At 39.3% G+C, this 115343-nt stretch carries 119 protein-coding genes and 1 other annotated feature (2 of these 120 cut by a window edge); of the genes, 117 read left to right on the top strand and 2 right to left on the bottom strand.

Translation table 11 applies throughout. The features are described from left to right. From spoVE to pyrE, 33 genes are all read left to right on the top strand, one after another. Positions 1-736: the 3' portion of a stage V sporulation protein E gene (spoVE, locus tag BKO01S_RS10480; protein WP_066052983.1), read on the top strand. It extends 365 nt beyond the left edge of the window; only the last 736 of its 1101 coding nucleotides appear in the window; its start codon lies off the left edge, out of view; the stop codon is at positions 734-736. Positions 737-939: 203 nt separating this feature from the next. Continuing rightward, complete coding sequence (murG, locus tag BKO01S_RS10485) at positions 940-2046, top strand: undecaprenyldiphospho-muramoylpentapeptide beta-N-acetylglucosaminyltransferase (protein ID WP_066052986.1); 1107 nt, start codon at positions 940-942, stop codon at positions 2044-2046. Between the two features lie 82 nt (positions 2047-2128). Further along, on the top strand, positions 2129-3037 hold the full coding sequence (murB, locus tag BKO01S_RS10490) for a UDP-N-acetylmuramate dehydrogenase (RefSeq protein WP_066052989.1): 909 nt from the start codon (positions 2129-2131) through the stop codon (positions 3035-3037). Positions 3038-3197: 160 nt separating this feature from the next. Further along, positions 3198-3992 (top strand): cell division protein FtsQ/DivIB, encoded by a 795-nt coding sequence (locus BKO01S_RS10495; RefSeq protein WP_369690994.1) that lies wholly within the window; start codon positions 3198-3200, stop codon positions 3990-3992. Next, positions 3970-4671 carry a DUF881 domain-containing protein gene (locus BKO01S_RS10500; RefSeq protein ID WP_066052994.1) on the top strand — a complete coding sequence of 234 codons (702 nt, stop codon included), beginning with the start codon at positions 3970-3972 and terminating at the stop codon, positions 4669-4671. Before BKO01S_RS10495 ends, BKO01S_RS10500 begins: the two co-directional genes overlap by 23 nt. A gap of 53 nt (positions 4672-4724) precedes the next feature. Continuing rightward, on the top strand, positions 4725-5453 hold the full coding sequence (locus BKO01S_RS10505) for a DUF881 domain-containing protein (RefSeq protein WP_066052997.1): 729 nt from the start codon (positions 4725-4727) through the stop codon (positions 5451-5453). Position 5454: 1 nt separating this feature from the next. Beyond that, positions 5455-5805, top strand: coding sequence for a small basic family protein (locus BKO01S_RS10510; protein ID WP_066053000.1), 351 nt, complete (start codon positions 5455-5457; stop codon positions 5803-5805). Between the two features lie 129 nt (positions 5806-5934). Continuing rightward, positions 5935-7218, top strand: a complete 1284-nt coding sequence (gene ftsA / locus BKO01S_RS10515) for a cell division protein FtsA (RefSeq protein WP_066053001.1) — start codon at positions 5935-5937, stop codon at positions 7216-7218. A gap of 51 nt (positions 7219-7269) precedes the next feature. Then, positions 7270-8418, top strand: a complete 1149-nt coding sequence (gene ftsZ, locus BKO01S_RS10520; RefSeq protein ID WP_066053004.1) for a cell division protein FtsZ — start codon at positions 7270-7272, stop codon at positions 8416-8418. 236 nt (positions 8419-8654) lie between these two features. Further along, positions 8655-9593, top strand: a complete 939-nt coding sequence (gene spoIIGA / locus BKO01S_RS10525) for a sigma-E processing peptidase SpoIIGA (RefSeq protein WP_066053006.1) — start codon at positions 8655-8657, stop codon at positions 9591-9593. Positions 9594-9637: 44 nt separating this feature from the next. Next, a complete protein-coding gene (gene sigE, locus BKO01S_RS10530) occupies positions 9638-10357 on the top strand; it encodes an RNA polymerase sporulation sigma factor SigE (protein WP_066053008.1) in 720 nt (239 codons plus the stop codon). 173 nt (positions 10358-10530) lie between these two features. Further along, entirely contained in the window at positions 10531-11310 is a 780-nt protein-coding gene (sigG, locus tag BKO01S_RS10535) for an RNA polymerase sporulation sigma factor SigG (protein WP_066053011.1), read from the top strand. Between the two features lie 411 nt (positions 11311-11721). Beyond that, positions 11722-11994, top strand: a complete 273-nt coding sequence (locus BKO01S_RS10545) for a YlmC/YmxH family sporulation protein (protein WP_066053017.1) — start codon at positions 11722-11724, stop codon at positions 11992-11994. A 74-nt stretch (positions 11995-12068) separates the two neighbouring features. Then, positions 12069-12896, top strand: coding sequence for a peptidoglycan editing factor PgeF (gene pgeF / locus BKO01S_RS10550; RefSeq protein WP_066053020.1), 828 nt, complete (start codon positions 12069-12071; stop codon positions 12894-12896). Further along, a complete protein-coding gene (locus BKO01S_RS10555; RefSeq protein ID WP_066053477.1) occupies positions 12896-13570 on the top strand; it encodes a YggS family pyridoxal phosphate-dependent enzyme in 675 nt (224 codons plus the stop codon). The genes pgeF and BKO01S_RS10555 overlap by 1 nt, the downstream gene beginning before the upstream one ends. A gap of 17 nt (positions 13571-13587) precedes the next feature. Further along, the gene (locus BKO01S_RS10560) at positions 13588-14040 is read left to right on the top strand and encodes a cell division protein SepF (protein WP_066053023.1); all 453 of its coding nucleotides are present in this window, start codon (positions 13588-13590) and stop codon (positions 14038-14040) included. Between the two features lie 7 nt (positions 14041-14047). Then, the gene (locus tag BKO01S_RS10565) at positions 14048-14311 is read left to right on the top strand and encodes a YggT family protein (protein ID WP_066053026.1); all 264 of its coding nucleotides are present in this window, start codon (positions 14048-14050) and stop codon (positions 14309-14311) included. A gap of 63 nt (positions 14312-14374) precedes the next feature. After that, positions 14375-15148, top strand: coding sequence for a YlmH family RNA-binding protein (locus BKO01S_RS10570; protein ID WP_066053029.1), 774 nt, complete (start codon positions 14375-14377; stop codon positions 15146-15148). 92 nt (positions 15149-15240) lie between these two features. Further along, entirely contained in the window at positions 15241-15765 is a 525-nt protein-coding gene (locus BKO01S_RS10575; protein ID WP_066053032.1) for a DivIVA domain-containing protein, read from the top strand. A 46-nt stretch (positions 15766-15811) separates the two neighbouring features. Then, positions 15812-16049 (top strand) — a binding site (T-box leader). Positions 16050-16137: 88 nt separating this feature from the next. Then, positions 16138-18909: an isoleucine--tRNA ligase gene (ileS, locus tag BKO01S_RS10580; RefSeq protein ID WP_066053035.1), complete on the top strand. Its 2772-nt coding sequence runs from the start codon at positions 16138-16140 to the stop codon at positions 18907-18909. Between the two features lie 175 nt (positions 18910-19084). Beyond that, positions 19085-19369, top strand: a complete 285-nt coding sequence (locus BKO01S_RS10585) for a TraR/DksA C4-type zinc finger protein (RefSeq protein ID WP_066053043.1) — start codon at positions 19085-19087, stop codon at positions 19367-19369. Positions 19370-19451: 82 nt separating this feature from the next. Further along, the gene (lspA, locus tag BKO01S_RS10590) at positions 19452-19940 is read left to right on the top strand and encodes a signal peptidase II (protein WP_066053046.1); all 489 of its coding nucleotides are present in this window, start codon (positions 19452-19454) and stop codon (positions 19938-19940) included. Then, complete coding sequence (locus BKO01S_RS10595) at positions 19915-20826, top strand: RluA family pseudouridine synthase (RefSeq protein WP_066053050.1); 912 nt, start codon at positions 19915-19917, stop codon at positions 20824-20826. The genes lspA and BKO01S_RS10595 overlap by 26 nt, the downstream gene beginning before the upstream one ends. A gap of 178 nt (positions 20827-21004) precedes the next feature. Beyond that, positions 21005-21547 carry a bifunctional pyr operon transcriptional regulator/uracil phosphoribosyltransferase PyrR gene (pyrR, locus tag BKO01S_RS10600; RefSeq protein WP_066053053.1) on the top strand — a complete coding sequence of 181 codons (543 nt, stop codon included), beginning with the start codon at positions 21005-21007 and terminating at the stop codon, positions 21545-21547. 133 nt (positions 21548-21680) lie between these two features. Then, positions 21681-22982, top strand: a complete 1302-nt coding sequence (locus tag BKO01S_RS10605; RefSeq protein WP_066053057.1) for a solute carrier family 23 protein — start codon at positions 21681-21683, stop codon at positions 22980-22982. A 161-nt stretch (positions 22983-23143) separates the two neighbouring features. After that, the gene (locus tag BKO01S_RS10610) at positions 23144-24076 is read left to right on the top strand and encodes an aspartate carbamoyltransferase catalytic subunit (RefSeq protein WP_066053481.1); all 933 of its coding nucleotides are present in this window, start codon (positions 23144-23146) and stop codon (positions 24074-24076) included. After that, positions 24039-25325: a dihydroorotase gene (gene pyrC / locus BKO01S_RS10615; RefSeq protein ID WP_066053061.1), complete on the top strand. Its 1287-nt coding sequence runs from the start codon at positions 24039-24041 to the stop codon at positions 25323-25325. Before BKO01S_RS10610 ends, pyrC begins: the two co-directional genes overlap by 38 nt. Further along, on the top strand, positions 25322-26425 hold the full coding sequence (locus tag BKO01S_RS10620) for a carbamoyl phosphate synthase small subunit (RefSeq protein WP_066053064.1): 1104 nt from the start codon (positions 25322-25324) through the stop codon (positions 26423-26425). Before pyrC ends, BKO01S_RS10620 begins: the two co-directional genes overlap by 4 nt. Beyond that, complete coding sequence (gene carB, locus BKO01S_RS10625; RefSeq protein WP_066053067.1) at positions 26404-29619, top strand: carbamoyl-phosphate synthase large subunit; 3216 nt, start codon at positions 26404-26406, stop codon at positions 29617-29619. The genes BKO01S_RS10620 and carB overlap by 22 nt, the downstream gene beginning before the upstream one ends. Continuing rightward, entirely contained in the window at positions 29616-30395 is a 780-nt protein-coding gene (locus BKO01S_RS10630) for a dihydroorotate dehydrogenase electron transfer subunit (RefSeq protein WP_066053068.1), read from the top strand. Before carB ends, BKO01S_RS10630 begins: the two co-directional genes overlap by 4 nt. Continuing rightward, positions 30392-31333, top strand: coding sequence for a dihydroorotate dehydrogenase (locus tag BKO01S_RS10635; protein ID WP_066053069.1), 942 nt, complete (start codon positions 30392-30394; stop codon positions 31331-31333). Before BKO01S_RS10630 ends, BKO01S_RS10635 begins: the two co-directional genes overlap by 4 nt. Further along, positions 31305-32036, top strand: coding sequence for an orotidine-5'-phosphate decarboxylase (gene pyrF / locus BKO01S_RS10640; protein WP_066053072.1), 732 nt, complete (start codon positions 31305-31307; stop codon positions 32034-32036). Before BKO01S_RS10635 ends, pyrF begins: the two co-directional genes overlap by 29 nt. After that, positions 32017-32652, top strand: a complete 636-nt coding sequence (gene pyrE, locus BKO01S_RS10645; RefSeq protein ID WP_066053075.1) for an orotate phosphoribosyltransferase — start codon at positions 32017-32019, stop codon at positions 32650-32652. Before pyrF ends, pyrE begins: the two co-directional genes overlap by 20 nt. Before the next feature lie 90 nt (positions 32653-32742). Here pyrE and BKO01S_RS10650 read toward each other — a convergent pair whose 3' ends face one another. Beyond that, on the bottom strand, positions 32743-34452 hold the full coding sequence (locus BKO01S_RS10650) for an Rqc2 family fibronectin-binding protein (RefSeq protein ID WP_066053077.1): 1710 nt from the start codon (positions 34450-34452) through the stop codon (positions 32743-32745). Between the two features lie 188 nt (positions 34453-34640). On the opposite strand from BKO01S_RS10650, the gene BKO01S_RS10655 reads away from it, so the two are divergent. From BKO01S_RS10655 to spoVM, 17 genes are all read left to right on the top strand, one after another. Then, a complete protein-coding gene (locus BKO01S_RS10655; protein WP_066053082.1) occupies positions 34641-37319 on the top strand; it encodes a calcium-translocating P-type ATPase, SERCA-type in 2679 nt (892 codons plus the stop codon). A 78-nt stretch (positions 37320-37397) separates the two neighbouring features. Next, positions 37398-38273: a YicC/YloC family endoribonuclease gene (locus BKO01S_RS10660; protein ID WP_066053086.1), complete on the top strand. Its 876-nt coding sequence runs from the start codon at positions 37398-37400 to the stop codon at positions 38271-38273. A 59-nt stretch (positions 38274-38332) separates the two neighbouring features. Further along, complete coding sequence (remA, locus tag BKO01S_RS10665; protein WP_066053091.1) at positions 38333-38596, top strand: extracellular matrix/biofilm regulator RemA; 264 nt, start codon at positions 38333-38335, stop codon at positions 38594-38596. Between the two features lie 10 nt (positions 38597-38606). Continuing rightward, positions 38607-39221, top strand: a complete 615-nt coding sequence (gene gmk, locus BKO01S_RS10670) for a guanylate kinase (protein ID WP_066053094.1) — start codon at positions 38607-38609, stop codon at positions 39219-39221. A gap of 3 nt (positions 39222-39224) precedes the next feature. Continuing rightward, positions 39225-39437 carry a DNA-directed RNA polymerase subunit omega gene (rpoZ, locus tag BKO01S_RS10675; RefSeq protein WP_066053097.1) on the top strand — a complete coding sequence of 71 codons (213 nt, stop codon included), beginning with the start codon at positions 39225-39227 and terminating at the stop codon, positions 39435-39437. Positions 39438-39544: 107 nt separating this feature from the next. Continuing rightward, positions 39545-40753, top strand: coding sequence for a bifunctional phosphopantothenoylcysteine decarboxylase/phosphopantothenate--cysteine ligase CoaBC (gene coaBC / locus BKO01S_RS10680; protein WP_066053098.1), 1209 nt, complete (start codon positions 39545-39547; stop codon positions 40751-40753). Beyond that, complete coding sequence (gene priA, locus BKO01S_RS10685; RefSeq protein ID WP_066053102.1) at positions 40750-43152, top strand: primosomal protein N'; 2403 nt, start codon at positions 40750-40752, stop codon at positions 43150-43152. Before coaBC ends, priA begins: the two co-directional genes overlap by 4 nt. Positions 43153-43218: 66 nt before the next feature. Next, positions 43219-43704 (top strand): peptide deformylase, encoded by a 486-nt coding sequence (gene def / locus BKO01S_RS10690; protein WP_066053105.1) that lies wholly within the window; start codon positions 43219-43221, stop codon positions 43702-43704. Beyond that, positions 43701-44651, top strand: coding sequence for a methionyl-tRNA formyltransferase (gene fmt, locus BKO01S_RS10695; protein ID WP_066053108.1), 951 nt, complete (start codon positions 43701-43703; stop codon positions 44649-44651). The genes def and fmt overlap by 4 nt, the downstream gene beginning before the upstream one ends. After that, positions 44648-45994, top strand: coding sequence for a 16S rRNA (cytosine(967)-C(5))-methyltransferase RsmB (gene rsmB / locus BKO01S_RS10700; RefSeq protein ID WP_066053111.1), 1347 nt, complete (start codon positions 44648-44650; stop codon positions 45992-45994). The genes fmt and rsmB overlap by 4 nt, the downstream gene beginning before the upstream one ends. Positions 45995-45998: 4 nt before the next feature. Then, the gene (rlmN, locus tag BKO01S_RS10705) at positions 45999-47084 is read left to right on the top strand and encodes a dual-specificity RNA methyltransferase RlmN (protein WP_066053114.1); all 1086 of its coding nucleotides are present in this window, start codon (positions 45999-46001) and stop codon (positions 47082-47084) included. Between the two features lie 6 nt (positions 47085-47090). Beyond that, positions 47091-47852 (top strand): Stp1/IreP family PP2C-type Ser/Thr phosphatase, encoded by a 762-nt coding sequence (locus tag BKO01S_RS10710; protein ID WP_066053117.1) that lies wholly within the window; start codon positions 47091-47093, stop codon positions 47850-47852. Further along, the gene (pknB, locus tag BKO01S_RS10715) at positions 47846-49813 is read left to right on the top strand and encodes a Stk1 family PASTA domain-containing Ser/Thr kinase (RefSeq protein ID WP_066053120.1); all 1968 of its coding nucleotides are present in this window, start codon (positions 47846-47848) and stop codon (positions 49811-49813) included. Before BKO01S_RS10710 ends, pknB begins: the two co-directional genes overlap by 7 nt. A gap of 46 nt (positions 49814-49859) precedes the next feature. Beyond that, positions 49860-50741: a ribosome small subunit-dependent GTPase A gene (gene rsgA, locus BKO01S_RS10720; RefSeq protein ID WP_066053124.1), complete on the top strand. Its 882-nt coding sequence runs from the start codon at positions 49860-49862 to the stop codon at positions 50739-50741. A 2-nt stretch (positions 50742-50743) separates the two neighbouring features. Then, positions 50744-51388, top strand: coding sequence for a ribulose-phosphate 3-epimerase (gene rpe, locus BKO01S_RS10725; RefSeq protein ID WP_066053127.1), 645 nt, complete (start codon positions 50744-50746; stop codon positions 51386-51388). Between the two features lie 61 nt (positions 51389-51449). Beyond that, positions 51450-52088 (top strand): thiamine diphosphokinase, encoded by a 639-nt coding sequence (locus BKO01S_RS10730; protein WP_066053131.1) that lies wholly within the window; start codon positions 51450-51452, stop codon positions 52086-52088. 94 nt (positions 52089-52182) lie between these two features. Next, positions 52183-52263 carry a stage V sporulation protein SpoVM gene (gene spoVM / locus BKO01S_RS10735; RefSeq protein WP_066053134.1) on the top strand — a complete coding sequence of 27 codons (81 nt, stop codon included), beginning with the start codon at positions 52183-52185 and terminating at the stop codon, positions 52261-52263. A 187-nt stretch (positions 52264-52450) separates the two neighbouring features. On the opposite strand, the gene rpmB is transcribed toward spoVM, so the two are convergent. Then, on the bottom strand, positions 52451-52639 hold the full coding sequence (gene rpmB, locus BKO01S_RS10740) for a 50S ribosomal protein L28 (protein ID WP_066053137.1): 189 nt from the start codon (positions 52637-52639) through the stop codon (positions 52451-52453). A 317-nt stretch (positions 52640-52956) separates the two neighbouring features. Here rpmB and BKO01S_RS10745 point away from each other — a divergent pair, with 317 nt between their 5' ends. The 67 genes from BKO01S_RS10745 to BKO01S_RS11075 form a co-directional block, all read left to right on the top strand. Further along, positions 52957-53319, top strand: coding sequence for an Asp23/Gls24 family envelope stress response protein (locus BKO01S_RS10745; protein WP_066053139.1), 363 nt, complete (start codon positions 52957-52959; stop codon positions 53317-53319). 83 nt (positions 53320-53402) lie between these two features. Beyond that, a complete protein-coding gene (locus tag BKO01S_RS10750) occupies positions 53403-55079 on the top strand; it encodes a DAK2 domain-containing protein (protein WP_066053141.1) in 1677 nt (558 codons plus the stop codon). 164 nt (positions 55080-55243) lie between these two features. Further along, positions 55244-55906 carry an L-serine ammonia-lyase, iron-sulfur-dependent subunit beta gene (gene sdaAB / locus BKO01S_RS10755; protein WP_066053146.1) on the top strand — a complete coding sequence of 221 codons (663 nt, stop codon included), beginning with the start codon at positions 55244-55246 and terminating at the stop codon, positions 55904-55906. Positions 55907-55969: 63 nt separating this feature from the next. Next, complete coding sequence (gene sdaAA / locus BKO01S_RS10760) at positions 55970-56863, top strand: L-serine ammonia-lyase, iron-sulfur-dependent, subunit alpha (RefSeq protein ID WP_066053149.1); 894 nt, start codon at positions 55970-55972, stop codon at positions 56861-56863. Next, on the top strand, positions 56847-58901 hold the full coding sequence (recG, locus tag BKO01S_RS10765) for an ATP-dependent DNA helicase RecG (protein ID WP_066053151.1): 2055 nt from the start codon (positions 56847-56849) through the stop codon (positions 58899-58901). The genes sdaAA and recG overlap by 17 nt, the downstream gene beginning before the upstream one ends. 110 nt (positions 58902-59011) lie before the next feature. Next, the gene (gene fapR / locus BKO01S_RS10770; protein WP_066053154.1) at positions 59012-59575 is read left to right on the top strand and encodes a transcription factor FapR; all 564 of its coding nucleotides are present in this window, start codon (positions 59012-59014) and stop codon (positions 59573-59575) included. An 18-nt stretch (positions 59576-59593) separates the two neighbouring features. Next, positions 59594-60586, top strand: a complete 993-nt coding sequence (gene plsX / locus BKO01S_RS10775) for a phosphate acyltransferase PlsX (RefSeq protein WP_066053160.1) — start codon at positions 59594-59596, stop codon at positions 60584-60586. Between the two features lie 11 nt (positions 60587-60597). Then, complete coding sequence (gene fabD, locus BKO01S_RS10780; protein WP_066053163.1) at positions 60598-61545, top strand: ACP S-malonyltransferase; 948 nt, start codon at positions 60598-60600, stop codon at positions 61543-61545. Continuing rightward, a complete protein-coding gene (gene fabG, locus BKO01S_RS10785) occupies positions 61542-62285 on the top strand; it encodes a 3-oxoacyl-[acyl-carrier-protein] reductase (RefSeq protein WP_066053166.1) in 744 nt (247 codons plus the stop codon). The genes fabD and fabG overlap by 4 nt, the downstream gene beginning before the upstream one ends. 67 nt (positions 62286-62352) lie before the next feature. Beyond that, on the top strand, positions 62353-62586 hold the full coding sequence (locus BKO01S_RS10790) for an acyl carrier protein (RefSeq protein WP_066053169.1): 234 nt from the start codon (positions 62353-62355) through the stop codon (positions 62584-62586). 150 nt (positions 62587-62736) lie between these two features. Further along, positions 62737-63516: a ribonuclease III gene (rnc, locus tag BKO01S_RS10795; protein ID WP_066053175.1), complete on the top strand. Its 780-nt coding sequence runs from the start codon at positions 62737-62739 to the stop codon at positions 63514-63516. Between the two features lie 19 nt (positions 63517-63535). Then, positions 63536-67102, top strand: coding sequence for a chromosome segregation protein SMC (smc, locus tag BKO01S_RS10800; protein ID WP_066053181.1), 3567 nt, complete (start codon positions 63536-63538; stop codon positions 67100-67102). 14 nt (positions 67103-67116) lie between these two features. After that, positions 67117-68106: a signal recognition particle-docking protein FtsY gene (gene ftsY, locus BKO01S_RS10805; RefSeq protein WP_066053184.1), complete on the top strand. Its 990-nt coding sequence runs from the start codon at positions 67117-67119 to the stop codon at positions 68104-68106. 129 nt (positions 68107-68235) lie between these two features. Beyond that, the gene (locus tag BKO01S_RS10810; RefSeq protein ID WP_066053186.1) at positions 68236-68553 is read left to right on the top strand and encodes a putative DNA-binding protein; all 318 of its coding nucleotides are present in this window, start codon (positions 68236-68238) and stop codon (positions 68551-68553) included. A gap of 14 nt (positions 68554-68567) precedes the next feature. Next, entirely contained in the window at positions 68568-69920 is a 1353-nt protein-coding gene (gene ffh, locus BKO01S_RS10815) for a signal recognition particle protein (protein ID WP_066053187.1), read from the top strand. 109 nt (positions 69921-70029) lie between these two features. Then, positions 70030-70302 (top strand): 30S ribosomal protein S16, encoded by a 273-nt coding sequence (rpsP, locus tag BKO01S_RS10820; RefSeq protein WP_066053190.1) that lies wholly within the window; start codon positions 70030-70032, stop codon positions 70300-70302. A 10-nt stretch (positions 70303-70312) separates the two neighbouring features. After that, the gene (locus BKO01S_RS10825; RefSeq protein WP_066053193.1) at positions 70313-70543 is read left to right on the top strand and encodes a KH domain-containing protein; all 231 of its coding nucleotides are present in this window, start codon (positions 70313-70315) and stop codon (positions 70541-70543) included. Positions 70544-70631: 88 nt separating this feature from the next. Continuing rightward, positions 70632-71018 carry a YlqD family protein gene (locus BKO01S_RS10830; protein WP_066053196.1) on the top strand — a complete coding sequence of 129 codons (387 nt, stop codon included), beginning with the start codon at positions 70632-70634 and terminating at the stop codon, positions 71016-71018. Positions 71019-71034: 16 nt separating this feature from the next. After that, on the top strand, positions 71035-71553 hold the full coding sequence (gene rimM / locus BKO01S_RS10835; RefSeq protein ID WP_066053201.1) for a ribosome maturation factor RimM: 519 nt from the start codon (positions 71035-71037) through the stop codon (positions 71551-71553). Beyond that, positions 71550-72296: a tRNA (guanosine(37)-N1)-methyltransferase TrmD gene (gene trmD / locus BKO01S_RS10840; RefSeq protein WP_066053204.1), complete on the top strand. Its 747-nt coding sequence runs from the start codon at positions 71550-71552 to the stop codon at positions 72294-72296. The genes rimM and trmD overlap by 4 nt, the downstream gene beginning before the upstream one ends. A gap of 136 nt (positions 72297-72432) precedes the next feature. After that, the gene (rplS, locus tag BKO01S_RS10845; RefSeq protein WP_066053208.1) at positions 72433-72777 is read left to right on the top strand and encodes a 50S ribosomal protein L19; all 345 of its coding nucleotides are present in this window, start codon (positions 72433-72435) and stop codon (positions 72775-72777) included. Between the two features lie 187 nt (positions 72778-72964). Beyond that, a complete protein-coding gene (lepB, locus tag BKO01S_RS10850) occupies positions 72965-73516 on the top strand; it encodes a signal peptidase I (protein ID WP_066053212.1) in 552 nt (183 codons plus the stop codon). Positions 73517-73531: 15 nt separating this feature from the next. Next, complete coding sequence (ylqF, locus tag BKO01S_RS10855; protein WP_066053215.1) at positions 73532-74407, top strand: ribosome biogenesis GTPase YlqF; 876 nt, start codon at positions 73532-73534, stop codon at positions 74405-74407. 89 nt (positions 74408-74496) lie between these two features. Continuing rightward, positions 74497-75270: a ribonuclease HII gene (rnhB, locus tag BKO01S_RS10860; RefSeq protein WP_066053218.1), complete on the top strand. Its 774-nt coding sequence runs from the start codon at positions 74497-74499 to the stop codon at positions 75268-75270. A gap of 22 nt (positions 75271-75292) precedes the next feature. After that, a complete protein-coding gene (locus tag BKO01S_RS10865; protein ID WP_066053221.1) occupies positions 75293-77050 on the top strand; it encodes a TP0910 N-terminal domain-containing protein in 1758 nt (585 codons plus the stop codon). Continuing rightward, positions 77050-77334: a FlhB-like flagellar biosynthesis protein gene (locus BKO01S_RS10870; protein WP_066053483.1), complete on the top strand. Its 285-nt coding sequence runs from the start codon at positions 77050-77052 to the stop codon at positions 77332-77334. Before BKO01S_RS10865 ends, BKO01S_RS10870 begins: the two co-directional genes overlap by 1 nt. 220 nt (positions 77335-77554) lie before the next feature. Beyond that, complete coding sequence (gene sucC / locus BKO01S_RS10875; RefSeq protein ID WP_066053224.1) at positions 77555-78712, top strand: ADP-forming succinate--CoA ligase subunit beta; 1158 nt, start codon at positions 77555-77557, stop codon at positions 78710-78712. A gap of 15 nt (positions 78713-78727) precedes the next feature. After that, positions 78728-79630 (top strand): succinate--CoA ligase subunit alpha, encoded by a 903-nt coding sequence (sucD, locus tag BKO01S_RS10880; RefSeq protein WP_066053227.1) that lies wholly within the window; start codon positions 78728-78730, stop codon positions 79628-79630. 75 nt (positions 79631-79705) lie between these two features. Then, complete coding sequence (gene dprA, locus BKO01S_RS10885) at positions 79706-80578, top strand: DNA-processing protein DprA (protein WP_066053230.1); 873 nt, start codon at positions 79706-79708, stop codon at positions 80576-80578. Between the two features lie 305 nt (positions 80579-80883). Beyond that, positions 80884-82959, top strand: coding sequence for a type I DNA topoisomerase (gene topA / locus BKO01S_RS10890; RefSeq protein WP_066053233.1), 2076 nt, complete (start codon positions 80884-80886; stop codon positions 82957-82959). Positions 82960-83220: 261 nt separating this feature from the next. After that, positions 83221-84528 carry an FADH(2)-oxidizing methylenetetrahydrofolate--tRNA-(uracil(54)-C(5))-methyltransferase TrmFO gene (gene trmFO / locus BKO01S_RS10895; RefSeq protein ID WP_066053236.1) on the top strand — a complete coding sequence of 436 codons (1308 nt, stop codon included), beginning with the start codon at positions 83221-83223 and terminating at the stop codon, positions 84526-84528. 61 nt (positions 84529-84589) lie between these two features. Beyond that, positions 84590-85492, top strand: coding sequence for a tyrosine recombinase XerC (gene xerC, locus BKO01S_RS10900; RefSeq protein ID WP_066053239.1), 903 nt, complete (start codon positions 84590-84592; stop codon positions 85490-85492). Positions 85493-85509: 17 nt separating this feature from the next. Beyond that, positions 85510-86052 carry an ATP-dependent protease subunit HslV gene (hslV, locus tag BKO01S_RS10905; RefSeq protein ID WP_066053242.1) on the top strand — a complete coding sequence of 181 codons (543 nt, stop codon included), beginning with the start codon at positions 85510-85512 and terminating at the stop codon, positions 86050-86052. A gap of 10 nt (positions 86053-86062) precedes the next feature. Next, the gene (hslU, locus tag BKO01S_RS10910) at positions 86063-87469 is read left to right on the top strand and encodes an ATP-dependent protease ATPase subunit HslU (RefSeq protein ID WP_066053245.1); all 1407 of its coding nucleotides are present in this window, start codon (positions 86063-86065) and stop codon (positions 87467-87469) included. Positions 87470-87595: 126 nt separating this feature from the next. Beyond that, positions 87596-88375 carry a GTP-sensing pleiotropic transcriptional regulator CodY gene (gene codY / locus BKO01S_RS10915; RefSeq protein WP_066053248.1) on the top strand — a complete coding sequence of 260 codons (780 nt, stop codon included), beginning with the start codon at positions 87596-87598 and terminating at the stop codon, positions 88373-88375. Between the two features lie 404 nt (positions 88376-88779). After that, the gene (flgB, locus tag BKO01S_RS10920) at positions 88780-89172 is read left to right on the top strand and encodes a flagellar basal body rod protein FlgB (RefSeq protein WP_066053249.1); all 393 of its coding nucleotides are present in this window, start codon (positions 88780-88782) and stop codon (positions 89170-89172) included. A gap of 2 nt (positions 89173-89174) precedes the next feature. Then, positions 89175-89603 carry a flagellar basal body rod protein FlgC gene (gene flgC, locus BKO01S_RS10925; protein ID WP_066053252.1) on the top strand — a complete coding sequence of 143 codons (429 nt, stop codon included), beginning with the start codon at positions 89175-89177 and terminating at the stop codon, positions 89601-89603. A gap of 14 nt (positions 89604-89617) precedes the next feature. After that, positions 89618-89923 (top strand): flagellar hook-basal body complex protein FliE, encoded by a 306-nt coding sequence (gene fliE / locus BKO01S_RS10930; protein ID WP_084362044.1) that lies wholly within the window; start codon positions 89618-89620, stop codon positions 89921-89923. A gap of 66 nt (positions 89924-89989) precedes the next feature. Next, positions 89990-91585 (top strand): flagellar basal-body MS-ring/collar protein FliF, encoded by a 1596-nt coding sequence (fliF, locus tag BKO01S_RS10935; RefSeq protein ID WP_066053254.1) that lies wholly within the window; start codon positions 89990-89992, stop codon positions 91583-91585. A gap of 15 nt (positions 91586-91600) precedes the next feature. Then, positions 91601-92617 carry a flagellar motor switch protein FliG gene (gene fliG / locus BKO01S_RS10940; RefSeq protein WP_066053257.1) on the top strand — a complete coding sequence of 339 codons (1017 nt, stop codon included), beginning with the start codon at positions 91601-91603 and terminating at the stop codon, positions 92615-92617. Continuing rightward, positions 92610-93374, top strand: a complete 765-nt coding sequence (gene fliH / locus BKO01S_RS10945; RefSeq protein ID WP_066053259.1) for a flagellar assembly protein FliH — start codon at positions 92610-92612, stop codon at positions 93372-93374. The genes fliG and fliH overlap by 8 nt, the downstream gene beginning before the upstream one ends. Position 93375: 1 nt before the next feature. After that, complete coding sequence (gene fliI / locus BKO01S_RS10950) at positions 93376-94692, top strand: flagellar protein export ATPase FliI (RefSeq protein WP_066053263.1); 1317 nt, start codon at positions 93376-93378, stop codon at positions 94690-94692. Then, on the top strand, positions 94692-95135 hold the full coding sequence (gene fliJ / locus BKO01S_RS10955; protein ID WP_066053264.1) for a flagellar export protein FliJ: 444 nt from the start codon (positions 94692-94694) through the stop codon (positions 95133-95135). The genes fliI and fliJ overlap by 1 nt, the downstream gene beginning before the upstream one ends. An 8-nt stretch (positions 95136-95143) precedes the next feature. After that, positions 95144-95743, top strand: coding sequence for a MotE family protein (locus tag BKO01S_RS10960; protein ID WP_066053269.1), 600 nt, complete (start codon positions 95144-95146; stop codon positions 95741-95743). Positions 95744-95751: 8 nt separating this feature from the next. Then, positions 95752-96987 (top strand): flagellar hook-length control protein FliK, encoded by a 1236-nt coding sequence (locus BKO01S_RS10965; RefSeq protein ID WP_066053272.1) that lies wholly within the window; start codon positions 95752-95754, stop codon positions 96985-96987. 9 nt (positions 96988-96996) lie between these two features. Next, the gene (flgD, locus tag BKO01S_RS10970) at positions 96997-97629 is read left to right on the top strand and encodes a flagellar hook assembly protein FlgD (protein ID WP_066053276.1); all 633 of its coding nucleotides are present in this window, start codon (positions 96997-96999) and stop codon (positions 97627-97629) included. A gap of 13 nt (positions 97630-97642) precedes the next feature. Beyond that, on the top strand, positions 97643-98026 hold the full coding sequence (locus BKO01S_RS10975; RefSeq protein ID WP_066053280.1) for a TIGR02530 family flagellar biosynthesis protein: 384 nt from the start codon (positions 97643-97645) through the stop codon (positions 98024-98026). A gap of 82 nt (positions 98027-98108) precedes the next feature. Beyond that, positions 98109-99320 (top strand): flagellar hook protein FlgE, encoded by a 1212-nt coding sequence (locus BKO01S_RS10980; protein ID WP_066053283.1) that lies wholly within the window; start codon positions 98109-98111, stop codon positions 99318-99320. Positions 99321-99368: 48 nt separating this feature from the next. Beyond that, complete coding sequence (locus BKO01S_RS10985; RefSeq protein WP_066053490.1) at positions 99369-99593, top strand: flagellar FlbD family protein; 225 nt, start codon at positions 99369-99371, stop codon at positions 99591-99593. Then, on the top strand, positions 99580-100008 hold the full coding sequence (gene fliL, locus BKO01S_RS10990; protein ID WP_066053285.1) for a flagellar basal body-associated protein FliL: 429 nt from the start codon (positions 99580-99582) through the stop codon (positions 100006-100008). The genes BKO01S_RS10985 and fliL overlap by 14 nt, the downstream gene beginning before the upstream one ends. A 39-nt stretch (positions 100009-100047) precedes the next feature. Then, positions 100048-101046: a flagellar motor switch protein FliM gene (gene fliM, locus BKO01S_RS10995; RefSeq protein ID WP_066053286.1), complete on the top strand. Its 999-nt coding sequence runs from the start codon at positions 100048-100050 to the stop codon at positions 101044-101046. After that, positions 101036-102319: a flagellar motor switch phosphatase FliY gene (fliY, locus tag BKO01S_RS11000; RefSeq protein WP_066053289.1), complete on the top strand. Its 1284-nt coding sequence runs from the start codon at positions 101036-101038 to the stop codon at positions 102317-102319. Before fliM ends, fliY begins: the two co-directional genes overlap by 11 nt. A 21-nt stretch (positions 102320-102340) precedes the next feature. Next, positions 102341-102703, top strand: coding sequence for a chemotaxis protein CheY (gene cheY / locus BKO01S_RS11005; protein ID WP_066053291.1), 363 nt, complete (start codon positions 102341-102343; stop codon positions 102701-102703). 25 nt (positions 102704-102728) lie between these two features. After that, a complete protein-coding gene (locus BKO01S_RS11010) occupies positions 102729-103409 on the top strand; it encodes a flagellar biosynthetic protein FliO (RefSeq protein ID WP_066053293.1) in 681 nt (226 codons plus the stop codon). Continuing rightward, the gene (gene fliP / locus BKO01S_RS11015; protein ID WP_066053298.1) at positions 103406-104071 is read left to right on the top strand and encodes a flagellar type III secretion system pore protein FliP; all 666 of its coding nucleotides are present in this window, start codon (positions 103406-103408) and stop codon (positions 104069-104071) included. Before BKO01S_RS11010 ends, fliP begins: the two co-directional genes overlap by 4 nt. 14 nt (positions 104072-104085) lie before the next feature. Continuing rightward, positions 104086-104355, top strand: coding sequence for a flagellar biosynthesis protein FliQ (gene fliQ, locus BKO01S_RS11020; RefSeq protein WP_066053300.1), 270 nt, complete (start codon positions 104086-104088; stop codon positions 104353-104355). Between the two features lie 3 nt (positions 104356-104358). Further along, positions 104359-105135, top strand: a complete 777-nt coding sequence (fliR, locus tag BKO01S_RS11025) for a flagellar biosynthetic protein FliR (protein ID WP_066053304.1) — start codon at positions 104359-104361, stop codon at positions 105133-105135. Position 105136: 1 nt separating this feature from the next. Then, positions 105137-106219, top strand: coding sequence for a flagellar biosynthesis protein FlhB (flhB, locus tag BKO01S_RS11030; RefSeq protein WP_066053307.1), 1083 nt, complete (start codon positions 105137-105139; stop codon positions 106217-106219). 33 nt (positions 106220-106252) lie between these two features. Next, on the top strand, positions 106253-108289 hold the full coding sequence (gene flhA / locus BKO01S_RS11035; protein ID WP_066053310.1) for a flagellar biosynthesis protein FlhA: 2037 nt from the start codon (positions 106253-106255) through the stop codon (positions 108287-108289). After that, on the top strand, positions 108286-109500 hold the full coding sequence (gene flhF, locus BKO01S_RS11040; RefSeq protein ID WP_066053313.1) for a flagellar biosynthesis GTPase FlhF: 1215 nt from the start codon (positions 108286-108288) through the stop codon (positions 109498-109500). Before flhA ends, flhF begins: the two co-directional genes overlap by 4 nt. Positions 109501-109503: 3 nt before the next feature. Further along, on the top strand, positions 109504-110367 hold the full coding sequence (locus BKO01S_RS11045) for a MinD/ParA family protein (RefSeq protein ID WP_066053316.1): 864 nt from the start codon (positions 109504-109506) through the stop codon (positions 110365-110367). 9 nt (positions 110368-110376) lie between these two features. Further along, positions 110377-111456: a protein-glutamate methylesterase/protein-glutamine glutaminase gene (locus tag BKO01S_RS11050; protein WP_066053319.1), complete on the top strand. Its 1080-nt coding sequence runs from the start codon at positions 110377-110379 to the stop codon at positions 111454-111456. Between the two features lie 19 nt (positions 111457-111475). Beyond that, the gene (locus BKO01S_RS11055) at positions 111476-113518 is read left to right on the top strand and encodes a chemotaxis protein CheA (RefSeq protein ID WP_066053322.1); all 2043 of its coding nucleotides are present in this window, start codon (positions 111476-111478) and stop codon (positions 113516-113518) included. 46 nt (positions 113519-113564) lie between these two features. Then, positions 113565-114035: a chemotaxis protein CheW gene (locus BKO01S_RS11060; RefSeq protein WP_066053326.1), complete on the top strand. Its 471-nt coding sequence runs from the start codon at positions 113565-113567 to the stop codon at positions 114033-114035. Between the two features lie 4 nt (positions 114036-114039). Continuing rightward, positions 114040-114681 carry a chemotaxis protein CheC gene (locus BKO01S_RS11065; protein ID WP_066053329.1) on the top strand — a complete coding sequence of 214 codons (642 nt, stop codon included), beginning with the start codon at positions 114040-114042 and terminating at the stop codon, positions 114679-114681. Beyond that, complete coding sequence (locus tag BKO01S_RS11070; RefSeq protein ID WP_066053335.1) at positions 114674-115171, top strand: chemotaxis protein CheD; 498 nt, start codon at positions 114674-114676, stop codon at positions 115169-115171. Before BKO01S_RS11065 ends, BKO01S_RS11070 begins: the two co-directional genes overlap by 8 nt. 155 nt (positions 115172-115326) lie before the next feature. After that, on the top strand, positions 115327-115343 hold the 5' portion of the coding sequence (locus BKO01S_RS11075) for a FliA/WhiG family RNA polymerase sigma factor (RefSeq protein ID WP_066053338.1). The gene runs 745 nt beyond the window's last position; the window shows 17 of its 762 coding nt (coding positions 1-17); its start codon is at positions 115327-115329; its stop codon lies beyond the right edge, outside the window.

Consider the following 115343-nt stretch of genomic DNA (forward strand, 5'->3'; position numbering starts at 1 on the left):
GATTGCCTTTTTAGCTAAGTTTCTTTCAGAAAATCAAAAAAAGATTACTTCTTTTAGAAAAGGTCTTATGCCATCCCTTGGGTTAGTATTTCTTGCATTTGGTATGATTATGCTACAACCGGATTTAGGGACTGGAACGGTAATGGTTGGAACGTCTGTTGTCATGATTTTTATCGCTGGTGCAAGAATTGGCCATTTTGTTGGCTTAGGAATGTTAGGAGTTATTGGGTTCGTTGGTCTAGTCATATCAGCCCCTTACAGGATTAAGAGGATCACATCCTTTTTAGATCCGTGGGAGGACCCACTCGGGAGCGGCTTTCAAATTATTCAATCACTATATGCAATCGGACCAGGTGGATTATTTGGTTTAGGTTTAGGACAAAGTAGACAAAAATTCTTTTATTTACCTGAACCCCAAACCGATTTCATCTTTGCCATTTTGGCGGAGGAATTGGGTTTTATTGGAGGATCCTTTGTTCTCCTTCTATTCGCTTTATTATTGTGGCGTGGAATTCGGATTGCTTTAGGTGCTCCAGATTTGTTCGGTAGTTTCTTATCGGTGGGAATTGTCGCAATGGTTGCTATTCAAGTAATGATTAATGTGGGTGTGGTTACAGGACTGATGCCGGTTACTGGAATTACTCTTCCGTTTCTGAGTTATGGAGGGTCTTCGCTAACACTCATGCTTATGGCCATAGGGGTGCTACTAAACGTTAGTAAACACTCAAAATTATGAGATAGGCTAGAGAACCCTGTTATTAGCACAGGGTTTTCTTCTATTTTTTTATTACATTTAGATGACAATCGTTCGTTGTTTTTCGATTTGTCGTTTGAAATATAGTAAAATGGGGTAAAACGTGAGGGTGATTTTTTTCAGATTACATCATGACTATCACCTTTGAATGGTTGATTTTTCAACGTTAAGGAGAGTGGAAAGAATTGCGAATTGTTGTAAGTGGTGGTGGAACCGGTGGACATATATATCCGGCTCTTGCCCTTATTAGAGAGATACAAAAGGAACATAAAAATGCTGAATTCTTATATATCGGTACTGAAAAAGGATTAGAGAACACCATTGTTAGAAGAGAAAATATTCCTTTTCAGTCTATACATATTACAGGGTTTAAAAGAAAGCTATCCATTGATAATGTAAAAACCGTAATTAGATTTTTAAAAGGTGTTCAAAAAAGTAAGCAATATATAAAAGACTTTAAAGCAGATGTGGTCATTGGAACGGGTGGTTACGTATGTGGCCCTGTTGTTTACGCTGCTTCTAAGCTTGGCATTCCAACGATTATTCATGAGCAAAATAGTGTGCCAGGATTAACGAATAAGTTTTTAAGTCGTTATGTCGATAAAGTTGCTATTTGTTTTCAAGAAGCCAAAAGCTATTTTCCACAAGAAAAGGTTGAGCTTACTGGAAATCCAAGAGCATCAGAAGTATTAAATCAGGATGGAATTAAGGGCAAATTATCTGTTGGTTTAAAAACGAATGTCCCATCAGTGCTTGTAGTAGGGGGAAGTCGTGGAGCGAGACCAATAAATGAAGCGATCTTAAAATCATTATCAGTCCTGAGTGAAAAGCCTTATCAAGTATTGTACGTAACAGGAGAGGTGCATTACGAGGAAGTGCTTAAAGAAGTAGAACTAGTTGGGAGCCCAGAGAACGTCATTGTAAAACCTTTTATTCATAATATGCCAGAAGTGCTGGCTGGAATGGATTTAATTGTTGCTCGTGCAGGTGCAACTACGTTAGCTGAATTGACATCCCTAGGGGTACCAAGCATTCTAGTTCCAAGTCCATATGTGACAAACAATCATCAGGAAAAAAATGCTCGTGCTTTAAGTGACCATGGTGCTGCAATTTTAATGCTTGAAAAAGACTTAACAGCAAACAAATTAATCGAACAAATGGATTCACTATTACTTCAAAAGGAAAGCTTAAAAGAAATGAAGCAAGCAGCCTATAAACTAGGGATTCGTGATGCGGCTGGAAGACTGTATCGATTAATGGAGACGTTATTAAAAGAAAAAAACAGTCGATAGATGAGAATGATTCCTTCGTTTGTAGCCTAGGTTTGCTACCATGCATAAGATAAAATAACTCCGACTGAAAGGGGAGGTAGAAATGATCGGATTAGCTGAAGAATTAAAGCAGTCGATGATAGGTACGGTAAAAGAAAATGAGCCAATGGCGAATCATACAACCATTAAGATTGGTGGTCCTGCAGAACTTTTTGTAGAACCGACATCTGTAGAAAATTTAGAAAAAACAATGAAACTGATCCAAAAGTATAAGGCACAGTGGATTGCTATTGGAAGAGGTTCTAACTTACTTGTTTCTGATAGAGGAATTTCAGGTGTTGTCATTAAGCTTGGCTCTGGATTAGATAAGGTTGAAATGAACGGTACCACACTTACAGTTGGCGGTGGTCACTCGCTGGTTAGCCTAGCAACTTCCATTAGTAGAAAAGGGTTTTCTGGGTTGGAGTTTGCCAGTGGAATTCCTGGATCTGTCGGCGGGGCAGTGTTCATGAATGCAGGAGCACATGGTTCGGATATTTCAAATATACTAGACAAAGCACTTGTATTCTTTGAAGATGGAAAGCTAGAATGGGTATCGAATGAGGAAATGGAATTTTCTTATCGTACCTCTGTTCTGCAAAAAAAACGTCCAGGAGTAGTTGTTGAAGCAGTTTTCTCTTTGGAAGAGGGGAACAAGGATTCTATTTTTAGCGAGATGCAAAAAAATAAAGATTACAGAAAAGAAACACAGCCATGGAATTTTCCATGTGCAGGTAGTATCTTCCGTAATCCACTTCCAAATTATGCAGGTAAGTTGATTGAGGTAGCAGGCTTAAAAGGGTACCAAATTGGTGGGGCGAAAATCTCTGAAATGCATGGAAACTTTATCGTAAATACAGGAAATGCAAAGGCGGACGATGTTTTACAGTTAATTCAGCATGTCAAGGACACGATATATGACTTGTATGAAGTAAAAATGGAAACAGAAGTTGAAATAATAGGAATAAAATAGGATGATTGTCCCCCTTACAAAGTAGTAGTCTGTGATATAATAAATACTTGGGAAATTACTTATTACCTAAAAAAAAACGGCATGATTTCTCGTGCCGTTGTTTTTCACTTTTAAAATCAATTCGTATTTAGTCTTTTAAAAAATATTTGCTTATCGTGAGGTGATTGGATTGGATCAGGGGAAAATAGTTTCGATTGAAGAACGGATTCCCAAATTGAAACAACAAAGACGAAAAAAGGCTAATAGAAGACTTGTCACTTTATTAAGTTTATTCTTCTTGTTAATCGTTTGTGTCGTTTATTTCCAATCACCTCTAAGTCATATTAAAAAGATAAGTGTCAGAGGTAATGACTTATATAAGGTCGAGCATCTAGTGAAGTCCAGTGGCTTGTCCACTGGTATGAACATATGGAAACTCGATAAAAAGCGAGTAGAAAAGGAAATAGAAGAACTTCCGGAAATAAAATCAGCAACTGTAGAATGGTCATTCCCTAATAATGTATTAATAACTGTAAAGGAATATGATCGGATTGCTGTTATTGCTAAAGATAATTCATTTATTCCCGTTTTGGAAAATGGTGAAATATTGGAAGCTGAAGGAAGCTCAAATACTCTTTCTAATGCCCCAATATTAATTGGTTTTACAGAGGGGGAGATACTTGAAGAAATGGTTAGTAGCCTGAAAGAGCTCCCATTTGAAATCCTTTACTCTATTTCAGAAGTAAACTATACGCCAAAAGATACGGATCGCTTCCATATCTCTTTGTACATGAATGATGGAAACGAAGTAAGTGCATCTTTAAGGAGTTTTTCAGAAAAAATGATACACTACCCTTCCATCGTTAGTCAGTTAGATCCGTCACAAAAGGGAATTATTGATTTAGAGGTTGGTTCGTATTTTAAATTATACGAATCAGGAGGAGTTGAAACAAGTGAAGAAGAGGGTGAAGGGTAAACATGTTATCCTCTCGTTAGTTTTCCTTGTGTTAGGATATATGGTGTCTTTTTCTTATCACTTAACTAAACAGGAAAATGCACAAAATACGATATCGGACAAGCAATGGAATCGAGATTTAGAACTGCGCAATCAGTTGATAGCTCAGGAAGAAAGAAACCGAGAGCTTCAAAATGAGTTGAAGGAAAAGCAAGATAAAATTGTCGAGTTTGAAGAGGAATTGGCCAAGGAAGAACAAGTTTTCTTCAACCTTGCGGAAGATGCAGAAAAATATCGTATGTATGTAGGGAAAGTCAAGGTAAAAGGAAAGGGAGTAGAAGTGTCTCTTGCTGATGGTGACTATAATCCTAAGGAAGAAAACATTAATAACTATATTGTTCATGAGCATCATGTCTTTAAGGTAATTAATGAGTTATATATATCAGGCGCTGCAGCCATTGCGATTAATGGGCAAAGGCTCACACATAATTCCTATATTCTTTGCAATGGCCCAGTGATTGAAGTGGATGGATTTCAACATCCTGCTCCATTCGTTATTACAGCTATTGGTGACCCTGAGGTAATGACATCTGCCTTGAATTTAACTGGTGGAATTAAAGATATGCTTGTAAGTGACAATATTGAAGTAACGATTGAGAAAAAAGAAGAAGTTATTTTAGATCCACTTTTAGGTACTTAACATATTTGCAAGTTTTGTCCACAAATATTTGTAGAAAGCTAGGTGATTATCACGTGGACAGAAGGAACATTAATAGCTTGGTGATCATCGGTGTGATTGTCGGCTTCATGCTAGCTATACAGTTCCAAACGGTCTCTAAGCCAGAAATCCGAGATACAAGGGATACTTGGCAGCTTCGTGAAGATTTAGTGAAGGAAAAGGAGCTCCAATCTCGACTTATTCAAGAAATTCGTTCTAATGAAGAAAAATTGAACGAATATGAAACGGAAAGGGAACAAGGCAAAGAAACAACGTTAAGGAACACTCTAGAGGAATTAAAGGAAGAAGCAGGGCTTACGGAGTTGACTGGCCCAGGTTTGACTATTTACATAGAACAATTAAATGAAGAATTAATTTTAGGAACTTCAGGTGCAACGTTATCAGCAGATCTTCTAGAACGTCTCCTTAATGAATTAAATATGTATGGTGCAGAACATGTATCGGTCGCAGGTCAAAGAGTGATCAATACTACTGTGATCCGTGATATAAATGGAGAAACGAAGATAAACGGGCGTTCATTAACGAAATTTCCGATAGAAATCATCGTTTTAACAAAGGATTTTACAGTTGCAGAAAAGCTATACAATCGAATGCAGGTCTCTAAATCAGCGGAAGAGTTCTTTATTGATAATCTAACAGTTACCTTAAAGAAACCTGAGCTTTCCGTTACTGTACCAGCCTTTGAAGATTCGATTCGTATTAGAGGTATGGAACAAGTAAAATCTGACAAAGGAGGTAGTTAATATGTGGCTTCCCCTTTTAGGATTAATAATTGGAGTCGTCCTAGGTTTAATGACTGATATATCTGTTCCAGAGGAATATTCTAATTATCTGTCCATCGCAGTATTAGCTGCGCTAGATACCCTGTTCGGAGGGATTAGGGCGCATCTACAGAATATATATGACGAGAAGGTTTTTGTTTCCGGTTTTTTCTTTAATATTATTCTTGCTGCAAGTTTAGCTTTTCTAGGTGTTCATCTTGGTGTAGACTTGTATTTAGCAGCAGTTTTTGCCTTTGGAGTAAGGCTATTTCAAAATATAGCAGTTATTCGGAGAATTCTGCTAACAAAATGGTCCACAAATAAAGAAAAATAGAAAAAAATTGTATATTTTAAAAGGGAATATATTAACTTTGCCGAATAATTTTATAGATACCATATTATACGGTCTTTAAAATCGGGATTGTTGTTCAATTTTTTGAATTGTTAAAGGAGGTGCCAAAGAATGAACAGCAATGAGATATATGTAAGTCTTGACATCGGTACATCCAGTGTAAAAGTGATTATTGGGGAAATGGTCAATGACTCTTTAAATATTATTGGTGTTGGCAATGTTAAATCCGAAGGACTCAGAAAAGGATCCATTGTTGATATAGATGAAACCGTTCATTCTATTAGAAAGGCAATAGAACAAGCTGAGAGAATGATAGGCATGGAAATTAATAAGGTAATTGTTGGTGTTACTGGAAATCATGTAATGTTACAGCCATGCCACGGTGTAGTAGCTGTATCAAGTGAAAACCGTGAAATTACCAACGACGATGTTGCTAGAGTAATTGATGCAGCACAGGTTATATCTATTCCTCCAGAACGTGAAATTATTGATGTCATTCCAAAGCAATTTATTGTCGATGGACTAGATGAAATTAATGACCCACGGGGAATGATAGGTGTAAGGCTTGAAATGGAAGGAACGATTATTACAGGTTCTAAGACGATTTTACATAATACTCTTCGATGCGTAGAACGTTCTGGATTAGAAATCCTTGATATTACTCTCCAACCACTAGCTTCTGGTGCTTTTGCTCTCTCTAAGGATGAGAAAAACTTAGGGGTGGCACTCGTTGATATTGGTGGGGGTTCAACAACCATTAGTGTATTTGAACAAGGATTTTTACGAGCAACAAGTGTACTTCCTGTTGGTGGAGACCATATAACAAAAGATATCTCGATTGGTCTTCGTACCTCTACTGAGGATGCTGAAAAAATAAAAACAAAACATGGACATGCATTTTATGACCATGCTTCTGAGGAAGAGGTTTTTAGCGTTCCGATTATTGGAAGTGACCAGCATCAACAATTTAACCAGCTTGAAGTTTCTGATATTATTGAAGCAAGAATGGAAGAAATTTTCGACCTTATCCAAAATGAAATTAGACGTTTGGGCATTCGTGATTTACCTGGTGGATATGTGTTGTCAGGTGGAGTTGCAAACACCCAAGGAATTCTTGAATTAGCTCAAGTGGTTTTCCAAAACCGAGTACGTATCGCCATTCCGGATTATATTGGAGTGCGTGAGCCGCAATACACGACTGCTGTCGGTTTAATAAAATTCGCTTATAAAAACGCTAAAATACAAGGTCGGTCTATTGGTAACAGTACGGCTGCTGGGGAAACAAAGGAAAAAAGAGTTCAAAAGCAGCCACAACCAAAAGCAAAGCCGGACAAGCAGCCGGAAGAAAAAATGACATCACGAGTGAAAAAATTCCTTGGTTACTTTTTTGAATAGTGTTTTCAATTGACCGCTACCGGGAATATCGACGAATTAGGAGGATACGTCATGTTGGAATTTGATACAAATTTAGATTCATTGGCAACTATAAAAGTAATCGGCGTAGGTGGAGGCGGAAATAATGCTGTTAATCGTATGATTGAGCATGGCGTCCAGGGTGTCGAATTTATTGCGGTAAATACAGATGCGCAGGCATTGAATTTATCGAAGGCAGAAACAAGAATGCAAATTGGGGGAAAGCTTACTCGTGGTCTTGGAGCAGGAGCAAACCCAGAAGTAGGTAAGAAGGCAGCTGAAGAAAGCAGAGAACAAATTGAGGAAGTCTTAGCTGGAGCGGATATGGTTTTCGTTACAGCTGGTATGGGTGGCGGAACTGGAACAGGTGCAGCACCAGTAATTGCTCAAATTGCTCGTGATTTAGGAGCATTAACAGTAGGTGTTGTAACAAGACCATTTACGTTTGAAGGTCGAAAGCGTTCGACACAAGCTCAAGGTGGTATTTCTTCCATGAAGGAAGCGGTTGATACACTAATCGTAATTCCAAATGATCGTCTACTTGAAATTGTAGATAAGAGTACTCCAATGCTTGAAGCTTTCCGAGAGGCTGACAACGTACTTCGTCAAGGGGTTCAAGGTATTTCTGACCTTATTGCAACACCAGGTCTAATTAACCTTGACTTCGCAGATGTGAAGACAATTATGTCTAATAAAGGTTCTGCACTTATGGGGATTGGTGTGGCTGCAGGGGAAAACCGTGCAACAGAAGCAGCGAAAAAAGCAATTTCTTCTCCGCTTCTTGAAAAGTCCATTGATGGAGCTCAAGGGGTATTGATGAACATCACTGGTGGTTCAAACCTAAGCCTTTATGAAGTTCAGGAGGCAGCAGATATCGTAGCTTCTGCATCTGACCAAGAAGTGAACATGATCTTCGGTTCAGTAATCAATGATAATCTGAAGGATGAAATTGTCGTAACAGTTATTGCGACTGGATTCAATGAAGACATTTCTCAACCTAAACCAGCAAATCGTCCTGGATTTGGGCAACCAAAACCATCAGCAACGCAAACAAAGCCACAAAGAGAAGTCATTCGCGAAGAGGAGTACAATGAACCTGTACGTCCATCGACTTCTCATAATAGCAGTGACGATACGCTAGATATTCCTACGTTTTTACGGAACCGAAATAGAAGACGTTAAACCTATTAACACAAAAAGCAGAATTCGACCAGAATTCTGCTTTTTATTTTCTATCAAGAGGAAAACCAGTTTTCCCAACCTGACATGAGAAATTTTGACAAAAAACGAAGGGATTTGTGAAAATCTCTTCTTTTTTGTGTACATAAAGTGACACACTTCCAACATCTATGTACGTTATACTTTTCCATAACAGAATAATAGATTGAAAAAGGAGAAACGAGCAAGGAGGAAATTCTTTGACACTTTATTTAGATGTGATTTGGCTGCTAAATCTCCTTTTCGATACATTACTTCTTTATTTAACTGCCATAATAGTAAAAAGAGAGTATAAGATTTGGAGACTGTTTGGTGGAGGACTTATTGGATCCTTCATTATTATATTGGCCTTTACTCCTTTTCAGAATTATTCTGGTCATCCTATCGTGAAATTAGCATTCTCTTTAGTGATGGTTCTTGTTACATTTGGATACAAGAGATTTCGTACATTCATCCGTACGACGATGACCTTTTATTTTGTTACCTTTCTAATAGGTGGGGCACTTATTGGAGTTCATTATTTCATTCAGTTTGATAATCAATTGACCTCCTCGGTGTTAATTGGAAGTGTAAAAGGCTTTGGTGATCCCATTAGTTGGTTTTTTATTCTTATAGGCTTTCCCATTGCATGGCATTTCTCAAGATCAAATATTGAACATTTTGAGATGACGAAAATTCAATTTGATCAAATGGTTTCTATTCATATCCAGATTGGAGATAGTAATTTCTCATGTAAAGGGCTTGTAGACAGTGGGAATCAGCTTTACGATCCTCTCACAAAAATGCCTGTTATGTTTGTCTCTGTCTATAATCAATTAGCGATGATTCCAGAATCGATAAGAATACTAGCTAGTGAAAAGGATGAAATAATTTATGGATCAGCCTCTCTGCCATCAGAATGGGAAAATAAGCTTCGTATTATCCCGTACAAAGTAGTTGGACAAGAGCATCAGCTTATTATCGCTATCAAACCAGATCAACTTCAAATTGAAATGGAAGAAAAAATGATACAAGTGGAAAAAGGATTAGTTTCCTTTACAACACAGCAGCTTTCCTCCGACGATACGTTCCAATGTATTGTTCACCCAAAGATGGTAACGGGTGTAGCAAAGGTGAAATCAGATGTAAAGGTAAGCTAATAATACTATACTCAGAAAAACATAATTTAGAAGGAGGACAACTCATGAAAAGTATAAAACTTCGACTTTCTTATTACTGGTATAAATTATTAATCAAGCTAGGGCTCAAGACAGATGAGGTCTTCTATATAGGTGGAAGTGAGGCATTACCTCCTCCTTTATCAAAAGAAGAAGAGGAAGTGTTGCTTCAAAAGCTTCCGAGCGGGGACAAGGCAGCAAGGTCCATTCTAATTGAGAGAAATTTACGTCTTGTTGTTTACATCGCAAGGAAGTTTGAGAATACAGGAATTAATATTGAGGATTTAATTAGCATCGGGACCATCGGTTTAATAAAAGCCGTTAACACCTTCAATCCGGAAAAGAAAATTAAGCTTGCTACATACGCATCAAGATGTATCGAAAATGAAATTCTCATGTACTTACGAAGAAATAATAAAATTCGTTCAGAGGTGTCCTTTGATGAACCACTAAATATTGACTGGGATGGGAATGAGCTCTTACTGTCCGATGTATTGGGAACGGAAGAAGATATAATTACGAAGGATCTAGAGGCCAATGTTGATAAAAAGCTATTATTGAAGGCCTTGCATCAGCTCAATGATCGTGAAAAACAAATCATGGAGCTTAGGTTTGGATTAGGTACGGGGGAGGAAAAGACGCAGAAGGACGTCGCTGATATGCTTGGTATTTCACAATCATATATTTCAAGGCTTGAAAAAAGAATTATTAAAAGACTGAAGAAAGAATTTAATAAAATGGTTTAAAAATTCTTCTTCAAAAGAAAAATTTTTTAAGCTAAAAATTATATGTAAATACCTTGTCCTAATTACATTTACAGGAAATTCTAAGTATGCATGTCCATTTTGGATGTGCATATTTTTCCTTCTCGGGGAGATACTGTTTTTTGTACAGCAGCTCCTGTGAGGAGGGAAAAGAATTGACTCGTAATAAAGTTGAAATTTGCGGTGTTGATACATCTAAGTTACCAGTTTTAAAAAATGAAGAAATGCGATTGCTCTTTAAAGAAATGCAAGCCGGGGACATAACAGCCCGAGAAAAGCTCGTGAATGGAAACTTACGACTAGTTTTGAGTGTCATTCAGCGATTTAACAATCGTGGAGAGTTTGTCGATGACCTGTTTCAAGTAGGGTGTATCGGGTTGATGAAATCAATTGACAATTTTGACCTAGGTCAAAACGTGAAATTCTCTACTTATGCTGTTCCAATGATAATTGGAGAAATCCGACGATACTTAAGAGATAATAATCCAATTCGTGTTTCTCGTTCGTTAAGAGATATTGCTTACAAGGCATTGCAGGTGCGGGAAAAACTAATGAGTGAAACGTCAAAGGAGCCGACAGCTGAAGAAATAGCAAAAGTACTAGATGTTTCTCATGAAGAAATCGTATTTGCTTTAGATGCAATCCAAGATCCCGTTTCGTTATTTGAACCAATATATAACGACGGAGGAGATCCCATTTATGTTATGGATCAACTAAGTGATGAACGTAACAAGGATGTACAATGGATTGAAGAGATTGCTTTAAAAGAAGGAATGAGACGCTTAAATGAAAGAGAAAAGCTCATCCTTAGAAAGCGATTCTTCCAAGGAAAAACTCAGATGGAAGTGGCTGATGAGATTGGAATCTCGCAAGCCCAAGTATCCAGATTAGAAAAAGCTGCTATCAAACAAATGAATAAGAACATACAAACATAAACAACCGAATATTCTCGGTAGTTTCAGACTGTAGACAAACTTGAGGGATTTCGAGTTTGCCTATGGTCTTTTTTATTTTAAAATATAGATAGGATTCAGTGTGGTTAGATTTCCACTCCGAGTGGCGCTTTCCGCGGGCTGGGCCGAGCCGCTTCCCTCGCTACGCTCAGTCTAGGGTCTCGACTGTCCCGTTTTTCCCACGGAAATCAAGCGCCCGGAGCGGAAATCAGCCTTTTTCCCACAATTTCCAACCAAAAAAATGACAAAAGGTAGCGAGAAGAACTTCTCACTACCTTTTGTCGACAATGTGAGACTATCGAATATTCTCGGTAGTTTTTTTGTATAAAACAATCATGATTTCTCCTCCCATTCTCATATAGTTAAGTATCGAATAGTCGGGAGTGATATGTGATGGTCAAAATCTCAGAATTTCAAATTAAGGATGTTGTTAATGTTGCAGATGGCAAAAAGCTTGGGAATATTAGCGATATAGAAATTAATTTATCAAACGGTAAGATTGAGGCTATTATTGTAAGTGGAAATGGTCGGATGTTAGGCTTTTTTGGCAAAGAGGAAGAAATGGTCATTTCATGGAGAAATATTCTTAAAATCGGAGAGGATGTTATTTTAGTTCGCTATCGAGGCTTTAATGAAGGACAATATGATGAGGCAGAGGCCAAGTAAGCCTGAATCACTGGGAGTATAAAGCGAATTATGGTAAACTATAGAAAAATCAACAAACAATTGAGGTTTTAAAAATGGAACCATTTATTTTAAAAGAAACGTCTCATTTCATGATCAAAGATTGGATTGAGCGTTTCGATGGACTCGTTGCAGGATTTACTTCGAAAAACGGAGGACATAGCAAACACTCCTTTTCAACATTAAATACAGGATTTCACGTTGGTGATAGGGAAGAGGATGTTTGCTCCAATCGAGGAAATTTATCCAAAAGTTTTGCTATTCCATTGAATCAATGGGTTGGTGCCGAACAAACGCATAATATCCATGTGAAAAAAGTTTCATTTAGCGACCGTGGACACGGTTCAGATTCATATACTAATGCTATCAAGGATACGGATGCTTTCTTTACTTATGATAAAAATTTACTGTTAACATTATGCTTTGCGGACTGTGTACCCCTCTACTTTATCGCACCCAAATACGGTGCGATTGCGATTGCACATGCAGGATGGAAAGGGACCGTTGGAGGGATTGCCAAAAGTGTGATAAACGTTTTTGAGGACGAAAATATTCCTGTTTCGGAAATTTTTGCTGTTATTGGCCCATCTATTTGCGAAAAATGTTATATTGTAGATGATAAGGTCATGTCTTTTGTGGAAAATTTAGTGGAAGATGTCGAAAAAAAACCATATAATCGAATCAAAGAAAACCAATATCACTTAAACTTAAAAGAGTTAAATAAACAAATACTCCTTAAAACAGGTTTGAAGGAGTCAAATATTCAGGTAACAGGTTTATGTACGAGTTGTGACTCTGATTATTTTTTCTCGCACCGGAGAGACAAAGGGAATACTGGCCGGATGATGAGTTTTATTGGGTGGAAGGAGGAGCAAACGAGTTGATGAAAGTTAGCGACAATCTACGCGTGCTCCAGCAAAAGGTAATCGAAGCATGTCAAAGGAGCAATAGAAATCCTGAGGAAATTAAAATCATTGCTGTAACGAAATACGTAACAACAGAGAGAGCTATAGAGGCAGTAGAATGTGGTGTAATGAATCTAGGCGAAAATCGTGATGAAGGCCTTCTTGAAAAGTGGAGCAAATTAGGGGACAAGCCTATCTGGCATTTTATCGGAACGCTCCAAACTAGAAAGGTAAAAAATATCATAGATAAAGTTGATTATATTCACTCTTTAGATCGTGAGTCGTTAGCAAAGGAGATTAATGCTAGAGCTGGAGAAAAAGCAATTTCCTGCTTCGTTCAGGTAAATGTATCAGGCGAAGAATCAAAGCATGGATTAACACCTGAAATGGTGATCCCCTTTATAAAGGAATTGGAGAAATTTCCAAAAGTTAGAGTGGAAGGGCTTATGACAATGGCTCCTTTTACAGAGGACCAAACCATCATTAGAGAATGCTTCCAAATCTTGAAAAAGCTACAGCTTGAAATTCAACATATTCAATTACCATATGCCCCATGTCAGGAGCTTTCAATGGGGATGTCTAATGATTTTGAAATTGCAATTGAAGAAGGTGCTACGATGATTCGAATTGGCACCGCTTTAGTCGGTGAATAGTATAGGAGGTGTAATTTATGAGTCTTAAATCAAAATTCAAAACATTTTTTTTCCTAGATGATGAATATGAGTATGAAGAAGAGGAGTACGAGGCTCCAGCAGCAAAGTCGCAAAGACAACCTCAACAACAACAACAACAAAGTGTTTCTCCAAAACAGAATGTGGTAAGCTTACAAAGTGTGCAAAAGTCTTCAAAGGTTGTTTTAATTGAACCAAGAGTGTATGCAGAAGCTCAGGAAATTGCTGATCAGTTGAAAAATCGTCGTGCAGTCGTTGTAAACTTGCATCGTATTGAGCGTGACCAAGCGAAGAGGATTGTTGATTTTCTAAGTGGCACGGTGTATGCCATCGGTGGAGATATTCAAAAGATTGGTGCAGAAATTTTCTTATGTACACCTGATAATGTGGAGGTTTCAGGAAATATCTCACAACTTATGCAAGAAACAGAATTCGAAGATACGAGGTGGTAATACGTAAATGGATTTACTTCTAACGATTTTAATTCGAGTGGTTGATATCTACTCTTGGGCATTGATTATTTATATTCTTATGTCATGGTTCCCGAATGCAAGGGAAACAGCTATCGGGCAATTTTTAACTAGAATTTGTGAACCATATTTAGAGCCATTCCGAAGAATTATTCCTCCGATTGGTGGAATGATTGATATCTCTCCGATTGTTGGTATTTTTGTTTTGAAATTAGCATCAACAGGCTTATATACGTTATTTGGTTGGTTTTAGCTAAAAGGGGCATAGATGCCCCTTTTTTCATACCTTAAATATTCGATAGGAGATTAGAACAATATGGATTTGCATCAGCACTTCCGCCGCGAAGAGCATAGTTTTGTTGACCAAGTAATGAGTTGGAAGGATCAAGTGGAGAGTAATTATGCTCCAAAACTAACGGACTTCCTTGACCCGAGAGAGCAGAAAATTGTTGCGATGATTATCGGAGAAAATTCGGAGGTAAAGGTTCAATTCTTCGGTGGATTAGAGAGAGTGGAAAGAAAGAGAGCCTTTATCTATCCAGATTACTATTCTGTTGAGAAAGATGATTTTGCTATTTCCTTATACGAGTTAATTTATCCAAATAAGTTTGTTTCCATTGAACATCGGCAAATTTTAGGGAGCATGATGTCTCTTGGACTAAAAAGAGGGAAGTTTGGAGACATCCTTATTGAAGGGGAAACCATTCAACTATTTGTCGCCAATGAGGTTAGCGATTATATTTCCATGCAGCTTGAGTCGGTCGGACGTTCAAAAGTAAGTTTAAAAGAGCGTAGCCTTGACGAGGCTATTCAAATGAATGAACAATGGAACGAATATACGACAACTGTTTCTTCCTTGAGACTAGATGCTATTGTTGCTGCTGCTCATAATATATCTCGTCAAAAATCTCAAACATTAATTGCTGGTGGAGTAGTGAAAGTCAACTGGATGACCATTGAAAATCCTTCTTTTGAGTGTAAGGAAGAAGATATGTTATCTGTTCGAGGATATGGGAGAGCAAAGCTATCTTCTATTGATGGGAAAACAAAGAAGGATAAATGGCGAATTGTTGTAGAAAAACACCAATAATTTATAAAAAATTTGCAGGAATTTAAAAGTACTTGTCGAATATCTGTTACAATGAATTGTAGATACTATTAAGCAATTGGAGGTGGCTTATAATGCCATTAACACCGTTAGACATACATAACAAGGAATTTACTAAAGGATTCCGTGGTTACGATGAAGATGAGGTAAATGAATTCCTTGACCAAGTAATCAAGGACTACGAATTGATTATTCGAGAAAAGAAAGAACTTGATGAACGATTAAACGATATGAATGAGCGTTTAACTCATTTTTCGAATATTGAAGAAACCTTAAATAAGTCAATTGTTGTAGCTCAAGAAGCGGCAGAAGAGCTAAAGCGTAATGCTCAAAAAGAAGCTAAGTTGATTGTTAGAGAAGCAGAGAAAAATGCAGATCGCATCGTTAATGAATCGCTATCTAAAGCTCGTAAAATTGCTCTAGAAATTGAGGATTTGAAAAAGCAATCAAAAGTGTTTAGAACACGTTTTAAAATGCTAATTGAAGCACAGCTTGATATGTTAAATAATGATGACTGGGATCATCTATTACAATATGAGCTTGATTCAGCAGAATTAAAATCTGCAAATTTAAAAGAAGAAGAAGATTCATTGGCTTGACGAATCGCTGTTCTTTCGAATATAATTTTTTAACAAGTAAAAATTGTATGTTGCGATGATAGGGATAGTAAAATTTATCAATGCTTTTTTCTAGCGAGTTAACAGATGGTGGGAGGTTAACAAAAGCGATAAGTTTGAATATCACCCTTGAGTACCAAGCCGAACGTCCAAGTGGACTACTAAGCTTAGGCGTATAAATTCACGTTACGAATTTTTTGAGCGGATGGGTTTTTACCTATCTACTAGGGTGGTACCGCGGGAATAAAAGCCTTCTCGTCCCTTTTTGGGATGAGAGGGCTTTTTTGTATTTATTTTTACTAATAACTGGTAACAATGAAGCTAGAAGAGGATCATTTAGGAGGAAGTTTAAAAATGGATTACAAAGATACGTTATTGATGCCGCAAACGGAGTTCCCAATGCGTGGGAATTTACCAAAGCGTGAACCAGAAATTCAAGAAAAATGGAATGAACTGAATATTTATTCTCGAGTTCAAGACCGTACGAAGGATCGTCCAATGTTTATCCTTCACGATGGACCTCCATATGCGAACGGCGATATTCATATGGGGCACGCATTAAATAAAATCCTTAAGGACTTTATTGTGCGATATAAGTCAATGAGTGGATTCAATGCTCCTTATGTTCCAGGTTGGGATACACATGGGCTTCCAATCGAGCAAGCTTTGACAAATAAAGGGGTTAAGCGTAAGGAACTAACAGTTGCAGAGTTTCGTAAGCTTTGTGAAGAGTATGCTTTAGGTCAGATTGATTCACAGCGTACTCAGTTTAAGCGTTTAGGTGTTCGTGGAGACTGGGAAAATCCTTATATTACTCTTGATCCGGCCTATGAAGCACAGCAAATCAAGGTTTTTGGGGAAATGGCAAAGAAAGGCTATATCTATAAAGGATTAAAGCCAGTCTACTGGTCGCCTTCAAGTGAATCTGCTCTGGCAGAAGCTGAAATTGAATATCAAGATAAAAGATCTGCATCTATTTATGTAGGGTTCCCTGTTCAAGATGGGAAAGGTGTACTTGATGCAGGTACAGAAATTGTTATCTGGACAACAACACCTTGGACGATTCCTGCAAACCTTGGAATTTCCGTTCATCCAACATTGAACTATGTTGTTGTGAAAGTGGATAATAAAAACTACCTTGTGGCTGAAGAGCTTTTAGAAGCAGTGACAAAAGAAATTGGTTGGGAAGATGTAACAGTAGTTAAGACGGTAAAAGGTCAAGAGCTAGAACATATTTTAGCAAAGCATCCATTATATGACCGCACATCTTTAGTGATGCTAGGTGAACATGTTACAACAGATGCGGGGACTGGTTGTGTCCACACAGCGCCAGGCCATGGTGAAGACGACTTCCATGTAGGTCAAAAATACGGTTTAGACGTTCTTTGCCCCGTTGATGATAAAGGGGTTATGACAAAAGAAGCAGTTGGTTTTGAAGGAATGTTCTATGACACAGCGAATAAGCCAATCACGGAAAAGCTTCAAGAAGTAGGTGCTTTATTAAAACTTACTTTCATTACTCACTCTTATCCACATGACTGGAGAACAAAGAAGCCAGTTATTTTCCGTGCAACCGCTCAATGGTTTGCTTCTATTAAAGATTTCCGTGAAGACTTGTTGGATGCTGTTAAGGAAACGAAGTGGGTTCCAGCATGGGGTGAAACTCGTCTATTCAACATGGTTCGTGACCGTGGAGACTGGTGTATTTCTCGTCAGCGTGTATGGGGTGTTCCGATTCCTGTATTTTATGGCGAAGATGGGGAACCGATTATCACGGATGAAACGATTGAACATGTATCTGGGTTATTCCGTGAGCACGGTTCGAATGTTTGGTTTGAGAGAGAAGCTGGTGAGTTGCTACCAGAAGGCTTTACACATCCATCAAGTCCTAATGGAAAGTTTACTAAAGAGACAGATATTATGGACGTTTGGTTTGATTCTGGTTCATCCCATCAAGCGGTACTTGAAGAGCGAAGCGATTTGCAAAGACCTGCGGATCTTTACCTTGAAGGATCAGACCAATATCGCGGCTGGTTTAACTCATCTTTATCTACGGGGGTAGCCGTTACAGGTAAGGCTCCATATAAGGGAGTACTAAGCCATGGTTTTGCTCTTGATGGAGAAGGAAGAAAGATGAGTAAATCAATTGGGAATGTCGTTGTCCCTGCGAAGGTAATGGATCAGCTTGGTGCAGATATCTTACGCCTTTGGGTAGCATCCGTTGATTATCAATCAGACGTTCGTGTGTCTGACGCGATCCTGAAGCAAGTAGCTGAAGTGTACCGTAAAATTCGTAACACCTTCCGTTTCCTACTCGGAAATTTAGCAGATTTTAATCCTGCAACGGATAAAGTAGAATTTGATAAGCTACGTGAAGTAGATCAATTTATGCTAGTGAAGCTTAACAAATTAATTAAATCCGTGACGAAGTCTTATGAAGAATATGAATTTGCAAGCATTTACCATGCAATCAATAACTTCTGTACGCTTGATTTAAGTGCGTTCTACCTTGACTTTGCAAAGGATGTTCTTTATATTGAGGCAAAGAATCACTACGAGCGCCGTGCCATCCAAACGGTCCTATATGAAAGCTTATTAACACTAACAAAATTATCAGCTCCAATTCTTTCTCATACAGCGGATGAGGTTTGGGCATACATCCCTTCGGTAGAAGGCGAGAGTGTACAGTTAACCGATATGCCTACCTATGTGGATCTTCCAAATGCGAAGCAGCTTGAAGAAAAATGGACGAAATTTATGAAGGTTCGTGATGATGTCTTAAAGGCATTAGAAGAAGCACGTAATGCAAAGATTATTGGAAAGTCATTGACTGCAAAAATTAGCCTGTATGCAACAAAAGAAACAAAGGAACTTTTACAATCTGTACAAGAAAACCTACAGCAATTGTTTATTGTATCAGGTTTTGAATTAGCTGGGGATATCGATTCAGCACCTGGGGAAGCTTTAAAGCTTGAATCAGCTGCTATCGTTGTTTCAAAGGCTGAAGGTGAAACTTGTGAACGTTGCTGGACGGTAACGAAAGAGGTTGGCAAAGTAGAGGAGCATCCAACACTTTGTCCACGTTGTGCGGAAGTAGTAAAAGAAAACTACAGCCATCTAGTATAAATAATGGAAGAACTCTCTGGATTTTCAGAGAGTTCTTTGTGTGTAAAGCGATTATGTATGAGTAAATATTCCACTTTCGTTAATGATTGTTTTCGTTGTTAAATGTTGTTCGTGTCGAATGGTGTAATTGGCGATATACTAACGTAAAACATCTGAAAACGGAGGTATGAACAAAATGGAAGCATTTGAACAAAAGCTCTATTTGGAACTCCGGAAATCGCGTACTGAATTAATGATGCAATTATCAAACTCAAAAGGGTCTCCCTTAGTAAAACCGCTTATTGAGGAAGAACTAAAAGACATTAATAGTGCCATACAAAAAATTGAGAATGGCACATATGGTAGATGCGAAATATCAGGTGAATTGTTACCTTACGAATTATTAGAAATGGTCCCAACTTTAAAAACGGTGGAAGACTGTGGCAAGCTTGATCAATATTTATGTAAACCGCTTTTTTAATAAAAAGCGTTTACTGTCGTTTTTATGAAGAATGTGCTAAAATGCAAAGGGAATATTAAGAGAAGGTTTGGAGGTTTCCTTTGTGTTTTATTACATAATCGCTTTAATTGTCATTACTCTTGATCAATGGACCAAATGGTTAGTTGTGAAAAGAATGGAGCTTGGAGAAAGCATAACCGTTATAGAAAACTGGTTTTATATTACCTCTCACCGTAATAGAGGGGCTGCTTGGGGGATTTTACAAGGACAAATGTGGTTTTTTTATTTAATAACCGTAATTGTCATTATTGGAATTGTTTATTACATTCAAAAAGCAGCAAAAGGTAATCGTCTTCTAGGAGTGGCTCTTGGGTTAATGCTTGGAGGAGCGATTGGTAACTTCTACGACCGAGTAGTCCATAAAGAAGTGGTTGATTTTATTCATACGTATATTTTTACCTATAATTTCCCTATCTTTAATATTGCTGATTCAGCCTTGGTTATTGGAGTAGGTTTATTAATGATACAAATGTGGCAAGAAGAGCGACAATCTAAGGAGATAGCAAATGGAAAAAGTAATACAAACAATTAATGAAGAGCATAAAGGTGAAAGGCTAGATAAAGTCCTTTCGATTGTAAACGAAGAATGGTCGAGGTCTCAGGTGCAACTCTGGATGCAAGATGGAAACGTTGTTGTGAACGGGCAAAAAGTAAAGAGTAGCTACAAATGTTCGGTTGGGGATGTAATAGAAATTAATATTCCTGATCCAGAAGAACTTGATGTGGTTCCCGAGCCAATGGATCTTGAGATCTTTTATGAGGACAGTGACGTGTTAGTTGTGAACAAGCCAAAAGGAATGGTCGTTCACCCAGCACCTGGCCATGCAACAGGAACACTTGTTAATGGATTGATGGCTCACTGTAATGATTTATCGGGCATAAATGGAGTACTTAGACCAGGGATTGTTCACCGAATTGATAAGGATACTTCTGGATTATTGATGGTAGCGAAAAATGACTTAGCACATGAAAGCCTTGTAAACCAACTCGTTGCAAAGACAGTTACTCGTAAATATCGTGCAATCGTTCATGGGATCATCCCTCATGATTATGGAACAATTGATGCACCACTTGCAAGGGACCCTAAGGATCGACAAAGCATGACTGTAGTGGATAATGGGAAGCATGCTGTAACACATTTTCAGGTACTCGAGCGTTTTAAAGATTTTACACTCGTGGAATGTCAATTAGAGACAGGACGTACTCATCAAATCAGAGTGCATATGAAGTACATTGGTTTCCCGTTAGCTGGGGATCCAAAATATGGACCAAGAAAGACACTAGATATCGGAGGACAAGCTCTTCATGCGGGTGTGTTAGGTTTTAATCATCCACGTACCAATGAATACCTGGAATTTGAAGCCCCATTACCAGAGTACTTTGTAGAGCTTCTGGAGTCTTTAAGAAATAATCGTTGACAAAGTTCTACATGTGATTTATGATTTCTATAGTTGAATAAGTCCTTTAAAGACGGTCCTGTGAGGCTGAGAAGGAGACGGAGCTTGTATGGCATAAGTGTGCCTACAAATGTAATTCGTGTACCCTCTAACCCACAGGCTAGAGGGTTTTTTTATGGATAAATGAGGAGGGAAGACCTTGTCACAAAAAGCAGTCGTACTTGACGAACAAGCCATTAGAAGAGCATTGACAAGGGTTGCTCACGAAATTATTGAAAAAAATAAAGGTGTAGAGCGAATCGTTTTAATTGGAATTCGAACAAGGGGAATATTTATCGCTGAGCGTCTTGCTGCAAGGATTAAAGAAATAGAAGGCACAGAGGTACCAGTTGGAGAATTAGATATCACTTTGTATCGGGATGATTTAACGAAGAAAACTAATGATCAAGAGCCTTTAGTAAAGGGATCAGATATCCCGCATGACATTACCAATAAAATTGTGATACTAGTCGACGATGTATTGTATACAGGCAGAACCGTACGTGCTGGTTTAGATGCACTAGTTGATATCGGTAGACCTGCTTCTGTACAGTTAGCTGTACTAGTAGATAGAGGACATAGAGAATTACCGATTCGAGCAGATTATGTTGGGAAAAACATCCCAACCTCTAGTTCGGAAATGATAGTTGTTCAGTTAACAGAAGTTGACAAACATGATGCAGTAAGTATACACGAAAAATAAATAGTAACCTTTTAAAAAAGCACAGAGAGGCTTACAAGGGGAAATGGTAACTAAGGGGAGGAAACTACCTGACGTTGCCACCAGGCCCTCTTGTGCAAAGAGGGTTTTTATTTTAACCAGAGGAGAGACCAACATGAATAACAAACCAATCCTAGACGTACACGAAAAACCAAAACTAGTCCATTGGCTCACACTTAGCCTCCAGCACTTATTCGCTATGTTTGGAGCTACCATATTAGTACCTTTCCTAGTTGGACTTGATCCAGCGATTGCGCTTATCTCAAGTGGTTTAGGAACAATCGCATTTCTCATGATAACAAAATGGCAAGTGCCAGCTTACCTTGGCTCATCTTTCGCCTTTATCACACCGATTATTGCAGCAAAAGCAGCAGGTGGTCCAGCAGGAGCAATGATCGGAAGCTTTATTGCTGGTCTAGTATACGGAATTGTTGCGCTAATCATTAAAAAAGCCGGATACCGCTGGATTATGAATCTTCTACCACCAATCGTAGTTGGCCCAATTATTATCGTAATCGGTTTGGCTCTAGCAGGAACAGCAGTTAGTATGGCGATGAATAACCCAGCTGGAGAATATAGCTTGCTGCATTTCTCAGCAGCACTTGTTACACTAGTCGCTACCATCATCTTCTCCATCTACGGAAAAGGTACATTAAGTATGATACCTATTCTTGCTGGGATTGTTATCGGGTATGTGTACTCATTACTAGTAGGAATCGTAGATTTTGCACCAGTAGCAGCAGCAAAATGGTTCGAAATGCCAAACTTCTTTGTACCATTCGTTGATTATGAAGTGAAAGTAACACTTGATTTAGTGTTATTAATGGCTCCAGTAGCAATCGTAACATTATCAGAACATATTGGTCATCAGCTTGTATTAGGGAAAGTTGTTGGTCGCGATTATATTAAGAACCCAGGTTTACACCGCTCCATCCTAGGAGATGGGACAGCAACAATGATTTCTGCCCTAATTGGTGGACCTCCGAAAACAACATATGGGGAAAACATCGGAGTACTAGCCATAACACGAGTATACAGCGTATATGTACTTCTTGGAGCAGCAGTGATTGCAACAGTTTTTGGATTTATCGGTAAAGTAACAGCATTAATTAGTTCCATCCCAACACCAGTAATGGGTGGAGTATCGATCCTCCTATTTGGGATTATTGCATCATCAGGCTTACGAATGCTTGTAGATAGCAAAATTGACTTTGGAGACAAGCGAAACCTAGTCATTTCATCTGTAATCTTGGTTGTAGGTATTGGCGGAGCAGTTATTAAGGTATCAGAAGGCTTTGAAATTCATGGAATGGCATTAGCAGCAATTTTAGGGATTTTGATCAACCTAATCCTTCCTGGTAGACCTGATATTGCAGAAGATATGTTTGATAGTGAAAAGGAAAATGAAGTAGCGTAGTTACACCTTTTAAAGAAAGTCCAGAGAGGCTTGAAAGGGTGCGTAGGAGAAGTGGGGATACCTAAGTCAGGTATGTTCTGCTTCTGCCTATCCGCATAGCACCCTGACAAAAAAGTCATGGGTGCTATTTTTTTACATAAACCACAAAAAGGAGTGTTTTGATCATGAATCTGCTTACCACATCAGAGCTTTCAGTTACCGAGATTTACGACATCCTTGCAGAAGCAAAAAAATTTTCTGAGGGTGCTGCATGGCAGCCTAATCACTCTTCCTTTGTTGCAAACCTATTCTTTGAACCAAGTACAAGAACAAAGTGCAGCTTTGAAATCGCTGAAAGAAGGCTTGGATTAGATATCATCCCATTTGAAACGCATGCTTCTAGTGTCACAAAAGGTGAGACACTTTATGATACCGTGCGAACATTAGAATCCATTGGCGTACAGGCGGTTGTCATTCGCCATACAGAAGACGAATATTTTAAACAACTAGTTGGAAAAACAAATGTCAAAATCATTAACGCTGGTGATGGATGCGGTCATCATCCAACCCAATCGTTACTCGACTTACTAACGATTTACGAAGAATACGGCCATTTTCAAGGTCTAAAGGTAGGAATTGTTGGAGACCTTATCCACAGCCGTGTGGCAAGGTCAAATGCAATTGCCCTTCATAGATTAGGAGCAGAGATCGTTTTCTCAGGACCAAAAGAGTGGATTGACCAAGAACTCTTACAATACGGAAGTTATGAAGATATTGAGACTTTAACAGAAACCGTTGATGTGCTCATGCTCCTTCGGATCCAACATGAAAGACATGAAGTTGGTGGAGAAAAGGTTGATTATCACCAAGCTTTTGGTTTAACAGTAGAAAGAGAGAAACGGATGAAGCAAGGAAGTATCATTATGCATCCTGCACCTGTAAATAGAGATGTAGAAATTGCTGATAGCTTAGTAGAGTGTGAGCGTTCAAGAATCTTCAAGCAAATGGAAAATGGAGTATACGTTCGTATGGCGGTATTAAAAAGAGCATTACAACAATCTGAAGGGGGAAAATTCAATGACAATTCTCATCAAAAATGGTCAATGGCTTACTGATAAAGGACAAAAAGAGGCAGTCGATATTTTAATAAAAGACGAAAAGATTGCAGAAATTGGTCCGAATCTTCAAGCGGAGGATGCAGAGATCATTGATGCGACAGGGTTGCTAGTATCTCCTGGATTTGTTGACTTGCATGTTCATTTACGCGAGCCAGGAGGAGAGAAGAAGGAAACGATTGCTACTGGTACACTAGCGGCTGCTCGTGGAGGTTTTACAACGGTAGCGGCAATGCCAAATACTAGACCGGTTCCAGATTCAGTTGAAACACTCCAAAACTTAAATAAACGAATTGCAGAAACGGGTGCTGTTCGAGTACTTCCATACGCGTCAATAACGATCCGAGAGCTAGGAAAAGAACTTACTGATTTTGCAGCCTTAAAAGAAGAAGGAGCATTCGCCTTTACAGATGATGGAGTTGGCGTCCAATCAGCAGATATGATGCTTCAAGCCATGAAGCTTGCTTCAAGTGTAAATATGCCAATTGTTGCACACTGTGAAGAAAACACATTAATTCACAAAGGCTCTGTGCATGAAGGTGAATTCTCAAAAAAACATAACCTGAATGGGATTCCAGCTGTATGTGAATCTGTTCATATAGCAAGAGACGTACTATTAGCAGAAGCGGCAAACTGTCATTACCATGTGTGCCATATAAGTACGAAGGAATCGGTTCGTGTCGTTCGTGATGCCAAGCGTGCAGGCATTCGAGTAACTGCGGAAGTAACGCCGCACCACCTTCTATTATGTGACGAGGATATCCCAGGATTGGATACAAACTATAAAATGAATCCGCCACTAAGAGGAAGAGCAGATCGTGATGCATTGATTGAAGGTCTGCTAGATGGAACGATTGATTTTATCGCCACAGACCATGCACCGCATACCGCAGAAGAAAAAGCTGAGGGAATGGATTTAGCACCGTTTGGAATTGTTGGTCTAGAGACAGCCTTTCCACTTCTATATACGAATTTAGTTGAAAAAGGAATTCTAACAGAAAAGCAGTTGGTAGATTTCTTAACAGTTAAGCCGGCTCAGAGTTTCAATTTACCATATGGAAAACTTGAAGTTGGAGCAGTTGCTGATCTAGCGCTAGTAGATCTTACGAATAAAGAAAGTATTGATCCAAACACATTCTTATCTAAAGGTAGAAACACTCCATTTGGTGGATGGGAGTGTAAAGGGTGGCCAGTAGTAACAATCGCAGCTGGGAAAATCGCATGGAAAAGGGGCTATGTAACAGTATGAAAAGGCAACTAATTCTTGAAAATGGAACAGTTTTTATCGGAAAGGCTTTTGGAAGTGATACAGAAAAAATGGGTGAAGTCGTATTTAACACAGGGATGACTGGTTATCAGGAAATCCTTTCTGACCCATCATACTGTGGCCAGATTGTTACTTTTACGTATCCACTAGTTGGTAACTACGGTATTAATCGTGATGACTTTGAATCAATTTCTCCATCTGTCCATGGGATGGTTGTTAAAGAAGCGGCAGAGTTTGCATCAAACTGGAGAAATGAAAAAACATTAGATGAATTATTAAAAGAAAAAAATATTCCTGGTATTTCAGGTGTGGATACAAGAAAGCTAACAAGAATTATTAGACAATACGGAGCATTAAAGGGAGCCATCTGTTCAATCGATACAAGTGTCGAAGAAGTGCTTGAAGCGTTAAAAACACCGTTCCGGAACGATCAAGTACAGCAGGTTTCCACAAAATCTGCTTATGCAAGCCCAGGAAGAGGACGAAGAATCGTTCTAGTAGACTTTGGAATGAAGCACGGAATTTTACGAGAATTAAATAAGCGTGATTGTGACGTGGTTGTTGTACCTTATAACACAACAGCTGAAGAAATTAAACGTTTAAACCCAGACGGCGTTATGCTATCGAACGGACCTGGGGATCCAAAGGATGTTCCAGAAGCCATTGAAATGATTAAAGAAATCATTGGACATGTTCCTCTCTTTGGAATTTGCTTAGGTCATCAATTATTTGCCTTAGCATGCGGAGCGAATACCGTAAAATTAAAGTTTGGTCACAGAGGATCAAACCATCCGGTGAAGGATTTAGCAACTGGTAAAGTAGCTCTAACTTCACAGAACCACGGTTACACAGTTGAAGAGGAATCGCTTCAAGGTACTCCGTTAGTAGTGACACATATTGCCTTAAATGACGGCACAGTCGAAGGGGTAAAGCATAAAGAAGCAAAAGCATTTACAGTCCAGTATCACCCGGAAGCTTCACCAGGACCTGAGGATGCAAATTATTTATTCGAACAGTTTTTACAGTTGATTGAGACAGAAGAAGAGGAAGGTGCAATCGAATGCCAAAGCGTACAGATATAAAAAGTATACTAGTTATCGGATCAGGTCCTATCGTCATTGGTCAAGCAGCAGAATTTGATTATGCAGGTGCTCAAGCATGTATCGCATTAAAAGAAGAAGGGTACCGTGTCATCCTAGTAAACTCAAACCCAGCAACAATCATGACAGATACAACGATGGCAGATGCTGTGTATATTGAACCGCTAACTCTGGAGTTCGTTAGCACAATCATCCGAAAAGAACGTCCAGATGCACTTGTCCCAACACTTGGAGGGCAAACAGGTTTAAACCTAGCAGTAGAGCTAGCTAACTCTGGAGTTCTTGAAGAATGTAATGTAGAAATTTTAGGCACTAAGCTTTCTGCTATTGAGCAAGCGGAAGATCGAGATTTATTCCGTACATTAATGAATGACTTAGGCGAGCCAGTACCTGAAAGTGAAATTATTCATAATCTCGAAGAAGCATATGACTTCGTAGCAAAAATTGGATATCCAGTCATCGTTCGTCCCGCATTTACACTCGGGGGAACGGGGGGCGGTATATGCCATGACGAAGAGGAATTGGTTGAAACTGTTACAAGTGGTTTAAAGAATAGCCCAGTAACACAATGTCTATTAGAGAAAAGCATTGCCGGATTTAAAGAGATTGAATACGAAGTAATGAGAGACGCTAACGACAATGCAATCGTTGTATGTAATATGGAAAATATTGATCCAGTAGGTGTTCATACAGGTGATTCGATCGTTGTTGCGCCAAGCCAAACGCTAAGTGATCGTGAGTATCAAATGCTTAGAAACACATCATTAAAAATTATCCGTGCCCTAGGAATTGAGGGTGGCTGTAACGTCCAGCTAGCTTTAGATCCTGACAGTTATGATTATTACATCATTGAAGTAAATCCACGTGTAAGTAGATCATCTGCTTTAGCATCAAAAGCAACAGGATATCCGATCGCGAAGCTTGCTGCAAAAATTGCAGTTGGGTTGACTCTTGATGAAATGATGAACCCTGTAACAGGAAAAACATATGCAAGCTTCGAGCCTGCACTTGATTATATTGTTTCGAAAATCCCAAGATGGCCGTTTGACAAGTTTGAAAGTGCTAACCGTACACTAGGTACACAAATGAAGGCGACCGGTGAGGTAATGGCGATTGGTCGTACTTTTGAAGAATCTTTATTAAAAGCAATTCGTTCGCTAGAAGCAAATGTGTTCCACTTTTCTCTAAATGATGCTGATGACATCTCTGATGAGTTGCTTGAAAAACGAATTCGCAAAGCTGGAGATGAGCGTCTGTTCTATATCGGAGAAGCGTTAAGACGTGGCGTTACGATTGATACGATCCATGCATGGAGTAAAATTGACCTATTCTTCCTTGCCAAGTTTGCTAAGATCGTCGAGTTCGAAGTAAAATTACAAGCTCTTCCGTTTAACGAGGAGATTACAAGAGAAGCAAAGGAACTAGGCTTTGCTGATAGCACTCTTGCTAAGCTTTGGGCGTCCAATGAGCGTGAAATTTACGATTGGAGAGTAGAAAAGGGCATCGTTCCAGTATACAAAATGGTGGATACTTGCGCAGCTGAATTCGAGTCTGAAACTCCTTATTACTACGGAACGTACGAGGATGAAAATGAATCGATTGTTACTGACCGGGAAAGTGTGATTGTGCTTGGATCTGGTCCAATCAGAATTGGTCAAGGGATTGAATTTGACTACTCAACAGTTCATGCTGTATGGGCGATTCAAGAGGCTGGATATGAAGCAATCATCATTAACAATAACCCAGAGACAGTTTCAACTGATTTTAGTATCTCAGATAAGCTTTATTTTGAGCCACTAACGATAGAAGATGTTATGCACGTAATTGACTTAGAAAAGCCAGTTGGAGTGGTTGTCCAGTTCGGAGGACAAACAGCTATTAACCTAGCCTCTAAGTTAGTAGAAAGAGGAGTAAAGATCCTTGGAACGAGCTTAGATGACCTTGATCGAGCTGAAAATCGTGATCGATTTGAAACAGCATTGCAGGAGCTAGGAATTCCTCAGCCGTTAGGTAAAACTGCAAGAACAGCAGCTGAAGCAGCAGTGATTGCTAATTCAATCGGATATCCGGTATTGGTTCGTCCATCATATGTACTTGGTGGTAGAGCGATGCAAATCGTTTATCAAGAAGCTGAGTTACTACAATACATGAAAGAAGCAGTAAAGATTAATCCTGAGCATCCGATATTAATTGACCGCTATCTAACAGGAAAAGAAATAGAAGTAGATGCAATCTGCGATGGGGAAACAGTAATTATTCCTGGAATTATGGAACATATTGAGAGAGCTGGAGTTCACTCTGGTGACTCAATCGCTGTGTACCCACCACAAAGCATATCACAAGCAGTAAAAGACAAACTTGTTGATTATACAATTCGTTTGGCTAAAGGCTTAGGAATCATTGGACTTTTCAATATTCAGTACGTGGTTTCAAAAGAAGACGTGTATGTATTGGAAGTAAACCCTCGTTCAAGTCGTACGGTGCCGTTTTTAAGTAAGATTACAAACGTACCAATGGCAAATCTTGCAACAAAGGCTATCCTAGGATTATCGCTTAAGGAACAAGGATATGAGACGGGACTTGTTGAAGAAAAGAAGGGAGTATACGTTAAAGTACCAGTATTCTCTTTTGCCAAGCTAAGACGAGTGGATATCACATTAGGACCTGAAATGAAGTCTACTGGTGAAGTAATGGGGAAAGATCAAACGCTTGAAAAAGCACTTTACAAAGGCTTAGTTGCTTCAGGAATGAAAATTCAAGGATTTGGTTCGGTTCTTATGACAATTGCTGACAAAGATAAGCAAGAAGCATTAGGAATCGCAAAGCGTTTCTTCTCAATCGGGTTCCAAGTAATGGCGACGGAAGGAACAGCTAAGTTTTTCCAAGAACAAGGAATTCCTGTAAAGATTGTAGAGAAAATCGATGGAGGTCATCCTGATATTGTGGATGTGATCCGTAACGGTCAAGCACAGTTTGTGATTAACACATTAACAAAAGGAAAGCAGCCAGCACGTGATGGTTTTAGAATTCGTAGAGAATCAGTTGAAAACGGTGTTCCTTGCTTAACTTCATTAGATACGGCAGAGGCCATTTTACGAGTAATTGAATCAATGAATTTTTCAGCTGAGGCGATGGAGAAAAGTCCTTCAAACAGCAAGGAGGCAGTACTACTATGATTCGTAATGAGGAATGCATCGTTCTTTCCAATCAAGAAATAGCTCACAATATTTTTGAGCTCACCCTTAAGGGTGAGCTCGTCCAACAGATGAATGAACCAGGTCAATTTGTACATCTAAAAGTCAGCGGTAGTGTAGATCCACTTCTACGAAGACCCATTAGTATTGCAAAAATCGACCAAGAAAATAACATGTTTACGATGATTTTTCGTGCAGAAGGAAATGGTACAAAGCTTCTAGCTCAGAAAAAAGTCGGAGATGTTGTAGACGTTCTAGGGCCATTAGGGAATGGATTTCCTGTAGAGGAAGCAAAGGCTGGGTCGACCGCCCTTTTAGTAGGAGGAGGAATTGGTGTACCTCCGCTGTACGAACTATCTCTAAGGCTAAAGGAAAGAAACGTGAATGTCATTCATGTGTTAGGCTTTGCAACAAAGGATGCTGTATTTTACGAGGAGAAATTTTCTGAATTAGGTGAGACGTACGTGGTAACGGTTGACGGATCTCATGGAGAAAAAGGGTTTGTAACAGATGTAATCTCCGCTCAAAATCTTTCGTTTGATACATTGTATACATGTGGTCCTACCCCGATGCTACGAGCATTAGAGGCCACTTATCCTGAGAAAAATGTCTATCTTTCTCTTGAAGAGCGAATGGGATGTGGAATTGGAGCTTGCTTTGCATGCGTATGTAGAACACAGGACGATCCTACAGGATATACCTATAAAAAGGTTTGTACCGATGGGCCAGTGTTTAAAGGAGGGGAGGTTCTTATATGAGTCAACTAGCGGTGAACCTACCTGGTTTACAATTAAAAAACCCAATTATGCCAGCATCAGGATGCTTTGGGTTTGGTAGAGAGTATAGCCAGTTTTATGATTTAAGTACATTGGGCTCGATTATGATTAAAGCAACAACAGTAGAACCTCGTTTTGGAAACCCGACTCCAAGGGTAGCAGAGACAACTGCTGGGATGTTAAATGCAATTGGTTTGCAAAACCCTGGCCTAAAGAAAGTGATTAATGAAGAATTGGCGTGGCTAGACCAATTTGATGTACCAATCATAGCAAATGTTGCCGGTTCTCTTGAAGAAGACTATATTGAGGTGGCACGTGAAATTTCAAAGGTAAGTAATGTTCATGCTCTTGAACTAAATATTTCTTGTCCGAATGTAAAAACAGGAGGTATTGCTTTTGGAACGATTCCTGAAGTGGCAAAGGAACTAACAAAAAAGGTAAAAGAAGTGTCAAGTGTTCCTGTTTATGTCAAGCTTTCACCCAATGTATCAAATATTGTTGAGATGGCAAAAGCAGTTGAGGCTGGCGGTGCCGACGGGTTAACAATGATTAATACTCTTATTGGCATGAGGCTTGATTTGAAGACAGGTAAGCCTGTACTTGCGAATAATACAGGAGGACTCTCAGGTCCTGCAATTAAACCAGTTGCGATTCGAATGATTTATGAAGTAAGTCAGCACGTAAATATTCCTATTATTGGGATGGGTGGCGTTCAATCGGCAGAAGATGTGATTGAATTTTTTTATGCAGGAGCGAGTGCAGTAGCCGTTGGTACAGCTAATTTTGTGGATCCGCTCGTATGTCCGAAAATCATTGAAGAACTTCCAGCATTGTTGGATGAGCTTGGGTTTGATCATATTTCAGAATGTACGGGAAGGAGCTGGAAAAAGAATGAAAAACTCGCTTATCATCGCGCTTGATTTTCCAGATAAAAGTGATGTGTACACCTTTATAAAGAAATTCAATAATGAGCAACTATTCGTAAAAGTGGGGATGGAGCTCTTTTATAAAGAAGGACCAGCTATGGTTAGAGAATTAAAGGAAATGGGTCATGATATTTTCTTAGATTTAAAGTTACACGATATTCCAAATACAGTTGGTCGTGCAATGAGAAACCTAGCTGGCTTAGGCTGCGATTTAGTGAATGTTCATGCAGCAGGCGGGAAAGAAATGATGACGGCAGCTCTAGAAGGACTTGATGCTGGAACGGTCTCTGGTGCGAAAAGACCTAGCGTCATCGCAGTAACTCAACTGACAAGTACTTCAGAGGAACAAATGAAAGGTGAGCAACTAATTTCAGTAAGCCTTGAACAATCGGTTCTTCATTATGCAAAGGTCACAAAGGAAGCGGGACTTGATGGTGTAGTTTGCTCCTCAAATGAAGTGAAGCTCATTCGTGAACAATTAGGTGAAACCTTCTTAACGGTAACACCAGGTATTCGCATGAGTTCAGAATCAGTTGGTGATCAAAAGAGAGTAGCCACTCCTGAGTTTGCTAGGAATGCAGGGGTATCAATGATTGTTGTGGGCCGTTCGATTACGAGGGCAGAAGATCCGGTGAAGGCTTATCAGTTATACAAAAATGCGTGGGAGGGAAAAGTTTATGAAACAAAAAATAGCTAGTACACTTTTAGAAATCGGAGCAGTATCGTTACAACCGAATCATCCATTCACTTGGACATCAGGAATCAAATCCCCCATTTATTGTGACAATCGGTTAACATTATCTTTCCCTGAAGCAAGAAGAGAGATTGCGGCTGGACTAAAGGAGCTTATCCTTACAAACTACCCTGATGCGGAAATGATAGCTGGAACGGCAACGGCTGGAATTCCTCATGCAGCATGGGTGAGTGAGCTACTTGATTTACCTATGAGTTATGTTCGTTCATCAGCTAAGGGTCACGGAAAGGGAAATCAAATAGAAGGTCGTGTCGTTGCAGGGCAAAAAGTAGTCGTAGTAGAAGATTTAATCTCAACAGGTGGAAGTGTAATTACCGCAGTTGAAGCTTTAAGAGAAGCAGGATGTGAAGTACTAGGGGTAGTATCTATCTTTACGTATGAGCTAGAAAAAGGGAAAAAGCTATTAGAAAATGCAAATATTAAGACCGTTTCACTAACTGATTTTTCTACATTAGTAGATGTCGCATTAAAAGCGGGATCCATCGAAGAAGATGCAGTAGCTAGCCTGCGTAGCTGGAGCCAGGACCCAACAGCGTGGAAGCCGGTTGTAAAGGCATAAAAGAAAAGTAAAAAAAAGAGTGTCCACCCCAGATGGACAAAACAAGCGAATCTGTCCATTTGGGGTGTCTGACACCCTTTTTTATTTTTCTTATTTTTTTAAGTTGATGATGAGGTTTTCATCCGGTGTAACGTATACAGTTTGTTGATTGTCATAAATGACGAAGCCAGGTTTTGCTCCATTTGGTTTCTTAACATGTCTGACTTGTGTGAAGTCAACGGGAACGGAGCTTGAGCTTCGTGCTTTACTAAAGTAGGAAGCGATATTAGCTGCTTCTAGAATAGTAGCCTCACTTGGGTTTTTGCTTCGGATAACTACATGCGATCCGGGAATGTCCTTTGTGTGAAGCCAAATATCATCACGACTCGCTACTTTGTTTGTTAAATAATCATTTTGCTTATTGTTTTTTCCAACAAGGATGTCTGTTCCATCGGAAGATACATACTGATCAAGTACGGGCTTTAAGACTACTTGTTTTTTTGATTTGTTTTTTTGTCTGTCACGAATGTATCCTTCCTCAATTAACTCTTGGCGAATTTCCTCAATATCTTTAATGGAAGCAGTCTCCATTTGCTGAATTAATGTCTCAAAATACAACACTTCCTCGTTCGCTTTTTCAATTTGCTCCTGAACGATTTTACGTGCTGTTTTTGCTTTTTGATACTTCGTAAAATATCGTTGCGCATTGTCTGATGGTGATTTTTGAGGATCAAGAGAAATGGTAATCATTTCAGCATTCTCATCGTAGTAATTGATAACTTCGACGGACGTCATTCCTTTTTCAACCGCATAAAGATTGGCGGTTAATAACTCCCCGAACAATTGATATTCCTCTGCATTTTGGGCATCTACCAACGTTTTTTGTAGCTTATCGATTTTCTTCTTGTTTTTATCCCGCTCATTAATAATCAACCGTTCCAAATCATTTCCTTGCTGTTTTACACGGTCTCTTTCCGCTTTGCCAAAATAAAAACGGTCGAGCATTTGGCTGATAGTAGAGAAGGATTGATAATCACCAGAATTGTGGGTGATAGGGAAAAGGTAAAATATTTCTTTCCCTAGGGCATTCATAATGGATGGCTCATATTGATGAGTACGAATTTTTTCCATCCGACTGATAAAAGCTTTTGGCAATGTATGTCGATTTGAAATTCCTGCCTCCTGAACGATTTCTCTAGCTAAAAGTGGAGATAAACCAGAAAATTGCTCAACTAGCTGCTTATCCATTTTACCAGCATTAAAATCAATTCGTTTTAGGACATCCTCTTCTGTTGCCTCTAGAGGGTTGTACTTGTTTTGAGCAGGAGGAAGCTTGTATTCTTGACCGGGCAAAATCGCACGATGACTGTTAAGAGCATAGGAAACGTGCTTGATGCTATCTAAAATCATGTTTCGTGTCTTATCTATTAATATAATATTGCTATGACGGCCCATGATTTCAATAACGAGTTGTTTACTCGACAGATCACCGAGCTCGTTTCTCCCTTTAACATCTAAGACAATCATTCTTTCAAGTCCAACTTGTTGAATATCTTCTAATATATATCCTTCCAAATGTTTTCTTAATAGCATACAAAACATGGGTGGTTCACTTGGATTTTCGTATGGTTCTGTGGTTAGCTGTGCTCTAGCATAACTAGGGTGGACAGAAAGCAAAAGCTTATGATTCTTTCCACCCGCGCGGATTACAAGCACAATTTCATTTTTAAATGGTTGGTGAATTTTATTAATACGCCCACCACGTAAAGCTTCAGAAAGCTCCTTAGAGATAGCGCGCGTAAACAGTCCGTCAAATGACATAAGAGAACATCCTTTTCTATAAATTACATTCTAAAAAGCGTCGCTTCCACTTTTGTAATAATTATATCATTTTTTGGGACGAGGCTGAATAAGCTTAGTTTAGAGTGAGTTGGGACAACTCTGTAGACGTGTGGCAGTTTTTCGCATTGCGAAAAGAGCCCAATCAAAAAGGAGGAAGGGATTGCCGGATGAAATTCCATGGGATGGAGAAAAAGGAAGTAGAAAAAGCCTTAAATACTGATTACATGGTCGGTTTATCTGAGGCTGATGCAGTAAATCGTATAAAACAACATGGATTCAACGAGCTAGAAGAAGGAGAAAAGCAGTCTGCTTTGATCTTGTTTTTTAGTCAATTCAAAGACTTCATGGTTCTTGTTTTATTAGCAGCGACGTTAATCTCGGGACTGTTAGGTGAGTATATAGATGCTATTGCCATCATTGCAATTGTCATTGTCAATGGATTCTTAGGCTTTTTTCAAGAGCGTAAAGCCGAGCGCTCCCTTCAGGCCCTAAAAGAGCTATCTGCCCCGCAGGTATATGTCTTAAGAGATGGTAATTGGGTCAAAGTAGTCTCAAGGGAGGTCGTACCAGGAGATATCATGCGTTTTTCCAGTGGAGACCGAATTGGGGCAGATGTGAGATTAATAGAAACCAATAGTTTAGAGATTGAGGAATCTGCATTAACAGGAGAATCGTTACCTGTCCAAAAAACAGATAGCAAACTCCAAGAGGAAAACCTAGGTCTCGGTGATATGGAAAATATGGCCTTTATGGGCACTATGGTAACAAGGGGTAGCGGTGTAGGTGTTGTCGTTGGAACCGGAATGAAAACAGCAATGGGCCAAATCGCTGACCTGTTACAAAATGCTGAAACGATGGAGACCCCTCTTCAAAGAAGATTAGAGCAATTAGGGAAAATTCTTATTACGGCAGCTCTATTATTAACCGTTTTAGTTGTTATTGCTGGGGTTGTTGGTGGACACGATTTATATACGATGTTTTTAGCTGGAGTATCTTTAGCGGTGGCAGCCATTCCTGAGGGGCTTCCGGCTATTGTAACGGTTGCCTTGTCACTAGGAGTTCAACGAATGATAAAGCAAAAAGCGATTGTTCGAAAACTTCCTGCTGTTGAAACCCTAGGCTGTGCATCTGTCATTTGTTCAGACAAAACAGGCACGATGACACAGAATAAAATGACCGTTACCCATTTATGGAGCGGGGGAGAGGTTTCCCAAGTAGGTGGGGTTGGTTATGAGCCTAGAGGAGAATTTTATCGTGGGGATCATAAGGTTTCGATTAAAGAAGAAAAAGCACTTCAGCAAATGTTAATGTTTGGAATGCTTTGTAACCACGCTGAAATAACTCAAAAAGACAATGAATATGTTATTGACGGAGATCCTACAGAAGGTGCGCTTCTTGTCTCAGCATTAAAAGCTGGGTTTACTAGAGACGTATTACAAAAACAATTTGAATTAGTAAAAGAATTTCCGTTTGATTCCTCCCGTAAAATGATGAGTGTTGTCGTAAAGGATACGAATGGAAGACAATTTATTGTCACTAAGGGTGCCCCTGACGTCTTAATTTCAAAAAGTGAATCAATCCTCTGGGAAAATCGACGACAATTTATGTCTCGTGACATGGAGGATAAAGTGAAAAATGCCATTGAAGGGTTAGCATCTCAAGCGTTACGTACAATCGCGATTGCTTACCGTGAGATCACACCGGGAACAATCATACTTGATGAGGAAGAAGCGGAAAAAGATCTAACGTTTATCGGGCTTCAAGGGATGATTGATCCTCCAAGACCAGAAGTGAAGCTTGCAGTAAAAGAGTGTAAGGAAGCTGGTATTAAGACGGTAATGATCACAGGAGATCATATCATTACAGCCAAGGCGATTGCAAAGCAGTTAGGCATATTAACGCCAAAGAGCAAGGTGCTGGATGGAAATGCACTAAATGAAATGTCAGTAGAAGAGCTAGAAGAAGTTGTTGATGACGTTTCTGTATTTGCACGCGTTTCACCTGAACATAAGCTGAAAATTGTAAAGGCCCTTCAAAGCAGAGGTCATATTGTTGCGATGACTGGTGATGGTGTTAATGATGCGCCAGCTATAAAGGCAGCAGATATCGGTGTGGCAATGGGAATTACCGGTACTGATGTGGCAAAAGAAGCATCTGCGTTAGTTCTTCTTGATGATAATTTTGCGACGATTAAAGCAGCCATTAAAGAAGGAAGGAATATATACGAGAACATTCGTAAATTTATTCGTTATCTTCTTGCCTCCAATGTTGGTGAAATATTAGTGATGCTGTTTGCTATGCTGCTAGCTCTTCCATTACCTCTAGTACCGATTCAAATTCTTTGGGTTAACCTTGTAACGGATGGTTTACCGGCTATGGCATTAGGACTTGATCAGCCAGAGGAAAATGTAATGAAGCGTGGTCCACGAAGTCCTAAAGAAGGGGTATTTGCTAGAGGGTTAGGCTGGAAGGTTATCTCCCGAGGCTTCTTGATTGGAATTTCCACATTGCTAGCGTTTATGATTTCGTATAATGAAAATCCAAATGATTTAGTTCATGCACAAACGGTTGCTTTTGCCACTCTTGTGTTAGCACAACTGATTCATGTTTTTGATTGCCGTAGTGAAAAATCGGTATTTTCAAGAAACCCATTTGGAAATATGTATCTTGTCTGGGCGGTTATTTCGTCATTAGCACTAATGCTAGTAGTTATGTACTATCCACCATTACAGCCAATTTTCCATACCGTTCCACTGGCTCTTCGTGATTGGTTATTAGTCATAGGTTTTGCATCAATCCCAACTTTTTTATTAGCAGGTTCATTTTTGGCAAGTAAAAATAAATAAAGTATGTTATAATCCAAAAGGTGATAGAGAAAGCTCTATTACCTTTTTCTATACTCAGGAAAGTATGGGGTGTTGGGTTTGGTAAAAAGCATGACAGGCTTTGGTAGAAGCATCCGCAGCAATGAACATATCAAGGTAACTGTTGAGGTTAAAACGGTAAATCATCGCTTTGCAGAATATCACTTCCGAATACCTAGAAGTATCTCTAACTTCGAGGATAAGCTGAAAAAGAAGCTAAATGAATACATAAAGAGAGGAAGAATTGAGGTCTTTATCGCCGTTGAAGGTGAGGGACTTACGAATCGAAAACTCTCAGTTGATTGGAATCTCTTACAGGACTATCTTCAGTACATAAAGGAAATACAGGATCGCTTCCAAATTCAGGAGGAAGTTCCATTAAAAGATATACTTAAACGAGACGAGATATTTAGCATTGAAGAGCAAGAATCTGGCAACGAGTATATGGAAGAACTTGTGTTGGATGCTTTGCTTGAAGCTGCTCAATTTTGTGTAAATATGCGTGAAGCCGAAGGGAAAGCATTGCAACAGGATATTCGCTCCCATATTGAAAAGATACAATCAACGGTTGAAGCACTAAGACAATATGCGCCGACTGTCACTCTGCAATACGCGAATCGATTAAAAAAGAGAATTCAAGAATACGTAGACCTACAGCTGGATGAAATGAGAATTGTGACGGAAGTTGCCATTTTTGCAGATAAAGCCGATATCAACGAAGAGCTAACAAGACTCGATAGTCATATTGTCCAATTTAATCGCTTCCTAAATGATCAAGAGCCTGTTGGAAGAAAGCTTGATTTCCTTGTTCAAGAGATGAATAGGGAAACAAATACGATTGGTTCGAAAGCAAATGACGCAAAAATAGCAGCTGAAGTGGTAGAGTTAAAAAGCTTAATTGAAAAGATTAAGGAGCAGATTCAAAATATTGAGTAGCTCTTGGTTTAGAAAAGCTTTAGGAAGGTAAAAATAATTCTTATGATTGGAGGACAATCATGTCAATTAAACTAATAAATATCGGTTTTGGAAACATCGTTTCTGCAAATCGAATTATTTCTATTGTTAGTCCCGAATCAGCTCCGATAAAGAGAATTATTCAAGATGCTAGGGATCGTGGTTCGTTAATAGATGCTACATATGGACGTAGAACTCGTGCAGTAATTGTGATGGATAGTGACCATGTCATTCTTTCGGCGGTTCAGCCAGAAACGGTTGCAGCACGATTAAATGATAAAGATGATATTATTGATGAAGGGTAGGAAAAGATTCATGCAAGAAAAAGGGTTATTAATTGTACTATCTGGACCCTCAGGAGTAGGAAAAGGTACGGTAAGAAAAGAGGTTTTCTCACAACCTGATACCGCCTTTGAATACTCTATTTCAATGACTACCCGAGCTCCAAGAGAAGGGGAAGTTGATGGAGTTGACTACTTCTTTAAGTCTAGAGAAGAATTTGAACACCTGATTAAAGAGGAAAAGCTTCTTGAATATGCCGAATTCGTGGGCAATTATTACGGCACACCAGTTGATTATGTGAGACAAACATTAGATAGTGGGAAAGATGTATTCTTGGAAATCGAAGTACAAGGTGCGAGACAGGTTCGGAAGAAATTCCCAGATGGTCTTTTTATTTTCCTCGTTCCACCAAGTTTATCTGAGTTGAAAAATCGGATTGTCACACGTGGTACGGAAACAGAGGATGTTATCAACAATCGGATGAATGCAGCACGAGAAGAATTAGAAATGATGCATTTATATGATTATGTTGTGGAGAACGACCAAGTCGACAGAGCTGTTGATAGAATTAAAGCGATCGTCATTGCTGAGCATTTACGTCGTGAACGTGTAGAACCTAGATACAGAAGAATTTTGGAGGTAGATTAATCCATGTTATATCCATCAATTGATTCATTAATGACAAAAATTGACTCAAAGTATTCACTAGTTTCGGTTGCTGCCAAAAGAGCACGAAAGCTACAACAAGGGGAAAACCTGCACTTAGATAAGTATGTTTCACATAAGCAGGTTGGAAAAGCTTTAGAAGAAATTCATGCCGATAGACTTACTTACCGTATCGTAAAAGACGAATCAGCTGAATAAAGACGGGAACAACCTAAATTTTAGGTTGTTTTTTGTTTTAAAGATGCAAATGAAGATTTGTTCTTGCATAATGGAGGAAAGATGTTTATCGAACGGAGGTTTTTTCTGTGAGAGGAAAGAAGATTTTACTATGTGTTACTGGGGGAATTGCTGTTTTTAAAGCAGCAGCTCTAACAAGCAAGCTCACTCAAGCTGGGTTTGAGGTAAAGGTGATTTTAAGTGAATCGGCTTCAAAATTCGTGACACCTTTAACCTTTCAGGCACTTTCGAGAAACGATGTACATATGGACACGTTTGATGAAAAGGACTCAAAGGTAATTGCCCATATTGATTTGGCCGATTGGGCAGATTTAATTGTGGTTGCGCCGGCTACTGCTAACGTAATTGGAAAACTTGCCAATGGGATTGCTGATAATATGATCACTACGACCTTACTTGCAGCGACTGCTCCTGTATGGATTGCCCCTGCAATGAATGTTCATATGTATGACCATCCAGCAGTAAAAAAGAATTTAGAAACACTACGTAGCTACGGATATGGATTTATCGAGCCTGGCGAAGGCTATTTAGCATGTGGGTATGTTGGGAAAGGCAGAATGGAAGAACCAGAGACCATTATTGAGAAAATAACTGAATTTTTCCAGCCTGCAGATACTCCTTTTAAGGATAAAAAGGTTCTGGTAACCGCAGGACCAACTAGGGAAAGAATTGATCCGGTCCGCTATATTACCAATTTTTCATCAGGAAAAATGGGGTATGCCATTGCCGAGCAAGCAAGGGATTTGGGGGCGGAGGTTACTCTTATATCAGGACCTGTTTCCATTCAGCCACCACCGGGAGTAAAAATCATCTATGTGGAAAGTGCACAGGACCTGTTCGAGGCAGCGATTGCTCAATATGAATCTAGCGATTTAGTCGTTAAAACGGCTGCAGTTGCGGATTATAAGCCCAAAAGGGTAGCTAATCAGAAAATTAAAAAGCAGGAAGGCGACGAAAACATCGAATTAGAAAGAACAAAGGATGTTTTATTTGAGCTTGGAAAAAGAAAAAGACACCAAGTATTGGTTGGTTTTGCTGCGGAAACAGATCATGTGGAAGAGTACGCCATGAAAAAGCTCGAGAAGAAAAATGCAGATATGATCGTGGCTAACAATGTGACAGAAGAAGGATCTGGTTTTGGGACAGATACGAATAAAATAACGATCTACAAGCGGGATGGTCATTCTATTTCCTTGCCTTTAATGACCAAGCAAGAGGCAGCCAAAACCCTTCTACTAGAGGCTTTGAAGCTGTTACCAAAAGAGGAAGCTAAATGATTGCCAGTGTCATAGTGGATGTGCCAGCTAAACAAACCGACAGACCATTTGATTATCGGATCCCAGAACATTTAGAAGGGATCATTATACCCGGGATGAGGGTAGTTGTTCCGTTTGGCCCACGGAGAATCCAAGGCTTTGTTATTTCAATTCAGGAAAGTTCGGAATTTGAGAAGCTAAGGGATATTATAGCTCCTATGGATATCGTTCCGGTATTAAATGAAGAGTTATTACAGCTAGGGGATTGGTTATCTAAAGAAACGCTTTGTTACCGAATTTCTGCCTACCAGGTCATGCTCCCCGCAGCACTAAAAGCTAAATATGAAAAGAGGATACGAGTAACAACTGATATAAATTTGTTACCACAGGTCCTACAAAGGGTGTTCGGAAAGAGTCTGATTGTTAATTTTGATGGTATTGATAACGATGCATGGAAAGCCTTGCAAAAAGAAATATCCTCTGGCCATGTTGAATTTATATATGAAGTAAAGGAACGAGTAAATAAAAAAAAGCGCAAGTATGTTATGCCAGATGTGAGTGAGAAGGAACTGGCCGATTCACTTAAGCTTATATCCATTCAGGCAACCAAGCAGAGGGAGATCATCGAGTTTTTCATAGAGAATCCCGCCCCATTTCCCATGCAACTATTAATGAACGAACTTACTACCTCCTCTTCAGCTATAAAGGGTCTCGTCAAGAAAGGGATATTAAAGGAAGAAGAGGTGGAAGTGTACCGAGATCCTTACGAAAATCGTGTATTTGACCGGACACAACCATTAGCGTTAACCTCAGAGCAAAAAAATGCGATTGCCCCTGTTTTACAAACGATTGAAGAAGATCTCCATAAAGTATTCTTACTTTATGGAGTAACGGGTAGTGGAAAAACGGAAGTGTACTTACAGTCGATTCAACGGGTATTAGAGAAGGGAAAGGAAGCAATCGTGCTTGTTCCAGAAATCGCCTTAACTCCACAAATGGTGAAAAGGTTTAAGGGAAGGTTCGGGGATGAGGTGGCTGTCATGCACAGTGGGCTTTCTACCGGAGAAAAATACGATGAGTGGCGTAAGATTCAAAGAAAAGAAGTGAAGGTTGTGGTAGGAGCAAGATCTGCCATTTTTGCTCCATTTGAAAATCTCGGAATTATTATAATTGATGAGGAGCATGAAACGAGTTATAAACAAGAAGAAAATCCTAGATACCATGCAAGAGACGTTGCGATCCAACGTGCAAAAAAGTATGGATGTCCCGTTGTTCTAGGAAGTGCAACTCCAGCGCTTGAATCCTTTGCTAGGGCTAAAAAAGGTGTGTATGAGTTATTAACATTACCTAGCCGGATGAATAGTGGTCCGATGCCTCATGTTGAAGTAGTAGATATGCGGGAGGAGCTCCGTGAAGGTAACCGGTCAATGTTTTCTAGGATATTAATGGAAAAATTAAAAGACCGTCTCGAAAAGCGAGAGCAAACCGTATTGTTTTTAAACAAACGTGGACATTCCTCTTTTGTTATGTGTAGAGATTGCGGATATGTCGTTAACTGTCCCGATTGTGATATTTCACTAACCTATCATCGATTTAGCGAAAGAATGAAGTGTCATTATTGCGGTTATGAATCCCTTGTTCCGACCAACTGCCCGGAGTGTCAGTCTGAGCATATCCGTTATTTTGGGACGGGTACTCAGAAAATTGAAGAAGAACTTGGCAAGGTATTACCTGAAGCAAGGGTGATTCGAATGGATGTGGACACGACTTCGAAAAAAGGGGCACATGAAAAGCTGTTAACCGAATTTGGTGAAGGAAAAGCAGATATTCTGTTAGGGACTCAAATGATAGCAAAGGGATTGGATTTTCCCAAGATTACGCTGGTAGGAGTTCTTTCAGCGGATACCATGCTGCATATCCCTGATTTCCGATCTTCTGAGAAAACCTTTCAGCTATTAACACAAGTTAGTGGGAGAGCTGGAAGACATGAGCTAACGGGAGAGGTTATTGTACAAACCTATACCCCTGAGCATTACAGTATTCAGTTTGCAGCCCAGCAGGACTATGATCTGTATTATGAAAGGGAAATGCAAATAAGGAAACTTCACCATTATCCCCCTTTCTACTATATATCACTGATTACAGTAAGCCATGAGAATTTGATGAAAGTAGTGTCGGTAACAGAAAAAATTACCGGATATGTACGTAATAGTCTATCCCCAGAAGCGATTGTTCTTGGGCCGGTTGCCTCACCGATTCCTCGAATCAAAAATAGATATAGATACCAATGTTTGATAAAATACAAACGTGAGCCACAGTTAGGTCGTGCAATTAAAACTGTACTTGATCAATATCAGCATGAATCTGCAACAACCGGGTTAACCATTTCTACAGACGTGAATCCTTATATTCTCATGTAGTGGGTTATGAAGAGAGTTGTTTTCGTAGAGAATAGTGATAAATATTAAAAAATCGGAGGAAGTATTTTGACAGTAAAAAAGCTAGTTACTCACCCTGCAGAGATTCTTGAGCAAGAATGTGAGAGAGTAACGGTATTTGATAAAAAACTAGAAAAGCTACTAAATGATATGTATGAAACGATGATTGAATTTGATGGGGTAGGTCTTGCAGCACCTCAAATTGGTCTAGCGAAACAAATTGCTATCGTGGATATAGACGATGAGTCAGGTACGATTGAATTAATTAACCCAGAAATAGTAGAAGTATCCGGTGAACAAACAGGTCCAGAAGGGTGTCTAAGTTTTCCTGGAATATACGGGGAGGTAACAAGACCGTATTTTGTAAAGGTAAAGGCTCGAAACCGAAAAGGAAAAGCATTTGTGATTGAAGCAGAGGACTTCTTAGCACGTGCCATTCTCCATGAAATTGATCATCTCCACGGCATTTTATTTACGTCCAAAGTAACCAGGTATTTAGCTGAAGAAGAGTTAGAGGGAGTCGAAAGCGAATGACAAAAATAGTGTTTATGGGTACTCCTGATTTTTCAGTTCCCGTATTAAGAAGTGTAATAGAAGCTGGATACGAAGTGATTGGTGTAGTGACTCAACCAGATCGCCCAGTTGGAAGAAAAAGAGTGCTTACTCCACCTCCGGTTAAAGTAGAAGCAGAGAAGCATGGAATTCCTGTCCTTCAACCGGAAAAAATTCGTGTAAGAGAGGACTTGGATCAAGTATTAAGCTTGAAGCCAGACTTAGTTGTGACGGCAGCATTTGGACAAATCCTACCGAAGGAGCTATTAGAAGCGCCACCGCTCGGTTGTATTAATGTACATGCTTCCCTTTTACCAGAATTGCGCGGAGGGGCACCCATCCATTACTCAATTATTCAAGGAAAAGAAAAAACAGGAATCACAATAATGTATATGGCAGAAAAGCTTGATGCGGGTGATATTTTAACGCAAGTAGAAGTGCCTATTACAGAAACAGATACGGTTGGTTCTTTACATGATAAGCTTAGCGTTGCAGGCTCGCAATTATTGTTAGATACATTGCCAAAGCTGATTAGTGGGAAACTAGAACCGATTCCCCAGAATGAGAATGAAGCAACGTTCGCGTATAATATAAAGCGCGAGGAAGAGAAAATTGATTGGTCAAAAACAGGTGAAGAAATTTACAACCATATCAGAGGCATGAATCCATGGCCAGTAGCATACACGTCCCTTTCCGATTCAGTGATGAAACTTTGGTGGGCAACAAAAGTAAAGTCGATGAAAAAGGACAATCCGGGAGAAATCATAGCTATTGAGGAAGATGGTTTTGTTATTTCAACAGGAAATGATACGGCAATAAAAGTGCTTGAACTCCAGCCTTCTGGTAAGAAGAAAATGACAGCAGGTCAATTTTTACGTGGGGCAGGTTCGTATTTAAAGGTTGGAGATAGTATAGGAGTTAGCGAATGACAAAAAAATTAAATGTTCGAGAAAGTGTTGTAACCATTCTAGAGCAAATTGAAAAAAATCAATCATATAGCAATCTGCTTTTGAACAATGTGATTAAAAAGAATCAAATTGCACCGAAGGATATTGGATTGTTAACGGAATTAACATATGGAACATTACAGAGAAAAATGACTCTTGATTATTACTTAGAGCCATTTATTAAAAATCCCAAGAAGCTAGAAAACTGGGTCGTGCAGGTACTACGAATGACCTTGTATCAAATGCTTTATTTAGATAAAATTCCTGATCGTGCAGCCATTCATGAGGCTGTGGAAATTGCTAAAAAGAGAGGTCATAAAGGAATATCTGGAATGGTGAATGGTGTTCTCCGCTCTTTGCAAAGAGAAGGGATTAGAGATATTAATGAGATCAAGGATGAGGTAGAGCGATTGTCCATTGAAACCAGTCACCCTATTTGGCTTGTCAGAAGATGGACCGAGCAATTTGGGTATAATAAGGCAAAAGAGATGTGTGAGATCAACTTAACCGCACCGATGCAAACAGCTCGAGTGAATACAAATAAAATTACAAGGGAAGCTTGCATCAAGAGACTTTCAGAAGAAGGCTTCCTTGTCGAGGAAAGTGTGGTTGTACCTGAAGCAATCAAATGCCTAAAAGGAAATCTTGCTCATTCGGAGAGTTTTAAAGAGGGTCTGATTACCATTCAGGATGAAAGCTCTATGCTTGTGGCATATGCATTAGGAACTGAACAAAATGAAACCATCTTAGATGCGTGTGCGGCACCAGGTGGCAAGACTACCCATATCGCTGAAAAACTTGAGGAAACAGGACAAGTTATCTCTTTAGATCTTCATGAACATAAGGTGAAACTAATTAATGAAAATGCCACTCGACTTGGATTGAACAATATAGAAACCAAGGCGATGGATAGCCGCAAGGTACAAGAAGAGTTTGAAGGTAAGACGTTTGACCGTATTTTGCTTGATGCCCCATGTTCTGGTCTTGGTGTAATGAGAAGAAAGCCAGATATGAAGTACACAAAAAAAGAAGAGGATTTAACTCGTCTTCAGTCGATTCAGTTACAATTATTAGACTCTGTAACCCCACTATTAAAGCCAGGTGGAACATTAATCTACAGTACATGTACGCTAGACCGTTCCGAAAACGATGAGGTAGTAGAGGCATTTTTACAAAAGCATACAGAATTTGAGGGAGACGATTCAGTCATTGAAAGAATGCCTAAGGCTATTCAGCCGCTGATGACAGATTTTCAGCTACAAATTTTCCCACAAGATTTTGGCTCAGATGGATTTTATATTGCAAGTTTAAGGAAGAAGGTATAAAGAAATGGAACAGACAACTATTGAAAAAGAACAAACATCAGTAAAGAAACCATCCATTTACTCTGTAGAATTACATGATTTAAAAGCATGGTTAGTAGAGCAAAACGAAAAGGCGTTTCGTGCCGAGCAAATTTTTGATTGGTTATATAAAAAGAGAGTGACTTCTTTTGAGGACATGTCCAATCTTTCAAAAACTTTACGGGAATCACTAGAAAACCATTTCACACTAACTACGCTAAATACACTTATTCAACAGCAATCATCAGACGGTACAATTAAGTTTTTATTTGAGTTACATGATGGATACTCGATTGAAACGGTCCTCATGAGACATGAGTATGGAAATTCAGTGTGTGTAACGACTCAAGTCGGTTGCCGTATCGGTTGTACCTTCTGTGCATCAACATTGGGTGGACTAAAGCGAAATCTAGAAGCAGGGGAAATTGTTGCTCAAGTAGTAAAGGTACAGCAAGCTTTGGATGAAACAGATGAAAGAGTAAGCTCCGTCGTTATTATGGGAATTGGAGAGCCTTTTGATAATTACAATGATATGCTCTCATTTTTAAAAATTATTAACCATGATAAGGGACTGAATATTGGGGCAAGACATATTACCGTATCGACTAGTGGGATTATCCCGAAAATCTATCAGTTTGCAGATGAAAACATGCAAATTAATTTTGCGATTTCTCTTCATGCACCAAATACGGAGATCCGAAGTCGTTTAATGCCGATCAATCGTGCGTATAAGCTTCCTGATTTAATGGATGCCGTACGTTATTATATTGAGAAGACAGGCAGACGAATAAGCTTTGAGTATGGGCTATTTGGTGGAGTGAATGACCAGGTTGAACATGCGGAAGAGCTAGCAAAGCTAATTAAGGGAATTAAATGTCACGTAAACTTAATTCCGGTAAACTATGTACCAGAAAGGGATTATGTTCGCACACCTAAAGATCAAATTTTTGCTTTTGAAAAAACGTTAAAAAATCATGGAGTAAATGTAACAATTCGTAGAGAGCACGGTCATGATATTGATGCAGCATGTGGACAACTTCGTGCAAAGGAACGAAAAGAAGAGACGAGGTGACAATAGGTGAAAGCGGTATTTAAAACGGACCGGGGACGGATTCGCCAGCATAATGAAGACAGTGGCGGAATCTTTATCAACCGTGATGGACAGTATTTATGTGTGGTTGCGGATGGAATGGGTGGACATCGAGCAGGAGATGTCGCCAGTTCCATGGCAATTCAGCATTTAGAAGAAATGTGGAAGGAATCCAGTGGAATTGAGACTGCCTCACACGCAGAGGATTGGTTAAAGCAAAGTATTCCTCATATCAATCAATTAGTATTCCAGCATTCGCAGGAACATGCTGAGTGTGAAGGGATGGGGACAACGGTTGTTGCTGCCATTGTTACTCCATTATTTTCAACCGTACTGAATATTGGGGATAGTCGCTGTTATATATTAAATGACTCAGGTTATCAGCAATTAACAGAAGACCATACACTTGTAAATGAGCTTGTTAGAACTGGACAAATTTCAAGAGAGGATGCAGAACATCATCCTCGTAAAAATGTTATTTTACGAGCTCTTGGAACGGAGCAAGAAGTAAAAATGGACATTCGGACCATCATGTTTGAAGAAGGAGATGTCCTCCTTTTATGCTCGGATGGTCTTTCGAATAAAGTTTCAACGGATGAAATGGTAGGCATATTAAAAAATGATGAAAAATTAGAGGAAAAGGCAACCACTCTCATCAACCTTGCGAATGAGCATGGTGGTGAGGACAATATTACCTTAGTCATTTTACAATTTGACGTTGGCAATGATTGGGGTGGGGATGCATGCTAATCGGGAAGCGTTTAAGCGGTCGCTACAAAGTGCTTGAGATGATTGGCGGTGGTGGTATGGCCAATGTTTATCTAGCGCATGATATGATCTTAGATCGAGACGTGGCTGTTAAGGTACTAAGACTTGATTTTTCGAATGACGACGAATTTATTCGCCGCTTCCACCGAGAAGCACAATCAGCTACTAGCTTGGCTCATCCGAATATTGTTAGTATATACGATGTTGGTGAAGAAGATTCTATCTATTATATTGTTATGGAGTATGTGGAGGGGCAAACTCTCAAACAATACATACAGCAACAGCTTTCTTTACATGTAGCTGATGCCATTAATATCATGAAGCAGTTAACCTCAGCTATTTCGCATGCTCATCAAAATCACATTGTTCATAGAGATATTAAACCACATAATATTTTAATTGATCGTGAAGGGAATGTGAAAATTACTGATTTTGGTATAGCGATGGCAATGAGTGCGACAAGTATAACACAAACAAATTCTGTACTAGGTTCTGTTCATTATTTATCTCCTGAACAGGCAAGAGGGGGAATGGCAAACCGTAAATCGGATATCTATTCTCTTGGGATTGTCATGTTTGAGTTGTTAACAGGTAGGCTGCCATTCTCAGGCGAGTCGGCCGTCTCTATAGCATTAAAACACTTACAATCGGAGACCCCTTCTTTGAGAAGATGGAATCCAAAAATTCCACAAAGTGTGGAAAATATTGTCTTGAAAGCGACCGCTAAGGATCCTTTTCATCGGTATGATAGCGTAGAAGACATGGAGATGGATTTGGTAACAGCCCTTGATCCAGATCGAATCGATGAACCAAAGTTCACTCTTCCGATCGATGATGATGCTACAAAGGCCATTCCAGTCATTACTGCGGATCAGTATCAAACGTTGGATGAGACACTCGTACATAGTAAGGAGCATCCTGTTCTTCAGCAGACACCTGATAAAGGTGATGATAAAAAGAAGAAGAAAAAGAAGAGAAAATGGCCCATTGTGCTCGTATCAATTTTTCTCACATTGGTTATTCTTGCAGTCTTAACTGTAACCGTATTGCCTTCTTTATTAGGACCAAAAGACGTGCTTGTTCCTGATGTTTCTGGAAAAGAGCTAGATGAAGCAATGGAAATCCTACAGGAGCAAGGGTTGAAAATTGGTGACACGATTGAGGTTACAGATGAAGAAATAGAGGAAGGACTCATTATAAAAACAAACCCTAAGGAAGGGAAAACGGTTAAAGAAGGGCAGGAAGTGGATCTTTATTTAAGTATAGGTAAAGAGAAATGGACATTGCTAGACTATACCGGGCGCCAATATGATGATGTCATTGATCTATTAAATGCAAGGGGCTTTAAAGACATTACCAAAACCGAGGTTTACGATGACACGGCTCCTGTGGGCCAAATCATCTCTCAAAGTCCATCGAGCGGGGAAGAAATTATTCCAGCAGATACGGAACTAGAATTTACCGTTAGTAAGGGGCCCCAGTTAATAAAGCTCAAGGATCTCTCGGGGTATAATGAAAAAGGAATCCAAGAGTATTCACATTCCTCTGGTTTGTTTGTTGAGATCGCAAGTGAGGGTGAATTTAGTGATACGGTTGCGGAAGGGACAGTTATGTCGCAAAAGCCTGCTGCAGGCACAGATTTACAAAAAGGATCGAAAGTGACCGTAGTTCTTTCTAAAGGGAAAAAACCGACTCCTAAGGAAGTTCAAAGGGAAATTACCATTCCTTATCAGCCGTTAGTAGAAGGAAATCCACAAGTTGTCCAAATCTATATCGAGGATATGGATCATAATATCACAGAACCGGTAGAAACCTTTGAAATTACAAAAACAGAAACTAAAACCATTAAGTTAATTATCGCTCCTGGTGAGCAAGCCATTTACAAAGTTCAAAGGGACGATGAAGTTATCGATCAAGAAACAGTTCCATACCCTTCAAACTAATGGAGATAGGAACTAGTCGTTCACATTCTGTTAAAGGAGTGTATATATGCCAGAAGGCAAAATTATTAAAGCGTTAAGTGGGTTCTATTATGTTCTTTCAGATGATGATCAAGTGATTCAGTGCCGAGGAAGAGGGGTATTTCGCTTAAATAAAGTGACCCCTCTTGTAGGTGATGAAGTTGTTTTTCAGGCTGAAAATGAATCTGAGGGATATATTTTAGAGGTAAAGGATCGAAAGAACGAGCTGGTAAGACCACCTATTTCTAATGTTGATCAGGCGATATTAGTGTTTTCTGCTGTTGAGCCTGATTTTAGTACCTCTTTGCTCGACCGGTTTCTTGTTTTAGTTGAATTTAATCGAATCAAGCCTATTATTTGTGTAACGAAAATGGATTTAACAAGTGATGATAGAAAAAAGATCGAAATGTATCGTGATCAATATATGAAGGCTGGTTATGAAGTCATATTAACTTCGTCAGAAACGGAGGACGGGCTAGAGCAGCTGCTTCCGCATTTAAAAGGAGTCATATCCGTGTTTGCTGGTCAGTCAGGTGTTGGAAAGTCATCGCTTTTAAATGCGATTCGACCTGATCTAGAATTAAAGACAAACGATATATCCTCCCATTTAGGTCGAGGGAAGCATACAACGAGACATGTGGAATTAATAAAGGTTGGGGAAGGGTTAGTTGCAGATACTCCTGGTTTTAGTTCACTGGAATTCACTGACATTGAGGTGGAGGACTTAAACTATTGTTTCCCTGATATTGAAAAGTTAAGTGAAGACTGTAAGTTTCGTGGATGTATTCACTTAAAGGAACCTAAATGTGCGGTAAAGGAAGCGGTGAATAACGGAGAGCTTCCTGTATATCGATATGAGCATTATGAGCTTTTTGTTCAAGAAATCAAAGAGAGAAAGCCGAGGTATTAACTATGGTGAAAATTGCACCTTCCATACTATCCGCTGATTTTTCAAAATTGGGAGAAGATATTAAAGATGTAGAACGTGGAGGAGCCGACTATATCCATGTCGATGTCATGGACGGACATTTTGTTCCGAACATAACAATTGGCCCTTTGGTCGTAGAAGCGATTCGTCCAATCACCAAGCTACCGCTTGATGTTCATTTAATGATCGAAAATCCTGATCAATATATTGAGGCGTTTGCAAATGCAGGGGCAGATTATATTACGGTTCATGTAGAAGCATGTAAGCATCTCCATCGGACTGTGCACTACATTAAATCCTTTGGAGTAAAGGCAGGAGTCGTCCTTAATCCTGCAACACCTGTTCAAACAATTGAGCATGTGATTGATGATATTGATATGGTACTATTAATGACTGTAAATCCTGGCTTTGGAGGTCAGAAATTTATTGAAGGAGTCCTTCCAAAGATTAGACAGGTAAAAGACCTTGTAGATAAAAAAGGGCTATCCGTTGAAATCGAAGTGGATGGTGGAGTGAACGAGGAAACGGCAAGAAAGTGTGTTGAAGCAGGGGCGACTGTTCTTGTGGCTGGTTCGGCTATCTACAACGAAAAGGATAGAAAAAAAGCGATAGAAAAAATTAGAGGGTAAATAAAAGAAAGGCTAGCTTTTTAAAAGCTAGCCTTTCCTTGATTAGTAGGAGGTTCTTAGAATGGAGATCAATATTTTAGCTGGTGGTCCATTAAACCATATCCCTTCTCTTCACGAATACAGTGGGGAGTGGATTGGTGTCGATCGTGGAGTTCTTACATTAATAAAAGAAGGAATATTTGTTGATAAAGCTTTTGGTGATTTTGATTCTGTGAAAAGAGAAGAGCTTGCGTTAATCAAAAAACAGGTAGGAGAATTACATACATTTTCACCAGAAAAAGATGAAACCGATATGGAACTTGCGATAACTTGGGCGATCAAACAATCCCCCGAAAAAATACGAATTTTTGGTGCTACTGGTGGAAGGTTGGATCATTTCTTTGCAAATGTACAGCTACTTTTTTCACCGGTGCTATTACATGAAGGGATTCCTATTGAAATCATCGATTGCCAAAACATGATTTCATTAATCCAAGCAGGTACACATAAAATAGAAGCAAATAATAAGTACACATATATTTCTTTTATTCCTTTCCATGGCGAGGTAGAGGGCTTAACCCTTGTTGGTTTTAAATATCCATTAAATGAGCGTCATATTCCGATCCATTCCACTCTATGTATTAGTAATGAACTAATTTCTGATATTGGTACTATATCTTTTTCGAAAGGCATATTAATGGTGATAAGGAGTCGCGATTAAAACTTCCTTATATTGAGTACTTATTTTTATATTTTGAATAGGATAATGAGAGTTCTTAAACTTGTTCATGCGTGAGATGGTGAGGAGGGACATAATGAGATTTTACACGATTAAATTGCCGAAAATTTTAGGCGGCATTGTCCGCGCGATGTTGGGTACGTTCAAAAAGGGCTAGACCAAAAGGGGAATTTGTGACACGTTTTCAAGAAAGACAACCTTAAAAATCAATCTACACCGATGGAAGATTTGCATCGGTGTATTTTTTTTTATAAATATTTAAAAGTCTATTTCTAAAGTTTAATGGGAAGGCTAATTTTAAAAGGAAAATGAAAAAGAGCATCCAGATGGATACTCTTTACACATTATACGCGTTCAACTTTACCTGATTTAAGTGCTCTTGCAGAAACCCAAACACGCTTTGGCTTTCCGTCTACAAGAATACGTACCTTTTGAAGGTTAGCACCCCAAGTACGCTTGTTAGCGTTCATAGCATGAGAACGTGCGTTACCTGAACGAGTTCCTTTACCTGTTACAACACATTTACGTGGCATATACATTTCCCTCCTTACTATCAAAGGTGAAGCATTATTTGTTCATCTTTAAAATGCAATGTAAAATTGCTTTCAAGTTTTATTTAATGTGAAAATAGCGGATTGTCCGTTTTTCAAGCATTAAAAGATACTTTAATAATTTATCATACAAACATTAGGAATGCAACAGTTGTAACAAAAGGTTTCAAGAAAATTTCCTTGACATAGGTAAAATCTTAATGCTCTATTATAAGTGCGGGGAATATGACTTTTAAATTTGAAGTCCTTATAGTAAAATGACTGTAGTTAAGGAGCAAATTCCAAAGGGGGAAGCATTTATGTCCATTGAACTGAAAACAAATTTCGGACAAATTGATATCTCAAATGAAGTAATTGCAACAATCGCTGGAGGAGCAGCTGTTGATTGTTACGGTATAGTAGGAATGGCTTCAAAACATCAACTTAAAGATGGCCTTACGGAAATATTAAGAAGAGAGAATTTTACTCGAGGTGTCATTGTTCGTCAAGAAGATGATGAAGTACATATTGACATGTATATAATTGTTAGCTATGGTACAAAAATTTCTGAGATTGCTCACAATGTACAATCTAAAGTGAAATATACCTTAGACAAAACAGTTGGCCTTGCGGTTGACTCGGTTAATATTTACGTTCAAGGTGTTCGCGTCACGAACCCGTAAGTTATATGTGTTGCTCTAGGACGCTTTAGGCTTCCTTGAGCAGTACGTTCGTAGTGACGAACATTAGTGAGGAGGAAAGACTTGTGTCAATTAAATCTTTAGATGGAAAACGTTTCGCTGAAATGGTGCTACAAGGAGCGAATCACTTGTCCTCTAATGCAAAATATGTGGATGCACTAAACGTGTTTCCCGTTCCAGATGGTGATACTGGAACAAATATGAACTTATCGATGACTTCTGGAGCAAAGGAAGTTAAAAATAATGTTCAAGACCATCTTGGGAAGGTAGGGATTGCCCTTTCCAAAGGATTGTTGATGGGTGCACGAGGAAACTCTGGTGTTATTTTATCGCAGTTATTCAGAGGGTTTTCAAAAGCAATCGAAACGAAATCTAGCATCAATGCATTTGAATTTGCCGCCGCTCTTGATGCGGGAGTTATTACTGCTTATAAAGCAGTTATGAAGCCTGTTGAAGGAACGATCCTAACAGTTGCTAAAGACTCTGCGAAACATGCTGTAGAGGTAGCAAAAAAATCAGATGATATTGTTACTATTATGGAAGAAGTGGTTGCTGAAGCGAAGGCTTCCCTAAAGCGTACACCGGATCTTCTACCTGTTTTAAAGGAAGTAGGAGTAGTTGATAGTGGCGGACAAGGACTTGTGTTTGTCTATGAAGGCTTCTTAGCGGTACTTAAGGGAGAGAAATTGCCTGAAGGTCCTACTCTAGCATCCTCAATGGATGATCTAGTGAACGCAGAACATCACAAGAGTGTACAAAGCCACATGAACACTGAAGATATTGAGTTTGGCTATTGTACTGAATTTATGGTGAAGCTTGATGAGAAGAAACTCCAATCAAAATCATTTAGCGAGCAAGTCTTCCGTCAGGATTTAAGTCAGCACGGTGACTCTCTATTGGTTATTTCTGATGAGCAGCTCGTAAAAGTACATATTCATGCCGAGTATCCGGGAAATGTGCTAACGTATGCACAAACCTATGGAAGCTTAGTGAATTTAAAAATTGAAAATATGCGTGAGCAGCATACGAATTTGTTGTCCGGTTCGAATGATACTCAAAGCGTACCTGCAAAGTCGAAGGAAAAGCTGGAGTACGGGATTGTAACCGTTTCTATGGGCTCTGGGATCGCAGACTTATTTAAAAGTATTGGTGCACATGCGGTAATTGAAGGTGGACAAACGATGAATCCAAGTACGGAGGATATCGTTAAGGCAATTAAAGAAGTAAATGCAAAGAAAGTAATTATCTTGCCTAATAACAAAAACATCATCATGGCAGCTGAACAAGCGGCTGAGGTAACAGAGGAAGATGCAATTGTTATCCCTTCTAAAACTGTACCACAAGGAATGTCTGCTCTTCTTGCTTTCAACCCAGGTGCTGACCTAGAGGGTAATAAAGAGGGGATGACAGAAGCGTTACAAAATGTAAAAACAGGCCAAATTACGTATGCAGTTCGTGATACAAGTATCGATGGTTTAGAAATTGAAAAAGATGACTTTATGGGAATTGCGGATGGAAAGATAGTTGTGAAGGATAAAGACAAGGTAGCCTCTGCAACGAAACTCCTAGATCAGCTTCTTGATGGAGATTCAGAAATCTTGACAATCTTAAAAGGTGAAGATGCAACAGATGCGGATGTAGATGCAATTGTCCAGTTTGTTGAAGCTAATTACGGTGATGTTGAAATCGAAATACATGATGGAAAACAACCGTTATATGCGTTCATTTTCTCAGTTGAATAATGTTAATGGAAGCATGGCTAGAGCTGTGCTTCCTTTCATTTGAAAAAAATAATTTGTAGATAGTGGAAATAGAAGAAACTACAAGCTTTTTTCATACAATAATGTATAATACAATGTGGGAAACGTTAGGTTAAAATGAGTATTCTCCACAAGGGGGAAAAGTAATGAAGTACAAAAGTGTTTTTGATATTATTGGTCCGGTAATGATTGGTCCTTCCAGCTCACATACAGCCGGGGCAGCTCGAATTGGTAGAGTAGCCAGAAGTCTTTTTGGCCGTGAACCAAAGTGGGCAAAGATTTCCTTTTACGGCTCTTTTGCACAAACATATAAGGGACATGGGACAGACGTTGCTATCATCGGTGGGCTATTAGATTTTGATACATTTGATGAACGAATTATAAGTTCCATTTCTATTGCTCAAACAAACGGAATGGAAATTACCTTTATTGAAGAAGAAGCAATTCCAAATCACCCGAATACGGCCAAGGTGTTCATTGGTGATGAGCATGGAGAGTTAGAGTTAGTAGGAATCTCCATAGGCGGTGGCAAAATAGAAATCATTGAATTAAATGGATTTGAGCTTAGGTTATCGGGTCACCACCCTGCCATTCTAGTGGTTCATAATGACCGTTTTGGTGCGATTGCAAGTGTTTCTAATATCTTAGCTTCACACGAACTAAATATTGGACATATGGAAGTGTCAAGGAAAGAAAAAGGGATGCTAGCGCTAATGACGATTGAAGTGGATCAAAATATTGACGACTCAGTTATTAAAGAATTAGAAGCGCTTGACCATGTGGTGAAAGTTGCTAAAATCGTTGATTAGAAGAGAAAAATTATGGTAACGCTTTCAAAAATAGATTATTAGAACGCAGGGAGAGTGTACATCATGTTTCGCAATGTCGCAGAGCTAGTAGAGCTCGCAAGTACACAAAATAAAAAAATATCAGATATCATGATTGAACAGGAAATGGAAGTTACTGGTCGATCAAGAGAGAAAATTCTTGAGCAAATGAATGTGAACTTGACGGTAATGGAGCAGGCGGTTGAACGTGGACTTAAGGGAGTGACATCTCATTCGGGTCTCACTGGTGGAGACGCCGTTCTTCTTCAAAAATATATTCAATCAGGAAAGTCATTATGTGGAGACACGATACTAGATGCGGTCTCAAAGGCAGTAGCGACAAATGAAGTCAATGCTGCAATGGGTACAATTTGCGCAACACCCACCGCTGGGTCAGCCGGTGTGGTTCCCGGAACATTATTCGCCGTAAGAGATAAACTAAATCCTACTAGAGAACAGATGATCTCTTTCCTTTTTACATCTGGGGCTTTTGGGTTTGTTGTTGCTAACAATGCTTCCATTTCAGGAGCTGCTGGAGGGTGTCAAGCAGAGGTTGGATCTGCTGCTGGGATGGCTGCAGCTGCTATTGTAGAAATGGCTGGCGGGACTCCTGCTCAATGTGCAGAAGCTATGGCGATTACATTAAAAAATATGTTAGGATTAGTATGTGACCCCGTTGCAGGTTTAGTAGAAGTCCCTTGTGTGAAACGTAACGCAATGGGAGCTGCTAATGCAATGGTGGCAGCGGATATGGCACTAGCAGGAATAACTAGTAGAATTCCTTGTGATGAAGTGATTGATGCGATGTATAAAATCGGTCAAACGATGCCTACCGCTCTTAAAGAAACGGCGCAGGGAGGGTTGGCGGCAACTCCGACAGGTCGCAGACTGGAAGCGAAGATTTTCGGAATACCGCATGTTCATGGAGAACAACAATAACGTAAAGCAATCCGTTACAGCTGTAAAAGGTATAGGTGCTGAGTCAGCACAAAGTCTAGCAGCCATGGGAATAGAGACAATCGAAGACTTACTTGAATATTTTCCATATCGTTATGAAGACTATCGCCTGCGTGATTTAACAGACGTAAAGCATGACGAGAGGATTACCGTAGAAGGGAAGGTTCATAGTGAGCCTTCTCTTATGTATTATGGGAAAAAGCGATCAAGACTGACCATAAGATTATTAGTCGATAGATACTTAATCCAAGTCGTATTTTTTAACCAGGCATATTTAAAAAGTAAGTTTCAAGTAAATGAATTAGTTACAGTAACCGGCAAATGGGATCAGCATCGTCAAATGATCACAGCCTCTCAAGCAAAAGTAGGATCAAACGAATCAGAAAAAAAGTTTGTACCTGTTTATAGTGTGAAAGGGGATGTAACGGTAAAAGGTCTTAGGAGATTTATTAATCTAGCATACTCCCAGTACGGAAACGATATAAGAGAAACGCTGCCAGAAAAAATGATTACCAAATATAAGCTTGGAGACCGGAAGGAAGCGCTGCTTTCCATGCATAATCCAGTAAACGAGGATGATGTAAAAAAGGCCCGAAGAAGGTTTGTGTATGAAGAATTTTTGTATTTTCAATTAAAGATGCAAGCTTTACGGAAATTTGAAAGAGAGAATTCAAAGGGGCTTTCTCAAAACTATGAATTAGATACAGTAAAGCAGTTTATTGATAATCTCCCATTCCCACTTACAAATGCACAAAAACGAGTGGTGAACGAGGTGTTAAAAGATCTAAAATCTCCCTACCGAATGAATCGTTTGCTGCAAGGGGATGTAGGTTCTGGCAAAACCATCGTTGCTGCCATTGCTCTTTTTTCGAGTTATACAGCTGGATATCAAGGTGCTTTAATGGTGCCGACAGAAATTTTAGCTGAGCAGCATGCTGAATCACTAAAGACATTGCTAGAGCCAGTTGGATTGTCAGTTGAATTATTAACGAGTTCGGTAAAGGGGAAGAGGCGTCGTGAAGTCTTAGAAAGATTAAAAAACGGTGAAATACACATTTTAATCGGGACACATGCGTTAATCCAAGATGAAGTGGTTTTCGCTAAATTGGGGCTTGTCATTACAGATGAGCAGCATCGATTCGGTGTAGAACAAAGAAGGATACTAAGAGAAAAAGGTGAAAACCCAGATGTACTCTTTATGACAGCTACTCCGATTCCTCGTACTCTAGCGATTACCGTGTTTGGAGAAATGGACGTATCGATCATTGATGAAATGCCAGCCGGTCGAAAGGCGATTGAAACGTATTGGGCAAAAGCAGAAATGCTTGATCGTGTTCTCTCATTTATGGAAAAAGAGCTTCGAAAAGGACGACAAGCTTATGTCATTTGTCCACTTATTGAAGAGTCGGACAAGCTGGATGTACAAAATGCAATTGACGTTCATGTTGCCCTACAAACATACTTTCAAAATCGTTATCAAGTTGGTTTGATGCATGGTAGACTTGGTTCGGATGAGAAGGATGAAGTGATGAAAGCTTTCAGCTCAAATCAATATCAAGTACTTGTATCAACTACTGTCGTAGAGGTGGGAGTAAATGTCCCGAATGCAACGATGATGGTTATTTATGATGCAGAAAGATTTGGGTTAGCACAGCTTCACCAGCTACGTGGACGTGTGGGAAGAGGAAGTGAACAATCGTATTGTGTGCTTCTGGCTGATCCAAAAACCGAGGTTGGAAAAGAACGTATGAAAATTATGACAGAGACAAATGATGGCTTTGTCGTAAGTGAGAAGGATTTGGAGCTTCGAGGTCCTGGTGATTTCTTTGGCCGTAAACAAAGTGGCCTACCGGAGTTTAAGGTAGCTGATATGGTTCATGACTACCGAGCGTTAGAAACCGCTCGAAACGACGCCATGGTCTTAATAGAATCAGAAGAGTTTTGGAATGCGGATGAATACGTGGAGCTCCGTTCAAAGCTTGCTGATTCTGGTGTGCTGGAAAATGAAAAATTAGATTAAATTTACTATGATAAAAGCAGTATTGCAAAAAAAGTTTGTTGCATTCTGCTTTTTAGTTTTATATACTACTATTAGTACCTAGTCTTAATACTTCGGACGGTGTTTTACATATGAGAAAAAGTAAAAAAGAACGTCAACGACTTTTAATAGATACGATTAAAGAAAACCCGTTTATTACCGATGAAGAGCTTGCTGAACAATTTACGGTTAGCGTACAAACCATTCGGTTAGACCGGTTAGAGTTATCGATCCCTGAGCTACGGGAAAGAATAAAGAATGTCGCAGAGAAGCGATTTGATGATGAAGTCCGTTCTTTACCAATCGATGAAGTAATTGGTGAGATTATTGATATTGAGCTTGATCAAACAGCAATTTCTATTTTTGATGTCAAGCATGAGCATGTGTTTAAAAGAAATCAAATCGCAAGGGGTCATCATGTTTTTGCTCAGGCAAATTCTCTAGCTGTAGCAGTGATCAATGATGAACTTGCTTTAACAGCAAAGGCAAACATACAATTTACCAGGTCTGTAAAAGAAAATGAACGAGTCATTGCAAAAGCAAAAGTGTTACGAATTGATGAAGAAAAGGGTAGAACCCTTGTGGAAGTCAATAGTTTTGTGAATAATGAACTAGTATTTACTGGTACGTTTGAAATGTATCGTTATAAAAAATGACATAAGGAATGAGTAACGATGAAACTGGCCATTGATGCAATGGGAGGCGACCACGCTCCAAAAGAGATCGTTCTAGGAGCGATAAAGGCCGTTCAAGCATTTGATGATTTACATATATGTCTAGTTGGTGATGAAGCAAAAATTAAGGAGCATCTCGCACCACACGACAGAATATCGATTTTACATACTGAAGAGGTTATTTTAGGAACTGATGAGCCTGTAAAAGCAGTGAGGCGGAAAAAGAATTCATCCATGGTTTTAGCCGCGAAGCTTGTTGCTGATGGGGAAGCGGATGGTTGTATATCTGCTGGTAATACAGGGGCTTTAATGGCGACAGGTTTGTTCGTAGTAGGACGTATTGAAGGAATTGAAAGACCAGCACTAGCTCCAACCTTACCGACAATTGGTGGGGAAGGGTTTCTTTTGCTTGATGTCGGTGCAAACGTTGATGCAAAGCCTGAGCACTTATTGCAAAATGCAATTATGGGTTCCATCTACGCTGAAAACGTAAGAGGTGTAAAGAATCCAAGAGTAGGTCTTTTGAATATCGGAACAGAAGAGAAAAAAGGAAACGAGTTAACAAAGCTTGCCTTTGATTTGTTAAAGGAAGCTCCAGTGAACTTTATTGGAAATGTTGAGTCTAGGGATTTGCTTGAGGGTGTTGCTGATGTTGTAGTCACTGATGGTTTCACAGGAAATATGGTACTAAAGACCATTGAGGGTACGGCATTATCTGTATTTAAAATGCTTAAATCGACATTATATAGCTCTCTGAAAACGAAGCTAGCAGCGGCTGTTCTAAAGCCAGACCTCATGCAATTAAAAGCGAAGATGGATTACTCGGAGTATGGTGGTGCGGGCCTGTTCGGACTTAAGGCACCTGTCATTAAAGCCCATGGATCGTCTGACGCAAACTCAGTATTTAATGCAATTAGACAAACTAGAGATATGGTGAATAAAAAGGTTGCGCCTACGATTAAAGAGGCCATATCAAAATACACAGAAGCTTGAGAGGAGTAACTATGGGTAAATTAGCTATTATCTTTCCAGGACAAGGCTCACAAACAGTTGGAATGGGAAAAGTCTTTGCAGAGACAAACCAGGAAGTTCAATCTATATTCGAACAAGTAGACAAGAAACTAGGATTCTCACTATCCAATCTTATTTTTGAAGGACCACAGGATGAGTTAACAAAAACAACAAACACTCAACCGGCGCTTTTAACAACATCCATTGCGTTGTTTAATCAATTTAAGAAAGCTGATATAGCGGCAGACTATATGGCTGGGCATAGCTTAGGTGAGTACACAGCGTTGGTAGCTGCTGGAGCGATTGCTTTTGAAGACGGCGCATATGCGGTTCGTAAACGTGGTGAGTTTATGGAAGAAGCTGTTCCTAATCGTGAAGGGGCAATGGCGGCTGTATTAGGTCTAGATCGTGATACTCTTGCTGAAGCAGTAGAAAAAGCATCTGTTGAAGGAGAAATAGTTGGTCTTGCCAATATGAATTGCCCTGGTCAAATTGTTATTTCAGGTTCGAGAAAAGGGGTTGAACTAGCTTCCCAGCTTGCAAAGGAAGCAGGAGCAAAACGAGTTCTTCCGCTTGAAGTTAGTGGTCCATTCCACTCGCAGCTCATGAAGCCGGCATCTGGACGTTTACAAGAAGTGCTAGATTTACTATCAATCAGTGAAGCGAATACTCCTGTCATAGCGAATGTAAATGCACAAGAGATGACTCAACCAGAGGAAATTAAGGAGCGATTGCTAGAGCAGCTATATTCTCCTGTCTTATGGGAGGACAGCGTAAAGCATATGATTGAACTTGGTGTAGATACCTTTGTTGAAATTGGACCTGGGAAAGTGCTATCTGGTTTAGTAAAGAAAGTGGATCGTTCTGTTCAAACATATTCTATTTCTGATGAGGAAACGCTTTTGGCAACCATTAATGCATTAAAGGAGAGAACGGTATGAAGCTTTTAGGAAAAGTGGCGCTTGTTACAGGTGCATCACGTGGAATCGGAAGAGATATCGCTATTGAATTAGCGAAAGCAGGGGCAAATGTGGCGGTTAACTACGCTGGTAGTGAAGCTCGTGCGAATGAGGTAGTTCAAGAAATTCAAAGTCTTGGTAGAGAAGCATTTGCCGTTCAATGCGATGTTGCTAGTGCAGAATCTGTAGCGGAGATGGTCAAACAAACGATTGACCGTTGGGGAAGCCTAGATATTCTTGTCAATAATGCGGGAATTACTAGAGATAATCTAATTATGCGTATGAAGGAAGACGAATGGGACGATGTTATTAATACAAACCTTAAAGGTGTGTTCCTTTGTACGAAGGCCGTTACTCGTCAAATGATGAAGCAAAAGAGTGGAAGAATTATTAATATTTCTTCCGTCGTCGGAGAAAGCGGGAACGCTGGTCAAGCCAATTATGTAGCAGCCAAGGCTGGGGTAATCGGTTTAACAAAAACTACGGCTAAGGAGCTTGCTCCTCGTGGGATAACGGTTAATGCTGTTGCACCTGGCTTTATTACAACCGATATGACAGATAAATTAACAGATGAGATTAAAGAGGGAATGCTAAAGATGATTCCGCTGGCTAAATTTGGTGAACCAAAGGACATTGCCAACGCAGTAACATTTCTAGCATCTGACGACAGCCGCTACATTACAGGACAAACCATCCATGTAAACGGTGGAATGGTGATGTAACCGAAAATTCAACATTTATTAATTTGGAGAAATGGACTATAATGTCCCTTGAGGGGAGGTGAAAAGCATGGCAGATGTATTAGAGCGCGTAACGAAGATTATCGTTGACAGACTTGGAGTAGAAGAAACTCAAGTGACTCTTGAAGCTTCTTTCAAGGATGATCTTGGTGCTGATTCCCTTGACGTAGTAGAACTAGTTATGGAATTAGAAGACGAGTTTGATATGGAAATCTCTGACGATGATGCTGAAAAGATTTCTACAGTGGGTGACGCTGTGAACTACATAAAAAGTACTCAATAATCGTTAGAATTTATGAAAAAGCTCCGCATCTATGCGGGGCTTTCTTCTGTTGCAAAGAATTTTGAAAAACCTTCAATCTTCCTTTGCGTTTTTAAGAACTTTTACGTAAACTTGATATGGTATGTAAACTATTAGCAAGGTGGAGGCAAAATGAGCAAGTACGGAAAAGAAAGAGAGAAACGTAGCTTTCGCTCTTATGATAAATTATTTAAAGATTTTCAATCGGAACAAGGGATTACCTTTACAGATGAAAAACTATTAAAACAAGCATTTACCCATTCATCATATGTGAATGAGCATCGTAGAAAGCCTTATGAAGATAATGAGAGGCTTGAATTTTTAGGAGACGCTGTATTAGAATTAACGGTTTCACAGTTCCTTTACAAGAAGTACCCGATGATGAGCGAAGGAGAGTTGACGAAGTTGCGTGCGGCCGTTGTTTGTGAGCCTTCGTTAGTAAGGTTTGCCAACGAACTTTCTTTTGGAAAGCTTGTATTACTCGGAAAAGGGGAAGAAATGACAGGAGGTCGTGAGCGCCCAGCCCTGTTAGCGGATGTCTTTGAAGCGTTTATTGGGGCACTCTTTTTAGATAAAGGAATTGAAACAGTGATTGGCTTTTTAGAAAAAGTTGTATTTCCTAAAATAAACGAAGGTGCTTTTTCTCATGTGATGGATTTTAAAAGTCAACTACAAGAGCTTGTTCAAAGAGATGGAATTGGTACAATCGAATACAAAATTTTACTTGAGCGAGGACCGGCCCATAACAGGGAGTTTGTCTCAAAGGTTTGTTTAAACAACGAGGAGCTTGGACAAGGTACAGGGAGATCAAAGAAAGAAGCGGAGCAGCATGCTGCCCAAATGGCTTTAGAAAAGATCAAATCTCACCTTAATGGAGCAAAAGAACAGCTAGAAGAAAAACAACAGGAGTAGAGATAAAGGGGGAAAAGCTGTGTATCTCAAACGTTTGGATGTAGTCGGATTCAAATCGTTTGCTGAGAGAATTGGGGTCGATTTTGTCCCGGGTGTCACAGCAGTGGTTGGTCCAAATGGTAGTGGAAAAAGTAATATCACCGATGCCATTCGATGGGTGTTAGGAGAGCAGTCAGCGAAATCGCTTCGAGGCGCAAAGATGGAGGATATTATTTTTGCTGGAAGTGATTCGCGAAAGGCATTGAATTTCGCGGAAGTTACATTGACTCTGGATAATGAAGATCAGGCATTACCGATAGACTACAATGAGGTTAGTGTAACTAGACGTGTGTATCGATCTGGGGATAGCGAGTTTCAAATTAATAAACAAACATGTAGGTTGAAAGATATCATTGATTTGTTTATGGACTCCGGATTAGGGAGAGAAGCGTTTTCAATCATTAGCCAAGGTAAAGTAGAAGAAATATTAAACAGCAAGGCCGAAGAAAGAAGAACCATCTTTGAAGAGGCGGCTGGTGTTCTAAAATATAAAAACCGTAAGAAAAAAGCTGAGTCAAAGCTAACAGAAACACAGGAGAATCTAAATCGTGTGAGTGATATCTTACATGAATTAGAAACGCAAGTAGAGCCGCTAAAAATTCAAGCGTCCATTGCGAAGGATTATTTACAGCAAAAAGAAGAGCTTGAAAAGATAGAAGTATCTGTAACGGTACACGAGATTGAGGAGCTTCATGAGCAGTGGGAGAAGCTGACCAATCAGCTTGAGCAGCATAAAGAGGATGAACTAAAGCTATCTACCGTTCTTCAATCGAAGGAAGCTAACATTGTGGAAATGAGAGATCATATGGCAGCCCTCGATGAGTCGATTAACGACTTGCAGGACATTCTTCTTCATGTCAGTGAAGAGCTTGAGAAAGTTGAAGGTAGAAAAGAAGTACTAAAAGAGAGAAAGAAAAATGCTTCGCAAAATAAAGAGCAACTAAGAAAAAGCATGGAAGAAGTCTCGATAAAAGTTCAAGAATTAACCTCGCTTCAGCTTGCGCAAGAAGAAAGCTATTCAAGGATGAATCAAGAGGTACAATCGCTGAAACAACTGCTAAAAGAAAAGCAGGAAGTTCTCGCATCGTTTAGTGAAAATATAGAAGATCGTATTGAGTCACTAAAGAGTGACTATATTGAGATTTTAAACAAGCAAGCATCTAGTAGGAATGAACTTCAAAACACCGAAAAACAGCTTGGGCAGCAAGGTGTAAAAAACACACGGTTAGAAGCAGATAACGAAAAATACCTTCAAGAAAGACGTGTTATTGCCACCCGAAAGCAGAGTATTGAAGCTAGCATTACTGAGGTTCAGAAAAATCTAGAAGTGCAGGTCCATGTGTTTAGAGAAGAGCAAAGAAGCCTTGAAAACTTGAAAAATAAATACCAAAAGCAAGAAACCCAGCTATATCAGGCGTATCAATTTTTACAAAAAGCAAAGTCTAGAAAAGATATGCTAGAAGAGATGGAAGACGATTATTCAGGTTTTTTCCAAGGAGTAAAGGAAGTATTAAAGGCAAGAGACGGCAAGCTCTCTGGTATTGAGGGTGCGGTTGCAGAGCTTATCCAAGTTCCAAAGCCGTATGAAGTGTCAATTGAGACGGCTTTAGGTGCAGCCATGCAACATGTCGTTGTTTCAAATGAGGAAAACGGGAGAAAGGCGATCGCGTATTTAAAGCAAAACTCCTTTGGACGAGCAACATTCCTCCCTCTTAGTGTTATTAGAGGCAAAAGCCTATCAGCCGGACAGCTTCAGGCTTTAAAAGGACATCCATCATTTGTTGGGGTAGCAAAGGAATTAATAGAGTATGAACATAAATATGAAGAAATCTTTTCGAATCTTTTAGGAACAGTTGTTATTACGAGGGACTTAAAAGGAGCGAATGATCTCGCTAAGCTTTTACAATACCGTTGCCGATTTGTTACGATCGATGGGGATATTGTTAACCCAGGTGGTTCCATGACTGGTGGTGCTGTAAAATCAAATACCTCCTCGCTTCTAAGCCGTAAAGGAGAGCTAGAAGAGTTAAAAGGGAAGCTAGTGGGAATGGAAGTCCAAACACACGAGTTAGAAGCCCAGGTGAAGGAACTTAAATTTTCCATAGCAACCCAAGAGCATAAGCTTGAGGATATTCGGAAACAGGGGGAGGATCTTCGTTTACTCGAGCAATCGAAAAGGGGAGACCTCAGAGAAATTGAGATTGAAGAAAAAAATATCAATGAAAAGCTAAAAATATATGATCTAGATATGTCTCAATTTCTACAAGATCAAACGCAGTTATCTTCACGAAAGTTAGAGTTGACAGAATTGCTTTCAACGTATGCGAAGGAACTAGCTGAACTTGATAGGGAAATTCAAATACTATCAGAAAAGAAATCTTCACAAAATAGTTCTAAAGAAACAGTTATCAATGAAATTGGGGAATTGAAAGTGAAGCTGGCTGCATTGATGGAGCAGCATCACGGCTTGTCTGAAAAACTTGATGCGACAAGATCAGCACTAATCGAGTATACGAAGCGACATGAAACATACGAAGAGGATCTGTCTTTATTATCATCAGAAATGAACTCTAGTAATTCTGGGGAACAGCGATTAGAAGAAGAGGCTTCCAAAAAGCTGCAGGATAAAAATGAAACGATCTCTATGATTTCCTCACGCCGGGAAGAGCGTCTAAAGCTTCACAGCACACTTGAGGATGCTGAGCTTGAACTAAAAGAGCTGTTAAGACAGCATAAGGGCTTAATTGGGGCACTTAAGGATGAAGAAGTAAAGTTAGGACGTCTAGATGTAGACTTAGAAAACAGACTTTCTCACCTCCGAGAAGAGTATCTTCTGTCATTTGAAGCGGCAAAAGAGGAATTTCCTCTTGTTCTACCGGTTGAGGAGGCACGAAAAAAAGTGAAGTTGATTCGTCTCGCCATCGAAGAACTCGGTGTCGTCAATATCGGTGCAATTGAAGAATATGATCGTGTCTCTGAGCGATATGAGTTCTTGCTAGAGCAGAAAAATGACCTGCAGGAAGCAAAGGATACACTTTTTCAGGTGATTGATGAAATGGACGAAGAGATGAAAAAGCGATTTGAGCAAACCTTCTATGGAATTCGTTCACATTTTGAATTTGTCTTCCAAGCGCTATTTGGTGGGGGAAGAGCGGACTTAAAGCTAACGAACCCTGAAGACTTATTAAATACAGGCGTAGAAATCGTTGCACAACCCCCAGGGAAAAAACTGCAAAATTTAGGCCTTTTATCTGGTGGCGAGCGATCACTTACAGCCATCGCTCTTTTGTTCTCTATTCTAAAAGTAAGACCTGTACCATTCTGTATTCTTGATGAAGTAGAAGCAGCCTTAGATGAGGCCAATGTGTATCGTTTTAGCCAATATTTAAAACGATACAGTGTTGAAACGCAGTTTATAGTCATTACTCACCGTAAAGGAACAATGGAAGAAGCAGATGTGCTTTACGGAGTAACGATGCAGGAGTCGGGAGTTTCAAAGCTTGTCTCTGTTCGATTGGAAGAGACAAAAGAATTGATTGTAACGTAAAGGACGTGTGAGTTTTGAGTTTTTTTAAGAAGCTAAAAGAAAAAATTACAAAGCAAACGGATACAGTAACTGAAAAGTTTAAGGATGGCTTAACCAAAACGAGAGACAATTTTTCAGGAAAAGTGAATGATCTTGTCGCTCGCTATCGTAAAGTGGATGAAGACTTTTTCGAAGAGCTTGAAGAGATCTTAATCGGTGCCGATGTGGGTTTCGATACCGTGATGGAACTTATTGATGAGCTAAAAATGGAAGTGAAACGTAAAAACATTCAAGACCCGGAAGCTGTACAGGCGGTCATTTCTGAGAAGCTTGTAGAGATCTACAAGGGTGACGAAGACGAAGTTAATACGATTCATATGCAGGATGGCTTAACGGTTATTTTGTTTGTTGGAGTAAATGGTGTAGGAAAAACAACGACGATTGGGAAGCTTGCTCATAAATATAAGAGTGAAGGTAAGAAAGTATTACTAGCGGCCGGAGACACTTTCCGTGCCGGTGCCATTGAACAGCTAGAGGTATGGGGAGACCGAGTCGGAGTTGAAGTCATTAAGCAAAGCGCTGGCTCGGATCCTGCTGCTGTTATGTACGATGCCGTTCAAGCAGCAAAGTCAAGAAATGCAGATATCTTATTATGTGATACAGCTGGCCGCCTTCAGAACAAAGTAAACCTGATGAAGGAGCTTGAAAAGGTAAAGCGTGTCATAGAACGAGAAATTCCAGGTGCGCCTCACGAGGTTCTTCTCGTACTAGATGCAACGACTGGCCAAAACGCGATGGTACAAGCAAAAACTTTCAAGGAAGCAACAGACGTTAGCGGAATTGTGTTAACAAAGCTTGATGGAACAGCTAAGGGCGGGATTGTGTTAGCAATTCGTAACGAACTACAAATTCCAGTAAAGTTTGTGGGACTAGGTGAAAAAATGGATGATCTTCAACAATTCGATGCTGAGCAATATGTGTATGGGTTGTTTGCGGACTTAGTCGATAAGGAATTACAAGAGTAGGTGAGTAAAAGTCCGGGTGAAAATACCCGGGCTTTTTCTTTGAAACACGTGGTCTGTCTTGACATTAAACCCCTCTGTGTGTAAACTATTGTATGTAAAGGCTTTTCACTTAACAAAGGGGGATGAGCGATGCTGGAGAAAACAAATAGGATGAATTATTTGTATGACTTTTATCAGTCATTACTTACTCCTAAGCAGCAAAGCTATATGTCCCTGTATTATTTGGACGACTATTCGCTAGGCGAAATTGCTGAAGAGTACAATGTCAGTCGTCAAGCGGTCTATGATAATATTAAACGAACAGAAGCGATGCTTGAAGAGTACGAGGAAAAGCTATTATTATTCCAGAAATTTCAGGAGCGTAATAAGCTGCTAGCAAAGCTCAAGGATTCTTTATCAGATGACACGCAGCTAGAGCTAATAGCACAGCTTGAGAAATTAGACTAGGAGGCGGCCTGAAGATGGCATTTGAAGGATTAGCCGACCGACTGCAAAATACGATCCAAAAAATTCGCGGCAAAGGGAAAGTCAATGAGGCCGATGTTAAAGAAATGATGCGCGAGGTGCGCTTAGCTCTTTTGGAGGCGGACGTTAACTTTAAGGTTGTCAAAGAATTCGTCAAAAAAGTAAGCGAGCGTGCTGTTGGTCAGGAAGTCATGCAAAGCTTAACACCTGGGCAACAGGTCATTAAAGTGGTTAAGGAAGAACTGACAAACTTGATGGGCGGAGAACAAAGCAAAATTGCTGTCTCTAATCGTCCGCCAACCGTTATTATGATGGTTGGATTACAAGGGGCAGGGAAAACGACAACCACGGGGAAGCTTGCAAACCTGATTCGAAAAAAATATAACCGCAATCCGTTATTAGTTGCGGCCGATATTTATCGTCCCGCTGCCATTAAGCAGCTTGAAACGCTTGGAAAGCAGCTTAGCATGCCGGTCTTTTCACTTGGTGATCAAGTAAGTCCGGTTGAGATTGCAAAACAAGCGATTCAAAAGGCGAAAGAAGACCATCATGACTACGTTCTAATTGACACTGCTGGTCGTTTGCATGTCGATGAAGCCCTTATGGGAGAATTAAAAGAGATTAAAGAACTCACAAACCCGGATGAAATCTTTCTTGTTGTCGATGCGATGACAGGTCAGGACGCTGTGAACGTAGCTTCAAGCTTTAATGAACAGCTTGGACTTACAGGGGTCGTCCTAACAAAACTCGACGGAGACACTCGAGGAGGTGCCGCCCTCTCTATTCGTTCCGTAACGAATACACCGATTAAGTTTATCGGTCTAGGGGAAAAAATGGATGCCATTGAGACGTTCCATCCAGAACGAATGGCTTCACGGATCCTCGGAATGGGCGACGTTCTAACGTTAATCGAAAAGGCTCAGGCTAATGTTGATGAAGCAAAGGCAAAAGAGTTAGAACAAAAAATGCGAACAGCTTCATTTACATTTGATGACTTTTTAGATCAACTTGGACAGGTTCGTAATATGGGCCCCCTTGATGAACTATTAAAAATGATGCCTGGTGCGAATAAGATTAAAGGCCTGAATAATCTTCAAATCGATGAAAAGCAAATTTCTCATGTTGAGGCGATCATCCAGTCAATGACAAAGGAAGAAAAAACTCATCCTGAAATCATTAATGCAGGTCGCAGAAAAAGAATTGCCAAGGGAAGCGGAACCTCCGTACCAGAGGTAAACCGTTTATTAAAGCAATTTGAAGACATGAAGAAGATGATGAAGCAGATGTCAGGTATGCAAGGAAAGGCTAAGAAAAAGGGCGGATTTAAGCTTCCGTTCAACCCTTTTTAAGGCTGAAATAACAGGAAAATAATAGTGACAAGAAAAAAGACTTTACAAACTAAAAAACAATTGATATTATACTATCTTGTGTGAAACTATTCGGAGGTGCTTATTTAAAATGGCAGTTAAAATTCGTTTAAAGCGTATGGGAGCAAAAAAATCTCCTTTTTATCGTATTGTAGTAGCAGATTCTCGTTCACCACGTGATGGACGTTTCATTGAAACAGTTGGAACTTACAACCCAGTTGCTGAGCCAGCTATCGTTGATATCAACGAAGACTTAGCATTAAAATGGTTACAAGACGGTGCAAAGCCATCTGACACAGTTCGTAACTTGTTCTCTAAACAAGGCCTTATGGAAAAATTCCATAACGCAAAATTAAGCAAGTAATCTGCAGAGAATGAAAGAGCTCATCGAAACCATTGTCAAGGCACTTGTTGACCTTCCAGACGAAGTTCGTGTAACGGAGCTGGAAGAGGCCGACAAAATTACGTATCAACTAGCTGTTCATAAAACAGATATGGGGAAGGTAATCGGCAAACAAGGCCGTGTTGCAAAAGCTATTCGAACTGTTGTCTATTCAGCAGGAGCATCACAGCAGAAGAAAGTCTACCTAGAGATTATTGAATAAAATGCTACTGAAGAAGGAGGGGACAACCCTCCTTTTTTCGTAGTTATAGAAATTAAAATCTCTTATTCTGAAGGAGGAGATTCGGTTTATGAATATTCTTCAAACCGTTGTCGTAAAGCAAGTATTGACGGAAACTAGCAAGCAAGTTTTGCTAAGCAAGTTTGAACTTGAAAAAAGCCAACTTCAGAAGGAATCAGAACAGCTTCGTTTTGAAATGAGGAAGCTTGAAAAGTCAAAGAAAATGACCATCAACTCCTTTCAGAAACGATTTGATAAAGAAATCGATACGAGATTAGAAAAGATTAAGCTCCTTGATTTTAAAATCGAACAATTACATATGCTACCTTTAGGAAGCGAATTAAAGGAAAAGGAATGCCAAGCGATCGTTGAAGTTAATGTGGGTGACGTTTGGGAGGATATTCAGACTGAGAAAACGATTATCATCAAGGATGGGATCATTGATGAAATTCGGTAGTTTGAGGTGAAGAAAGATGGAAAAATGGTTTAATGTAGGAAAAATTGTTAATACACATGGTATTAAAGGGGAAGTTCGCGTTATCTCCAAGACTGACTTTGCTGATGAGCGGTATAAGCCTGGAAATCACTTGTATTTATTTATGCCTGATGCAGAAGAACCAATCAAATTAACGGTTGCATCTCACCGTAAGCATAAAACATTTGATTTATTAACCTTTACTGGATATCCGCATGTAAATGATGTGGAGCCGATGAAGGGTGGAGTTCTAAAGATCACGGAAGAGCAACAAGGTGAGCTACAAGAAAATGAATTTTACTTTCACCAAATCATTGGCTGTCTCGTGTATACCACTAAAGGGGAAGAAATCGGGAAAATTCGAGAGATCCTAACACCTGGAGCGAATGATGTATGGGTCGTAAAGGGCAAGGGTGGCAAGGATATCCTCATACCTTATATCGAGCAAATTGTAAAAAAGGTTGATATAAAGGAAAAAGTCATTTTAATTGAGCCGATGGAAGGGCTATTATCATGATGAATATCGATGTACTTACCCTATTTCCTGAAATGTTTCACGGGGTGTTTGGACAATCAATCTTAAAAAAGGCAGCTGAACAACAGGCTGTCCGGTACAATGTTGTCAATTTTAGAGAGTTTGCGGATAATAAGCACCAAACGGTCGATGATTACCCTTATGGCGGTGGAGCAGGGATGGTTTTGAAGCCCCAGCCCATTTTTGACGCAGTCAAGAGCTGTCAGGAGCATGCTAAAACAACGAAGCCACCACGAGTGGTATTACTCTGTCCACAAGGTGAGCGTTATAACCAGAAGAAGGCGGAGGAACTTGCAAAGGAAGAGCATCTAATCTTTGTCTGTGGCCATTATGAGGGCTATGACGAGCGTATTAGGCAACATGTAGTGACAGATGAGATTTCAATAGGTGATTTCGTCTTAACGGGTGGAGAGCTTGGTGCAATGGTCATTATTGATAGTGTTGTTCGTCTACTTCCGAACGTATTAGGAAAAGAAGAGTCGCATTTGCAAGATTCCTTTAGCACGGGACTACTAGAGCACCCTCACTATACGAGACCGGCTGATTTCCGCGGGTTAAAGGTACCAGAAGTATTAACGTCTGGTAATCACCGTCTAATCGATGAGTGGAGAGAGAAAGAGTCTCTTAAGAGAACGTTTGAAAGACGTCCAGATTTATTAGACACCTATGAATTGACAGAGAAGCAACAGAATTGGTTGCTAGAGTTGAAAAAACAAAAGAAATAGTATTGAAGTTCATTAATATGTATGTTATGATACTTTTTGTGACTGTGACTAGAGTCTCAGTCTTATAACGATGTTCCGCTGCAATTAGCAAGTGTTTCAGTCATGCATGAGCGTCTGTTGGAAGGAGTTGAAAACGATGCAAAAATTAATCGAAGAAATCACAAAAGAACAACTTCGCTCTGATCTACCTACTTTCCGTCCTGGTGATACTGTACGTGTACACGTTAAAGTTATCGAGGGTACGCGTGAGCGTGTTCAGGTGTATGAAGGTGTTGTGATTAAGCGTCGTGGTGGTGGAATTAGCGAAACTTTCACAGTACGTAAAGTTTCTTATGGTGTAGGCGTTGAGCGTACATTCCCAGTACACACACCTAAAATTGCGAAGCTTGAAGTTATCCGTCGCGGTAAAGTACGCCGTGCGAAACTTTACTACCTACGTAACCTACGTGGTAAAAAAGCTCGTATCAAAGAAATCCGATAAACAAGAAAAGCGACTGTTTCATGATAAATGGACGACCGCTGGACAAATGCGAAAGGAGCTTGTCATACAAGCTCCTTTTTCGTAGTCTATCTAGGAGTTATTACGTGTATAATATATACCGATACTGTAAAATAAAAGCTATATGGCGATAAATAGACGATAAGAACAGTGATTGGTGGGATGCGTTATGGCAAAAAGTAAAAATGAACTATGGGAATGGACAAAGGCACTAATCATTGCAGTGTTACTAGCAGCAATTATTCGTTACTTCTTATTTGCACCGATAGTAGTTGACGGGCTTTCAATGATGCCGACACTACAAGATCAGGACCGTATGATTGTGAATAAATTTAGTTATCAAATTGGGGAACCAGAACGCTTTGATATTATCGTGTTTCATGCCCCTGAAAATAAAGACTACATAAAACGAGTGATAGGATTACCTGGAGATAAAATTGAATATAAGGATGATACCCTCTATGTAAATGGGAAAGCTTATGAGGAGCCATATCTTGATGATTTTAAAAAGCAGGTTGTGGATGGTCCTTTAACCGAGCCATTTACGTTAGAAGAAATTATCGGACAAGAAACCGTTCCGGATGGACACTTATTTGTGATGGGAGATAACCGACGATTCAGTAAGGATAGTCGCCATATCGGTACTGTCCCAATGGAGAAAGTGCTCGGAAACACTAGTGTCATTTATTGGCCGATTGAAGATGTAAAAATAGTGAAATAGAAGGAGGCTGCACCCATGACGATTCAATGGTTTCCAGGGCATATGGCAAAGGCGCGCAGACAGGTCACGGAAAAGCTAAAGCTTGTTGACATCATATTCGAACTAGTGGATGCAAGAATACCGTATTCTTCTAGAAATCCAATGATAGACGAGATTATTCAGCATAAGCCAAGGTTAGTACTATTAAATAAGGCGGATATGGCCGATCCAAGGATTACAAAGGATTGGATCCGATTTTTTGACGAAAAAGGAATAAAGGCACTTGCCATTAATTCTCAAGCTGGAGTAGGAATGAAAGAAATTGTCTCTGCATCTGAATTAATCTTAAAAGAAAAATTTGATCGTATGAAAGCAAAAGGTGTTGTGAGACCGCGAGCGATTCGAGCAATGATTGTCGGAATTCCAAATGCGGGAAAATCAACGCTTATCAATCGACTAGCGAAAAAGAACATTGCAAAGACTGGGAATACACCAGGTGTAACGAAAGCTCAACAGTGGATTAAAGTAGGCAAGGAGTTAGAGCTTTTAGATACACCGGGGATATTATGGCCAAAATTCGAAGATCAAGAAGTAGGCTCAAAGCTTGCTTTAACAGGGGCCATTAAGGATACCATTCTTAACTTGCAGGATATATGTGTATATGCTCTTCGTTTTTTAGAACGTGAATATCCAGAACGCTTAAAGGAGCGTTTTCAGCTTGAATATATCCCTGAGGATATAGTGGACTTCTTTGATCAAATCGGAAAGCGTAGAGGCTGTTTAATGGGCGGTGGCGAGGTAGATTATGACAAGGTAGCTGAATTAGTCATCCGAGATTTTCGCTCTGAACTATTCGGTCCTATCACGCTAGAAAGACCATCTGATCTAGTTGCTAGTGATGTGGAAGAGTAAACAAGGGAGCCTTCTTTTTTGAGAAGGCTTTATTTTTTTGACTACATGCCGATATACAAGATATAAGTGCCTGAAGGGAAGTACTAGTTTTGGATAGATTAACCATTGATGATATTCAGAGGAAGTTAGAAATAGTTGAGGATGTAAAAGACCCTTTTTTTATTGATATTCAAAAGGATAGTAGAAAAGGCGTTCAGCAATTAGTGAAGAGATGGATGAAGAGAAAAGAGTCACTAGAACAGGCTAGGCTGAAACTTTTCGAACTAAGCGAATATGAGAGATTATATAAAAGCCAAGGATTTACTTTTATTGCAGGGATCGATGAGGTTGGAAGGGGCCCGCTCGCAGGCCCGGTCGTTGCTGGGGCTGTTATTCTACCAGATGACTTTCAAATCTTAGGAATAGATGACTCTAAAAAACTAACGGAAACAAAGCGTGAGGAGCTGTATGAATTAATTCGAAAAGCTGCTGTCTCCATTGGTATTGGAATAATTGAAGCAAAGGAAATTGATAAAATCAATATTTATGAAGCAACCAAAAAAGCAATGTATGTGGCCATTAACGAATTACATATCAGTCCTGATTTTCTATTAGTGGACGCTATGAAATTAACAACGCCAATCCCATCTGAAGCGATTATTAAAGGGGATAGCAAAAGTATTTCTATTGCAGCCGCTAGCATTATCGCTAAAGTCACGAGAGACCGAATGATGAAGGAGCTAGCCAAAAGCTTTCCGGAATACGGGTTTGAAAAAAATATGGGATACGGTACAAAGGAACATACTGAAGCATTACAGCTTTACGGAGCGACTCCTCATCATCGAAGATCGTTCGCGCCTGTTAAAGAATTAAACAAACAATAAACGAAAAGAGGAGGGAACTCACTTGATACAAGCTAATCTTGTTCATACAATGATCAATCGGCCGGAATCTCTAGAGGGAAACAAGCAAAGCTTTCGAGCTGGACAAGTATTTCAGGGGAAGGTGTTGAAGCTTTTCCCAAATCAGACTGCAGAAGTGCAAGTGGGTTCTCAAAAAGTAATTGCCCAATTAGAAGTTCCTCTTTCAGCAGGAGAACGATATTGGTTTCAGGTACAACAAGGAGAAGGGCAGGTCCATCTGAAGGTACTCACAGAAGGAAAAGGGACGGGGAAGGTCGATTTGGAAGGACTACTAAAGCAGTTCTCAATTCCTGAAACAAAGACGAGTACTACCTTATTACGTTTTTTCCTCAGTGAGCAATTGCCGATAACAAAAGAGTCGCTTTCTCTTGCAACCAGCCTGTTTCAAGGGAAAGCAATGACAAAGGATGATTTAGAGGCAATCAAACAGATGATTAGCAGGGAGCTACCTTTAACTAAGACCACATTTGAGGCGGTAAGGGCAACAATGAATAGCCCATTGCTTCATGGTGTAATGGCCTCCTTAAATAACGAGCTTGACTCTCTAGACACACTGCCTCAAGTAGGTACTCGCTTAAAAGAAGTGATAGAACCATTTATTCAAACAGGGACAGATAGACTTTCTGGTCAAGTTCTGCAGGAGGTAGTTAGAGGTTGGAGTCAAGGGAAGGATCTCTTGACCTCTGATCAAGCATTTAAAGCATTACAGCAAATGGGAATCCTACCTAATGAGGATGAAAATCATTTATTGCTGCAAGCGTCCAAGAAGCTAACTGGGTTTTCAGAAGGAAAAGTACAAGCTCAGCTCCCTGGAATAGATCAAGTTGCAAAACAAGTATCTGCTCTGTTATCAGCAGGGAAAACAGAGGATATTTCTACCTTAATGAAAAGCTGGATCAGTGGGTTGACAAAGGATCCTCAGTTTAATAATCAAACGATGAAACAATTACTCTTTTTATTATCACCAAACATCGACTCAGTGACATATGAAAAGACGGTTTCCTCTCTAGTAAGTAAGGACGGAACTGAGGCTAATAAAGCTCTTAATAAAGAAGTACTCCAGCATCTGCAAGCGTTACAGTCACAAATAGAGAGTGAGCCGGTAGAAGACTTTAAATCATTGTTAAAATCAACCGCATTAACGTTGGGACTTTCTCATGAAGCAGAATCATTTGATATGATTAAAGGAAGAGTGCCAGATGAAGGTACAAAAGTAGAGAATATAAAATCGTTATTGATTCAGTTACTGAATGAAGATATTCCGCCTAAGGTGAAGGATCAAGCAGAAGTTTTACTGAACCGGTTAACTGGGATACAACTCCTGTCATCTGATACGACCCCGGTTCAACAGATTGTCATGCAGATTCCGCTTGCTTTGATGAACAAGCAAACGGATCTTACCATCCAGTGGAATGGCAGAAAGGACTCGAATGGAAAAATCGATCCTAGCTATTGTCGTGTTCTTTTTTACTTAGATTTAGAGCATATGAATGAGACGATCATTGATATGCAAATTCAAAATCGAATAATGAAAATTACGATTCTTAGTGAGAACGAAAATATTAAAAACCTTTCCTCCCCTTATTTAGCTGGCTTAAAAGAGAACTTACACAAACTAGATTACCAGCTTTCTAATGTTAGCTTTCAAACTAGGGCTGAAAGAGCAGTTGTCAAAACGAAGAAAACAACGAATTCTAGTCCATTAACCTTATCTTATAGTGGAGTGGATATAAAAATATGATGAATGCAAAGCATAAAAGAAAAGAAGCGATTGCTCTAAGTTATGAAGTAACGAAAAATGACGCTCCAAAGGTAATCGCAAAAGGAAAAGGATTGGTAGCTGATAATATTCTTGAGAAGGCAAAGGAGAATAATATTCCGATTCAGGAAGACCCGACGCTAATTGAGTTATTAAGTAAGCTAAATATTAATGACAGTATCCCAGAAGAGCTGTATCAAGCGGTGGCTGAAGTGTTTGCATTTGTTTATCGTACAGATAGAGAAGTAGGAAAAAGTAAATCTTAAATCCTACTTCTTTTTATTTTTTTATTTCTGAATAATTTAATATTTTGTGTGAAATAGTAGACAAGGTATGCGTTGTTTTATAAAATGAAAGCGCAGTCTTGTTTTTTAAAGTTATGATATGATCAAAGGGAAAATGAAATGCAGGCAGGAATGCAGAAATAAGTGTAGAATATCTTTATTGCTGCAATAGTCAAAAGCAAGATTAGAAGGAGGATGGGAAATGAATATCCATGAGTACCAAGGGAAAGAAATCCTCAGAAAATACGGGGTTGCTGTTCCAAATGGGAAGGTAGCATTTACAGTTGAAGAAGCGGTGGAAGCTGCAAAGGAACTTGGAACACAGGTTTGTGTAGTAAAAGCCCAAATCCATGCAGGTGGACGTGGTAAAGCTGGTGGGGTTAAGGTTGCTAAAAACTTGGATGAAGTCCGTACATATGCGAGCGAAATTCTTGGGAAAACACTCGTCACTCACCAAACTGGTCCTGAAGGAAAAGAAGTAAAACGTCTATTAATTGAAGAAGGCTGTGACATTAAGAAAGAGTACTATATTGGTTTAGTACTAGACCGTGCAACTTCTCGTGTCGTGTTAATGGCTTCAGAAGAAGGCGGGACAGAAATTGAGGAGGTAGCAGAAAAAACTCCTGAGAAAATCTTCAAAGAAGTGATTGATCCGGTTGTTGGCTTAACAGGCTACCAAGCTCGTCGTATTGCATTTAATATTAATATTCCAAAAGAATTAGTAAATAAAGCAGTAAAGTTCATGATGGGCTTATATCAGGCATTTGTTGAAAAGGATTGCTCAATCGCTGAAATTAACCCACTTGTTGTAACAGGTGACGGAAATGTAATGGCGTTAGATGCAAAGTTAAACTTTGATTCAAATGCACTATATCGTCAAAAAGACGTATTAGAATATCGTGACCTTGATGAGGAAGATGCAAAGGAAATCGAAGCATCGAAATACGACCTCAGCTATATTTCTTTAGATGGAAATATCGGTTGTATGGTTAACGGTGCGGGTCTTGCGATGGCAACTATGGATATCGTTAAGCATTACGGTGGAGATCCCGCAAACTTCCTTGACGTTGGGGGCGGAGCTACAGCTGAAAAGGTAACAGAAGCTTTCAAAATCATCCTTTCTGACCAAAATGTAAAAGGTATTTTTGTCAATATCTTTGGCGGAATTATGAAGTGTGACGTTATTGCTACTGGTGTTGTAGAAGCGGCTAAGCAGGTTGGTTTAAACGTACCTTTAGTGGTTCGTTTAGAAGGAACAAATGTTGAATTAGGTAAGAAAATTCTTGCTGAATCAGATATCAACATTATTGCTGCAGAATCTATGGCTGACGGCGCACAAAAAATCGTTTCATTAGTATAAGGAAGGGGAATTGATGTGAGCGTATTTATTAATAAAGATACTAAAGTGATAGTTCAAGGGATTACTGGATCTACAGCCCTTTTCCATACAAAACAAATGCTAGAGTACGGAACGCAAATTGTCGCTGGTGTGACACCAGGTAAAGGTGGAACAGAGGTAGAAGGTGTTCCTGTATTTAACACAGTTGCAGATGCTGTAAAGGAAACAGGAGCTAATGCTTCCGTTATTTACGTTCCTGCACCATTTGCTGCTGATGCCATTCTAGAAGCGGTAGATGCAGAGCTTGATTTAGCGATCTGTATTACCGAGCACATTCCAGTATTAGACATGGTAAAAGTAAAACGCTACATGGAAGGGAAAAAGACTCGCTTAGTTGGTCCTAACTGCCCGGGTGTGATTACTCCTGACGAATGTAAGATTGGTATTATGCCAGGATATATTCATACAAAGGGTCATGTAGGTGTTGTTTCACGTTCTGGAACACTAACGTACGAAGCGGTTCATCAATTATCACAAGCAGGTGTTGGTCAATCTACAGCAGTTGGTATTGGTGGGGACCCGGTTAACGGAACAAACTTCATAGATGTATTAAAAGCATTTAATGAAGACCCAGAAACATATGCGGTTATTATGATCGGTGAAATTGGTGGAACTGCTGAGGAAGAAGCGGCAGAGTGGGTAAAAGCTAACATGACTAAGCCGGTTGTTGGCTTCATCGGTGGTCGTACCGCACCTCCAGGAAAGCGTATGGGCCATGCTGGTGCGATTATTTCAGGTGGTAAGGGAACAGCTGACGAAAAGATTCGTGTATTGAATGAATGCGGAATTCAAGTGGCTGACACACCTTCCGTTATGGGAGAAACATTGATAAAGGTATTAAAAGAAAAAGGTCTTTACGATCAATGTAAAACTCACTAAAAATTCAAATAGTCCCTCTTTTTAGAGGGGCTATTTGTGATATTATTAAAATATTAATTTTAAGGAGGTATCTATATGGAGTCCTTTTCATTACGATTATGCCATTTGCTACACTGTCGTGGTATTGGATGGAAAATGGTTTACCATATATTAAAGCATGATCCCCAGCTCAAAGAGCTATATTCTCCAACTTTCCTCTATCAAGTACAAGAGCTTCCGTCGTCTATCATTCACCCCTTACTTGAAGATCTACAATCACCAATCTTATTGGACCAAATCCGGCACTACCAACAAAATGATATTAAGATTATCACATACTTTGATTCAGTGTACCCAGAATTATTAAAGGAAACATATCAGCCACCCTGGGTGTTGTACGCAAAGGGAGATATCTCTCTGCTTGGAAAGCAAACAAAGCTTGCTGTCGTTGGTTCTAGACAGGCCACAGAGTATGGAAAAAGAGCGATTGATCGGTTGTTTCCGCCTCTAATTGAAAAAGGAATTATCATTGTTAGCGGATTAGCCTTAGGTGTTGACACGCTCGCTCATGAAGCAGCCATTCGTTTAGGAGGAAAAACAATAGCGGTCATTGCTGGAGGGATCTATCATATCTACCCACAAACGAACCAAAGACTCGCTCTAAATATAATGAAAAACCATTTGCTGATCTCCGAGTATCCTCCTAATACCACTCCTTCCCGCTGGCAATTTCCGATGAGAAATAGAATTATTAGTGGCATATCCAATGGCACATTTATAATAGAAGCAAAAAGAAAAAGTGGGTCATTAATCACTGCAAATTTTGCTGTTCATGAAGGACGAGAGGTCTTTGCTCTACCGGGGAATATCTTTAGTCAGTATTCCTCAGGAACAAATGACCTTATTCAGCAAGGAGCAAAGTTAGTTAGAAGTCATGAAGACATATTAAATGAATTATTTTATGCATAATGTTTGTGTTTCAATTGAACATCTAATATGATGACAAAAAGGTGGGAAAATCAAAAAACAATCGATTTACCATACTTTTTCCTCAATTTTTTATATAATTTTATGAAAAAGGTTGAAATATCGCTCAAACTGTTATACATTTTGCAACAGAAGTTCGAAATAAAAAGTAAAAATTAAGGGCACATATGCTGAAACCGTTTACGATTTATTTGACAAGTTTCTATAAAAAGTTTAATAATAATGAATATTTACAATAAACATTTAATAATAAAAATTTATATCATCCCTCTTGAGGAGGACAATAGATGTCGGAGTTTTTAGTAATCGTAGAGTCGCCAGCAAAGGCGAAAACGATTGAAAGGTACTTAGGAAAAAAATATAAGGTTAAGGCCTCTATGGGGCATGTTCGCGATCTTCCAAAAAGCCAAATGGGTGTGGACGTTGAACATGAGTTCGAACCAAAGTATATTACTATACGTGGAAAAGGACCGGTTCTAAAGGAATTAAAAACAGCTGCGAAAAAAGCAAAGAAAATATATCTAGCGGCTGACCCGGATCGCGAAGGGGAAGCAATTGCTTGGCATTTAGCGCATACTCTAGATGTTGATATCCATTCGGATTGCCGTGTTGTTTTTAATGAAATTACGAAGGATGCAATTAAAGAATCTTTTAAGCATCCAAGGCCAATTAACATGGACTTAGTGGATGCCCAGCAAGCCCGAAGAATTTTAGACCGTTTGGTTGGCTACAATATTAGTCCATTATTTTGGAAAAAGGTAAAAAAAGGGCTTAGCGCAGGCCGAGTTCAATCGGTAGCTGTACGGTTAATTATTGACCGTGAAAACGAAATTAAAGAGTTCATCCCTGAAGAATACTGGACGATTGAAGGCGAATTTTTAAAGGGGACAACCGTTTTTGAGGCTGACTTCTATGGAATTGTAAATCAGCGTATGGAGCTAAAATCAGAAGAAGAGGTAAAATCGATTTTAGCAAAAATGAATGGGAATAAGTTTGAAGTAACCTCTGTGACCAAAAAAGAACGAAAAAGAAATCCAGCTGTTCCTTTTACAACTTCGTCTTTACAGCAAGAGGCTGCAAGAAAATTAAATTTCCGTGCAAAAAAGACAATGATGCTAGCCCAACAGCTTTATGAAGGAATCAATTTAGGTAAAGAAGGTACCGTCGGTTTAATTACATACATGAGAACAGATTCAACCAGAATTTCTGAGGTAGCACAAGCAGAAGCAAGTCAATATATTGAGTCTACCTACGGAGCAAACTTTTTACCTGAAGAGAAGCGCAAAGAGAAAAAAGGTGCAAAAACTCAAGATGCCCATGAGGCAATCAGACCGACGAGCACGCTACGTGACCCTTCAAGCATGAAAGAATTCTTGTCACGGGATCAACTGAGACTTTATAAGTTAATTTGGGAGCGTTTCGTAGCTAGCCAAATGGCACCAGCTGTCATGGACACGATGAGTGTAGATTTAAAGAATGGTGAGGTAATCTTTAGAGCTACAGGATCGAAGGTTAAGTTTCCAGGTTTTATGAAGGTGTACGTTGAAGGAACGGATGATCAAACAGAGGACAAGAACAAAATGCTTCCTGATTTAAAGGAAGGTGATACGGTCCTCCAAAAAGACATCGAACCGAAACAACACTTTACCCAGCCGCCTCCTAGATATACGGAAGCTAGATTAGTTAAGACGTTGGAGGAACTGGGGATTGGTCGACCATCGACATTTGCTCCAACACTAGATACTATTCAAAAACGTGGATATGTTACCCTTGATAATAAACGGTTCATTCCAACCGAGCTTGGAGAGATCGTGCATGAACTAATGGTAGAATTCTTCCCAGATATCTTAGATGTCGAATTCACTGCAAAAATGGAACAAGAATTAGATAATGTTGAAGAAGGAAAAACTAAATGGGTACGTATCATCGATGAGTTTTATCGAGGTTTTGAAAAGCATTTAGACAAGGCCGAAAAGGAAATGGAGCAGGTTGAAATTAAAGATGAGCCTGCAGGTGAGGATTGTGAACATTGTGGCCATGAGATGGTATATAAAATGGGCCGCTACGGAAAATTCATGGCTTGTAGTAATTTCCCGGATTGCCGTAACACAAAAGCAATCGTAAAGGATATCGGTGTTAAATGCCCAAATTGTAAAACTGGAAATATAATAGAAAGAAAAAGTAAAAAGCGTCGAATCTTCTATGGTTGTGATACATTCCCAGAATGTGATTTCATCTCGTGGGATAAACCGCTGCCTAGGAATTGCCCAAAATGTGAATCACTATTGATTGAGAAAAAGCTTAAAAAAGGTGTCCAAGTTCAATGTATTAGTTGTGACTACAAGGAAGAACCACAAAGCTAAGGGTGAGCACTATGCTCACTCTTTTTATTGCGTAAGAAGATATCCAGCTACAGTGCCTAGGGGCTCGAGGTCGTAAGTCAATCCTCTCCGGAAATCAGGATTTCCTATGAGGCTTGCCTTACGCTTGTCGCCCCTGACCAAGGCACTTCCGCTTTTAATACTTGAAACTTTATACTTTTTGATTCGTAGTGTAAAATGCAGAAGGAATATGGAGAAGCTAATACAAAAAAAGATACATACGAGCTATTGGAGGTTCATAAAATGATAGATGCAACAGTGAATGTAATAGGAGCAGGGTTAGCTGGAAGTGAAGCAGCATGGCAACTTGCCAATCGAGGGATAAAGGTTCGCTTGTACGAAATGAGACCAGTAAAGCAAACACCTGCACATCACACAGATAAATTTGCTGAGTTGGTTTGTAGTAACTCCCTTCGTGCCAATAATTTAACAAATGCAGTCGGAGTCCTGAAGGAAGAAATGAGAAAGTTAGACTCTGTGATTATCTCTTCTGCCGATGCATGTGCAGTTCCAGCAGGTGGAGCTCTTGCCGTTGATCGCCATGAGTTTGCAGCACATGTAACTGACAAAGTAAAGAACCATCCCAATGTAACAGTTATTCATGAGGAAATAACAGAAATCCCAGAGGGACCTACTGTTATAGCAACTGGACCTTTAACAAGTCCAGCACTTTCAGCTAAGCTGCAAGAATTAACAGGCGAGGAATATTTATATTTCTATGACGCAGCGGCTCCGATCATTGAAAAGGATAGCATTGATATGGATAAGGTGTACTTAAAATCCCGATATGATAAAGGGGAGGCAGCTTATCTTAATTGTCCTATGACCGAAGAGGAGTTTGATCGGTTTTATGAAGCACTTATTTCAGCTGAAACCGTTCCTTTGAAGGAGTTTGAAAAGGAAATTTTCTTTGAAGGTTGCATGCCAATAGAGGTAATGGCAAACCGAGGAAAGAAAACGATGCTTTTTGGTCCAATGAAGCCCGTTGGTCTCGAGGATCCAAAAACAGGAAAGCGCCCATTTGCTGTTGTTCAGCTTAGACAAGATGATGCTGCAGGTACACTTTACAATATTGTTGGATTTCAGACACATTTGAAGTGGGGACCACAAAAGGAAGTCCTTTCATTAATCCCTGGTTTAGAAAATGCTGAAATCGTAAGGTATGGTGTAATGCACCGTAATACTTTCATTAATTCTCCTAAGGTACTAGAACCAACGTATCAGTTCAAAGCTCGTAAGGATCTATTCTTTGCTGGTCAAATGACAGGAGTAGAAGGCTATGTAGAATCTGCAGCAAGTGGATTAGTTGCTGGTCTTAACGCAGCCAAACTTGTGCAAGGAGAAGAGCCTGTAGTGTTCCCAGGGGAAACAGCAATTGGAAGTATGGCAAGATATATTACAAGTACAAGCTCAAAGAATTTTCAGCCAATGAATGCGAACTTTGGTTTATTCCCTGAGTTACCTACTAAGATCAGAGGAAAAAAAGAAAGAGCGGAGCATCATGCTAATCGTGCTTTAGAAACAATTCAGAACTTTGTGAAAAATTTGTAAATTGCTTGCAAGGGTATGTGAATTGTGTTACGATTTAGGAGCCTTTGTGAGGTGACGAATATTGTCAGAAGATGTGAACGTTTCAGCAAAGTTATTTTTTGAATATTTACAAATAGAAAGAAATTATTCACAATATACAATTGAGCATTATCAAGTTGATGTTAGGGATTTCACTCTTTTTATGCAGGAGCAATCGTTAAAGGACTATGCCAATGTCGAGTACTCCGATGTCAGGCTATATTTGACGAAGCTCTTTGAAAAGAATTTATCCAGAAAATCTGTCGCGAGAAAAATATCTAGTATGAGAAGCTTTTACCGGTTCTTATTAAGAGAGAACCTCGTACAGAATAATCCTTTTGCTCAAGTGATTATGCCGAAGCAGGAAAAGAGATTGCCCGATTTTTTTTATGAAGAGGAGCTTAAAGCACTATTTTTAAGCTGTGACGCTAATAGTCCAACAGGGCAGAGGGATCTTGCTTTGCTAGAAATTTTATATGCTACTGGCATGCGCGTAAGTGAATGTTGTCAGCTTCGTTTAAAGGATATTGACTTATACATTGGAACGGTACTTGTTCATGGAAAAGGACAAAAGGATCGATACATTCCATTTGGTAGCTTTGCCCAAGAAGCGATTGATACATATATAAACAATGGTAGAAAAACACTCCTTGGGGTAAAGCATTCACACGATTCATTATTTGTTAACTTTCGTGGAGAACCACTTACGACAAACGGAGTTAGGCATATTCTTGATCGAATGATAAAAAAGTCTACTTTAAACGGATCGATACATCCGCATAAGCTAAGACATTCCTTTGCGACACATCTCCTCAATAATGGAGCAGACATGAGGAGTGTTCAAGAACTGTTAGGGCATGCGTTTTTGTCTTCTACGCAAATTTATTCACATGTTACAAATGATTACTTGCGAAAAACATATATGGCCCACCACCCTCGGGCTTAAGCTTTAGGAGGAATAATATGACGCAATTCCATGCAACCACAATTTTTGCTGTACGTCATAATGGTCAATGTGCCATGTCTGGAGATGGTCAAGTAACCTTTGGAAATGCTGTTGTAATGAAACACACAGCTCGTAAGGTTAGAAAGTTATTTAACGGCAGAGTATTAGCAGGATTTGCCGGTTCTGTTGCTGATGCCTTCACACTATTTGAAATGTTTGAAGGCAAATTAGAAGAATATAATGGTAACTTGCAACGAGCATCTGTTGAACTTGCAAAACAGTGGAGAAGTGATAAAGTTCTTCGGCGTCTGGAAGCGATGCTAATTGTTATGAACGACAAAGATATGCTATTGGTTTCTGGTACGGGAGAAATCATTGAACCAGATGATGGTATCCTTGCAATTGGATCTGGAGGGAATTATGCGCTATCCGCAGGAAGGGCATTAAAGAAGTATTCTGGAGAGCATCTAACGGCAAAGGAAATCGCAAAAGCTTCCCTTGAGATTGCCGCTGAAATTTGCGTATATACAAATCACAATATTATCGTTGAAGAGCTTTAGGAGGGATCGAATGGTCACTAAAGGGACAAATCTAACCCCACGCCAGATTGTTGAACGATTGGATCAGTATATTATTGGGCAGAAGGATGCAAAGAAAGCAGTAGCGGTTGCACTTAGGAATCGTTATCGACGAAGTTTGCTCGACGAAAGTTTAAGAGATGAAATTAATCCAAAGAATATATTAATGATCGGACCTACCGGTGTGGGAAAGACAGAAATTGCTAGGAGAATGGCAAAGCTGGTAGCTGCACCTTTTATAAAGGTAGAAGCAACGAAGTTTACGGAAGTTGGCTATGTCGGTCGTGATGTTGAATCAATGGTAAGAGATCTTGTCGAAACGGCAGTTAGGCTTGTAAAAGAAGAGAAAATGCAAAAAGTGAAAGAGCGAGCAGAAGATAATGCAAATAAGCGTCTGGTTGATTTGTTAGTGCCTTCTGCAAAAAAGGCAACAGGCTATAAAAATCCTTTGGAGATGCTATTCGGTGGAGGTGGTGCGCAGGAACCAGAACCAGCACCTACCGAAGACATGAATATCGTGGAAAAGAGGAAGGTCGTTGCTGATAAGCTTTCTAAAGGAGAGCTTGAAAATGAAATGGTTACTGTTGAGGTTGAAGAACAGCAACCTTCCATGTTTGATATGCTTCAAGGTTCTGGAATGGAACAAATGGGAATGAATATGCAGGATGCCCTAGGTGGGTTAATGCCGAAAAAACGAAAAAAACGGAAGCTTTCGGTTCGGGAGGCAAGAAAGGTTTTAACGAATGAGGAAGCATCCAAGCTAATTGATATGGATGAGGTAACGTCGGAAGCTGTCTTCCGTGCTGAGCAAACAGGAATCATCTTCATTGATGAGATTGATAAAATTGCTAGTAAAAGTGGTGGCGGATCTTCTGCGGATGTATCTCGTGAGGGAGTACAAAGAGATATTCTGCCGGTTGTTGAAGGATCGACTGTTGTTACGAAACATGGATCAGTTAAGACAGACCATATTCTATTTATGGCTGCAGGTGCTTTCCATATCGCCAAGCCGTCTGATTTAATACCGGAGCTTCAAGGACGTTTTCCAATTAGAGTAGAGCTAACGAAGCTAACGGTAGATGATTTTTATAAAATACTAATTGAGCCTGACAATGCACTTATTAAGCAATACCAAGCATTGTTGTTAACTGAAGGTATAGAAATTGAATTTTCTGACGATGCTATTCGTAAGATTGCAGAAGTTGCTTATGATGTAAATCAAAATACGGATAACATTGGAGCAAGACGATTGCATACGATTTTGGAAAAGCTTCTAGAGGACCTGTCCTTTGAGGCGCCAGATATCACTATGGAAAAAATTACAATCACACCACAGTATGTGGAAGAAAAGCTGGGAGCTATTTCCCGCAATAAAGACTTAAGCCAGTTTATATTGTAAGTTAGGTTTGATTCCCTCGTAATGGGGGAATCAAACGATATTATGTTACACTAACTAGTCCAATACATATGCAGAATTCAAAGTAAGTGCTACTGCAATGGTTTTAGCTAATAGGAGGAAGAACAAATGGATTTACTGTCAAAAACAAGAAAGATTAATGCTCTACTACAAAAGGCAGCAGGAAAACCGGTTAACTTTAAAGAGATGTCAGAAACATTAAGTGAAGTTATTGAAGCGAATATTTTTATCGTTAGTCGTCGTGGAAAATTATTAGGTTTCGCGGTAAACCAACAAATTGAAAACGACCGTATTAAGAAAATGCTTGAAGATCGTCAGTTCCCAGAGGAATATACAAATAACTTATTTAATATTAGTGAAACGTCACCTAACCTAGATGTAAATAGTGAGTACACGGCTTTCCCAGTGGAAAATAAAGAACTATTTAAGAACGGGTTAACGACGATTGTTCCAATCATCGGCGGAGGAGAAAGACTAGGAACATTAATCCTCGCAAGAACACAAGAGCAATTCCATGATGATGACTTAATTCTTGGAGAGTATGGCTCTACTGTTGTAGGTATGGAGATTCTAAGAGAAAAAGCCGAAGAAATTGAAGAAGAAGCAAGAAGCAAGGCAGTTGTACAAATGGCGATTAGCTCCTTATCATACAGTGAGCTTGAAGCAATTGAGCATATCTTTGAAGAGCTTAGTGGAAAAGAAGGATTATTAGTTGCTTCAAAGATAGCTGATCGTGTAGGAATTACAAGATCTGTAATTGTAAATGCATTAAGAAAACTAGAAAGTGCTGGTGTCATCGAATCACGTTCGTTAGGTATGAAAGGAACGTATATAAAAGTACTAAACGACAAGTTCTTAGTTGAATTAAGTAAATTAAAATCAAGCTAATAAAAAAAACCCCTTATTTCAAAAAGAAATAAGGGATTTTTTATGGTACATTTCGACAAAATTCTACTTTTTCTTTACAATGAAAATGCCTTCACTTATGCTAAATACACAAGAAAAAATAAGTCTAACTCACTAGTCCTTTATTCTTATTGAATCATTGGACCTAATGAACGGTAAAAATGACAAAAATATGCACATGATTCCAATCTTTTCAGTGTTTTTCTAATAGGTCGATTCGAATAAAATAGGACTTATAGATTAAGTATTTCGCCCTTATTGAGATAGACATCCTATATGCGATTTATTAAAATTAGTAGTATGATTGTTTTGCAGAATCCGACGTAAAACTACAAGTTTCTGCACCAATCAACAAAATATATATTTTTATATATGAGGTGGAGAACTTGAAGCTTTTTTCAAATACAATTAGTACGCTAGAAAATGCGTTGAATTATTCTTCTACAAAACAAAAAGTGATTGCACAAAATATATCCAATGCTGATACCCCGGGATATAAGGTCAAAAATGTGAGCTTTAAATCAGAACTTAATGAAGCGATGTCTTCTGTTTCTAGTAAACGAACGAACAGTAAGCATTTTGCGATTCAAAGCTCGGGCCGAACGGGGATATCGATTACTACTGATCGTACAACATCATATAACCACACGGGGAACAATGTGGATATTGATAAAGAAATGTCCGACCTTGCAACTAATCAAATTTATTATAATGCCATGATTGAAAGAATTAGCGGAAAGTTTAACTCACTACAAACAGTCATAAAAGGAGGCAGATAACCATGTCGATTTTTCATAGTATAAATACTTCTGCATCTGCTTTAACAGCACAGAGATTGCGCATGGATGTTATCTCTTCCAATATGGCCAACGTAGACACAGCTGGGTATCGAAGGAAATCAGTTGTACTTCAACCGAAGGAAGGAAATTTTTCCTCCTTTATGAGCCAGGCTATGTCCAAACAGACAATAGGTGCTGGAAACGGTGTGAAGGTTTCAAAAATTGTTGAGGATGAAGAGACTCCTTTTAAACTTGTATATGACCCTGAACATCCTGATGCGGATGAAAATGGCTATGTAGAACTTCCGAATGTCGATCCACTTCGTGAAATGGTGGATTTGATTAGTGCTACTAGATCATATGAAGCAAACGTCACTGTATTGAATGCATCTAAAGGAATGCTTATGAAAGCATTAGAGATCGGTAAATAAAAGGAGAATGAGTTATGACTATATCAATACCGTCTGTATCTAAAGTTTTTCAAACAAATGCAGCAGTATCTGCTCCATCTACTACACCATTCGAAGCACAAAAAAGTTTTGCGTCCGTATTAAAGGATTCAATTGAAAAAGTTAACCAAACACAAAATCAATCGGATGTTATGACGGAAAAATTGGCAAGAGGTGAAAATGTAGACCTCCACCAAGTTATGATTGCTAGTCAAAAAGCAAGTATCACCATGTCTGCAACGATTGAAGTTAGAAATAAAGTGATTGAAGCATACCAAGAAGTAATGAGAATGCAAGTTTAATAGCTTTTGTGCTAGAGAGGTGCTATAGGCACCTTTTGGCATGACACACTGAACCGGAGGAACGAGATGAACCAATTGCAGAAACAATTAGATGCAATAAAAGAATATTGGACAAGTCGTTCTAAAAAGCAAAAAATGTTCTTTGTCGGCGGTTTAGTGTCTTTAGTGGCACTGATTTCAATAGTAACGTTTTTTGCAACTAGAACGACTTTAGAACCTTTATATAGTAATCTTTCACCAGCCGAAACAGGGGCTATAAAAGAAAGCTTAGATGCAAGAGGAATTGTATCTGAGATTGCTGATAATGGAACGACAATATTAGTACCAAAAGAGAGTATTGACACGTTGAAGGTCGAACTCGCGGCGGAAGGTATACCGAATTCAGGTAGCATTGATTATTCATTTTTTAGTCAAAACGCTGGTATTGGTATGACAGAGAATGAGTTTAATGTAATGAAGCTTGATGCGATGCAAACAGAGTTAGCTAACCTAATGAAGGGTATTGAAGGGATTAATGATGCGAAGGTTATGATCAATCTTCCAGAGAAAGGGGTCTTTGTAACTGATGTTTCAGAAGCGGCCAGTGCTTCTATCGTACTTAACACGAAACCTGGTTATGAATTTGAGGAAAGCCAGATCAAAGCGTTGTACCATCTAGTTTCAAAGAGTGTTCCCAATCTCCCTACAGATAATATCGTCATCACGAACCAAAACTTTGAGTACTTTGACTTAAATAATGAAGGAAATTCTTCAGGTTCAACTTTTGTTGCTCAAAACGATATAAAGAAACAGATTGAACGAGATGTTCAACGCCAAGTGCAAAGTATGCTTGGTACCTTAATGGGACAAGACAAAGTAGCAGTAATCGTTACAGCTGATGTTGACTTTACACAGGAAAATCGTGAAGAAAATCTTGTGACTCCTGTAGATGAAGAGAACATGGAAGGTATCGCAGCTAGTGCCCAAAAGATTACAGAAACCTTTACTGGTGATGCAGCTGATGTTGGTGGTGAACCAGTAACTGAGGATGCAGCAGACTCTCTTGGTACAGGCTATTTAGAGGGAGCAACAGGAACGGGTGATTATGAAAGAATTGAAGAGACAATCAACTACGAAGTGAATAAAATCCGAAAAGAAATTGTTGAAAGTCCATATAAAATCAGAGATTTAGGAATTCAAGTAATGGTAGAACCTCCAACTGCGGATGATCCTACGACATTACCTCAAGAACGTGTTGACGATATTACACAAATGCTAGCTTCTATTGTTCGTACTTCCATTGATAAAACAACTGTTGATGGTGAGTTAACAGACGAAGCGATTCAAGATAAAATTTTAGTTTCTGTCCAACCGTTTAATGGAAAAACAGAATTTGAAACACAAGTAACAGCATCCCTCCCATGGTGGACTTATGCAATCGGAGGCATTCTTTTAGCGACAATTATCGTATTAATTGTTCTTTTCATGCGTGCAAGAAAGAAGCGAGCACTAGAAGAAGAGATTGCCCAGGAATCATACATGACGCCTATCTCTATTCGTGACCTAGATGAAGACAAGGAAGAGACAGAAGGATCGCTAAGAAAGAAACAATTAGAAAAAATGGCGAAAGAAAAGCCAGAGGATTTCGCAAAACTATTGCGTTCATGGATTGCTGAAGACTAGGAGGAGTGAGTGAAGATGGCAAAAAGAGATCAAAAGGAATTAACAGGTAAACAAAAAGCAGCCATTCTTCTCATTTCACTTGGGCCGGATGTGTCTGCATCAGTATATAAGCACTTAAGTGAAGAAGAGATAGAAAAATTAACGCTAGAAATCTCCGGGGTTAAAAAAGTAGAATCGACTGCGAAAGAGGAGATTCTAGAGGAATTTCATAATATCGCTTTAGCGCAGGATTATATATCGCAAGGCGGTATCGGGTATGCAAAAACGGTTCTTGAAAAAGCGCTTGGAACTGAACAAGCAGCTGTCATCATTAACCGTTTAACCTCATCCCTTCAAGTTCGACCTTTTGACTTTGCTAGAAAGGCAGACCCAGGTCAAATTTTTAACTTTATTCAAAATGAGCATCCACAAACTATTGCACTAATTTTATCATATTTAGATTCGGCTCAAGCGGGTCAAATTTTATCAGAGCTTCCTCAGGAGGTTCAGGCGGATATTGCAAGAAGAATTGCTGTAATGGATAGTACATCTCCAGAGATTATTAATGAAGTAGAGCAAATTTTAGAGCGAAAGCTGTCTTCCTCTGTGACACAGGACTACACACAAACGGGTGGTATTGAGGCTGTTGTGGAAGTGTTAAACGGAGTGGACCGTGCAACTGAGAGAACGATTTTAGATGCTCTAGAAATTCAAGATCCCGAGTTAGCTGAAGAAATTAAGAAGAGAATGTTTGTATTCGAAGATATTGTTACACTTGATAGCCGTGCGATTCAAAGGGTTATTCGTGATTGTGATAATGAAGATCTTAAGCTGTCACTAAAGGTATCAAGCGACGAAGTCAAGGATATCGTGTTTGGCAATATGTCGAAACGCATGGTTGAAAGCTTTAAGGATGAAATGGAGTTTATGGGACCTGTTCGCCTTCGTGATGTTGAGGAAGCACAGTCGAGAATTGTTGCGATTATTCGTCGCCTAGAGGAAGCAGGAGAAATCGTGGTTGCTCGTGGCGGAGGTGACGATATCATTGTCTAGGCTCATTAAATCAACGTGGGTACCACAAGAATTTACCAACGAAAACAAAGTGATTTCGATTAAAGCAATCAAAAATCAAACCGACGAAACTGAAGAAGAGTCTTCATTGGTAAGTTACCAGGAGAGAGAACGAATTCTGGCTGCAGCACAAATTGAAGCAAATAGAATCGTTCAGGAAGCCCATGAGTTTGCTGCTCAAATTCGTGAGCAAATAGAACAAGAACGCCAATCTTTTCAGCTAGAGCTACAAGCGATGGCACAACAAGCCCAAACGGCAGGCTTTAACCAAGGACATGATGAAGGGAAGCAGCAAGGGTACAATGAAGCGCACGTCATCATCGAACAAGCAAAGGAAACGGTTGCTTTGTCAAAGTATGACTATGAGAAGAAGGTCGAGTCAAGTGAACGAACCATTCTTTCTCTTTCCCTTAAGGTAGCTGAAAAGATTATCGCTAATACACTTACCGGAGATTCGGAACAGTTTTTACCAATCGTGAAAAAAGCATTAAAAGAAGCACGAGAATATCGAGAAATTCAGCTGCATGTTCATCCAACACACTATGAGTTTTTACTTATCCAAAAGGAAGATTTACTTCGAATCTTTCCAAAAGAGACGGAACTATATATTTTTCCTGATAGTGAGCTAACCGATCAAAGCTGCATTATTGAATCTGCAAATGGTCGTATTGATGCAAGTGTTGATCAACAGCTTGATGAAATCAAAAGAAAGCTTTACGAGCTATTGGAGAGTGAATAGAATGCTAGCTGCCGACTTGTTGGGACAAATTGATCAGATGAAAACGTTTAAGCGCTATGGTAGAGTCAAGCGTGTCGTAGGTCTAATGATAGAATCACAAGGACCAGAAAGCTCGATCGGAGATGTTTGTTACATTCATATCGGCAAAAACAACCGGAAGATTCAAGCCGAGGTTGTAGGTTTTAAGGACGAGAATATCCTGCTAATGCCTTATACAAGTTTGAATGAAATCTCTCCCGGATGTTTAGTAGAGGCAACACTGAAGCCACTGGAGGTAAAAATCGGCCCTGCATTAATTGGTTCCGTTTTAGATTCTTTAGGCCAACCTCTTGACGGAAGTCAGCTTCCAAAAGGGCTTGGATCGGTTGGAACAGACCAGGATCCTCCTAATCCAATGAAAAGACCACCAATATCTGAGCCTGTTGAAGTAGGGGTTCGATTAATTGACAGTCTTCTTACCGTTGGGATTGGTCAACGTGTGGGTATATTTGCGGGAAGTGGTGTAGGGAAAAGTACATTGCTTGGGATGATAGCGCGTAATACAAATGCTGATTTGAATGTAATTGCATTAATTGGTGAACGTGGTCGTGAGGTTCGGGAATTTATAGAAAAGGACCTAGGTCCAGAAGGCTTGGCTAGATCAATTGTTATTGTCGCGACGTCTGATCAACCAGCTCTAATGAGAATTAAGGGAGCTTTTACAGCAACTGCGATCGCAGAGTATTTTCGCGATCGTGGCCTAAACGTCATGATGATGATGGACTCAGTGACTAGGGTAGCTATGGCTCAGCGTGAAATAGGGCTGGCCATTGGGGAGCCGCCTACAACGAAAGGTTATACTCCGTCTGTCTTTGCGATTCTACCTAGATTGTTAGAAAGAACGGGAACAAATGAGCATGGATCCATTACGGCGTTTTATACGGTTTTAGTTGATGGCGATGACATGAATGAGCCAATTGCCGATACCGTTCGTGGGATTTTGGACGGACACTTTGTTCTTGATCGCTCTTTAGCGAATAAAGGTCAGTACCCAGCAGTCAATGTGTTAAAAAGCGTAAGTCGAATCATGAACAATATCGTACCTGAAGCCCATAAAAAGTCTGCTGAAAAACTGCGAGAGTTGTTAAGTACCTATATTAACTCGGAGGATTTAATAAATATTGGTGCTTATAAACGAGGTTCTTCGAAAGAAATAGATGACGCGATTGCTTCATATCCGAAAATTATTTCGTTTATTAAGCAAGAAACAGATGAAAAGGTATCCTTTGAAGAAGGTGTCCAATCGTTATATGAATTACTTGGAAGAAGTGACTACTAATGAGATATGAGTTCAAGTTTCATAAAATCCTCGCTGTAAAAGAACGTGAAAAAGATGAAGCCGTTTCTGTCTACCAAGAATCTGTTCGGAAGTTTGAAGAAGTGGCAGAGAAGCTGTACGAGCTGTTAAAAAGAAAAGAGGATCTTGAAGGATATCAGTCTGAAAGGCTTCACGGAGGACTATCGATTCAAGAAATTCGTCATCATCAACAGTTCATAAGTAATATCGAAAAGATGATTGATCACTATCAAAAGATGGTTATCAACGCAAGAAACAGAATGCTGCTTTTTCAGGAAAAATTGACGGAAAAAAATATAGAAGTGAAGAAATACGAAAAGATTCGTGAAAAAGATTACCTGAAATTTACCGAGGATGGAAAATTAATTGAAGGTAAACAAATGGACGATATCTCGATACAAATGTACATGAATCGAGAAGGTTAGGTGAGAGAATGGCAAAGGAAATCGAAGAAATAGTGGAGAAGAAATCGAATAAATTTCAAATGTTCATTTTTGTCTTTCTTATTCCCTTCTTGTTTTTAGTCACAGTTGCGCTAGTCGTTTTAAGCTTTGCTGGTGTAAATGTGTTTGAAAAGTCCAAGGAACTCGCTGCTCAGGTTCCGTTTGTTTCCTCGCTAGTTACAGAAGAAGGAACACAAACAGAGGAAGAGTGGGAAAAGAGCGTAATTACATTAGAAGGTGAGATAAAGGATCGAGAGGCAAAGATTGAAAAGCTAGAATCTGAAATTGAAGGAAAAGATGCTCAGGTTGAGCGGACCAATCTAGAAAAAGAACAACTTCAGCAACAAATTGATGAGCTACTGGCTATTCAAGAGGAAAACAAGCGTGCGTTTAAAGATATTATTAAAACATATGAAACGATGTCTGCGAAAAAGGCAGCACCAATTATTACGGCTATGAATGAACAAGAAGCATTAAAAATATTAACAACGATAAAATCTGACCAACTCGCTGGAATTATGGAGAACATGACAGCCGAGGATGCAGCGAAATACACTGAGCTTTTAACAGCTGAGAGTAATGAAGAGTAGTTATAAAGATGCCACTAGAAGGAGGTGAAAATGAAAGCATGCAAATTGAGAGCTTAGGTTTCACGCAAAAGCTAGCTTCACAGTTGAACAAGACTTCTAAGAGCCAGGAGAAAACATCTTTTACAAATCTTCTTCAATCAGTAACGGCTCCTGTAGAAGCGACATCGAATGATAAAGAGACTGCGGAAATTACTGCTACAGATGTAAAAGATCTTCTAGCCTTGTTATCTAAGGATGATCTCTTAGATGTGGAAGAGGGTTTACAGCTACTAGATCAATTGATTTCTAATAGTAATGAAGATTTACTTACGATGATTGAGAACTACTTAGGAATGAGTCATATCCAATTGCAAAATCTGTTGTCTAACGCAATGGAGAAGCTGCAAATTGAAGGTGGAGAAGGTCAAAGTGATTTAGCTAAGCTCCTTCAGGTCATAGAGAAAATGAGTAATTTAACAGAGAGTCAGCTCCATAATGTTCTAGATAAGGACTCGTTAAAACTAATAAAGTCAGCAAAGCTTTATGAATTAATGGTGAAAAATCAAGACTCTTTAAATGAAGAATCTTCCAAATTTGATTTTAAGACTTTAAGTGCAAAGCTAACAAGCATCCTTGAGGGAAACACGTTAAAAAGTGACCAAGCTGCGTCAAGACTAGCTTTTTTAAAACAAACTTTTTCAGGTATTATTACAAATACCTCTGCAAAGGAAGAATTAACGAGTACGACATCGTCAAAAACAGATATGATCTCTGGTTCTGTTCAATTTATGCAGATGTCAAGACCGGAACAATTGACGCTAACTTTTTCGAGTGGAACAAAGCAAGTCCAAACGGAACAGTTAATTAAGCAATTTGAAAGTATCTTAGCTAGAAGTCAATTTTCAAACGTAAATGGCGTCCAAAGATTATTCCTACAGTTAAATCCAGGTCATCTAGGTTCCTTACGAATTGAGATTATTCAACAGGATTCTGTCATGGTTGCGAAAATTGTCACATCCACGCATGCGGCAAAGGAAGCAATAGAAGGACAACTAAACCATTTGAAACAAGCCTTTAACTCTCAAAATATTCAGGTTGAACGAGTCGAGATCTCTCAAGCTTCATCCGGTCAAGAAAGATTCTTAAACCGTGATGGCGAGCAAGAACAAACGAGGAAGGAACAAGCGGAACGAAAAGAAGAGCAGACATCTGATCAAGATTTTACTGCATCCTTTGAAGAAGCCCTCTTAAATACGGAAGCGTAGGTGAAACAAATGGCAAATACGATAAATTCGTCGCTTTTACTATCAAACTATCAAACTAGTCAGCGTAAAACTGGTTCAGATTCGTTAGGAAAAGATGACTTTTTAAAAATATTAATGACTCAGTTGCAAAATCAAGACCCTTTAAACCCTATGCAGGATAAGGACTTTATTGCTCAAATGGCTACATTTACTAGCCTAGAACAAATGACGAATATGAACAAATCTATTGAATCACTAGTTTCTGCGCAAGAACAAAACCAGTTAATTTCATACAGCCAATTCATTGGAAAAGAGGTTAGTTGGCATAAGCTTACTGAATCAGAGGATGGAAATTCAGTTATCGAACAAGGTACTGGAAAAATTGCATCTTTAAAATTCACTGATGGAGTAGCTACCTTCTTGTTAGAGGACGGAACAAGCCTAACTTCAGGTAACATTTCACAAATCAATGATACAAAAGGCGACACGATGTTATTACAAGCAAGTATGATGATTGGGAAAACAGTCACGTATTCTTCTGAAAACAATGAAGTGAAGCAAGCGAAGGTATCATCAGTTTCCTTTAAAGACGGAAAATCCTTATTTCAGCTAGAAAATGGAGAGAGTGTGTCAAGCACAAGTATTACAAAAATAGAAGCGTAAAGGAATGGTTTGAATGGACAAGTCTATGTTTAGACCGATTCATTCGCAGCCGATTAGTAACCATCCACTAAGATCGGTTACATCTAAACCTACGAGCACGGACTCTTTCTCTCAGCATTTACAGAAAGCATTACAACCAGAAAAACTAACGTTAAGTAAACATGCAAAAGAACGAATGTCCCAAAGGGGAATTCAAATCGATGAGGCCAAGTGGGGTCAAATTCAAGAGAAAGTAAATGAAGCGAAGAAAATGGGTGTCAAAGATTCGCTCGTATTGTTACAGGATGCAGCCCTTATTATCAGTGCAAAGAATAATACAGTGATAACGGCTATGGATCGGCAGGAAGCAACTGCACAAATTTTTACAAATATCAATGGAACGATTGTTTTAGAATAAATTCATTTGGCTGGACCTGTATGGAGGCCATAAAGCTACGGACCGATAGAAGTAGCTTACTATGAAAGGGGAAACGACATAAATGCTACGTTCAATGTATTCAGGAATTAGTGGGATGAAGAACTTCCAAACTAAGTTAGATGTTATTGGTAACAATATTGCAAACGTAAATACGTATGGCTTCAAAAAAGGTCGTGTTACATTTAAAGATACTATGAATCAAACGATCTCTGGTGCGAGTGCAGCACAAGATAACCGTGGAGGGAAAAACCCATTACAGGTTGGTCTAGGATCAACACTAGCAACGATTGATACCATTCATACACAATCAAGCTTACAAACAACAGGTCGCTCACTTGACTTAGCGATCTCAGGTGATGGCTACTTTATGGTAAATCAAGGAGATGCACAGTTCTATACAAGAGCTGGAAACTTTTATCTAGATGATAATGGAACGCTAGTAAATGGAGATGGCTACAAAGTACAAGCATTCACAGTTGATGCAAACGGAAACGCTACGAATCAGATTGGTGATGTGGCTGTTAACGTAAATGCTGTATTACCACCAGTTACTACCAGCAATATCGGGATTTCAGGTAACTTAGCTAGTAACTCAGTTAGCAATGGTACACCGTTTACACAGCAAGTTCAAGTAGTAGATAATACAGGACAAGCGCACAGAATCGATGTTCATTTTGCAAAGACAGGCGATAATCAGTGGGGTGTGTATGTCAACAAACCAGCTCAATTGCCAGACGGATCGTTTGACACACCTACTACAACACTTAATTTTGGTACAGGAAACCCTGTTCCAGCTACAGCACAGACCAATATTACAATTGGCACAACAACTATTAACAATGTTAACCTTGATTTCTCACAATTAACACAAGTAGCAGGCTCAACTAGCGCACTAGTTAACCCTAACGGAAACACAGAAGGGTCACTGGAAAGCTTTAACATCGGTTCTCTTGGTGAAATTAATGGGGTATACTCAAACGGTTTAGTAAGAACTCTAGGTGTTCTTGCACTAGCTAAATTCAGTAACTCATCAGGTTTAACAAAGGCTGGAGGAAACCTTTTTCAAGAGTCCATTAACTCAGGTGTGGCTAATATAAATGTAGCAGGTGAAGGCAGAGGTTCTATCGCTGCTGGAACATTAGAAATGTCAAACGTTGATTTATCTGAAGAATTTACTGAAATGATCTCTGCTCAAAGAGGTTTCCAAGCAAATACCCGTATTATTACTACATCAGACGAAATCTTACAAGAGCTTGTAAACTTAAAACGATAAGCTAAGGGAGGGATAGGGTTGAGTTTTTTCTCAGCCCTAATAATAGCCGTGATTAAAGTAACCCGTTTAAATGGCAAGTCATTCATGTTAAATGCTGTTTATATTGAGACAATCGAATCCTTTCCCGATACGACCATCACCCTTTCAAATGGGCGGAAATACGTCGTAAAAGAGGCAGAGGATCAAGTTTATGAAGCAATCCAGAGATTTTACCAATCTGTCAACCTTTTAGGACGGCTTCAGGTGGAGGATAAAGAAAATGAAGAAAAATAAGCTAGTCATGATTATGGCAATCTTGCTAGTGGCAATTACACTTGTTGGTGCCATAGCAGTTGTAGTGATTCTTAAGGTAACTGGGGAAGATAAGGAAAAGGAATTAACCATTGATGAAGTGTTAGAAGCATCGGTCGATATTCCACAAATGACAGCAAATCTTGCAAGTAATGACTTTATTCGTATCTCATTCAAAATTCAAACAGATAGTGTAAAAGCTAAAGAAGAATTAGAAAAAAGAGATTTTCAAGTAAAAAATATCATTATTTTAGAACTATCAGAAAAAACAGCTGAAGAATTAAAAGGGAAAGAAGCTCAGCAAAAGCTGGAAAATGATTTAAAGGCTAAGATTTCTGAAGTCATGCAAGAAGGAAAAATTGAAAATGTCTATATTACTGAATCTCTCCTCCAGTAAGATTGCAACCTTAGAGAGGAAGAACGGAGGTGAGGAAATTTGTCAGGTGAAGTACTCTCACAAAATGAAATAGATGCTCTTCTATCGGCACTGTCAACGGGGGAAATGGATGCGGATGAGTTAAAAAAGGAACAATCTGAGAAGAAAGTTCGTGTGTATGACTTTAAAAGAGCACTCAGATTCTCGAAAGATCAAATCCGGAGTTTAACGAGAATACATGAAAATTTTGCTCGTTTATTAACCACCTACTTCTCAGCTCAATTGCGTACGTACGTACAAATTTCTGTAGCATCAGCAGACCAGATTCCATATGAGGAGTTCATTCGCTCTATTCCGAAAATGACGATCTTAAACGTTTTCGAGGTTCCACCACTTGAAGGAAGAATTTTAATGGAGATAAATCCCAATATTGCCTATGCAATGTTAGACCGCCTTATGGGTGGTAGGGGCTCCAGCATTAATAAAGTAGAAAACCTAACGGAAATTGAGACAAAGATCATGTCCAATACGTTTGAAAAATCATTTGAGAACCTACAGGAAGCTTGGTCAACCATTTCAGAGATCGACCCTTATTTAGCTGGCTTTGAGGTCAATCCTCAATTTCTGCAAATGGTATCTCCGAATGAAACAGTTGTCGTTATTTCTCTTAATACCGTGATTGGTGAAACAACGGGAATGATCAATATATGTATTCCACATGTTGTGTTAGAACCAATCATTCCTAAGCTTTCTGTCCACTATTGGATGCAAACAGAGAAGAAGGATAGAGAACCGCAGGAGATCGCTCAATTAGAGAAAAGAATACAAACTGCTACAGTTCCTATCTCAGCAGAGCTTGGACATTCGGAAATTTCCATTCAAGATTTCCTTATGTTAGATGTAGGTGACGTGATTGAGTTGAATCAAGCAATTGATGGTGCATTAACAATCAAGGTTGGAGATATACCTAAATTCTTGGCTCAACCAGGAAAAGTAAATAAAAAACTTGCAGTTCAAGTACTAGAGACATTGAAGGGAGGAGACGATGATGGTGAGTGATGGCATGCTTTCACAAGATGAAATAGATGCTCTTCTAAGAGGAACAGATGAACCGGCTAGCGAAGCTGAAGAAGTCATTAATGTGGAAGATTATCTTTCTTCGATGGAACAAGATGCTCTCGGGGAAATTGGTAATATTTCGTTTGGTAGTTCAGCAACGGCACTATCAACGCTTCTAAACCAAAAAGTAGATATTACAACACCTACTGTGGTTGTTATACCAAAGAATAGACTGGAAGAAGAATTCCCACAACCATATGTTGCGATACAAGTAAGTTATACAGAAGGATTTTCCGGAACCAATCTACTTGTTATTCAACAGTCAGATGCAGCGATCATTGCTGATTTAATGTTAGGGGGAGACGGAATACAGCCAGCTGATCTAATGGGAGAAATTCAGTTGAGTGCTGTTCAAGAAGCAATGAATCAGATGATGGGATCTTCAGCCACATCGATGTCGACTATTTTTAGTAAAAAGGTAGATATCTCACCGCCTTCCATCGACATTTTAAATGTGTTAGAAGGGGAAGGGACAGACAGACTTCCAAACGATGATATGCTTGTAAAGATATCCTTTCGATTAAAAGTGGGCGAATTGATTGATTCTAGCATTATGCAATTGGTACCATTAGAATTTGCAAAAGGACTAGTGGAAGAATTATTAAATCCAAGTCCCACAAAGGAAAAAGAATCAGGTAAAATAGAGGATACGAGCACTCCTGGGGCTAATGACCTACCTGAACCTATGTCGGTACCTAGTGCATCACCTCAACCTCCAATTCAAGGAGGATATGGTGGGCAAATGCAACCACCTATTCAGACCCATCCACATCAAGATCAATGGGGTCAAGTACCACCTCCTGGCTACTATCAAGCTCCACCAAGCCAGGCGTATCCACCACAAGGACCACAGCATTTTGGGTCACCTTATGGAGCAATGGGTACACAACCGAATGTACAGCCAGCAAGTTTTTCAAGCTTTGAACAGTATCCGCCGCTTCAGCAAACAGAGTCTAAAAACCTTGATATGTTATTAGATATTCCTCTTCAGGTTACGGTTGAGCTTGGTAGAACAAGACGCTCGGTAAAAGAAATTCTAGAATTATCTGCAGGTTCGATTATTGAATTGGACAAACTAGCTGGTGAACCAGTGGATATTCTTGTAAATAATCGCCTGATTGCAAAAGGTGAGGTTGTTGTAATTGATGAAAACTTTGGTGTTCGCGTAACAGACATCATTAGTCAGAGTGATCGAATCAAAAAATTAAGATAATCTTCTGGGGGTAATATTTTCATGGCACATAAAATTCTTATTGTTGACGATGCTGCATTTATGCGAATGATGATAAAGGACATACTATCGAAAAATGGATATGAAGTTGTGGGAGAAGCAGCTGATGGAGCTCAAGCAGTTGAAAAATACAAAGAGACAAGTCCTGACCTAGTGACAATGGATATCACGATGCCAGAAATGGATGGAATTACGGCATTAAAGGAAATTAAAAAGATTAATCCAAATGCAAAGGTCATAATGTGTTCTGCAATGGGGCAGCAAGCAATGGTTATTGATGCTATTCAAGCAGGAGCAAAAGATTTTATCGTAAAACCTTTCCAAGCGGATCGTGTAATTGAAGCTATCTCAAAAACACTTGGCTAATAATAAAATTTAGAGGTGCAGCGCATTGCAAAAAGGGAAGTTATTCTTCAAAGTGTTGCTTCTAGTACTAATTGCTTTGCTAGGCTCCAGTCATGGGGCCTTAGCAGAGCAATTTAACAGTATTAAGGACTGCTTAGAGGACGAAAGCAAATGTAGTGAGGATCAATTAAAAGAAACAGATAAAAATGGAGAAACAGCGACTGATAGTAATGAGAAAACAGCAGGTGTTGGGCTGACATTCTGGGACTTCTTAAAAATGATATTTGCTTCTATTTTTGTCATTGGATTATTGTATGCTGTTTTAAAATTTATCAATAAAAGAAGTCGTTCCTTCTCTAGTAATCAAATTGTAGAGAATTTAGGAGGGACAGCGTTAGGAACAAATCGTTCCATTCAAATCGTGAAAATAGGCAAGCGGGTGTTAGTAGTTGGAGTAGGAGAAGATGTGAAACTCCTAAAGGAAATTGATGATGAAGAAGAAGCTCGTCAAATGATTGATGATTATAATGATCGTATGGACCAGCTTGTTCAACCAAGCGATATTGTGACAAAGCTAATTGAAAGAACGCGAAATATGAAACAAAGTAATAAAGGGGAAGAAGCATCATCATTTTCTTCTACGTTAAAAGCTCAGCTTGAGGAACTCTCTAAAGGGAGGAAAAAGCTTCTTGATGAAATGGAAAAGAAAGGGTCAGACAAGCGATGAATGAATTTATGGAGTTTTTTAACGGCAGCGATCCTGAAAATGTGTCTACCTCAGTAAGGCTACTGTTAATGCTTACGGTTCTTTCTTTGGCTCCTAGTATTTTGGTTCTGATGACTTCCTTTGTCCGAATTGTAATCGTTCTTTCCTTTGTCAGAACGGCGCTTGCTACGCAACAAATGCCACCGAATCAAGTATTAATTGGATTAGCCTTATTTTTAAGCTTTTTTATTATGGCCCCAACTTTTCAAGAAGTTAACGATCAAGCATTAACACCATTATTTAATGAGGAAATTAATCTTGAAGAGGCTTATTCAAGAGCTTCCTTACCATTAAAAGAGTTTATGAGTGCACATACAAGGCAAAAAGATCTTGCTCTTTTTCTAGAATATTCAAAGGCTGAGCGACCAGAAACGGTGGCTGATATTCCTCTAACAACACTTGTACCAGCGTTTGCTATTAGTGAGATAAAGACAGCGTTTCAGATCGGGTTTATGGTTTTTATTCCATTTCTAGTTATCGATATGATCGTTGCAAGTGTGTTAATGTCCATGGGAATGATGATGCTTCCGCCGGTTATGATTTCTTTGCCATTTAAAATTTTGCTATTTGTTTTAGTAGACGGTTGGTACTTAGTGGTTAAATCACTACTAGATAGCTTCTAAGAAGGTGATTGGATTTGACTCCAGATAGTGTAATTACCATTGCTGAACAGGGGATATGGATGGTCATAATGGTTTGTGGTCCCTTACTAGCTCTGGCTTTAATCGTAGGTTTGATCGTAAGTATATTTCAGGCGACAACACAAATTCAAGAACAAACGCTTGCGTTCGTGCCAAAAATTGTTGCCGTTTTGCTGGGTATTGTGTTTTTTGGACCTTGGATGCTTAGTCATATGCTATCCTATGCAAATGAAATTTTCACTAATTTAACAAGGTATGTGGGATAAGCTATGATTGATTTTCTACCTACGTTTCCTGCATTTTTATTAGTATTTGTACGAGTTACATCCTTTTTTTTATTAATGCCATTATTTTCCTATCGGTCCATTCCGACTACTCATAAGATCGGACTTGGCTTTTTCTTGTCATGGATTATGATTTTTACGTTTGATGCACCGGTTTTAGAAATAAACGGTGCTTACTTTTTATTAATTATTAAAGAGGCATTAATTGGCATTATGTTAGGGTTTATTGCTTATGTCATTATGGCTGCCATTCAAATAGCGGGTGGTTTTATTGATTTTCAAATGGGTTTAGCAATAGCAAACGTTATTGATCCTCAGACAGGAACGCAGAGTCCATTAATGGGGCAGTATTTATATACGATATCCTTGTTCTTTTTATTGGCTTTAAATGGACATCACTTATTACTAGATGGAATTTATTTTAGTTATCAATTCATTCCTATGGAACAAGCGTGGATACCATTAGGAGATGGAAGCATACCTAATTATATTCTCACTTCGATTTCAAAAATGTTTGGAGTGGCCCTTCAATTATCAATACCCATTGTAGGAAGTCTATTTTTGGTCGACGTTGCCTTGGGTATTGTTGCGAGGACAGTACCACAGCTAAATATTTTTGTTGTCGGTCTCCCTTTAAAACTAGGAGTTGGTTTTATCGTCCTTATTGCTGTAATGAGTATATTAATGGGCGCTGTTGCAACACTATTTGAATTGATGCTCACAACGATGAGAGGGTTAATGGAATTGATGGGGGGGCGGTAGCTTGAAAACCCTACGTTTAGATTTACAGTTTTTTTCAGGGGAAAAAACGGAAAAAGCTACCCCGAAGAAACGACAGGAGTCTCGTAAGAAAGGGCAGGTTGCCAAAAGTCAGGACGTAAATACAGCGGTTGTCTTACTGGCTGTTTTTTTATTCCTTTTCTTTGCAGGTGGTTATTTAAAGGATGTTATTTTTCGTTTATTCCAACATTCCTTTCAAGAATATATGAAGTTAGAGTTAACTGAAGACAATATTCAAGTAATGTTTCTTGAAATCCTGAGTGAAATGATTCTAATTTTAGCCCCTATCATGGCTGTTGCCATGGTCGCAGGAGTAGTGTCTAATTTTGCCCAATTTGGCTTTCTTTTCTCAACAGAAGCAATTCAGCCGAAGCTTGAAAAGCTTGATCCGATCAAGGGAGCAAAGAATATCTTTTCGATGCGTGCGATTGTAGAGCTACTAAAGTCGATGTTGAAAATTAGCTTTGTTGGCGGAGTGACCTTTGCTGTACTTTGGAGTAGGAAGGAAGACATATTAATTCTGTCACAAAAGTCCGTTGGCACATCTATGGTTACGTTAGCGGGCCTAACTGTGCAGATGGGACTAATTGCTTCAGCAGCGCTTTTATTTCTTTCCATTCTTGACTATATGTATCAAAAATACGATTTTGAAAAAAAGATTCGTATGTCTAAGCAGGATATAAAGGATGAGTACAAGAACATCGAAGGGAATCCTGAAATAAAAGGGAAAATTAAGCAGAAGCAACGTGAAATGGCGATGCGAAGAATGATGCAGGACGTTCCAACGGCGGATGTTGTTATTACGAATCCGACCCATTATGCTATTTGCTTAAAATATGATGAATCAAAGCAGGATGCCCCTTTTGTTGTTGCCAAGGGTGTAGATTTTATGGCTCAAAAAATTAAATTGATTGCAAAAGAGCACGATGTTGTTATGATGGAAAACCGTCCGTTAGCTAGAGCGTTGTACAGTCAAGCCGAAATTGGAGAAGCAATTCCAGAGGAGTTTTTTAAGGCAGTAGCAGAAATTCTAGCATTTGTTTATAAAACAAAGCAAAAGATATAAAGATATTAATGTATTACTTGAGGAGAGATAGTGATGTCTGGACGAGATTTATCGGTAGTAGTAGGCGTAATTTTAATTGTCGCGATGCTCATTATCCCTTTCCCAACATGGCTATTAAGCATTTTAATTATGCTAAATATTTCACTTGCCCTTCTTGTGCTGCTAAATAGTATGAATATGAGGGAACCTCTACAATTTTCTGTTTTCCCATCTTTGTTGTTATTGTTAACTCTTTATCGATTGGGGCTTAATGTCTCAACTACAAGGGCAATCCTTACACATGGGGAAGCAGGTGGAGTAGTTGAAACATTTGGAAGTTTCGTTGTTGGTGGAAATGTAGTTGTTGGGATTGTTGTATTTATTATTCTTGTTATTATTCAATTCGTTGTTATTACTAAAGGTTCAGAGCGTGTATCTGAAGTGGCAGCAAGATTTACTCTTGATGCTATGCCAGGTAAGCAAATGAGTATAGATGCAGACTTAAATGCAGGAATGATATCTGAGCATGAAGCAAAAGATCGTCGTGAGAAGGTTAGTAGAGAAGCTGATTTTTATGGGGCGATGGATGGAGCAAGTAAGTTTGTAAAGGGAGATGCCATTGCCGGGATTATTATCGTAATGATCAACTTGATTTTCGGAATAGTTGTCGGAGTGACACAGCTTGGATTACCAATTGCTGATGCGGCAAAACAGTTTTCTTTACTTACAGTAGGGGATGGAATTGTTAGTCAGCTGCCTGCGTTATTAATTTCAACAGCAACAGGTATTGTCGTTACACGTGCTGCGTCAGATGGGAACTTAGGAACAGATATCACAGGTCAATTAATGGCCTATCCAAAAATGCTATATATTACCGGTGGAACTATCTTCATACTTGGTCTATTTACGCCGATAGAAGATATATTAACCATTCCCATTGCGGGTCTTATTATATTTGGTGGATACATGTTCTCTAGAGTTCCAAAGCAAGATATAACAGAGATTCAAGAAATGGAAGAAGAAATCCAGACGGATGAAATGAAAAAGCCAGAAAGTGTGGTCAGTCTACTTAATGTGGATCCGATTGAATTTGAATTTGGTTACGGGCTCATTCCTCTGGCGGATTCTAATCAGGGCGGGGATTTACTTGATCGGATTGTCATGATTCGTAGACAGTTGGCAATTGAGCTTGGTTTAGTTATCCCTGTTGTTCGTATCCGTGACAATATTCAGCTTCAGCCCAATGAATACCGTCTAAAGATTAAGGGCAGCGAAATGGCAAGAGGTGAGTTGTTATTGGATCACTACTTAGCGATGAGCCCTGGTATCGATGATGATAGCATTGAGGGAATAGATACAGTAGAGCCTTCATTTGGTTTGCCAGCTAAATGGATTACTGAAGAAGTAAAAGAACAAGCGGAAATTTTCGGATATACTGTCGTCGATCCACCTTCTGTTGTCTCTACCCATATTACGGAAGTAATAAAAAATAACGCACATGAGTTACTGGGTCGTCAAGAAACGAAGCAGTTAATTGATCATTTAAAAGAAAGCTATCCAATCTTGGTAGAAGAGGTGACACCTAATCCACTAACAGTCGGTGAAATTCAAAAAGTACTTGGCAAGCTTCTTCGTGAAAGTGTATCTGTTAGAAACTTACCGATTATATTTGAAACACTCGCTGATTTTGGAAAGGTAACTACCGATACAGATCTGCTTGCTGAATACGTTCGACAGGCGCTTGCACGACAAATTACCAATCAATATCGTGCCGGTGGTCAAACCATTCGAGTGGTAACTGTTTCAGGGAAAATTGAAAAAGTGATTGTTGATAACATACAACAAACCGAACATGGGAACTACTTAGCTCTTGATCCTGCTGTGTCACAATCTATTTTAGAATCGTTAGCTACTCAGGTAGAACAGTTATCTATTATGGAGCAAACACCTATTGTTTTATGTTCACCGGCAGTAAGGATGTATGTTAGACAGTTAACAGAACGTTATTTTCCACAGATACCGATTCTCTCATACAATGAGCTTGAAGCGAATGTAGAAGTACAAAGCGTTGGGGTGGTGAATATAGATTGAAGGTAAAAAAATACGTAGCTCCTACGATGCCAGAGGCAATGAAACAAATTCGAGCGGAGCTTGGTACCGATGCAGTTATATTGAATTCAAAGATTGTTACAACTGGAGGATTCCTTGGGTTTTTCAAGAAAGAAAGTATTGAAGTGATTGCAGCCATGGATGAGGTTGTTCAAGCCGAAAGAAGGATGCAATTTGAACAGCCAAAGGTTAAGGTAAAACCTATTGTAAAGCCGCTAACGACTACGGAAGAGAAAGAAGTCGTTCCAGCACCTACTAGGAATGCTGACATGTCTAATGCAACTCCTATACCAAAAGAAGCAAATCAAAAAGGTACTAAAGAGCGTGACGGAGATATGCTAGCAGAAATTGCTGGTTTAAAGAAAATGCTACTAGCAGCAACAGAGAAACAAACGGATCTCCCGCTTCCTGAGCCAATCCAGAAGTGTGGGCAACGCTTGCTGGATCAGGAAGTTCCAAAGGAGATGAGAGACGAACTCATTTCGTCCCTCCTTCAAAAGTGGTATTCAAATGGTACAGGTGTTAGCGAAAGAGAAGTAAACAAATGGTTGCGCCAAGAATTATATGATCGATTAAGTACTCTTTCATTTGGTGGCATTAGTTTTACAAAAAAATATATAAATCTCGTCGGACCAACGGGTGTTGGAAAGACAACTACGTTAGCCAAAATTGCTGCCGAGTGTACCTTGAAGTATAAAAAAAAGGTAGCGTTAATCACTACCGATACGTACCGAATTGCCGCCATTGACCAATTAAAAACATATGCCAAAATATTAAATGTTCCATTAGAGGTTTGCTATAGCTTAGAGGATTATAAACAAGCTTGTGAAGCATTTAAGGATTACGATATCGTTTTAATTGATACAGCAGGCAGAAACTTTCGAAATCAACAGTATGTTGAGGACCTAAAGAAAATCGTGGATTTTGAACAGGACATGGAAACCTATCTGGTGTTAGCTTTAACGGCAAAACAAAGAGACATGATGGATATTTATGAACAATTTTCGTTAATAAAAATTAATAAGTTTATTTTTACAAAAGCCGATGAAACATCTACATATGGTGCCATGCTCCATATGATGAAAACTAGTCATCTCGGTGTGGCCTACATTACAAACGGTCAAAATGTACCGGACGATATGATATCAGTCAATCGTGAGCAAGTAACGAATTTTATACTTGGGGTCGAATAAGCCATGAAAGATCAAGCAGAGATGTTAAGACAGAGAATACAACAAATGAATGGAAAGTCATCCCCAAAAACACTGGCCGTTGTTAGTGGCAAGGGTGGTGTGGGGAAATCAAATTTCTCTTTAAACTTTTCAATTTCTTTAGCAAGCCGAGGATACAAAGTCCTCCTTTTTGACATGGATGTTGGTATGGGAAATATTGATATTCTCATTGGGCAGTCTGCATCTTATTCAATCGTGGACTATTTTGAAGGACGAAGAGTGTTAAACGAAATTGTGTCTACGGGACCACATGGATTGAATTATATTGCTGGTGGAACAGGTTTAACTCATTTTGTTAATATGGACAAGTCCGTTCACTTGAAGTTTACAGAGGATTTATCGGATCTTCTTTCGGACTACGAATACATCCTTTTTGACATGGGGGCAGGTGCCACAAAAGAAACCGTTCACTTTATCCTCTCGGTTGATGAAGTTCTAGTGGTAACGACACCAGAGCCAACGTCAATTACAGATGCATACGCGATGATGAAGCATATTCATATGCATGATTCGAGTCTGCCATTTTTGCTTATCGTCAACAGAATACATTCTGACAAAGAAGGCAAGGAAACATTTAAACGGTTACGAACCGTGGTAAATAAATTTTTAAACCGGGATATTATTGAATTTGGGATGATACCGGATGACCGCTCGGTCCATCAAGCGGTAACGCAACAAACGCCATTTATTTTTAACGAGAAGGCACCAGCTGCTAAAGCGTTACAACAAATGACGAGGCGTTTTGAGGAAAGACAATTTGAATCAATTTCTGAAAAGCCTAAGAATCATTTTGTATCAAAATTAAAGCGATTTTTGTTTGAAAGGTAGTGCTTTTTTATGAGCAAGATAAAAGTGCTTATTGTGGATGATTCGGCATTTATGAGAAAGCTCATTCAAGACTTTTTAACCGAGGATCCAAGAATGACTATCGTTGGCACAGCGAGAAATGGTGAAGACGCAATAAAAAAAGTAATAGAACTTGAGCCAGATGTAGTAACATTGGACGTTGAAATGCCGATATTAAATGGGATAGAGGCATTAAAACGCATCATGGCTGAGAAACCAACCCCAGTAGTGATGCTCTCTAGTACAACAAAGCAGGGAGCAGAGAATACGATTCTTGCGATTCAGTATGGAGCAACTGATTTTATTACCAAACCATCAGGCGCTATTTCATTGGACCTTCATAAAGTGAAGGAAGAGTTGGTAGAGAAGGTTGTTTCAGCGAGTAAAGCCAATATTAAGCAGCTTGTGAAAACGGATAGTCAGGAAAAAAACACTGTAAAAAAGCACATTAATTATAGTAGAATAGAACCAAGTAAAAAGGATCATTCTAATGCTTTGTCAGGAGATAAACTAGTTTGTATAGGTACATCGACTGGTGGACCCCGTGCACTACAACAGGTGATTACGAAACTTCCAAAGACGATTGATGCACCCGTGTTAGTAGTACAGCACATGCCAGCCGGATTTACGAAAAGTCTAGCGGTTAGATTAGATTCACTTTCAGCGGTTCATGTTAAGGAAGCAGAAGAAGGCGACATTATCAAAAAAGGAACAGTATACATTGCCCCAGGTGGATATCATTTGAAACTCAAATGTGTAGGAGCAAGCTTATCCATTCTATTAGATCAGTCCCCACCAAGAAACGGCCATCGTCCGGCTGTAGATGTAATGTTTGAGTCTTGCAGTGAGCTATCCCATTATGCAAAGATTTCCGTTATTATGACGGGGATGGGTTCAGATGGTACAAAGGGACTAATTAAGCTAAAAGAGTCAGGAAATGTAGTTGCTATTGCGGAATCAGAAGAAACATCTATTGTTTTTGGAATGCCGAAAGCAGCAATTGCAACGAAGTTAGTAGATGAAGTCAAAAACGTTGATAATATTGCAGAAACAATAATGAAATACGTATAACTCCAAGGAGCTGTTGGGCATGGAAATGAGCCAATATTTAGAGGTTTTTATTGAGGAAAGCAAGGAGCATCTTCAGAATTGTAATGAGCGATTACTTGATCTTGAGAAAAATCCAAGTGATCTTAGCATTGTTAATGATATTTTTCGCTCTGCACACACGTTAAAAGGGATGTCAGCAACAATGGGTTATGAAGACTTAGCAAGTCTAACTCATCAGATGGAAAACGTTTTGGATGCCATACGAAACCAAAAAATTTCCGTTACACCTGAAATTCTTGATGTTGTGTTTGAAGCAACGGACGATTTAGAAGCAATGGTGTTTTCGATTGCTGATGGAGGCGACGGAAAACGTGATGTGTCTTCTGTAGTAGAAAAGCTTAAGCTAATTGAAAAGGGAGAAAGTCCTGCTGTATCTCAAGGGGTAAAAGAGGTAGCTGCCACAATAGCTCCAGATACTCCTCGTGTACTTAAAGGTGAATACGATGAGTTTGAATGTACGGTCCTTCAGCAATCAATGGAACAAGGCTTCCAAACATATGAAATTACGATTTCGCTGAGAGAAGATTGCTTGTTAAAAGCTGCGAGAGTATTTATGGTATTTGAAGTCATTGAGAAATTAGGAGAAGTCATCAAATCGACTCCTTCAGTTGACCAATTAGAGGAAGAACAGTTTGATCAAGAGTTCACGGTAACGATTGTATCGAAGGAACCAATGTCTGATATTCAAGGCAAGGTGATGAAAGTTTCAGAGGTTGATAGAGTTGATATTCAGCCTCTATCTATTGAGCAACTCCGTCCAAATACAGAAGCAGCTGTTGAATCTATAAAGCAGGAAGTAGTTATTGCTGAAGAAGTAAAAATGGAAGAACCAGCTCAAGATGAACAGAAAAAACAAACATCAGTGAAACAGGCTAGTAATAAAACGATTCGTGTTAATATTGAGCGACTTGATATTTTAATGAATTTGTTTGAAGAACTTGTCATCGATAGAGGTAGATTAGAGCAAATTTCAAGAGATTTAAATAATTCAGAGCTCCATGAAACCGTGGAACGAATGAGCCGAATCTCTGGTGATCTTCAAAACATTATCTTAAATATGCGAATGGTACCGGTTGAGACGGTATTTAATCGTTTCCCACGAATGGTACGACAATTAGCTCGTGATCTTGGCAAAAAGATTAATTTAGAAATTGTCGGTGCGGAAACGGAACTAGACCGTACGGTTATAGACGAAATCGGTGACCCGCTTGTTCACCTAATCCGTAATGCGTTAGACCATGGTGTAGAAACACCTGAGGTAAGAAGAGCTAAGGGTAAGAGTGAAGAAGGAACGGTTATCTTAAAGGCATTCCATAGCGGCAACCACGTGTTTATTGAATTATCTGATGATGGTGCTGGAATTAACCGTGATCGAGTACTTAGTAAGGCACTAAAGAACGGTATTATTTCGGAACAAACGGCTGCAACTCTTACAGACAAGCAGGTATATGAATTGATTTTTGCATCAGGTTTCTCAACAGCGGAAAAAATTTCAGATGTGTCAGGACGAGGTGTTGGTCTTGATGTTGTGAAAAATACCATTGAATCGCTTGGTGGAACAGTATCAATTGATTCAAAAGAAGGAGAAGGTTCTGTATTCTCCGTTCAACTTCCTCTAACTCTTTCTATTATTTCTGTTATGTTGGTAGAAATTCAGAAAGAAAAATACGCAATTCCGCTTTCTTCAATTATTGAGACAGCAATTGTTAAAAAGGAAGATATTCTTAACGCACATAATCAAAAGGTGATTGATTTTAGAGGGAAAGTAGTCCCACTCCTATTCTTAAAGGATATTTTTGAAGTTCCTGTCTTCGAAGAAGAGGATGAGTTTTATTCCGTGATCATCGTAAGAAAAGGCGATAAGATGGCAGGTCTTGTAGTGGATTCCTTTATTGGCCAGCAGGAAGTAGTATTAAAGTCGCTAGGAAACTATTTAACAAATGTATTTGCTATTTCAGGGGCAACAATTCTTGGAGACGGACAAGTGGCACTCATTGTAGATTGCAATGCACTAATTAAATAAACATCTACTAATGTGTCTAGCATGTTAGGAAAGAGGGGGAAGTCTCATGAGTGAGACATCAGTAGCAGATTTAAAGCTTATTATCTTCCAATTAAAAGGAAAAGAATATGCGATTCCAGTAAGTGATGTTCGGTCCATTGAAAAGGTGCAGCATATTACTAGAGTCCCTAGTAGTTCTCACTTTGTAAAGGGTGTTATCAATTTAAGAGGAGTTGTCACTCCTATTATTGATTTAAGAAGTCGTTTTGGAATCGAAGAAGAAGTATATTCTGATAGTACAAGAGTCATTATTGTTGCTTTAGAAAATATGGATGTTGGCCTAATTGTAGATGCGGCGAACGACGTAATAGATGTTCAAACAGAAGCCATTGAACCTCAACCAGAAGTAGTAGGAACCGAAGAGGCGAACTATATCAGTGGAGTGGTGAAGGTGGGCAAACGCCTAATGATCCTTCTTGACCTTGAAATGGTCTTAAATCCAGAAGAAGTTAAAGCGACTCAAGGGATTGAAGGATAACGCAATGGGATTCATTAGTAATCTTTCTTCTATTCATTTGGACATATTAAAAGAAATCGGCAATATTGGTGCGGGTCATGCAGCAACGGCCCTATCTAAGCTTTTAAATAAAAAGATTGATATGCAGGTTCCCAATGTTAAAATTGTTACCTTTGATGAAATGATGGAACTATCAGGTGGTGCAGATCATGTAGTCGCTGCGGTGTTTCTCCGTATAGAAGGGGAAGCACCTGGCAGCATGTTCTTTGTCCTACCTCCTGAACAAGCAACTGTATTTATTAAGCAAATGATTGGTGACGAAGAATTTACCTTTGATCAACTAGGGGATAATGAAATAGCCACTTCTGCCTTACAGGAGCTTGGAAATATTTTATCTGGTTCGTATTTATCTTCTTTGTCCGATTTTACGGGACTCGCATTGTATCCATCAGTTCCCGCGTTAAGTGTTGATATGGTGGGCGCTATTATTAGTTACGGATTAATAGAACTGTCACAGGTAAGTGATTACGCGATAGTAATTGATACGGCGCTGAATGAGGATGACGTTGAGTTAAGTGAAAGTGTACGTGGCCACTTCTTCTTGTTGCCTGACCCGGACTCCTTTCATATTATCTTTGAATCTTTAGGAGTTAGGGATAATGGATGAAAAAGTTGAGATTATTAAGGTTGGAATAGCTGATATGAATGTCGTATCTGCGCCTAACCGAATTAGAACATCTGGGCTTGGATCATGCGTGGGTGTGGTGTTATATGATCAAGGAAAAGAGATAGCAGGGCTTGTTCATGTTATGCTCCCTGATTCAACCCTTTCTAAAGCTGGTACATTGAATCATGCGAAGTATGCTGATACCGGGGTGAAGGAGCTTGTAAAAAAGCTTACCCAATTTGGGGCAAGACCCTCCATGCTAAAAGCAAAAATAGCTGGTGGAGCGCAAATGTTTCAATTTAGTAATACTAGTGACATGATGAGAATTGGTCCAAGAAATGTAGAAGCGGTAAAAAAAGAGTTGGCTGAGTTGAAAATTGCTATCATGGCAGAGGATGTAGGAGGAAATAGTGGGCGAACGATTGAGTTTTGTCCGAAGTCAAAAATCTTACACATTCGAACGGTTAACAAAGGCACTCAGGAATGGTAGAATGGGAAATAATAAACGATCAGCCTTTAAATGAATGGCTGATTTTTTTTGCAATTAAAAATCGATTATTGTTTGAAAGAAATAAGGACTGTTTATATTAAGAAAGTATTTAATTTAACGATTGATTTGAACAATGTCGTTTGGAGGAGGAAACCATGGGACAGGCACCTTC

The sequence above is a fragment of the Robertmurraya korlensis NBRC 107688 genome, from assembly GCF_001591645.1.
GTDB lineage: Bacteria > Bacillota > Bacilli > Bacillales > Cytobacillaceae > Robertmurraya_A.

What these genes read in the sequence shown, in the direction of transcription:
- murB (WP_066052989.1), top strand. Translation starts at nt 2,129, where the DNA reads ATGATCGGATTAGCTGAAGAATTAAAGCAGTCGATGATAGGTACGGTA.
- BKO01S_RS10510 (WP_066053000.1), top strand. Translation starts at nt 5,455, where the DNA reads ATGTGGCTTCCCCTTTTAGGATTAATAATTGGAGTCGTCCTAGGTTTA.
- ftsA (WP_066053001.1), top strand. Translation starts at nt 5,935, where the DNA reads ATGAACAGCAATGAGATATATGTAAGTCTTGACATCGGTACATCCAGT.
- ftsZ (WP_066053004.1), top strand. Translation starts at nt 7,270, where the DNA reads ATGTTGGAATTTGATACAAATTTAGATTCATTGGCAACTATAAAAGTA.
- sigE (WP_066053008.1), top strand. Translation starts at nt 9,638, where the DNA reads ATGAAAAGTATAAAACTTCGACTTTCTTATTACTGGTATAAATTATTA.
- BKO01S_RS10545 (WP_066053017.1), top strand. Translation starts at nt 11,722, where the DNA reads ATGGTCAAAATCTCAGAATTTCAAATTAAGGATGTTGTTAATGTTGCA.
- pgeF (WP_066053020.1), top strand. Translation starts at nt 12,069, where the DNA reads ATGGAACCATTTATTTTAAAAGAAACGTCTCATTTCATGATCAAAGAT.
- BKO01S_RS10555 (WP_066053477.1), top strand. Translation starts at nt 12,896, where the DNA reads ATGAAAGTTAGCGACAATCTACGCGTGCTCCAGCAAAAGGTAATCGAA.
- BKO01S_RS10560 (WP_066053023.1), top strand. Translation starts at nt 13,588, where the DNA reads ATGAGTCTTAAATCAAAATTCAAAACATTTTTTTTCCTAGATGATGAA.
- BKO01S_RS10565 (WP_066053026.1), top strand. Translation starts at nt 14,048, where the DNA reads ATGGATTTACTTCTAACGATTTTAATTCGAGTGGTTGATATCTACTCT.
- BKO01S_RS10570 (WP_066053029.1), top strand. Translation starts at nt 14,375, where the DNA reads ATGGATTTGCATCAGCACTTCCGCCGCGAAGAGCATAGTTTTGTTGAC.
- BKO01S_RS10575 (WP_066053032.1), top strand. Translation starts at nt 15,241, where the DNA reads ATGCCATTAACACCGTTAGACATACATAACAAGGAATTTACTAAAGGA.
- ileS (WP_066053035.1), top strand. Translation starts at nt 16,138, where the DNA reads ATGGATTACAAAGATACGTTATTGATGCCGCAAACGGAGTTCCCAATG.
- BKO01S_RS10585 (WP_066053043.1), top strand. Translation starts at nt 19,085, where the DNA reads ATGGAAGCATTTGAACAAAAGCTCTATTTGGAACTCCGGAAATCGCGT.
- BKO01S_RS10595 (WP_066053050.1), top strand. Translation starts at nt 19,915, where the DNA reads ATGGAAAAAGTAATACAAACAATTAATGAAGAGCATAAAGGTGAAAGG.
- BKO01S_RS10605 (WP_066053057.1), top strand. Translation starts at nt 21,681, where the DNA reads ATGAATAACAAACCAATCCTAGACGTACACGAAAAACCAAAACTAGTC.
- pyrC (WP_066053061.1), top strand. Translation starts at nt 24,039, where the DNA reads ATGACAATTCTCATCAAAAATGGTCAATGGCTTACTGATAAAGGACAA.
- BKO01S_RS10620 (WP_066053064.1), top strand. Translation starts at nt 25,322, where the DNA reads ATGAAAAGGCAACTAATTCTTGAAAATGGAACAGTTTTTATCGGAAAG.
- carB (WP_066053067.1), top strand. Translation starts at nt 26,404, where the DNA reads ATGCCAAAGCGTACAGATATAAAAAGTATACTAGTTATCGGATCAGGT.
- BKO01S_RS10630 (WP_066053068.1), top strand. Translation starts at nt 29,616, where the DNA reads ATGATTCGTAATGAGGAATGCATCGTTCTTTCCAATCAAGAAATAGCT.
- BKO01S_RS10635 (WP_066053069.1), top strand. Translation starts at nt 30,392, where the DNA reads ATGAGTCAACTAGCGGTGAACCTACCTGGTTTACAATTAAAAAACCCA.
- pyrF (WP_066053072.1), top strand. Translation starts at nt 31,305, where the DNA reads ATGAAAAACTCGCTTATCATCGCGCTTGATTTTCCAGATAAAAGTGAT.
- pyrE (WP_066053075.1), top strand. Translation starts at nt 32,017, where the DNA reads ATGAAACAAAAAATAGCTAGTACACTTTTAGAAATCGGAGCAGTATCG.
- BKO01S_RS10650 (WP_066053077.1), bottom strand. Translation starts at nt 34,452, where the DNA reads ATGTCATTTGACGGACTGTTTACGCGCGCTATCTCTAAGGAGCTTTCT.
- BKO01S_RS10655 (WP_066053082.1), top strand. Translation starts at nt 34,641, where the DNA reads ATGAAATTCCATGGGATGGAGAAAAAGGAAGTAGAAAAAGCCTTAAAT.
- remA (WP_066053091.1), top strand. Translation starts at nt 38,333, where the DNA reads ATGTCAATTAAACTAATAAATATCGGTTTTGGAAACATCGTTTCTGCA.
- gmk (WP_066053094.1), top strand. Translation starts at nt 38,607, where the DNA reads ATGCAAGAAAAAGGGTTATTAATTGTACTATCTGGACCCTCAGGAGTA.
- rpoZ (WP_066053097.1), top strand. Translation starts at nt 39,225, where the DNA reads ATGTTATATCCATCAATTGATTCATTAATGACAAAAATTGACTCAAAG.
- priA (WP_066053102.1), top strand. Translation starts at nt 40,750, where the DNA reads ATGATTGCCAGTGTCATAGTGGATGTGCCAGCTAAACAAACCGACAGA.
- fmt (WP_066053108.1), top strand. Translation starts at nt 43,701, where the DNA reads ATGACAAAAATAGTGTTTATGGGTACTCCTGATTTTTCAGTTCCCGTA.
- rsmB (WP_066053111.1), top strand. Translation starts at nt 44,648, where the DNA reads ATGACAAAAAAATTAAATGTTCGAGAAAGTGTTGTAACCATTCTAGAG.
- rlmN (WP_066053114.1), top strand. Translation starts at nt 45,999, where the DNA reads ATGGAACAGACAACTATTGAAAAAGAACAAACATCAGTAAAGAAACCA.
- pknB (WP_066053120.1), top strand. Translation starts at nt 47,846, where the DNA reads ATGCTAATCGGGAAGCGTTTAAGCGGTCGCTACAAAGTGCTTGAGATG.
- rsgA (WP_066053124.1), top strand. Translation starts at nt 49,860, where the DNA reads ATGCCAGAAGGCAAAATTATTAAAGCGTTAAGTGGGTTCTATTATGTT.
- rpe (WP_066053127.1), top strand. Translation starts at nt 50,744, where the DNA reads ATGGTGAAAATTGCACCTTCCATACTATCCGCTGATTTTTCAAAATTG.
- BKO01S_RS10730 (WP_066053131.1), top strand. Translation starts at nt 51,450, where the DNA reads ATGGAGATCAATATTTTAGCTGGTGGTCCATTAAACCATATCCCTTCT.
- spoVM (WP_066053134.1), top strand. Translation starts at nt 52,183, where the DNA reads ATGAGATTTTACACGATTAAATTGCCGAAAATTTTAGGCGGCATTGTC.
- rpmB (WP_066053137.1), bottom strand. Translation starts at nt 52,639, where the DNA reads ATGCCACGTAAATGTGTTGTAACAGGTAAAGGAACTCGTTCAGGTAAC.
- BKO01S_RS10745 (WP_066053139.1), top strand. Translation starts at nt 52,957, where the DNA reads ATGTCCATTGAACTGAAAACAAATTTCGGACAAATTGATATCTCAAAT.
- sdaAB (WP_066053146.1), top strand. Translation starts at nt 55,244, where the DNA reads ATGAAGTACAAAAGTGTTTTTGATATTATTGGTCCGGTAATGATTGGT.
- sdaAA (WP_066053149.1), top strand. Translation starts at nt 55,970, where the DNA reads ATGTTTCGCAATGTCGCAGAGCTAGTAGAGCTCGCAAGTACACAAAAT.
- recG (WP_066053151.1), top strand. Translation starts at nt 56,847, where the DNA reads ATGGAGAACAACAATAACGTAAAGCAATCCGTTACAGCTGTAAAAGGT.
- fapR (WP_066053154.1), top strand. Translation starts at nt 59,012, where the DNA reads ATGAGAAAAAGTAAAAAAGAACGTCAACGACTTTTAATAGATACGATT.
- plsX (WP_066053160.1), top strand. Translation starts at nt 59,594, where the DNA reads ATGAAACTGGCCATTGATGCAATGGGAGGCGACCACGCTCCAAAAGAG.
- fabD (WP_066053163.1), top strand. Translation starts at nt 60,598, where the DNA reads ATGGGTAAATTAGCTATTATCTTTCCAGGACAAGGCTCACAAACAGTT.
- fabG (WP_066053166.1), top strand. Translation starts at nt 61,542, where the DNA reads ATGAAGCTTTTAGGAAAAGTGGCGCTTGTTACAGGTGCATCACGTGGA.
- BKO01S_RS10790 (WP_066053169.1), top strand. Translation starts at nt 62,353, where the DNA reads ATGGCAGATGTATTAGAGCGCGTAACGAAGATTATCGTTGACAGACTT.
- rnc (WP_066053175.1), top strand. Translation starts at nt 62,737, where the DNA reads ATGAGCAAGTACGGAAAAGAAAGAGAGAAACGTAGCTTTCGCTCTTAT.
- BKO01S_RS10810 (WP_066053186.1), top strand. Translation starts at nt 68,236, where the DNA reads ATGCTGGAGAAAACAAATAGGATGAATTATTTGTATGACTTTTATCAG.
- ffh (WP_066053187.1), top strand. Translation starts at nt 68,568, where the DNA reads ATGGCATTTGAAGGATTAGCCGACCGACTGCAAAATACGATCCAAAAA.
- rpsP (WP_066053190.1), top strand. Translation starts at nt 70,030, where the DNA reads ATGGCAGTTAAAATTCGTTTAAAGCGTATGGGAGCAAAAAAATCTCCT.
- BKO01S_RS10825 (WP_066053193.1), top strand. Translation starts at nt 70,313, where the DNA reads ATGAAAGAGCTCATCGAAACCATTGTCAAGGCACTTGTTGACCTTCCA.
- BKO01S_RS10830 (WP_066053196.1), top strand. Translation starts at nt 70,632, where the DNA reads ATGAATATTCTTCAAACCGTTGTCGTAAAGCAAGTATTGACGGAAACT.
- rimM (WP_066053201.1), top strand. Translation starts at nt 71,035, where the DNA reads ATGGAAAAATGGTTTAATGTAGGAAAAATTGTTAATACACATGGTATT.
- trmD (WP_066053204.1), top strand. Translation starts at nt 71,550, where the DNA reads ATGATGAATATCGATGTACTTACCCTATTTCCTGAAATGTTTCACGGG.
- rplS (WP_066053208.1), top strand. Translation starts at nt 72,433, where the DNA reads ATGCAAAAATTAATCGAAGAAATCACAAAAGAACAACTTCGCTCTGAT.
- lepB (WP_066053212.1), top strand. Translation starts at nt 72,965, where the DNA reads ATGGCAAAAAGTAAAAATGAACTATGGGAATGGACAAAGGCACTAATC.
- ylqF (WP_066053215.1), top strand. Translation starts at nt 73,532, where the DNA reads ATGACGATTCAATGGTTTCCAGGGCATATGGCAAAGGCGCGCAGACAG.
- BKO01S_RS10870 (WP_066053483.1), top strand. Translation starts at nt 77,050, where the DNA reads ATGAATGCAAAGCATAAAAGAAAAGAAGCGATTGCTCTAAGTTATGAA.
- sucC (WP_066053224.1), top strand. Translation starts at nt 77,555, where the DNA reads ATGAATATCCATGAGTACCAAGGGAAAGAAATCCTCAGAAAATACGGG.
- dprA (WP_066053230.1), top strand. Translation starts at nt 79,706, where the DNA reads ATGGAGTCCTTTTCATTACGATTATGCCATTTGCTACACTGTCGTGGT.
- topA (WP_066053233.1), top strand. Translation starts at nt 80,884, where the DNA reads ATGTCGGAGTTTTTAGTAATCGTAGAGTCGCCAGCAAAGGCGAAAACG.
- trmFO (WP_066053236.1), top strand. Translation starts at nt 83,221, where the DNA reads ATGATAGATGCAACAGTGAATGTAATAGGAGCAGGGTTAGCTGGAAGT.
- hslV (WP_066053242.1), top strand. Translation starts at nt 85,510, where the DNA reads ATGACGCAATTCCATGCAACCACAATTTTTGCTGTACGTCATAATGGT.
- hslU (WP_066053245.1), top strand. Translation starts at nt 86,063, where the DNA reads ATGGTCACTAAAGGGACAAATCTAACCCCACGCCAGATTGTTGAACGA.
- codY (WP_066053248.1), top strand. Translation starts at nt 87,596, where the DNA reads ATGGATTTACTGTCAAAAACAAGAAAGATTAATGCTCTACTACAAAAG.
- flgC (WP_066053252.1), top strand. Translation starts at nt 89,175, where the DNA reads ATGTCGATTTTTCATAGTATAAATACTTCTGCATCTGCTTTAACAGCA.
- fliE (WP_084362044.1), top strand. Translation starts at nt 89,618, where the DNA reads ATGACTATATCAATACCGTCTGTATCTAAAGTTTTTCAAACAAATGCA.
- fliF (WP_066053254.1), top strand. Translation starts at nt 89,990, where the DNA reads ATGAACCAATTGCAGAAACAATTAGATGCAATAAAAGAATATTGGACA.
- fliG (WP_066053257.1), top strand. Translation starts at nt 91,601, where the DNA reads ATGGCAAAAAGAGATCAAAAGGAATTAACAGGTAAACAAAAAGCAGCC.
- fliI (WP_066053263.1), top strand. Translation starts at nt 93,376, where the DNA reads ATGCTAGCTGCCGACTTGTTGGGACAAATTGATCAGATGAAAACGTTT.
- fliJ (WP_066053264.1), top strand. Translation starts at nt 94,692, where the DNA reads ATGAGATATGAGTTCAAGTTTCATAAAATCCTCGCTGTAAAAGAACGT.
- BKO01S_RS10960 (WP_066053269.1), top strand. Translation starts at nt 95,144, where the DNA reads ATGGCAAAGGAAATCGAAGAAATAGTGGAGAAGAAATCGAATAAATTT.
- BKO01S_RS10965 (WP_066053272.1), top strand. Translation starts at nt 95,752, where the DNA reads ATGCCACTAGAAGGAGGTGAAAATGAAAGCATGCAAATTGAGAGCTTA.
- flgD (WP_066053276.1), top strand. Translation starts at nt 96,997, where the DNA reads ATGGCAAATACGATAAATTCGTCGCTTTTACTATCAAACTATCAAACT.
- BKO01S_RS10975 (WP_066053280.1), top strand. Translation starts at nt 97,643, where the DNA reads ATGGACAAGTCTATGTTTAGACCGATTCATTCGCAGCCGATTAGTAAC.
- BKO01S_RS10980 (WP_066053283.1), top strand. Translation starts at nt 98,109, where the DNA reads ATGCTACGTTCAATGTATTCAGGAATTAGTGGGATGAAGAACTTCCAA.
- fliL (WP_066053285.1), top strand. Translation starts at nt 99,580, where the DNA reads ATGAAGAAAAATAAGCTAGTCATGATTATGGCAATCTTGCTAGTGGCA.
- fliY (WP_066053289.1), top strand. Translation starts at nt 101,036, where the DNA reads ATGGTGAGTGATGGCATGCTTTCACAAGATGAAATAGATGCTCTTCTA.
- cheY (WP_066053291.1), top strand. Translation starts at nt 102,341, where the DNA reads ATGGCACATAAAATTCTTATTGTTGACGATGCTGCATTTATGCGAATG.
- fliP (WP_066053298.1), top strand. Translation starts at nt 103,406, where the DNA reads ATGAATGAATTTATGGAGTTTTTTAACGGCAGCGATCCTGAAAATGTG.
- fliR (WP_066053304.1), top strand. Translation starts at nt 104,359, where the DNA reads ATGATTGATTTTCTACCTACGTTTCCTGCATTTTTATTAGTATTTGTA.
- flhA (WP_066053310.1), top strand. Translation starts at nt 106,253, where the DNA reads ATGTCTGGACGAGATTTATCGGTAGTAGTAGGCGTAATTTTAATTGTC.
- BKO01S_RS11045 (WP_066053316.1), top strand. Translation starts at nt 109,504, where the DNA reads ATGAAAGATCAAGCAGAGATGTTAAGACAGAGAATACAACAAATGAAT.
- BKO01S_RS11050 (WP_066053319.1), top strand. Translation starts at nt 110,377, where the DNA reads ATGAGCAAGATAAAAGTGCTTATTGTGGATGATTCGGCATTTATGAGA.
- BKO01S_RS11055 (WP_066053322.1), top strand. Translation starts at nt 111,476, where the DNA reads ATGGAAATGAGCCAATATTTAGAGGTTTTTATTGAGGAAAGCAAGGAG.
- BKO01S_RS11060 (WP_066053326.1), top strand. Translation starts at nt 113,565, where the DNA reads ATGAGTGAGACATCAGTAGCAGATTTAAAGCTTATTATCTTCCAATTA.
- BKO01S_RS11065 (WP_066053329.1), top strand. Translation starts at nt 114,040, where the DNA reads ATGGGATTCATTAGTAATCTTTCTTCTATTCATTTGGACATATTAAAA.
- BKO01S_RS11070 (WP_066053335.1), top strand. Translation starts at nt 114,674, where the DNA reads ATGGATGAAAAAGTTGAGATTATTAAGGTTGGAATAGCTGATATGAAT.